Source organism: Rhizobium sp. BE258 (genome assembly GCF_031457345.1).
Classification (GTDB): Bacteria; Pseudomonadota; Alphaproteobacteria; order Rhizobiales; family Rhizobiaceae; genus Rhizobium.
In genome coordinates, this window is sequence record NZ_JAVDWL010000007.1 from 1 (window position 1) to 111425 (window position 111425).

Here is a 111425-nt window from a genome sequence, read left to right on the forward strand (position 1 = left end):
GGCATTACGATATCTCGGCGGGCGTTCGTGTCACGGACGCTAATTTCTAAGGGGATAGATGAGATGCTCACCACCAATAGTTTTTCAACAGTATCGGCGCAAAGCAGCCGTTTTCGCCCCTCGCCAATCTCACTTCACCGCCTGCGTCCGCGCCGTCAGCTTGTTCCCATCCGGATCCCGCAGATACGCCACAAACGCGCCGTTCGGGCGTTCCGAGGGCGGGGTCTCGATTGCCGTGCCGCCATGCGTGCTGCCGGCGGCATGCCACGCCTGAACATGGTCGCGGCTGGCGGCACTGATGCCGATCGTCCCGCCATTGGCTGCGGTCGCCGGCTTGCCGTCGATCGGTGTGGTGATCATCAGCCGGCCGCCGTCATGGGCATAGATCAGCCGTCCTCGTGCATCCATCTCGCCGGGCCTGCCCCCCAAGGCCGCGAAGGTGGCGTCGTAGAAGCGCCGGGACCGCTCCAGGTCGTTGCTGCCGATCATGATGTGGGTGAACATGCTTTGTCTCCAGTGGGCCGGGGTATTCCAGGTTAAAGACATGGGCCAGCCGGAAAGCCCGGTCAATGCGGAAATTGTTGCCGCGTTCCCGCAGCGAGCGCCGCCTGCGGATTGCCCGCGGCTGGGCTGTCGGGATAGCGGGGCGGCGCAATTTCTCTCGCCAGTCATATTCCTGCGTGCTAATTTATTCCGGCAATCAGATCGGGAGGGGCGTTCGTGCGTTTGCAACTCGTAGCCTGCATTTTGGCTTTGATCCCATTGGATGCTTCTGCCAGATCGCCGTTGGACATAGCCGATCTCGTCGGTGCGCGGGCTCCCGGCGCAGAAAGCGAGATGCAGGCCCGCGGATATGTGGATGTCGGGGGCAACAACACCTGGTGGAATGCTGCCCGAAAGCAGTGCGTCAAGGTGCGCGTCTCTCAGGGACGGTATGCATCCATATCGCAACTCAAGGCTTCCTCCTGCGGCCAGAAGGCGACTGCCGCCAAGAACTGCCCGGCAGACCTGTCTCAAGCTGACCTTTACAAGTATCCGGGCTGCAGCCTGTGAGCCGGTGCGTTGCTCCGGCTGGGCTTATCAGGCAATCAGAGATAGGGGTGCTGATCATCATGGGGACTTTCCCAGGTTCATGACAGCCGCGACGTTGGTCATCTCCGCAGGTTTCGCCGGTGCGGCCGACGTGGCCGTTCGCTTCAAGTGCGGTGCCTGTTTCGCCTAAAGCGCCGAAACCCGGTTCCGCCCCGATCGTTTCGACAGATACAGCCCCTCATCGGCGCGCTTCAATATATCGCTGGCCGAGCGGTCCGGCAGGCCGAATTCGGCCACGCCGCCGCTGATCGTCGATTCGTAGCGCAGGCTTTCCCTGAGAATGGCGGGAACGCGTTCGCGCAGCCGCTCGGCGATCTCCAGCGCGTCGGTCTGGCGGGTGCCGGGCATCACCACCACAAATTCGTCGCCGCCGAAGCGGGCGATCATGTCGTCCTGGCGCAGATGCTGGCGGCAGAGGCGGGCGATCTCGATCAGCGCCGTGTCGCCGGCGTGGTGGCCCATCTCGTCGTTGAGCCTCTTGAAATTGTCGAGGTCGAAGACCAGCACCGATGTCTGGGATTTCTCGCGCTCGAAGACCGTCAGCCGCTGATCCAGCGTCTCGATCAGCTTGCGGCGGTTGTAGAGCCCGGTCAGCGCATCGGTTTCGCTAAGCTGGCGCAGCTGCTGCTGCACCTCGTTCTTGCCGGTGATATTGCTCGCCACCCACACGACGGCATCCTCGCCCTCCACCTGAAAGGGCAGCGCCTGGACGCGGCCCTCGAACCAGATCGAATGGCCGGGGCCATCGCCGGCACCCTTCACATCGGCGCCGCTGAGTTCGTATTCGACGATATGCAGCGCGCCGCTTGCAAGCGCCCGCTCGATCTCGGCGGCAAACCAGCGGGCCTTTTCCTCTTTCAGCACGTCATACATGGTGAGCCCGACAAGGCCGCTGCCATCGTGATAATGCCGGAGATCCTTGCCGCCGAAGATCGCCGCATAGCGGCCGCTGCGGGTGAGAATGAAGGCCGGATCCGGAAGGGAGGACAGGATCGACGTCAATTGCTGCTGCGTAAACACCCTGTCACCTCTCAGATGACGCGCGGGGAGGGCGCCAGTCATCTGCCTGTCAGTCTTTCGTCTGCCCAATCTGGCACAGCCGCATTGCATTTTTCTAAATGGGGGCCTGCGAGAGCTGACCGGGCATTTGTTGTCAGCCGTCCGCCTCATCCGCCTTCGGCGATGCGCTGAACAGGTTCTTCAGCGCGTTGGTCTTTGTCTTCTGCACCCTGCTCATCTTCAGCGCCCGGTTGGCGGCCTTGGCCTGTTCCAGCATCATCTCGATCTGGATCTGCTGGATCTCGGTCAGCCGCTCCCATTGCCGGTTCAGGAGGTGATCGACCTTTTCGTGCAGGTGGCGGATTTCGAGCTCCGCCTTGAGGTTGACCTTGTAGTCGTTGAGCGCCCGCAGCCGGTCCTTCGATTCCTGGCGGCGCTGGCTCATCATGATGATCGGCGCCTGCAGCGCGGCGATGGTCGAGAGGATGAGGTTGAGGAGAATGAAGGGATAGGCGTCGAAGGCCCGCTGCTCGCCCATCAGGAAGTTGATGCCCATCCACACGGCAAGGAAGAAGCAAAAGGAGATGATGAAGGTCCAGCTGCCGCCGAAGGTGGCAACGACATCGGCGACGCGATCGCCGATCGAGCGGCGCTCCTCGTAATCCTCTTCGATGTTTTCGGCCAGCGTGTCGTGGCTGCGCAGGCTTTCCACCACCTCGTCCTCGAGATTGGAAAGCTCGCCGCGTTCGTCGCGCAGGAGCTCGGCGATATACTGGCCGCGATAATCGTCCACGACCTTGCGGTTGATATAGTCGTCCGAGCGCAGCCCCGGATGCTTCTGCCGCATGAAATCGGCGAGCGACGGGCGCAGGTCGTCGAAGTGGATGGCATCCTTCTTCTTCAGAGCAGCACCGGTGATCGCATCGACCAGTCGCACGGACTTCGCCTTGGCCTGCGCCAGGCTGTCGCTGTAATCCTTCATCTCGACGGTGGCGGCCTCGCCATGTCCGGCATCGAAATCCACGATCCCGCCTGCGAAATCCAGGGGCTTTTCTTCTGCCATCCGACGATCCTCTGTGCCGATTTCCTGCGCCTCTAAACATTAAATCGAACAGGATTGTGACATCGTTCTGCGATCCCGGCGAGGCCATTTGCCGCTATAGGCTCGGGCTGATAACCGGGACTGGCCATGCGCGATTAACGGCATCAAAAGCTTTTTGCCGTATCGGAACGTCATGATCTCGAGTGGACTTCGAAACATATTTTCGGTGGCCGCTCTGCTCCTGGTAATGCTGCTGCCTGCTGGCGCCGCATCGGCCGGCGAAGCGGAGTCCTTGGGGATTCGCAGTTCCTGCCAGGCCTACGCGACGCTCTCGGAAGACGTGGCCGCCATTGTCAGGAACGAGGCACGCTGGTCCTGCGGCGCCAAGGAATACTCCCTCGATGCCGAGCGTGTGCTGCTGCGCTTCGACATTGCCCCCGGCGAGACACTCCCCCGCTATTTCCTCTCCAGGCGCAGCGCGCTCGAGGCCGTGCATCTGCTCGCTATCAACAGCGATGGCGCGATCAGGGAAAACACCATTCCCGCCGCCGCCCTGCAGAGCTCGATGGCCGGTGGCTATTTCAAGGCGCCCCTGCCGGAGCTGACCGGCGAGACCAGGCAGGTCGTCGCCGTCATCGACCTGCCGAGCCACAAGATGACGCTGGAGCGCGCCTATCTCGCCCCGGCGGATGGTGCCGGCGGCGTCAGTGACATGCGCTTCGCGCTGATCCTCGCCGGGCTTGCCGGCATGCTTGTCATGCCGCTGATCTTCAACGCCGCCTTCTACCGGGCGCTGCGCGAAACCTTCGTTCTCTGGCACACGGCGCTGACATTCTCGCTGCTGGCGACCATTCTCGTCACATCCGGCCTGTCGGTCCTGCTGTTCGATCCGCCGGCAATGACGCTGAGCTGGATGACGACGGTGATCTTCGGCATGACGGTCGCATCCGGCGCGATGTTCACCCACAGCTTCGTCGAGCCCGGCCGGATGCATCCGTGGCTGCGCTGCGCGCTGCCCTGGTGCGCCGCCTGGGCGATCGTCCTCAGCGTCTTTCACGCGGCCTTCCCCTTCGTCGCCCGCCCCATTCAGTCGAGCGCCTACACGGCCGCTTTTGCCCCCGTCCTTGCTCTCTTCATGCTGTCGATGATCGATGCCTGGCGCCGCGGCAGCCGCGCCGCCCGCTACCAGGCGATCGGCTACCTGCCGATGGTTGTGGTCGGCCTGATCCGCCTGGTGACCGGCATCGTTCCCTGGCTGCCGAGCACCGACGCGACACTGCTCTTCTATGCCGGCTGCGTCTGTGAGGTCGTCTTCACCACACTAGGTGTGGCCGAGCGCTTCGTCACCATGAAGCGCGAGCGCGATCGCGCCCGCAACGAAGCCGAATTGCTGGAGCGTCTCTCCGAAACTGACGCCCTGACGGGCCTGCTGAACCGAAGGGCGATCGAACTGCGTTTCGAGCAGCTTCGCGCCGAGGGCTTCACGACGCTCGCGATCATCGACCTCGATCATTTCAAGGCGATCAACGACGTCAACGGCCACAGCACCGGCGACGAGGTGCTCAAAGCCGTCGCGAACGCACTCCAGCCCGGACCGAGCGTCCGCGCCTACCGCCTCGGCGGCGAGGAATTCGTGCTCCTCTTGCGCGGCGAGGACGCCGGGACCCAGGCCGAACTCCGCCGCCAGGCCATCCCCGCCATCGTCGCCCACACGGTCGCCGGCCTCGAGCGCCCGGTCACCGCCAGCATGGGCATCGCCGGTCTTCTTGCAGAAGAGGATTTCGCGGCCCTCTATGAACGGGCTGACAAGCTGCTCTATGAAGCCAAGAGCGGCGGTAGAAACCGGACGCGGAGTGCGGTGAGGGTGGTTGAGGTGGCGCAGGGTTTCGCGGGTGAGCGGGCGATGAGTGCGTGAGGGGCGGGCTGCGCCTGTCAGGTAGCCCGCCTAACTGTTGCCTTAAACGTAGCCGCTATCGGCCATCGCGTTCACATCATCGGCACAGTAACGATCAGAACGACTGCCAGTCCCGCGAGCAGGACTGATGTTTCGATCATGAAGATGGCGATCTGCCGGCTGGACATTTCAGGAAAAAGGGATTTCATCATTTGCTCCTATTAAAAATATTATTCTAACGGAACCACCGTATCACCAAAGATAATCGAAAAGTTTTTTATTTTCGAATTTGCTAAAATTTTCTTAATGGCTGGTCGCGGCCCGGGTTGCCCGGGGCCGCTCTCCAGCTTGTGAGGGCGTCACAGCGCCCGCGGGATCACCAGGGCAGCACGCCATTGTGGTTGAAGTAACCCGCCGTCGGTCCGTCTTCGCCAAGCGTCGCCAGCTTCACCGCCACTTCGGCTGCCTCTTCCACCGTCCGATAGCCGCTATTGCCGTTCATCTCGGTCGCCGTATAGCCGGGGTCGGCGGCGTTGACCTTGACGCCGAAGGGTTCGGCGGCCTTGGCCAGCGAGACGGTGGCGGCGTTCAGGGCTGATTTCGAGCTGTTGTAGCCGAGCGCGTTGACGGCGTAGAACTCGTTGTCGGGGTCGAGCAGCGACTGGATCGAGCCGAGCTCGCTGCTCATCATCACGATCCGCCCCGCACCCGACGCCTTCAGCAGCGGCAGGAAGGCCTGTGTCACACGGATCGGCCCGAAGACGTTCACCTCGTAGACGTTCTTGGTGATGCCGATCGGCTCCTCGAGCGGCGAGATGCCAAAGCCGTCGGCGATCCCGGCATTGTTGACGAGGGCATCGAGCGTGCCGGTCTGTCCGGCAAGCGCCTTTGCGGCGGCCGTCACGCTGCTATCATCGGTAACGTCGAGCTCGAGCCAGTGCGCGTCGAACCCTTCAGCTTTCAGCCTGGCGGCGGCTGCTTCGCCGCGGCTCTGGTCGCGGGCACCCAGCCAGACGCGATAGCCTTCCGATGCCAGCCGCCGGGCGATTTCGAAGCCGATGCCCTTGTTGGCGCCGGTAACAACTGCAGTCTTGATCCTGGTCATGTCTCACTCCGTTTGTGGAGCCTTAGACATCGTGCCGATCGCGATCGCAGCGTGAGCCGCAAAATCCCGGCTTCTTGCCTAATCCTCCTGACCTGCTGCTCGCAAAGCGCCGCTCTCTTGTCTTGCGTTCGGCGGCCATGCCACCATATGTCCATGATGGAAGCGATGGATGAATTGCGCGATCGGGCGCTGAGACATGCGCAGGGGCAGCGCACGCAAACCGCTGTCCCGCGGGTGACGATCACCAAGGATGCGGCGCTGACGGGCATGACACCCGGCATCTATGAGCCGATGCTCTGCCTCGTCCTGCAGGGCGCGAAATGTGCGCTGATCGGCGACAGGCGGCTGCATTACGACCGTGCCAGCTATTTCGTCGCCAGCATCGAGGTTCCCGGCGCCTGCCAGATCGTCGAGGCGCGCCCCGATACACCCTATCTCGCCGTCGCCCTGACGCTCGATATCCCTGTCGTCGCCGAAATCATCATGGACATGCCGGGTCTGCCGCCGATGGCCGATGGCCCGGGTTTCGGCATCAGCCCTGTCACGCCAGAGCTCGCCGATGCCTGGCTGCGGCTGATCAAGCTGCTCGACACGCCCTCGGATATCACGATCATGGCGCCGATGCTGGAGCGCGAGATCATCTACCGCGTGCTGCTCGGCCCGCATGGACCGATGCTGCGCCAGCTGGCCCGCAGCGACAGCCGTCTCGGCCAGATCCGCCGCGCCATAAGCCATATCCGCGACAATTTCGATCAGCCCATCACCATCGAAACGCTCGCCTGCATCGCCGGCATGAGCCCGTCGGTGTTCCACAAGCACTTCAAGGATGTGACGGCGATGAGCCCGATCCAGTATCAGAAGAAGCTGCGGCTGCACGAGGCCCGCCGCCGGCTGCTGGCCGACCCCGGCGATACGGCACGCGTGGCCTTTTCGGTGGGCTATGAAAGCGCCACCCAGTTCAGCCGCGAATATGCCCGCCAATTCGGCGCTCCGCCCGCCCGCGATGCCGGGAGGCTCAGGGAGCGCGGGACGCATCTGCGCCAATTGATCGACGGTTAAAGAAGCGCAGCGAGCGCTACGATTTTGGTTCTGACGTCCGGTACCGATCGAGCTTCTGCAGAATGAAATCCTCTATCTTCCGCAGCTCGGCGAGCTTGCCCCTGACGATATCGAGGCGTTCTTCGAGAAAACTCGCGGTCTCCGCGGCGGTGACTTCGCGCTCCCCGTAAGTGTCGAGGATCGGCCCGATTTCCTTCAGCGAAAGGCCAAGCTGCTGCGCCTGGCGAACGTGCTCGATCCTCTTGATGGCACTCGCGTCATAGTCCCGGTAGACGCGGCTTCCCGCGCGCCGCTCGGTCGAGCGGATCAGGCCGATCTCTTCATAGTGCCGGATCCCGTCCTTCGACATGCCGGAGATGCGGGCGAGTTCGCCGATGAGCATTTTTTAAACCGCTTGACTGTGGGGTTTCCCGATAGATTACGAAGGAAGCAGTTTCGTTTCAACCGATAAGTCCGAGGTTCAGAATGCCCGCATCGCAAAAGCCCGTCGCCCTCGTCACCGGGGCCTCATCCGGCATGGGAAAGGATTTCGCCATGCGCCTGCTGGCGGAAGGCTATGTGGTCTATGCGGCGGCGCGCCGCCTGGAGCGCATGCAGGATATCGTCGCCAGGGGCGGTCTGGCGATTGCCATGGACGTCACCGATGATGCCTCGATGCTATCAGGTGTCGAGCAGATCATCAGCGAGCAGGGACGCATCGACGTCCTCGTCAATTGCGCCGGCTACGGCCAGTATGGCGCCATCGAGGACGTGCCGATCGATCTCGCCCGCCGGCAGATGGAGGTCAACCTCTTCGGGCTTGCCCGGCTGACCCAGCTCTGCCTGCCGCATATGCGCGCCCGCAAGTTCGGCCGCATCGTCAATATTTCTTCGATCGGCGGCAAGCTCACCACCCCGCTCGGCGGCTGGTATCATGCATCGAAATTCGCGCTTGAAGGCTGGTCCGACGTGCTGCGCAACGAGGTGCGCGGCTTCGGCATCGACGTCATCGTCATCCAGCCGGGTGGCATCGAAACCGAATGGAGTGATATCGCCACTGGCGAGGCATCCCGCATCTCAGGGTCCGGTCCCTATGGAAAGCTCGTCCAGGCCTTCGTTCGCGGTCAGTCGAGAATGCGCAAGGCGCCGCCGCCATCGGTCATCACCGCGCTGCTCAGCAAGGCGGTCGGCGCAGCCCGGCCCCGCACACGCTATGCCGGCGGCATGCTGGCCAAGCCGTTGCTGTTCCTGCGCCGCTGGCTGCCGGACCGTATGTTCGATCGCTTGATCATGTCGGCCTTCCGCTAACCGGCGGCCGCTTTGCCCTCAGGCCGCCGCGCGAACGCGTGCCTCTTCGCGGATGCGATTGACCATCGAGCGCAACCCGTTGGAGCGCTGCGCCGAAAGGTTTTCGACGAGGCCGATCTTGGCGAAAGTCTCGAAGGCATCGAGTGCTGCGATCTCGGAGGCGGTCTTGCCGGAATAGGTGGCAAGCACGATCGCCACCAGGCCGCGGACGATATGGGCGTCGGAATCGCCTTCGAAGGTCATCACCGGATTGTCGGGGTTGCCATCGGTATGCGTGACCAGCCACACCTGGCTGGCGCAGCCCATCACCTTGTTGGCGGATGTCTTCTTCTCGTCCGCAAGATCGGGCAGCGCCTTGCCGAGCTCGATCACATAGCGGTAGCGGTCTTCCCAGTCGTCGAGGAAGGAGAAGTCGTCGATGATTTCGTCAAGCGATGCCATGGGAGCGGGGCCTTTCAGTGATGCCCTGCATATAGGGGAAGTGCAGCTCTTTTTGAACCGTTAAAAAAGAAAACGCCGTGAAGGATGGGCATCCTCACGGCGTACAGCAAACTGCTGAAATAAACAGGGCAGGCACGTCAGGCACGGCGGGAATTCCCTGAGGGGGAAGGCCGGTGCAAGCTTTGGGGCGGGAGGCGTCCCGCGGAATTTCAGGAGACCGGGCGCGGTTTCGGCGTCGGGATGACGGACGGAACGGTTCCGGTGACGACGGTGTCGGAGGCGCTGGCATCATCGACCGGCGGGCGGTAAGGCATCGGCTGGTTCAGCGCGGCGGTCTTCTCTTCCTTTGCGGAAGGAGCGAGCGCTGCAACCGGGGTGAGGTTGGCAAGCGGTGCGGCGACGGCGCCTGCTGCTTCGGCGATCTTGGCGGACGGCTTGTCCTTCTCGTCGCCGGAAAGCTGGCTGTCGATCAGCTGGTAGGCGACACGGGCGCCTTCGCGGGCTCTGTAGCCGAGCGCGGTCAGCGTCTCGCCGCCCTTGCTGCAAACTTCCGGCTTCTCGCCGCACATGCCGGTTATATAGTCATAGGCGCCGCTGACGGCGGTGAAGGCGTCGGAAAATTGAACCTGGGGGTCGTTGGCGAGGCGCGTCGAGCTTTCCGAGCTGAAAAGCGGCAGCAGCACCAGCACAAGTCCGAACCAGAAGCTTCCTTTGATCAGTAGTCTCATTGTCGTTGCCCATCCTGTTTTCCCGTCCGGTCTTGTTGCCGAATCAGGGTCCGTTTCCGGTGTGCTTTCACCCTAGCGCGGAAGTGCGAATGCCACTTTTCGAAACTCCGCGGCATTTGCGGCAAATTTAATTCGAATTTTAAATAAAGGCCGACGTACCGTATTTCAGTCAAATTGTAGCCATCGGCATTAAGCATGGCACGGCCTACCGCCTGTAATTGCAGGGATTCTCAACGATGGCCTTGCCGCAAAAGTTAACACAAAGCTGAAATGCCAGCGAATTCCATCGCTTACCCCCTGTTAACCACGAAAACCAAAGGCCCGTCGCAATGGCTCAAAACGGGACTTTTGCCGCTTTCTGGCTGTGGAGGCGGGTTTTGCCTTATCCTTTCTTTAAGCGCCCAGGGCCTATTGTCCGGGTCTGTTAAAGAGCCTTTTCGGGCGGGTATTGCGTGCGAGTATTGAGTGACATCGGCAACCGGGCGGCAGCCCTCGTGGACCGGGCAGCGGCAAGCTGGCTTTCCCGCACGGGGAGCGGCGAGGCCGTTGCCGAACGCGAGCTTGCCATTCTCCGCCGCCTCGTCTTCCTGTCGTCGGGCGCGCTGATTGCAGCCCCGGCCGGCCTCTCCTTTATAACCAGCCCCGCCGTGGCGCTGCCCGCAGGTGTGGCGACCGTCTGCGCCGCCTTCCTGTTCTCGGCTGTCGGCAGCATCGCGCTGTCGCGCCAGACGCAGGTGGCAACCACCGTCATCCCGGAGACAGCCGAAGACTTCTTCCTGCAGAACAGTGCGGGCCTGATCCTGTTCCTCGATTCGCAGGGCAACGTCACCTCGGCCGGTGGCCGCGACATCAGTGAGTATCTTGCCTGGATGCGCGAGCCCAAGGGCCGCGGCTTCATCGAGCAGGTGCATGTCTCCGACCGCATTCTTTTCCTACAGGCGCTCGATCAGCTGCGCCAGGGCGATGATGCCGTCAGCGTCGATCTGAGGCTGGACCGCCCGGGCGTCTCGCGCGATCTGCGCCAGTTCGCCTATCTCCGGATGGATATGACCGCGCGGCGCGACGGCGAGGGCGCGCTTGCCGCTGTCGTCGCCCAGCTTCGCGACGTCTCGGTCGAACAGCAGCTGCGCCTGGATGCCCAGACCCGTGCTGCCGATGCCGAATCGGCCAACGATGCCAAGTCGCGCTTCCTGGCTGCCGTCAGCCACGAGCTGCGCACCCCGCTGAACGCCATTCTCGGCTTCTCCGACATTCTGCTCGGCGAATATTTCGGCAAGTTCGAAAACGATCGCCAGCGCGAGTATGTCGGCCTGGTGCGCGATTCCGGCGCCCATCTTCTGTCGGTGGTCAACACCATGCTCGACATGAGCAAGATCGAAGCCGGGCGCTACGAGCTGATGCTCGAGCCCTTCGATATCGGCGCTTCGATCAAGTCGTGCGAGGCGATGCTGACGCTGCAGGCAAAGACCAAGGGTGTGTCGCTGACCAGCCGCATCCAGCGCGATCTCGATGAGGTCGTGGCCGACCAACGCGCCATCCAGCAGATCCTGATCAATCTCGTCGGCAATGCCGTGAAGTTCACCGAGCAGGGCGGTGCTGTCACCGTAGACGCCTCGGTGCGCGCAGGCGTGCTACAGCTCAGCGTCAGCGACACCGGCATCGGCATTCCCGCCGACCGGCTGGCGACGCTCGGCCAGCCCTTCGTGCAGATCCAGAACGATTATACCCGTCAATATGAAGGCACCGGCCTCGGCCTGTCGCTGGTCAAGGGGCTCGTGGCGCTGCATGGCGGCCACTTCGCCATCGCCAGCGCGCCGGGCGAGGGCACCATCATCACCATATCGATCGCGGCGGATGGTTCCGGCGCCCCGGCCGCGGATGCGGCGCGGGATGCGGCCGTCGAATTTCCGCCACGCCTGAAGACGACTGCGGCATCCGTTGCCGGATTGGAAGAGGGGCTGTTCGATGGCCGCGCGCAAGCGAAAATCGCCTAAGGGGAAGAGGGGCCGGCAGCAGCCGGGCCTGCTTCTGACGGGGGCAGCCGCCTTGGGCGGCGTCGGCATGACGGGCGCATCGATGCTCGGCGGCGTCGTTGCGCGCAATCCGTCGATCGCCGGCGGAACCGCCGCCTTCGTCGTCATCTTCTCCTTCGTTGCCGCCAATGCGCTCTGGTATCAGCCGGGCACGCATCCGCATCCGTTCTTCCGCACCCGTGATCTCTCCTCGCCATTTTCCATCGGCCGCCCCTCGGTCGAGGAGCCGCATCCAAACGACGTCACGACTTTCAAGATCGAGCGGCCGGGCGATGAGGGTGCGACCACCAATGTGCTGCCTCCGGCCGCAACCGGTGGCCAGCAGCCGGTACAGCTGGTCATGGATATCCAGCAGCAACTGATCCGCCGCGGCCTCTACAATGGCACTGCCGACGGCGTCATCGGCCCGCGCACCAGCGCTGCCATCCTGTTCTTCGAAGAGACCGTCGGCATGCCGCAGAACGGCGAGGCGACGCCGGAGGTTCTGGCGGCACTGCAGACCGATTCGGCAGGCCCCTCCACGGTGCCCACAGAGAAGCCGCGCGCGGATGTCAGCTCCGCCGCATCCGCCGAGGACCCGGTAGCAGCGGCTATCCGCAGCGCCGAGAAACAGGTGAAGACGGTGCCCGCGGCCCCCAAGCAGGTGACGCCTGGCGAACTCTCCAGCGTCGATCTGGTCTTGAAGATCCAGAAGGGCCTCGCCAACATGGCCTATGCCAATGTCGGCGTCGACGGCGTTGCCGGCGAACAGACCCGCGCTGCCATCCGCCACTTCCAGAAGCACTACAACCTGCCGGAAGATGGCGAGCCCAACGCGGCGGTGCTGAAGAAGCTGAAGGAAATCGGCGCGATTTAGCGTCGAGTCGAAATTCCTCTTTTGATTGCATTAAAGGCGTTCAAACACGCTTTTCGGGACGCTGGGCGCGCGGACTGGTACGTATGCGTTCCGCAAATAATGACAGATTGTCGCAGACTATGCCCGCAAAACTACTGGCGGGTGAGGGCGAAAGGCGATTTAAGTCGCTGTAAACATAGGAAAACAGGTAGAAGTCTAGCTCACGTCTAGTGTTTCATCGGTCGCTGTATTAGCAACGAATTTATAATGCTCACAAAAATATGATACAAATACTCGGCTCGCTTGGTGCTATTCATCAAGTGCGACCGGGGGGCCAGTCAGGAGCAACGGACTGTGATTAAATTGTCACTTTCTCGCATCTGAAAGATACCAGTCGGATGGTATCTTTCTCTCGTCGCCACGCCGCGGGCATCCCCGCGCCCTCCTTGAACGGGACGGCGCCTTCCCCCGCCAGGATCAAACAAATGTTGCGCGAACCTTCCTACGGCGGGATGGGCGAACTGGACGGCTCCGACCGCGCCATGTATCGCTCCACCGCCTCTATCAATGATCTCGAAAATCCGCGGCTGTATAAAGCCCTCCATGATCATTTCGCGGCGGTGTATCCCGTCACGTCCAAAACCGGCGCATCCGAGTTCCATCTCGGCGGCGGCCAGACCTTCCGTCTCCATCGCGGCGTAAACGATCTCAATTTCGAGATCACCTATTCGGAAATTTCCCGTTTTGCGGCGATCACCCGTTCGCTCAACTCCAGAACGAAGAAATACGCGAAAGACGGCCTGCAGTGGAGCACATCGCGCGTCGCCTCTCCCAAGCAGCTGCTCGCGCTGCCGCGTCCGCTCGACGAACCGCGTTCGCCGGAAGACGTGCTCATGTCGATCTTCCATCTCGATCTCAACGATTCGGCGGAGACCGAACGGCGAATCACCACCTGCATCGCCGCGCTCTATCCGTCCGGTCCGCGCCTCGGCGGCGGTCAGCAGGGCAATGATGCGCAGATGACGATGTCCAACCTTGCCGACTGGCTGTCCTTCCAGGACGTACGCCAGGTGCTGCAGGTCGATGACGCCGATCATGCCGCGACCATGCTCGTCTCGATGATGTTCGGCGGCTTTGCCTCGCGCATGAGCGCGGGTGAGGGCTTGCCCGACAGGGCTTCTCTCACAGGCTATCTGAAGAGCTGCATCCAGCTTTTCGTCCGTGGCTGCCGCCGTCACGACGCCTGATGATCTTCCAAACCGGCCGCCGCAGGCGCGGCCGGTTGAGCGTTGCTCCGCCACGGGATCGCCATTCTCCGGCCCGATTTCCTTCATCCGAGCGTCTGCTCTAGCGCCTTGCTTTTATTAATTATTTCTTAACGTGCCAGCCTGGTTATGCACAGCAGAACCGCCCCGGACCGCCAAAATGTGGTAAAAATGCCACGAGAAAAACTTCCGGGATAATTTTGGTACGAATACGTTTATTAAATAATTGACGACTCCGGGGCCTCCTGTTCATATCCAGCCCGTGACCGAAGCAAACGTTCGGAAACGCATGGCGGACTGAAATTTCAGGGGACCGCATCCATCGCGCTAAGCAAGAGCCAACCTTGGGGTTGGCCTCTGGAACGGAGACAGAAAATGAACATCAAGAGCCTCCTTCTCGGCTCCGCTGCTGCACTCGCAGTAGTATCCGGTGCACAGGCTGCCGACGCTATCGTCGCCGCCGAACCGGAAGCAGTAGAATACGTCAAGGTTTGCGACGCCTACGGCACCGGCTACTTCTACATCCCGGGCACGGAAACCTGCCTCAAGATCGCTGGTTATGTCCGTTTCGACGCCGGCTTCGGCTTCGGCGACGCATACGACAACAACGGCGGCCAGGATTGGGGTGATCACACCCGCGCTGAACTCTCGTTCGACACCAAGAGCGACACCGAATACGGCACTCTGACGGGCCGTATCGCCCTCCAGGCCAACGCCAACGGCGCAACGATCCCGGCTGGTGGCCTGACCGGCGGTGCGGCCACGACGCTCGGCAGTGAAGGCAACAGCACCATCATCGACGAGGCCTACCTGGAGCTCGGCGGCTTCCGCGCTGGTAAGTTCGCAAGCTGGTGGGACAACGACTTCACCGGTGAATCCGACAAGATGTCGAACAACACCAACTTCAATGCTGTTCGTTACACCTACGACGCTGGCGACTTCTACGCTGGTGTTGCTCTTGAAGAGCTCGGTGGCATTTCCGGCCGCGACGCCTATGCCGATTTTGGTCTGGCTCCGACGGTTTCGCAGCTTGACAACAACAGCCTCGGCATCGACGCCTCGGTTGGCGGCAAGTTCGGTGCGTTCACCTGGCAGGTTTACGGTGGCTACAGCCAGCGTGAAGAAGAAGGCGCAGTCACCGCCCGTATGTCGGCTGACATCGGCCCCGGCACCCTCGAAGGCGCTGTCGTCTGGTCTTCTGGTCTGAACTCCGAAACCTTCACCAACAACTACGACCAGACGGGTGAATGGACCTTCGTTGCTGAATACCAGATCAAGGCAACCGACAAGCTGACGATCACGCCGGAAGTCCAGTACACCTCCAACATCGTTCCGGATGTTGACGGCAACTGGGATACCGGCCACATGTGGCGCGCTGGTGCAACCATGGACTACAAGATCGTCGATAACCTCTCGACCCGCGTTTCCGCGACCTACGTCAACGAAGACTACGGTAATGCAGGTGGTTCGGCTGATTGGGTTGAAGGCTTCTTCCGCCTGCAGCGCGACTTCTAATCACACGCTATAAGCCGATTAAGATTGACCTCCAAATCGGTTTCGAAAGGAGAGCCCGGGTTCCCACCGGGCTCTTCTCGTTTTTATGTGATGGGTATTGACTAAAGTGACGCGCCTGAGCGCCGCCGTTAAGGCCGAAGTCCGTTGGCGAAGATCTTCAGGCTGGAGCGCAGGTAGGCCTTGGTGCGCTTGGCGCGGACATCGGGATCGGCGCCGCCGCGGTCGATGCTGAGGCTGCCGAAGACGATACCGATCAGCATCGTGGCCGCCGCATCCGCGTCGATGGCAATGATTAGCCCCTTGTCGGTCAACAGGCGCAGCCAGCTGGCAAGCTCGGCCCGGGCCATGTCGAAATCGAGCCGCAGCTGCGGCACGTATTCGGTGGCTTCCCAGGCGACTTCGATCAGGAAATACTGGCGCATGTTCGCCGGGCTCGGCGCTTCGTTTTCATCGACGAAGAACACGCGGCCGAAAAGCTCGTCGAGAGCGATCCCGTCCGTGGCTTCGGGGAAGTAGAAAACAGAGCCTATCTTCGCCTTGATGGCAGCGGAAAGAAGATCGCCCTTGGCTTCGTAGAAGTCGTAGAATGTCCGCTTGGAAATGCCGCATTTCGCCGCGATGATGTCGACGGTTGTATTGGCATAGCCGAGCTCGATAAACACATCGGTCCCTGCCTCTATTATGTCGGCCTGCCGCTGGTCTAGATCGATGCTCTTCGGCCGCCCGCGAGGCCGCTTCTGCTTTTCGTCGGTGTTCGAGCTCACATTTCCCCTGCGCGCACGTGATATTTTCATCCCTGCGGCACTGATACATGAAGAGCTGCGGCGGGTACAGCGACTTCAATGTCGCGATTATGTTACAGGCTGTTGACAGGCTGCGGGAAAATCGCAGCATCGAAAATCGTTGCACGCCAAAGGCCGGATGCTAAGCTTGCTGCAGGGAAAACAAGGGAGCAACGCATGATTGTCTCCTCGCCGGGGACAGCATGGAAAGCCCGTACAGACGCCGCAAGCAGCCTGAGCTCGTCAGGCGCAATCTGCTCGACGAAGCGCGCAAGCTTGCCGTCGAGGAAGGCCTCGCCTCCGTCACGATGCAGGCCGTTTCCGAAGCCGCCGGCGTCACCAAGGGCGGCTGCATTCACCACTTCCCAAGCAAGAAGGACCTGATCGAAGCCGTCTTCGACGAGCTGCTGCAGGCGATCGACGAGGATATCGAGGCGCGTATCGCCCGCGACCCCGAACCTTACGGCTCCTTCACCCGCGCCTATATCAACTCGGTCTTCGACAAGAACGAGCGGACGAATGGCGGCCACTGGGCGCCGCTGACGATTTCGGCGCTGACCGACCCCCATCTGCGCACCCTGGTGGCTGATTGGGCCAATGCCCGAGCCGAACGCCACAGCGTCACCGATGGCGACATGCATCTGCGCATCGCCCGCTTTGCCGCCGATGGCATCTGGCTCACCAATCTCTACCACGTCGATATTGCCGATGCCGAAAAGATTAAGGCGGATCTCCTGGCCGCGACCGAAAGGCCGCGGGTTTCCCTGGCAAGGGCCTAGAGCCGGCGGGGCAGCTCTGGCGCCGGCGCCGCCATCCGCCTATAGAACGTCCATGAGACTTCGCACCGACATTTTCGTTTCCGCGCTGCTGCGCCGCGTCTTCGCCATGGGGGATTTCGCCGCCGTGGAGAAGAAGGGCGCCGAGGAAGCCGGTGCGGTCTTCATCCGCCAGCATTTCCGTGATGGGCTGGAAACGCTTTTCGGCCCGGCGCCGCAAAGCTTTTTCGATGAGGAGGACAGCGGCGACCGGCTCTTCGAGATCCGCATGGAGCGGCAGGAGCCGGAGATGGTCAGGGAGTTGCTGGAGCGCGAACGCAAGTTCGATCCGGATCTCTGGATCGTTGAGCTCGAGACCGGTGATGCGGCAGCGCTTCTGACGCTGGCCGCAGAGAGGAAGAAAAGCCCGTTCTAGCGGCGGCCGACCGTCTTCAGCTCGCGGACAGGCGACACTTTGCGCTCCGCAACCGCCGGCTCCGCCTGACCCTCGCGTTCCGGCATGTAGGTATAGCTGTCGGCACGGCGCCACGCCTCGACCCGTTCGTGGCATTCCTCCGCATCGAGCGCATCCAGCACCATCCAGGCGCGGGTGACGCTGTGCTGTGGCTCGGCCAGATGCGGATAAAGCTTTTCCAGCACGAAGACGGCATCGAGAAAGCCCATGCCCAGGCTCATAAGCGTCGTTGCGAGCTGCTGGCCGGAGAGATCGAGCATGATGCGCTCGGCAAGCCAGCGGCTGGCAGACAGCGTATCGGCAAGCGTGCTGGCAAAATGGCTGGCCTCGCGGGAGCGGGCGAAGCGCACGAGCAGCGCTTCCTGGATATCGGAAATCGTCCTGAGACCGAGCCGGTCGTCGTCCTTGCGGCCGAGATGGCTGGCAAGCCCGCGGATCTTCTGGCGCATCGCCTCTTCGTTGGCGAGGCGCTCGGCAAAATCGGGATCGACAGCAGGCTCTTCGATAACAGGAACAGCGGCAGCGATCGGAGCGGCTGTCTCTGTGGCCGGCAATTCGGCGGGTGCGGGGCGGGCGGTCGCCTGCCGCAGCGCCACCAGCGCATCGATCACCTTCGGCGAAAGATTGTCACGGCTGACGATGGCACGGATATGGGCGGTGCCCTGCGTGCGGGCGATCATGATCAGCGTATCGTCGCTGATCGCCTGCGAGGCGGTGAGAAAGGGTGCTGCGACCGATATGGGCTGATTGCCGATGAACAGGGCAACTGCCTGCGGGATTACGATGCATTGCGACAGGGCGGCAACGGCCTGGCGCCGGGCTTCCTCGGAGGAGGCCTGGAAGAGGGGCGTGAAGAGTTCTGCAAACTGCCGCAGCTCGGATCGCGTCGGATGCGCCAATCCCTCGAAGCTGCTGACAGTCGCCATCAATACCACGTCCTTCTTTCGAATGGCCATCGGCCCTTCTAGGTCTCTAAACCGGTCACGCACAAGAATACCCCGGAAACGCCGATACTGAGGGATCGAATGCGCCGGTTGGACGGAGACCGGACCCATACGAATATGAATAAATCCTACATCGGCAGGGTTAATGCTTGCTGAAGATTTTAATCAAATGCCACACAATAATACACGTAGGGCGTGCGCCGGGATAGGTAGCCGGACAAACGAAAAGCGCCCCGCTGATACGAGGCGCCGAGCGTTGTCCGGACTGCTCCGGAAGTGTTTTGGAACGTTAAAGTCCCTTGTGGGAGCGCAAGGCCATCAACAGCTTTTCGCCGTTATCATGACCCGACTGATAGAGGTCGAGCGCTGCCGAAGCGGCAAAATGTGCTTCGGGACTTTTGATGTCGAGACGCTTCTCCGAGCACCACGCGTCGAGTGCGCCGCGCAGCACGTCCAGATCTTCGGGAGAGAATGTCGCATTCACGAATAAAGACATGAATTGCCCTCCGTGTCCTGCGGCAAGAGCGTATATTGTCTCTCAAGCGGTCATCGCCGTTAAACCTTTGACCGATGGACGGACCATACGCCCATTCAGGGCGACTGCAATTAATATTTTCATGACGTAAATCGGCAACACATCCTTATGACGTAAAGGTGATCGGCGCGCTTTTCGTAAGATGCTGAATTTATGCGTCTTTCCTAATTAAATCTGACTTATTGCCATGTGAAACTAAAAGCCAGCTCGCCGCGTTTATTGAACGGCCTTACAACAAGGCTTCGCAGTGCTGAAATATTAGGAAACTGTTAACTATCCTATGTCTCAATTCGGACAGGAACAGCGCGGTTCGAAGGTTCGGCCGTCAAGATTCCACATCACGGATATCCGCAAAGGTGCCGTGAGAAAGGCGCGAATGCCCGGAGATGCCGGCAACGGTGTTGAAGGACGCGCTGGCCCGCGCAGGCGGGCAGGGTGAAATCCGCTTAGCTTCATCCGTCTCGGGCAGTGCATGGAGACGAGAATGGCCACCATAGTCGCATTGGCTGACCGGCGCTCGCAACAGCCGCGCCGCAAGGACCAGGAGCCCGTCGAGGCTCAGATATTACTGTTCACCGGGGTCCGCTACGAGCGGCTCACCGACGCGCCGAAGCCCCGTCCGGTGCCACGCGCGCCGCGTGTGAAGAGCAAGTAGGGATATCAATTGCCGCTGGCGTAGGTTTCGCAGCCTGCCTCGGTCAGAAAGTTCTTTGCCGCGTCGTCGAAGCTTGCCTGAGGGGCAAGCGTGCGCAGCACCGCGTAACCCTCGCTATGGGTCATCTCCACCAGGATGGTCTGCTGCAAATCGGCAGGCAAAGCCTTGCGCAGCTCCGTCAGCTTGATCGGGCTTGCCGCCAGCACATCCAGCGCCCCGCCCACCGACGTCCTGTCATTCATGCTGAACACTTCGTTCGAGGCGCCGTCATAAACGGCGATCGACCAGAAGGGCACGCTGCCCTTGGCGGTGAAGCGCACCGGGCCGTCCTCCAGATCGAAGGAGCAGACGGCGGTGCGCACGAAGGGATCGCTGTTCGACAGCCCGGCATCGTCATAGGTCGATGACAGCAGATAGAAATTGTTCGGATCGCCTTCGGCGATTACCCGCGTCTCGGCATCCTTGCCGGTGAAATGCGGCAGCGCCAGGATGATGACCAGATGCAGCAGGGCGGCGCCGAACAGGCCGGTGATGATGGCAAAGACGATCCTAAGCATTGCCGCACCCGGTCTTCTCGAGCTTCGGCATGGCGAGATCGATAACCCCGGAGCTTCCGGCCGTCGGCGTATCGAACAGCGTCAGCACCAGCCGGAAGGTGCCGGCTGCCGGCAGCGCCAGCCAGTTGCCGGGCCGGGCATTGGCGGAAACGTCGATGACGAAGCTGCTGTCGGTCTGGCGCAGCACCGTCCAGGAATTCAGCGCGCCCGGCAGGCCGGGGCGAACCGAGGCGGGGTTTCCGCTATTGTCTGATGTATAGAGCGTCCAGAGGCGCGCTGCCGGCGTCTGCCCGCTGATCCGGTAGCTGCATCCGGCATTCAGCCGGTCGCCGTGATCATCGACACCAGCCGTGAATGTCAGCCCCTCGGCGCTGCCATAAAGCAGCTTCCCGGCGCGCGCCCGGTGCGATTTCGCGTAAGGATCGGCATCGGCCGTCTGCAGCTCCGGAAACGCTTCCCAGGCCCCAAGCTTGATGGCGCCGAACCCCTGCGTCACATCCAGCGCATACCGCGAAACCATGATCCCGCCGCCGAAAGCGACGATCAGCGTAATCGCGATAAATAGCGGGAATCGAAACACTGCCGGCCCTTGAGATCAAATCAAGTGAAAGGGTTAGCATTGATTCTGGCGGGGTGGAATGGTGGAGGAACAAGAACTAGGCTGTAACGTGTTGCGTTATATAACGCAGAACGTTATGGTCTTGATATGATCAGAAGCTTCGCTGACGCCGAAACCGAGAAGATTTGGAGCGGTCAGCGAAGCCGGAAGCTACCGGCTGACATCCAGCTAGTGGCGTTGCGGAAGCTCCGTCTTCTCAATAGCGCCAGGGCAATCGAGGATCTTCGCATTCCGCCTGGAAATCGGCTGGAGGCGTTGAAAGGCGACCGGCGCGGCCAGTATTCCATTCGTATCAACGACCAGTGGCGGGTCTGCTTCCGCTGGCAGGAAGGAGCGTTACACGATGTCGAAATCGTCGATTACCATGGATGAAGCGGAATTTCTCCCCAACCCGCATCCGGGCGTGATCCTGCTTGAGGACTTCCTGAAGCCGATGGCGCTGAGCCAGAACGCATTGGCGCGCGCTATCCATGTACCGCCCCGGCGGATCAATGAGATCGTGCTTGGGAAGCGGGATGTGACCGCCGATACCGACCTGCGGCTCGCACGATATTTCGGTCTTTCGGAAGGTTTCTTCCTCGGCTTGCAGACTGATTACGATTTGATGGAGCGGCGGCGGGAGATCGGGGATGCACTGTCTGCGATCATGCCGCATGCGGCTTGAGGCCCAACCCACTTTGCAGCGAAGAAGATGAGACGAGTTGTGCTTGCGGCCCCCTCATCCGACCCTTCGGGCCACCTTCTCCCCGCAGGGGAGAAGGGAATGCCGTGGTTGCCTCTCGCGCCAACTTCCCCTCTCCCCTCGGGGAGAGGGCAGGGTGAGGGGGCGCCAGGCGCTGTAAGTCCTTTAGTTTCTGCGTAAAAGTGGCAGCTATATCTAGCGCTCCACCTCAATCACTCCACACTCGCCACCTTCTGCGCTTCCAGCGGCGCCGCGTCCTTCAGCTTTTCGCCGAGGTCCTTGAGGATCTTCGTGCTCTCCGCCGAGAGCATGCGCGGGCGCACCAGCTGGGGGATGCCGTCGGCGGGTTTGGCGGCGGCGGTCTTGGCGGCGTCCTTGGGGGAGGGCAGCGGGTTTTCGATGCCGGGGATGGCGCGCAGCACGACGCCCTGGTGGGCGTAGTCCATGGCGCGCTTGAAGGTCATCGCCGGCAGCGAGCCGCCGGTCATGTTGTTGGTCGAGGTATAGTCGTCGTTGCCGAACCAGACGGCGGTCGTGTAATTGCCGGTGAAGCCGACGAACCAGGCGTCGCGATAAGCCTGGGTCGTCCCCGTCTTGCCGGCGGTGACGATGCCGTTGTCGAGCGCCGCCTTGCGGGCGGTGCCGACATAGGGGATGCGGCTCAGCATCTGGTTCATCTCGTCATCGGCCTTTTCGGACAGCACCCGCTTGGCCGGCGGCTCGTCGCGGTCGAAGTCGTAGAGCACGTCGCCGTCGTAATCGAGGATCTGGGTGATGCCGTGGCGCCGCGACTGATAGCCGCCCGCCGGGAAGACTGCATAAGCCGTCGCCTGGTCGAGGACGGTGACTTCGGACGTGCCGATCGGGATCGTCACGTCGTCGCGAACGGGCGATTCCACGCCCATGGCTTTCGCCATGGCGCGGATCGGCTGGATGCCGAGCTTTTCCTTGGCGAGACGCACGGGAATGGTGTTGATCGACTGGGCGATCGCCGTTTCCAGTGTCACGCGCCCGGCGTAGCGGTTTTCGTAATTGTGCGGGCTCCAGTTGCCCCAGGAGATCGGCGCGTCGATGATCGTCGTCTTCGGCGTCATGCCGCTCTCCATGGCCACCGAATAGGTATAGACCTTGAAGGACGAGCCCGGCTGGCGCAGCGCCTTGGTGGCGCGATTGAATTGGCTTTCGCCATAGTCCCGGCCGCCGACCATGGCGCGCACGGCGCCGCCGTTTTCGATCATCACCATCGCGCCCTGCTTGGCGTGATAGCTCTCGCCATATTCGCGCAGCGACGTCTCGACCGAATCCTCGGCCGCCTGCTGGATGCCCATGTCGATGGTGGTGCGGACAACCAGCGAATGCTGGTGGAAGCGCGAGGCGAGCCGCTGCACCTCGTCGAAGGCCCAGTCGAGGAAGAAATCGGGCGCTTCCTGCTCGTTGCGGTCGATGGCGGTGGCCGGATTGCGCCGGGCGGCGATCACCTGTCCCTCGGTCATCAACCCGCTCTGGACGAGATTGGTGAGCACCTCGTTGGCGCGGGCGCGCGCCGCCGGAAGATTGACATGCGGGGCATATTTCGCCGGCGCCTTGAAGAGACCGGCGAGCATGGCGCTTTCGGCGAGGTTCACATCGGTGATGCTCTTGCCGAAATAGAATTGCGAGGCCGCCGCCGCACCGAACGTGCCGCCGCCCATATAGGCGCGGTCGAGATAGGTGGAGAGGATTTCCTTCTTGGAGAGATTGGCCTCCAGCCACAGCGCCAGGAAGGCTTCGGTGATCTTGCGGTCGATCGAGCGCTCGTTGGAGAGAAACAGGTTCTTCGCCAGCTGCTGCGTCAGCGTCGATCCGCCCTGGACGACTTCGCCTGCCTGCGCATTGGTGACCAGCGCCCGGAAAAGGCCGATGACGTCGATGCCGAAATGGTCGAAGAAGCGGCGGTCTTCGGTCGCCAGCACCGATTTGATCAGGCTGTCGGGCAGCTCGTCGATCGGCACCGAGTTCTGGTGGATGACGCCGCGATGGCCGATGACATTGCCGTAGCGGTCGGTGAAGGTGACGGCGAAATCGCCGCGATTGCGCCAGTCTTCCTTGGTCGCCTCGAAGGCGGGCTGGGCCAGCGCCAGCATCAAGACGGCGCCGACGGAGCCGAGCGTCAGGCCTTCGCCACCGAGTTCGAAGACGATGCGCTTCCAGCCGCGAACGCGGAAGCGGCGGAAGAAGATGGTGATGTCTTCCCAGATTTCGGCAGAGCGGAAACCGGCGTTCCAGACCGTTGAATCGATCCAGGAATCGATCTTCAGCAGAAGGTGCCTGCTCTTCTTCGGCTTCTTTTCCGGAGTATCAGGATCCTGCACGTTCTTCACTTCCCGCCCGATCGCGCTTGACGGCTGGCCCCCCAGGCGTCAGAGCAACAGCCTAACTTGGCATTGCGCTCTTCGATAAACGAAGCATGCTGAATGTTTGATTGATTTGCCCGGTGATAACAAGAGACGCAGCCTGCCTCACGCGAATTTGCGGGGACGCTGTTGCAGAAACGAAATGATGGAAGACACACCCTTCTGGAAGCGCAAGGCGCTACCCGAGATGACGAAGGCAGAATGGGAGAGCATCTGCGACGGATGCGGGCTCTGTTGTCTCAACAAGCTCGAGGAGTGGGACTCTGGCGACATCTATTTCACCTCGGTCGCCTGCAAGCTGCTGGATGGCGAGAGCTGTCGGTGCTCAAACTATGAGAAGCGCTGGGATTTCGTGCCTGACTGCGTGCAGCTGACCAAGGAAAACGTCCCTGAGATCGCCTGGCTGCCGCCGACCTGCGGCTACCGGCTGATCAATGAGGGCGAGGACCTCTACTGGTGGCACCCGCTGGTCTCGGGCGACCCCGAAACCGTGCACCAGGCCGGCATTTCCGCCAGGGGGCGGACGATCAGCGAGACGGAGATCGACCCCGAGGCGCTGGAGGATTACGTGGTCGACTGGCCGCTGACGGTGGGTGAGACGGCGAAGGAGCGGCCGGAATAGGCTCCGGCCGCACCGCTTTTCTATTTGGCCGTATAAGGCTTTAGCGCTTCGAGCAGTTTCAGCCCCGCTTCTGCGCGCGCCGTGTTGGGATAGTTGCGGTTGGCGATCACCACGAGCGCCGTCCGGGTCTTGGGGACCAGCATGACATAGGTGCCGAAGCCGTTGGTTGCGCCTGTTTTGTTGAGCAGGACAGCGTTTTGGGGCTCAAGCGGCTTTGCCAGTTGCTTCACCGGCTGGCTGTTCATGACCATCTCAGGCGCATTGCCTGCCAAGAGACGGTCGAGCTTCACCGGCCACGGATATTGCTCCCAGATCATGTCCTGCGTGAACGAGGCGGTTTCGAAATAGCCGGTATGGGTCTTGCGGATCGCCGCGGCGAGATCAGGGGCAAGGGCGGCCTGATCGAGGTTCAGTTCGAGCATGTGCAGCATGTCGCGCGGCGTCGATTTGATGCCGTAGGCTTCCTCGTCGAGGACGCCCGGGTTGACGCGGATCGGGCGGTTATCCTTGGAGTAGCCGAAGGCGTAGCGGTCTGCGGCGGTTTCCGGAACAGAGATGAACGTGCTCTTCAGGCCGAGCGCCGGGAAGAGGTCTTTTTCCGCCGCCTGCCTGTAGCTGACTTCGAGACGCTGGCCGGCGATGCGGCCGAGCAGGCCGATGCTGACATTCGAATAGGAGCGCATCGTGCCCGGCTTATAGGGTGGCTTCCAGCTCTTGAGATAGGCCGTCAGCTCCGCGTCGTTGGTGACGTTGTCGGGAACCTGCAGCGGCATGCCGCCTGATGTGTGGGTGGCGAGATTGACGAGGGTGATCTTATCGAAAGCGCTGCCCTTCAGCTCCGGCAGATAGGTGGAAACAGGTTGCGAAAGCGAAACTACACCGCGCTGTTCGGCGAGCGCTGCCAGCGTCACATTAAAAATTTTACTGACCGAGCCGAGCTCGAAGATCGTATCAGGCGTGACTGGCGTCTTCGCCTCGCGCGAGGCCTCGCCATAGCTGTAATAGAACTGCTTTCCGTTGACCGAAACGCCGATGGCGAGCCCAGGAATATCAAATTGCTTGATGATGGGCTGGAAAGCGTCGTCTGCCAGCGTCTGAAAGGCTTTGTCCGTCAATTCCGCGGCATGAAGCGGGGTTGCCGATAGGGAAAGTACAATAAGGCAGTGTCTCATATTCACGGGGCGGCTCCTTGATATGCGCCGGCAAAATGGTCCGGCACGCGGTCGATAGCGCGGCCGGGCGCATCGTCACAAACGATAAGAACTCGCAGGAGACCCTAGATAAATTTGGGCATGTGTCGCCGTCAGGCGCAGATCTCGCGAACGCAGCCGCGCAGCCAGCGATGCGCCGGATCGGCATCCATCCTGGGATGCCAGAGCAGCGAGATGGTGATCTCCGGCGCGGCGAAGGGAAGCGCGAAGCTGTGGAGACCGGCGCGCAGGTTGCCGGTATAGCGCTCGGGCACGCTGGCGATCAGATCCGAGGCGCGCGCCAGTGCCAGTGCTTCGGAAAAGCTGCCGACGGCGGTGACGATCTCGCGTGCCAGCCCGATCGCCCGGAGCGCCGTATCGACGGGTCCGCCCTCCAGCCCGCGGCGGGAAATCTGGATATGGCGGCCGGCCGTATAGCGGGCGGCGCTCATTGCGCCTTTCGCAAGCGGGTGGTCCGCCCTGACGACGCCGATGAAGCGATCGTGAAACAATGCCTGGGCGCGGATCTCCGGCCCGGTCGTCTCGCCGATGACGCCGGTTTCAAGATCGGCCTCGCCGTCGCGCAGGGAGGCGCTGTCCTTGTCCTGCTTTGGCAGGAAGCGCAACCGGACGCCGGGGGCGCGCTCTGCGGCGAGGCGGATCAGGGCCGGGCCGAAATTCTCGACGAAACCATCGCGGTTGCGCAGCACGAAGGTGCGCTTGAGCTGCGACAGGTCGAAGGCTTCGGCCGGCCGCAGCAGCGTCTCGGCCTCTTCACGCAGATGGCTGACCCGCTCGCGCAGCTCGAGCGCCCGCGGCGTCGGCACCAGACCGCGCCCGGCGCGCACGAGAAGCGGATCGCCGACGGTTTCGCGAAGCCTGGCCAGCGCCCGGCTCATCGCCGAAGGGCTGAGCCGCAGGCGCCGGGCGGCGCGCGCCACGCTACCTTCGGCCAGCAGAACATCAAGCGTATAGAGGAGGTTGAGATCGGGCTTGGTCATGGTGCCTCCGGTTGGCGATCGCGATGATATGGCGTTCTATGCACGAATGAAATGCAAATGATGCGTATTCCGCCATATCTCCGGTGGCGCTAGGCTTCTCTCGGCTCCTCTTCAGGAGCATTTGAGAACGGAGTGCTTTGCATGACCATCCCCCTTCGACCCACCACCTCCGATGTGGCGCCAATCGCTGCGGCGCCGGTGCGGGGAGCGCTGGCGAGCCTGTCGCTCGCGCTGCTTCTTTCCTCGCTCGGCACCAGCATTGCCAATGTCGGTCTGCCGGTGCTGGCGCAGGCGTTTTCAGCCAGTTTCCAGCAGGTTCAGTGGGTGGTGATCGCCTATTTGCTGGCGATGACGGCGCTGATCGTCAGCGCCGGACGGCTCGGCGACCTGATCGGGCGGCGCCGCCTGCTGATGGCGGGTATCCTGCTTTTCACCGCGGCATCGGCGCTTTGCGGACTGGCGCCGGCGCTCTGGGTTCTGATCGCCGCCCGGATGCTGCAGGGGCTGGGCGCAGCGGTGATGATGGCGCTTGCCATTGCCATGGTGGGCGAGGCGGTGCCGGAGGAAAGGACCGGCCGGGCGATGGGGCTGCTCGGGACCATGTCGGCGATCGGGACGGCGCTCGGTCCTTCGCTCGGCGGTGTGCTGATTGCGCTGGCCGGCTGGCGGGCGATCTTCCTCGTCACCGTGCCGCTCGGTTTGATCGCCTTCCTGCTCGCCCGCCATTGCCTGCGGGACGGGGAGAGGAGCAGTCCAGCGTCGCGCCAGCGCTTCGATCTGGCCGGTACGCTGCTTCTGGCACTGGTGCTGGTTGCCTATGCGCTGGCGATGACCATCGGCCGCGGCAGCTTCGGCATGTTGCAGGTTGGGCTGCTGGCGGCTGCCGCGACTGGAACGGGTGCGTTCCTGTTGGCCGAAGCGAGGGTAAAGTCGCCGCTGTTTCGGCCAGTGATGCTGCGCGATCCGGTGCTGGCGCCGAGCCTTGCGATCAATCTCTGCGTGGCGACGGTGATGATGACGACGCTGGTCGTCGGGCCGTTCTACCTGTCGCGCGGCCTGGGGCTCGATACGGCGATGACGGGGGCGGTCATGTCGATCGGCCCGCTGATCTCGACGGTGAGCGGCGTTCTGGCCGGGCGGATCGTCGACCGCCTTGGTGCCGGAAACATGGTGATGGCAGGGTTGGCGGCGATGGCAGCCGGGGCACTGGCGCTCTGCGCTCTGCCGGGTCTTGCCGGCTACATTGCCGGGATCGCGGTGCTGACGCCGGGCTATCAGCTGTTTCAGGCGGCCAACAACACGATGGTGATGACCGGCGTGGCGGCGGGGCAGCGTGGCGTCATCTCCGGCATGCTGGGTCTCTCGCGCAATCTCGGCCTGATCACCGGCGCATCGGTGATGGGGGCGATCTTTGCCGCAGCGCTTGGCGGTGCGGATGCCGCGGCGGCGGCGCCGGATGCCATTGCAGCAGGCATGCGGCTGACCTTCGCTGTCGCGGCAGGCCTGATCATCGCCGCCATCGCCATTGCCGGAGTGGCCCGGTTTGCCGGCGCGCGGCGTGCCGATGCCGCAGGCGAGATGTGACGATCAGACTGGCGCTTTCAGATCAAGCACCCCGAGAAACAGCCGCAGCTCCCGCTCCACATAGTCGGCAGCACGGCCTTCGGCGGGGAAGCCCCACCAGAGCAGTGAGCCCTGCCATTGCGACAGCATCAGCCGGGCCGAGGTTGCGGGATCCGGCGCGGCGGAGAGGCATTCGGCGAGGGCCTCCGTCAGCGCCTTGGCCCAGGCTGCACCCCGGGCACGGAGCAGCGGATCGCGGAAATCTTCGCGCAGCACGAGGAGGCCCTGGGCATAGGCGGCCGCGTCCTCGCCGTAATCCTGCGACAGGCCGGTGAGCAGGGCGACGGCGCCGCCAGGGGTCTTTTCCGAAGACGCGGCAAGCTTTGCTGTCTGGGCATCCAGCCCATCCCAGGCATGCATGAGTGCCGCCCGCAGCATCGCCGCCTTGGTGCCGAAGCGCTGGACGAGGGTGGAGCCGGAAAGGCCGCTGACCTTGGCCACCGCGCCGAAGCTGGCCGCATCCGGCCCCTCGGCATGGATGAGGGCGAGAACCATCTCCAGAAGCTGCTCGTCCTGAAGGGTGCGGGTGCGCGGCATTGCATTTCCTCTTGCGTTCGATACAAATATGAACGAACGTTCGTTTATAATCAATTGCCTGCTGGGAGATGCGGGCGGATTTTGGTTCTAGCGTGGAGGATTTGGTTATGACAGCGGATCTGACAGGAAAGGTGGCGCTGGTGGCCGGCGGAACGCGCGGCGCCGGGCGGGGGATTGCCATCGAGCTTGGTGCTGCCGGGGCGACCGTTTATGTGACCGGCCGCTCGACGCGAGCGCAGCGCTCGGAATACGACCGGCCGGAGACGATCGAGGAGACGGCGGAGATGGTGACGGCAGCGGGCGGCCGGGGGATCGCCCTGCGCGTCGACCATCTGCTGGCGTCTGAGGTGGAGGCGCTGGTGGGGCGGATCCGCACGGATGAGGGCAGGCTGGATATTCTCGTCAACGATATTTGGGGCGGCGAGAACCTGACGGAATGGGACAAGCCGGTCTGGGAACACTCGCTGGAAAACGGCCTGCGCATGCTGCGGCTGGCGATCGACACGCATTTCATCACCGCCCATTACGCCCTGCCGCTGCTGATCGAAAGGCCGGGCGGACTGCTGGTGGAGATGACCGACGGCACGGCCGAGTACAACGCCACGCATTACCGGCTGAACCCCTATTACGACCTCGTCAAGACAGGCGTGATCCGCATGGCCTGGGCGCATGCCAAGGACCTGGAGAAGCACGGCTGCACCGCCGTTTCGATGACGCCGGGCTGGATGCGCTCCGAGATGATGCTGGAGATTTTCGGGGTGACCGAGGAGAGCTGGCGGGACAGTACGATCGCGCCACCGCATTTCGTCATTTCGGAAACCCCGCGTTTCGTCGGCCGCGCAGTGGCGGCCCTGGCTGGCGATCCGGAAAAGGCGCGGTTCAACGGGCAGTCGCTGTCGAGCGGCGGGCTTGCGAAGGTCTATGGCTTCGACGATGTGGATGGATCGCGGCCGGATTGCTGGCGGTATATGGACGAGGTGGTGGAGACGGGGAAGGAGGCGGATCCGGCTGGGTATCGGTGAGGGTCAGGTTGCATCCTGCGGATCGAGCAGGTTGATCTCGGGAAAGGCTGAGAAGTGCCTGGTATTCCGGGTGACGACGGTCAATTGATGCAGCTTGGCGGTTCCGGCGATCAGGGCGTCGGCCATTCCCGGGTTATGGCCGTTTCTCTGGGCGGCTGCCTCCAGCGCGCCGGAGGCCAAGGCAACCTTGGCATCGACGGCGAGAATTCTGTCGCCGAACGTCTCCTCCAGCGAGGCAAGCCATGCACGGTAGCCATCGGCTTTTGCGGTTGCACCCTTGCCGATCAACAGATGGATGCCGCGCTCGATCTCGTGGACGGTGACGGCGGACAGGAACAACCGGTCGTGGCGATCCTGCGCGTCCAGCCAGCGGCTGAAACGCGGCGGACCGCTGCGGCCGGGCGAGAGCAGCGAGATGGCATCGGTATCCAGCAGATAGCCGTTCAAAGCTCGATATCCCGCGAGGGGCTGCTGTTGCGTTCAAATACGGCGTCGTCGCCCGGGAATGTCTGAAGGAAAGCGGAAAAGCTCGGGCGGTTCGGCCGCATGGCAGCCTTCGCGACTTCCGCGGCTTCCACACTGACAAGCACGGCAGTCGGCTTGCCATGGCGGGTGATGGTGATGAACTCACCATGAAGCGCCGCTTCGACGTAGTCTGAAAATCCGGCCTTCGCATCTTTAAGGCTGATGGTCGTCATGTGATGGAGCCTCAAGTGGTCATATGTGACCAATTTAGTGGATGCGATGATGCGCCGCAAGCCCTAGCCATCTAGCAATCCGTGCAGGCTTTTCGGTGCCACGTTCAGCCAGGCCTTGCGCACCAATTCCTCGGTCAACGCGTCGCTGGCGAGCATGTGGTAGAGGCGGGTGGAGCCGCGTTCGCCCCAGCCGCCGGGGACAGGAAGCGTCTCGTCCGGGGCGATTTCGAGGGTGAGTTTCTGCTGGTCGGGGGTGAGGCGGACGACGCAGTAATCCTGATCCGGAAAGGTCAGGAAAATCTTGCCGCGCACGCGAAAATCGCGTGTGCCCATATGGGCGCTTTCGGCCGTTTCCGGCAGGGAAAGCGCGAAGGCTGCCAAGTGTTCCCGGTCCATGGCGGATTATAGCACGGCAGGGGCATGGGCCGGAAGCGAGGCGGTCAGGCGGCCGCCTTCTTCTCGATGGCGGCGCGGTCGAGCGCCCGTTCCAGGGCTTCGATGCAGACCGGATCATGGCTTTGGCCGGCGCCTTCCCAGAGGATCGACAGCGCCTTCGAAATCGGCATTGCGGAACGGTAGGGGCGGTCGGCGGTGAGCGCGTCGAAGACGTCGGCGGTCGAGACGATGCGGACTTCCATGGGGATGGCTTCGGCGGTCAAGCCGCGCGGATAGCCCTTGCCATCAAGGCGCTCGTGGTGGGCGCCGCCGATAACAGCGGCATCCGAAAAGGCATGGATGCGCGACAGGATCAGCTCGGAAAATTCCGAATGGCGCTTCATCTGCACCCATTCCTCGCCTTCCAGCTTGCCCGGCTTGTCGAGCACGGAATTGGAAACGCCGAGCTTGCCGATATCGTGGAGCAGGGCGGCGCGCTTCAGGAAGCGGCGGCCTTCGGCATCGATGCCCATCTCTTCGGCGATCAGATCGGTGAACAACGCGACCCGATCGCTATGGCCCGACGTATAGGGGCTTTTGGCGTCGATGACCTTGGCGAAGGCGGCGGCGATATCGTCGAGGTAATCGTCGTCCGCCATGATCGCCTGCTGGCCGGGCTCGCTGCTGAGCACGACCTCTTCCAGCTGATCGGACGCGAGCACCTGCCAGAAGTCAGGGCGGGCGGCAACGCGGGCAAAGGCGGCGCAAAGATCGGGATCGAACCAGGTGCCGGACCGTTTGGCGATCTCGGCCTTCGAGGCCTCCGGGCCGCCGCTCGCCTGAAAGATATCGGCGATCTGAGAGAGGAGCGCGATGCGCGAGAACAGCGGGATTTCAGTGCCTGAAAGGCCGATCGGCCGGCCGCCGCCATTCCAGTGTTCGTCGAGGCCGAGAATGCCACAGGCGACATCTTCGGAGAAGCGCATCATCCGGGCGATTTCGGCGCCGCGCTGACAGCGCGTCTGGATCAGGTCGGTGACGATCTCGCCGCCATTCTGCAGGATATTCAGGATGCCGCGGAAACGCTCGGCAAGGCCGGCCTGCATGCCGGTATGGCCGACGACGAAGCGCAGCACCTGGCCGAGGCTGCCGTCGACGAGCTTGAAATCGCGCTTGAAGGCGAGATCGTCGGCCAGATAGATCTCGCAGATGCGCGCCGCATTGCTGCTGCAGCCGAGGTCTTTCAGGAGCAGCGTGTAATAGAGATCCTGCAGGGCGCTGTCGGGCAGGCCGAGCTCGCGGCCAATATGGGTGCCGATGTAGCAGGCGCGGATGCAATGCCCGGGCGGCTGCCCCTCCGTCAGATCGAGCGCCTTGCTGAGCGCTTCGATTATTTCCGCAAGCCGGATCTGGATGCTGCTCATGATGGTGCCGCCTGAATAGGGTTCGGTTCAGTTGGCGCTGGGGAGATTGAGGAAGGGTTCAGGAAGGTGGTTAAAATGGGGAATTAAGTAATGAAATCAATATATTAGAATCAGGTAATAAAGCTTTTGCGTGATTTTAAATTTTAGGGTGATTTCAGATTGTAGGAAAATAATCCTTGACGGCGTGACGGTGGTTTGGTAGGGTTATGGCATAGTCGGAAAGTTGCGGCTGCGGTGACGCAGCAGGCTTTCGTGGTTGCGACGCTCGGGGTTGGTCCAGTGAATTGGCGACGCCTGCCGCTCCCTCATTCCTGTGGCCTTAGGGCTTTGCCCGCGGGATGTCACAGGAATCCAGTGCGCCCATGTCTATGGGCGCGGGAGACTTCTTATTTCTGTTGGCAATGAGTCATTCACGGCGCGGACGCGCCGTGGCTGGATTCCTGTGACGGGCACAGGAATGAGGGACGTGGGTGGGGTTGTCGTTGGGGTTTCAGCCGGGTTTCGACCCGGTTTTTTTATGTCCGCAGTTTGAGCGGGGCGGAGATTTTTCGATGATCGGTGAGGGTTTTGTGGCGGAGCTTTGCGGCTTCTGGCCGGAGAGGCGTGTCTATCCGGGCGCACAGTCTCTGGAGAGCGGCGGCTGGAGCGATGAACGGGTATGTGACGCGGTAGCGGCCTACCGGCTGGAGACCAAGTCGGAGGCGTTGCCGGGCGATGAGCTCCGGGTGATGCTGAACCAGATGACGGCGGAGATGCGGGAGCAGTTTGCCGCCTTCGTCGAGCTGCGCAGGGGCGCCGAAATTGCCGCTGACGGTGGCGACGAGGCGGCGGGCAAGCTGGCGCGGGCGGATCTGAAGGCGGCTGTTGATGCCATGGGGCTGATCGTCCGTACGCTGGAGAAGATCGACCAGCTGCAGCGCCAGCTGGCCCGCGACCGGGAAATCGAGATGGAAAGCCGCGAGCAGGTCGAAGGCTATGCGGCGGCCAAGCGGCAGTTGCTGGAGATCATCGAGCAGCGTGCCGAGGAGAAGGCGGCTGTGATCGTTGCCGCCAGGATGAGGGACTTGCAGGCGGGCGGGGAGGCGAACCGGGATGACGGGATTTCCGCGGCCAGGGCAGACGGTGCGGATGGCCTCGGCGCGGCAGAAACGCCGGGCGGAGGAAAAGCGGCTGAAGGCGGCGATGGCCGGTGCGATGTCGGCGGCCGAGCGGCTGCACCGCGGCTTGGTGGGACTTGGCGCTGAGCATGAGGCAGCGCGGGAGATTGTTGGTGCCGGGCGGCTGGCTGTCGAGGCGCGTTCGGATGCGTCTGCGAAAGTAGGAGCCTGGCCGATGGAGCTCGATGCCGGTCTTTCGGCGCTGCAGAAACTCGATTTCATCGGCGAGCCGCTGCTCGAAAGCTTTCCCGCGGCGCTCAGGGACTGGCAGCTGACGGGCCGGCTGGAGCAGAAGCCGCCGGAGGGCGATTGGCGGACGTGGTTGCTGCTTGGCGGACGCGGTTCCGGCAAGACGCGGGCGGGGGCGGAATGGGTGCATGCGGTGGCGAGCGCGGGGCAGCGTTCGGATCTGCGGATCGCGCTGGTGGCCGAGACGCTGGGCGATGCGCGCGAGGTGATGATCGACGGCATTTCCGGGATCTGCAGGATTGCGCGCCGCAACCGGCCGGAATTTGAGATTTCGCGGCGACGGTTGGTCTGGCCGAACGGCGCGGTGGCGCAGGTCTTTTCCTCCGAGGATCCCGAGAGCCTGCGCGGACCGCAGTTTCATATGGCCTGGTGCGACGAGCTGGCGAAATGGAAGCATGGGCAGGAGACTTTCGACATGCTGCAGTTCGGCCTGCGGCTCGGCAACCGGCCGCAACAGCTGGTGACGACGACGCCGCGGCCGGTACCGCTGTTGAAGGCGCTGATGGCCGACGAGGGGACGCGGCTGACGCGGATCAGCACGCTGGCCAACCGCGCCAATCTGGCGCCCGGTTTCATCGACGCGCTCGACGCCCGCTATGGCGGCACGCGGCTCGGGCGGCAGGAGCTGGATGGAGAGCTGATCGAGGACCGCGAGGACGGGCTGTGGAAGCGCGGCCAGATCGAGGCGCTGGCGATCCGCTTTGCCGGAACGCTGCGGCGCATCGTCGTCGCCGTAGATCCGCCGGCCGCGGCCGCTCCGGCCTCCTGTTGCGGCATTGTCGTGGCGGGAGTGGAGCCCTCGGGGCGGGCGGTGGTGCTGGCCGATTGCTCTGTCGAGGGCGCGAGCCCGGCGGGCTGGGCGGGTGCGGTGGTGCACGCCTATCACCGCTTCGGCGCCGACCGGGTGATCGCCGAGATCAACCAGGGCGGCGATATGGTCCAGACGATCCTGAAGAGCATCGACGCGACGCTGCCGGTTTCGACGGTGCGCGCGACGCGCGGAAAGTTTTTGAGAGCAGAGCCGGTGGCGGCCCTCTACGAGCAGGGAAGGGTGGTCCATGCCGGGCGCTTTACGGCGCTGGAGGACCAGATGTGTGATTTCGGCCCGGATGGGCTTTCGAACGGCCGCTCGCCCGACCGGCTGGATGCGCTGGTCTGGGCGCTGACGACGCTGGTGCTCGAAGGCGGCGGCGAACCGCGGGTCAGGGGTATATGACGCTTCGCCGCTCGCCTTTCGCGCCGCAGCGGTTTATCGCTGCTTCGGCGGCTCGGCCGGACGCGGTGGCTCGCGAGTCGGCCGCACCTGACGCCACTCGTTTTCCATCTGGTCGACGAGGTGCTGGGGAATGGTGGTCTGGGTGTTGGCGGGCGTCTGCATCGGTCTCCTCTCCGGCTGCGAAGGCAATATGAGGAATGCATGACACAGCTTAAATAGGTTGTAAATCAGGGGCTTAAACGCCTTAAACGATTGAAATCATTTTAATCGATTAGGGCCGCGACGATTTTCAGGGTTATCCACATGGACCGCAGGATTTTCTTCGACGAGGTGCGCGCTGGCCTGTTCAAGGGCACGCTGCAGCAGCCGCAGGTAGAGGGCATGAGCGCAATCCTCGACTATTGGCAGGCGCGCCATGCACGGGACGACCGGCGCTGGCTGGCCTATATTCTGGCGACCGCCTTTCACGAGACCGCCTACACGATGCAGCCGGTGCGCGAGACGCTGGCCGACAGCGACGAAAAGGCGATCGAAATTCTCGACCGGGCCTATGCGGCGGGCAAGCTGTCTTGGGTCAAGACGGTCTACTGGCTGCCCGACGAGGACGGCAAGAGCTGGCTGGGGCGCGGGCTGGTGCAGCTGACGCACAAGCGGAATTACGAGGCGATGAGCCTTTTGACCAGCATCGATCTGGTGGCCGCACCTGATAAGGCAATGGAGATGGGCACGGCGGTGAAGATCCTCGTCGAGGGGATGATCGCAGGCAGCTTCACCAAGCACCGGCTGGCCGACCATCTGAACGGCGAAAAGGACGATTGGGTGAACGCCAGGCGCATCGTCAACGGCACGGATAGGGCCGAAAAGCTCGGCGATTACGGCAGGCTTTTCGATGCGGCCTTGCGCCGCGCGGAGCCTGAGGGCCTCTGGCAGCGGTTGAAGGCCTGCCTTTCGCGTGTTATCGCCCGGCTCTCTTAAAGACCGAGCAAGGAGTGCGCCCCGTGATCCGCCATATCGTTTTCTTCACCGTGCCGGAAGAAAACCGCGAGGCGGTGCGCAAGGGCCTGTCGGTGCTGACAGGCATCCCGCATGCGCTGACGCTGGAGATCGGCGAGAACGTCAAGACCGATCAATGGGGCAACGCGGTGGATTTCGTCGTCTATGGCGAATTCGCCGACGAAGCGGCATTGGCGGCCTACAAGGCGCATCCGGATTACGAGCTTTCGACGCGGACGGTGAAGCCGCTGCGCGACACCCGGGTGGCGGCGGATTTCGATAGCGGGTTGGCGGTCACGCGGCCGATTGTAGGGTAGGTAGGGTTGCAGGCCGCAAACCTCTCCCTTCCTCATTCCTGTGCTTGGCACAGGAATCCAGTGTGTCCATGTCGATGGGCGCGGGAGACTATTTCCAATAGGCATCCGAGTTACTCACCGCGCGGACGCGCGGTGGCTGGATTCCTGTGACGAGCACAGGAATGAGGGAGGGTGGGGTGGCCGTTGGCCTCTCATCTCCAGCCTTTCAACAAGGGACATCATCATGAACATCCGGTCTTTCCTGCCGTGGGGCTTCACGGCGGGCCGCAATGCTGTGGCCGAAAAGAAAGCGGCGTCAGGGTTTCTGTCGCTGGCGGCGCAGGGGCAGGCGAGCTGGACGGGGCGGTCTTATGCGGCGCTGTCGCGCGAGGGGTTCATGAAGAACCCGGTGGCGCATCGCTGCGTCCGGCTGGTCTCGGAGGCTGCGGCCTGCGTGCCGTTTCTGATCTATGAGGGCGAGCGGGAGCGGCCGGAGCATCCGGCCGCGGCACTGCTGCGCCAGCCGAACGGGCGGATGGGCGGGCCGGATTTTTTCGAGGCGCTCTATGGGCATTTGCTGCTCTCCGGCAATGCCTTTGTCGAACCGCTGATGGTGGGGGCGGCGCTGCGCGAGCTGCATCTCTTGCGGCCCGACAGGATCAGTGTCGTCGAGGGGCGGGACGGGTGGCCGGAGGCTTATGACTACAGAGCCGGCGGATCGGTCCGGCGGTTTGCGGCGGAGGCCGAGGGGATGGCGCTGCTGCATCTGAAGCTCTTTCATCCGCTCGATGATCACTTGGGTTTTCCGCCGCTGGCGGCAGCACAGGTGGCGCTCGATCTCTCCAATGCGGCGGCGAGCTGGAACAAGGCGCTGCTCGACAATTCGGCCCGTCCCTCCGGCGCGCTGGTCTATCAGCCGAAGGAGGGCGGCAATCTTTCACCGGATCAATATGAGCGGCTGCGCCAGGAGCTTGATGACGGTTATTCCGGGCCGATGCGCGCCGGGCGGCCGCTGCTCCTGGAAGGTGGGCTGGACTGGAAGGCGATGGGCCTGTCGCCGAAGGACATGGATTTCGTCGAGGCCCGCAACGGTGCTGCCCGCGACATCGCGCTCGCCTTCGGCGTGCCGCCGATGCTGCTCGGCATTCCCGGTGACAATACGTTTGCGAATTATCAGGAGGCCAACCGGGCCTTCTACCGACTGACGGTGCTGCCGATGCTGACGCGGACGGCGGCTTCGCTTTCGGCCTGGCTGGGTGGGGCCTATGGCGAGGGGCTGCGGCTGGAGCCGGATCTGGATAAGGTGGCCGGGCTTTCGGCCGAGCGCGGGGAGTTGTGGGCAAGAGTGGGGGCGGCGGGGTTCCTGACGGATGAGGAGAAGCGGGAGGCGGTGGGGTATTGAGATTGAGGCGCGCGGGGCAATTTGTTATACGTGGTATTACAAATTGGAGATGCCGCCATGCCGAAGCCTGTTCTTTCCGATCCGATCGCCCTGCGTCTTCCCGAGGACATGCTGAAGGATATCGAGACGATCGCCAAGGCGACGGATCGCACGCGCAGCTGGGTGATCGTGCGGGCGCTGAAGTATTATCTGCAGGCGGAGGGGAAGGATGTTCTCGACGTGCTGCACGGCGAGGCGCAAATCCGTGATGGTGAATTCGAGGATGCCGAGCGTCTGATGAACGAACTGGTTGCGGCATCGAGGCCTGACGCGGCTTAGATGAAAGTCATCATCTCCAAAGATGCTGCTGACTATCTCCGGCGCGAGCGGGCCCATATCGCCGAGCACGATCCGCGTGCGGCAGAGGGTGTGATGCGCCAGATCCAGGCGGCGATCCGAACGCTTGGTGCTTATCCCAATGCGGGCGTGGCCGCTCTGCCGCTAGCCGGCCGGCGCCGGTTTGTCGTCGCACCCTATGTCATCGATTACAGCATCACGGAGCACGCCGTGCATATAGTTGTGGTCCGCCATGGACGGCAGAACGATACGAGCATGGAAATCGACGGCGATGATGATTTCGAGGCGGGTGGCGAGTGATCGTTCAAGCGCGATTGCCTGTTGGCGCGACCTATTTGCCCGAGTTTTTCAGCGGTGAAGAGGCCGCGCGGATTGTCGCGGCGCTCGATGCCGGTCCTTGGGACACGACGCTGAAGCGGCGGGTGCAGCATTTCGGTTACCGCTATGACTATCGGGCCCGGGCTGTGACCGGCGATGCCTATCTCGGGCCGCTGCCGGACTGGCTTTCTGGTGTCTGCCGGCGGCTTGCCGGTGAGGGTTATTTCGAACGTCTGCCGGATCAGGTGATCGCCAACGAATATCTTCCGGGGCAGGGGATCAGCGCGCATGTCGATTGCGTGCCGTGTTTCGCGGACCGGATCGCTTCGCTCAGCCTGCTGTCGGCTTGCGAGATGGTGTTCCGGCATGCCGCAGGCGGCGAGCGCTGCAGCCTGATGCTGGAGCCGGGGTCGCTGCTCGTGATGGAGGGCGCGGCGCGGTATGACTGGACGCATGAGATACCGGCACGGGCCGCCGATAGTGTCGATGGCACGAAGCGGCCTCGCGGGCGGCGGTTGTCGCTGACCTTTCGCAATGTGATCCGGAGCCTTTGAACGGCCGGATACGGATGCGTTGAATCGGCGTGTGAAGCGGCTGATCCAGCCTGCCAGCAAGACTGTGCAAGCGATTCATAAGATTCGTTGAAACGCGATTGGCGGCGACGCCGGTCCGCATTGGCCGTGAGCCTTTGTGGGCCATCCGCGTGCTCATCCTCAAAGGGAGTTTGACGATGGCTGACTTTTCCAATGATGGCGGGCTCTGGGCCAGCCGGGCGCTGGGGGCATCGGCAGGGGCGGCGGTGTCGCTGATCTATCTTTTGCCGAAGAGCAGGCGGGAGGCGGCGAGCCGGTTCTTTTCGGGGCTTTCCTGCGGGCTGATCTTCGGTGGTCCCACGGGGATCTGGCTGGTGGAGCGGCTGGGGATCGCCGATCGTCTTTCGGCCTCCGAGGTCATGCTGTCCGGCTCGGCTGCGGCCAGCCTCTGCGCCTGGTGGGTGCTGGGGGTTTTGGCGCGGGTGGCGCGGCAATACCGAGCGAATAGTGAGTAGCGAATAGCGAATAGTTTTTGGGCTTGCGATCCGGCCGTGGCGGGCCGCACTGCCGCTATTCGCTATTCGCTATTCGCCCCCGCTCCCCCAAACACTTTCACATCCACAATCAGGAGCACAAACCATGACCGCATCGCTCATGGGCGCGGAGACGCGCAAGTTTGCCAATCTGGAACTGCGCCATCTCAAGCGCGACGGGACGTTTTCGGGTTATGCGAGCGTCTTCGGCGAGGTCGATCTCGGCAAGGACCAGGTTGAGCGCGGGGCGTTTCGCAAGTCGCTTTCGGAGCGTGGGGCCGAGGGTGTCAGGAAGCTCTTCCAGCATGACCCTTCCGAGCCGATCGGGGCGTGGAAGACGATCCGTGAGGATAGCCGAGGGCTCTATGTCGAGGGCGTGCTGGCGGATGGCGTGGCACGGGCCGGCGAGGTGCGGCAGCTGATCAGGAACGGGGCGCTCGACGGGTTGTCGATCGGCTTCAGGACCGTCCGGGCGCGCACCGATGCCAAGAGCGGTGTCAGGCGGATACTGGAGGCGGATCTCTGGGAGATCTCGATCGTCACCTTTCCGATGCTGCCTTCGGCGCGGGTGCAGAACATCAAGAATGCGCGGTGGTTCCGCGACAAGGAGACCGAGCTCGTCCGCGCCATGCGCCGGGCGGCAAGGGCGATGCTGACCGAAACCTTCAGATAGGATCGACATATGAGCGACATGACTGCGAAGACGGCGCCGGAGATCAAGGCGGTGCCGGAGACGATGACGGCTGCCTTCGACGACTTCATGGAGGCCTTCGAGGCCTTCAAGGAGACCAACGACCGGCGCCTTGGCGAGATCGAGGCGAAGTTCACCGACGACGTCGTCACCCGCGACAAGATGGACCGCATCAACCGGGCCATGGACGATCAGAAGAAGCTGCTCGACCAGCTGGTGCTGAAGAAGGCACGGCCGCCGCTGGGGCGCACCGGCGCCGGCGGGGCTGATACGGCCGAGCACAAGGCGGCCTTCGAAAACTATATTCGCCGCGGTGACGAGGCGGGGCTGCGAGAGATCGAGGCGAAGGCGATGTCATCGGGAACGGGCGCGGATGGCGGCTATCTGGTGCCGCCGGAGACCGATAGCGAGATCGGCCGCACGCTTTCGGTGGTGTCGCCGATCCGGGCGCTGGCCACGGTGCGGCAAGTCTCGGGCTCGGTGCTGAAGAAGCCGTTCTCGACGTCGGGCATGGCCTCGGGCTGGGTTTCCGAAACGGCGGCCCGGCCGCAGACGGGCAATGCCCAGCTTGCCGAGCTGACCTTCCCGACCATGGAGCTCTACGCCATGCCGGCGGCGACCCAGGCGCTGCTCGACGATGCCGCCGTCGATATCGAGGCCTGGATCTCGGGCGAGGTCGATACTGTCTTTGCCGAGCAGGAGGGCACGGCCTTCGTTTCCGGCGACGGGACGAACAAGCCGAAGGGGTTTCTCGCCTATGCGGCGGTGGCCGACAGCGGCTGGAGCTGGGGCAATCTCGGCTATATCCCGACCGGGGCGGCGGGCGCCTTTGCCTCCAGCGGTGCTTCGGATGTGCTTGTCGATGCCGTCTATGCGCTGAAGGCCGGCTACCGGCAGAACGCCAATTTCGTGATGAACCGCAAGACGCAAGCGACGGTGCGCAAGCTGAAGGATGCCGACGGCCGCTACATGTGGCAGCCCCCGGCAACGGCCGGGCAGGCAGCGACGCTGATGGGCTTTCCGGTGGCCGAGGCCGAGGACATCCCGGATATCGCCGCCGGTGCGATGGCGGTCGCTTTCGGGGATTTCCGGGCGGGGTATCTGGTGGTCGATCGCACCGGGGTCAGGGTGCTGCGGGATCCCTATTCGGCGAAGCCCTATGTGCTGTTTTACACGACCAAGCGCGTGGGTGGCGGGGTGCAGAACTTCGAGGCGATCAAGCTGGTGAAGTTTGGGGTGAGTTGATGGGGTGAGTGGGGGGTAGTGAGTAGCGAATAGATTGGCTCTCTTGGCGGGTGTGGCCCCCTCATCCGCCTGCCGGCACCTTCTCCCCGAGGGGAGAAGGGGACTCGCGGCGCGCTCTCCGACTTCCCTTCTCCCCAGCGGGGAGAAGGTGGCCCGAAGGGGCCGGATGAGGGGGCTGCGGGCACTCGCTTTCATTATTTTATGGAGGCGAGGGTGGCGACCTCGTCTCACCCCATCTTTCAAACAAGGATTTCCAATGACCTATGCATTGATCACTCCGCCACTGGCGGAGGCGCTGGCGCTTGGCGAGGTGAAGGCGCATTTGCGGCTGGACGGGGATGAGGAGGATGGGTTGCTGATGTCGCTGATCCGCGTTGCCCGTAAGCATCTGGAGCGGGTGACGGGGCTTTGTCTGATGGGGCAGGGCTGGCGGCTTTATCTTGATTCAGTTCCTGAAGACGGGGTGATTCAGATTGCCAGGGGGCCGGTGCAAGCGATTGAAAGCGTGACGCTTTATGATGCCGGTGGCGAGGAAGTCTCGCTGCCGCTGGATGGGCATGTTCTGGATCGCAGCACGCGGCCGGCGCGGCTGATCCTCGGGCGCACTGCGGTGGCCGGGCGGGCGATCAATGGCATCGAGATCGATTTTTCGGCGGGCTTCGGCGAAACGGCGGCGGATGTGCCGGATACCCTGAAGCGGGCGATGGTGATGCACGTGGCGCAGATGTTTGCGTTCCGCGGCGCTATCGCGGTGGCCGATCAGCCGGCGGATATTCCCGATGGATACGACCGGCTGATCGCGCCCTTTCTGATGAGGCGGCTCTGATGCGGGCGGTGATGTTCGATCCCGGGCAGATGACGGCGCGCTTGCAGCTGGAGCGGCCGGTCGAGACGGCGGACGGGCAGGGCGGGGCGGCGGTTTCGTTTGAACCGGTCTGCTTGGTCTGGGCCTGCATCGAGCCGCTGGGCGAGATCCGCGAGGAGCGGGCGGGTGCGGAGATCGTGACGGTGACGCACAGGATCTGGCTCAGGTTTCGCACCGGTCTTGCTGCTGGCATGCGGCTGCGCAAGGGCGAGCGCATCTTCGCGATCCGGAGTCTGCGTGATCCCGATGAGGGCGGGCGCTATCTCGTATGCCTCTGCGAGGAGGACGGGCGATGACGGCGGTTGTGCAGACGATCACCGATCTCGCGGTCTTTCTGGCGAAACTGGCGCGGGATGGCGGCAAGCGGCCGAAGGAGACTGGCGATGAGCGCGACAAATGAACTGCTGACGGCGATCCATGCGCGGCTAACCGGCGATGCCGGGCTTCGCGATTTGATCGGGGCGGATGGTATCCGCGACAGGCTGGTGAGCGGCAAGCGGCTGCCCTGCATCGTGATCGGCGAGATGACGAGCGGCAGCATTCTCGAGGGCGAGGCGGGCGAGGAGCATCGGTTCTCGCTCGACATCTGCTGCGAGGAGGGCGGCCGCAAGGCGGCGGGTGAGATCGCGTCGATGGTATTGAGGTTGCTCGACGATGCGGCGCTGACGCTGCAGGGGCATCACCTTGTCGGGCTGCAGCACCTTTTGACGCGGTCGCGGCGCGAGGCGAAGACGCGCATGCACATGGCCGAGATGCGCTTCAGGGCAGTGACGGAACCGGTTGACGCGCCGCCTGCCTGACCATGGCGGCGAGCATCAAGACCAGGGCGAGCGCGATGGCCGCAAGCACGGCGCAGATGATGAGCGTCAGGCCGGTGCCGGAGCGGTCGAGCGTGGCGGTGAAGATGACGGGTGCTGCGGCATTGGCGAGGTTTTGCGGCATCGACAGACGGGCCGCCTGCAACCCGTATTCTTTGGCCGAGAAGAAGGACAGCGGCAGCAGCGCGCGTGCTACGGCGAGGATGCCGGAGCCGAAGCCGTACATCAGGATGAAGGTGACGAGGACAGGGGTCGAGGCGAACGCGAGCAGCATCGCGAAGCTTGCGAGCATCAGGCTGATGCCGACGATCGAGGTCAGGATCGGATTGCCGCGCTTGCCGAGCAGCATGTCTAGCCCGCGCGCCGAAATGCCGATGACGCCGCGCGCCGAGCCGAGCTGCAGCGCAAAGGCGGGCGAGGCGCCGGACTGGCGGAAGATTTCGATCAGCGACGGCGCCACGCCGAAGCTGACGAAGGTGCAGAGCGTGGTGGAGGCTGCCAGCAGCAGGAAGGCGGCGCGGCGCTGCTTGCTCGACAGCGCGATAGGCGGCGTTTCGGCAGCGGTACCCTGCGTATGCGTGGCGACCGGTTTCGGCAGTGCGAAAAGATGCAGCGGCAGGCAGATGAAGAGGTGGAGGGCGGCCGAAATCCGGAAGGCGGCGCGCCAGCCGAAGGCGTCGTTGAGCCACGTCAGCAGAGGCCAGAAAATGGTCGCCGACAGGCCGGTGAACAGCATGAGGATGGCGATGACGCGCTTGCCGTTCATCCCCTCGCGCTCGACGACGGCGGTATAGGCGGGCGCCGACAGGCCAAGCGCGCCGCCGAGGCCGATGACGATCCAGGCGAGCGCATAGAGGACGATGTCGTGCGCCGCCGAGAGCATGACGAGGCCGGTGGCGAAGATCAAGGACGAGGCGGCGAGCACTTTGGCGGCACCATGGCGCGCCAGCAGGCGGCCGGTACTTGGGCTGGCGAAGGCGGTGACCACCATCATGATCGTGATGCCGGCAAAGATGATCTCATTCGGCAGGCCGAGCTCGGGCGCGATGACGCGGCCCATGACGCCGAGCATGTCGAATGTGGTGCCCCAGCCGATGAGCTGGGTGATCGCGAGGACGGCGATCGTCTGCGCCGAGCGGAGGGGGAATGTTGGCATTGGTGCTGAAAGGCTTTGGGGCTGGAAATAGGGGTGGGGTTTAGCAGGTTTGGTGGGGGTGAGGAAAGGTTGGAGTCTGACGATCGAGAGCGTTTCGATTGTGGCCCCCTCATCCGCCCTACGGGCACCTTCTCCCCCAGGGGAGAAGGGGAAACCGCGAGCTTGACTTCCTTTCATGGCTCGGCGTCGCGGTACTTCCCTTCTCCCCGCGGAGAGAAGGTGCCCGAAGGGCGGATGAGGGGGCTTGGTTGCTGTGTGACGTGAGTCTCTCGCCGCGCAGACGCGCGGACAAGCAGTTTGAGCAGGTCTTTCGGATTTCAGGAGGGCAAGGGCATGGTGGCGCAGAAGGGCAAGGATCTGCTGTTGAAGATCCACAATGGGACGGGTTACGAGACGGTGGCGGGGCTGCGGTCGAAGCGGCTGGCGTTCAATGCCGAGACGGTCGATGTGACTGATGCGGAGAGCGCCGGGCGGTGGCGGGAGCTGTTGGGTGGGGCGGGCGTGCAGCGGGCTTCGGTTTCGGGCGCCGGCATCTTCAAGGATGCAGCGTCCGACGGGCTGGTGCGGGGCGCGTTTTTCAATGCGTCGATCTTGAACTGGCAGATCGTCGTGCCCGATTTCGGCGGCGTGACCGGGGCATTCCAGGTGACGGCGCTCGAATATTCCGGGCAGCATGATGGCGAGATCCTGTTCGAGCTGGCGCTGGAATCGGCCGGTGCACTGACCTTCGGAGCGCTCTGATGCGGGCGGCGGGGGCGAGAGCGAACCGTAGGCGCGGCGAGATCGAGGCGGTCGTCGATGGCGAGCGGCGGATTTTGTGCCTGACGCTTGGGGCGCTGGCGGAGCTGGAGACGGCCTTCGCGGCCGACGATCTCACAGGGCTCGCCGAGCGATTTTCGGCCGGGCGGCTGAAGGCCGAGGACATGATCCGCATCATTGGCGCCGGGCTTCGCGGCGGCGGCAATCTCTATTCCGATCAGGACGTTGCAGAGGCGAGCGTCGATGGCGGCATTGCCGGTTTTGCGGCTGTCGTCGGCGAGCTGCTGATCGCGACTTTTGCAGAACAACAGACAGAGGCGGGCGGCACCTCCCTCCGCCCCCTCTAGCCGCAGCGGGCGGGACCGCCGCACGCGCCGGGCCATTTCCCTGGACGCGCGTGCTGCATACCGGTCTCTGCCTGCTGCGGCTTTCTCCCGATGCCTTCTGGGCGATGACGCCTGTCGAGTTCTTCGCCGCGGCCGGTGGAATGATGCCGCGGGCCGCGGGGTTTTCGCGCGACGGGCTGGCGGAAATGATGGCGCGGTTTCCGGATGGGGTGGGGTGACGGCCTCATGCTATGATCCCGAGGTCACCGGATTCGGAGCTGAGATGGGGCAGGCGGACGGTATCTTTGCCAAGGGAACGATCACCTTTCCCTTCACGGATTGGGACGAGCGGCCGGCGGAGATGTTCGGCTGGTCGAGCAATCGGCTGGCCATGCTGTCCGCTGAACTCGCAACGGGCGAAAGCAGCGCATTCATGATCGTCCGGGACGGGCGTCTCATCTATCGCTGGGGCGACATCGCCTTCAAGTCTAGCGTGGCATCGGTGCGCAAGAGCCTAGTCAATGTGCTCTACGGCATGCTGATTGCCGAAGGGCGGATCGATCCGCAGCAGACGCTTGCCGATTTCAATATTGACGACATGACGCCGCTGACGGCGAGTGAGCGCAAGGCGACGGTCATGGATCTGCTGCGCGCACGCTCGGGCGTCTACCTGCCGTCGGTCTACGACACGGCGGACGGCAGGCCCGACAGGGGCAGCCATCCGCCTGGAACGCACTGGTTCTACAACAACTGGGATTTCAACGTTCTCGGTACGATCGTCGAGCGGGCGACGGGCGAGAATGTGCTGGAGGCGCTTGCGTCCCGCCTGGTGAAGCCGTTGCGCATGCAGGACTGCGCGCCGGGTGACGGGTGGTTTCAGAACGGGCCGGAGTCCATGCATCCGGTCTACAAGATCCAGATGTCGGCGCGGGATCTGGCGCGCGTCGGGCTTCTCTATCTCCGGCATGGGCGGTGGGGCGCAAAGCAGCTCGTGCCGCAGAGCTGGGTGCGGGAAAGCACGCGGCCGCATTCGGAGGTTGGCGCCGGGCGAGCGTATGGATTGCTCTGGTGGGTGACGGAGGCGGATGCCGAAGACGATCCGATGGCGGTGCATGTGCCGATGTTTTACGCCAGCGGCTGGGGCGGGCAGTATCTGATCGTGCTGCCGGAGCTCGATCTCGTCATCGTGCACCGCTCGGCGACGGCGCTGCGGGCTGGCCGCGGCGTCAGCCATGTGCAGATGGGCGAGATCCTGCGGCTGGCGCTTTCGGCGATGCCGCAACGGGGCTGAGTTTCACAGTTTTCAGGAGACATCGATGGAAGGTGACGACACCGGGCTTGGCCAGATGGCCGGGCAGGCCGATGAACTGCGCCGTGCGCTTGAGGATCTGGAGGGCCGGTCGCGGTCTTTCGGATCGGCGCTCAGCGGTGCGCTCCGAAGCGCCGTCAGCGGCGGCAAGGGGCTCGACGATATCCTGCGCGGGCTAGGAAAACGGCTGGCCGATATCGCGCTTTCGGCGGGAATGAAGCCGCTGGAGGGGCTGATCGGCGGCGCCGTATCCGGGCTTGCGGGTGGACTTGGCAAGATCGTGCCCTTCGCCGATGGCGGGGTGGTTTCGGCGCCGAGCTATTTCCCTCTCGGCGGCAATGTCGGGCTGATGGGCGAGGCGGGCAGCGAGGCGATCCTGCCGCTGAGGCGCGGGCCGGATGGGGCGCTGGGCGTGGCGGCAGCGGGCGGCGGCGGGACGCAGATCGTCTTCAATGTGACGGCCACCGATGCGCAGAGCTTCCAGAAGAGCGAGGCGCAGATTTCGGCGATGCTGGCGCGCACGGCGATGCGCGGCCAGCGCAATCTGTGAGGCTGAGATGAGCGGGTTTCATGAGGTGCGCTTTCCGTTGCGGCTGTCGCTTTCGACGAGCGGCGGGCCGGTGCGGCGGACCGATATCGTCAATCTGTCGAACGGCCGCGAAAGCCGCAACAGCCGCTGGCGCGATGCGCGGCGGAGCTACGATGCCGGGTCGGGCGTTCGCTCGGCCGGCGATCTCTACGAGGTGCTGGAATTTTTCGAGGCGCGGAGCGGCGAACTCTATGGCTTCCGGTTCCGCGATCCGCTCGACTGGAAATCCGGAAGGCCTGACCAGCCGGTAACGGCGCTCGACCAGATGCTGGGCACCGGCGACGGGGCGAAGGCGGCGTTTCAGCTGGTGAAGACCTATGGCGATGCGGCGGCAAGCAATGCGCGGCGGATTGCCAAGCCGGTGGCTGGCAGCGTGGCGCTCGCAGTCGATGGGGTCGTGATGGCAGGAACCACCTACCTTTGCGACGTTGCGGCGGGGATCGTGACCTTTCTGCCGGGCAGCATTCCGGCAGCCGGGGCGCGGGTGACCGCGGGCTTCGAATTCGATGTGCCGGTGCGGTTTGCGACCGGGCGGATCGACGTGAACCTGACCGCCTTCAATGCCGGGCGGATCCCGGCCATTCCGCTGACGGAGATCCTGCCATGAGGACGATCGGCACGGAACTCAGAGCGCATCTTGATGGCGACGCGACGACGGTCTGCCATGCCTGGCGCGTGACGCGCAGCGATGGCGTGGTGCTGGGCTTTACCGAGCATGACCACGACCTGACATTCGCAGGCACGGTGTTTCTGGCGGCCAGCGGCTTTTCGGCAAGTGGTACCGAGGAGAGTACAGGCTTGCCTGCGGCGACGAGCGAGGTGACCGGCGGTTTTTCGAATGCGGCGATCAGTGAGGTCGACCTGCAGCGCGGGCTTTATGATGGCGCGCGCGTCGAGGTGTTTCTGGTCAACTGGGCGATGCCGGATCAGCATCTGCTGCTGAAGGTGCAGGAGATCGGCGAAGTGACGCGCAGCGGCGGGCAGTTTCGCGCCGAGCTGCGCAGTTTCGCGCACCGGCTGAACCAGCCGCAGGGACGGCTCTATGGCCGCCGCTGCGATGCGGCGCTCGGCGATGCCAGATGCGGGATCGATGTGACGCAAAGTCAGTTCTGCCGCGAGGGTGTACTGGCTGCGGTCATCGATGCGACACGGATCTCCGTATCGGGGCTGAGCGCCTTTCCGGATGGGTTCTTTCGCTATGGGACGATTGCGTTTCTCGACGGGGAAAACGCCGGCGAACGGCTGGATATCGAGGCGCATGGCGCGGCGGGAGCCGAGGTCGAGGTGACGCTGTGGCTGCCGGTGGCGCGGGCGCCGGACGCGGGGTGCCGGGTGCTGTTGACGGCGGGTTGCGACAAGGCGTTCGGCACCTGCCGGGCCAAGTTCGCCAACCAGCGGAATTTCCGCGGCTTCCCGCATATGCCAGGCGCCGACTTTGCCTATACCTATGCGGATGGCGGCAGCATCCATGACGGGAGGGCGCTCTTCAAATGACTGCAATCAACCAACGGGCGCTTTCGGCCTCCGAGAGCTGGATCGGCACGCCCTACAGGCACCAGGCGTCTGCCAAAGGCATCGGCTGCGACTGCCTTGGCCTCATCCGCGGCATCTGGCGCGAGCTTTACGGCGTCGAGCCGGAGATGCCGCCGCCCTATGCGCGCGACTGGGCCGAGCGGAGTGGCGAGGACCGGCTGCTCGATGCAGCGCTCCGGCATTTCGGTGCGCCGGTTCCGGTGGAGGCGATGATGCCGGGCGATCTCATGCTGTTTCGCTGGCGGCCGGATGTAGCGGCCAAACATGCCGGCATCTTTGCCGGTGAGAAGAGTTTTATCCATGCCTATGAACAGGCGGAGGTTATCCGGTCGGTATTGGTGCCGAGCTGGCGGCGGCGTGTGACGGCCGTGTTCCGGTTTCCGGAGGTTGCAGCGAAACTTGAAAATTGAAGCGCATGTATGTATGTTTTGGGAGTGGTGAGCGGAGCTGTAACTCCGCCCACCCTTTGCTTATGTGTGGAATTGAACCCGGATGGCTATTGACCAGCCCGTCCGGGTTTTCCTCACACTAAGCGTGATACCGAGTGGCAAGAACCACATAGCATCACCTCCTTGATCGAGAGCAAGGCCCTTGCCGAGGCTGGAGAGGCCCGTCCTCTCCAGTGAGCCGGCTGGTATCGGCGCTTCTGCTTCTGCTCACGACTGCAGCAATCTAACACAATCATTGCGGGAAAAATCAAGTGCCGTGTAAGCGGCGCTGGCGACTCGCTGCGAGGTTTGCATGGCCACTCTCCTTCTTCAGGCGGCGGGTGCCGCGCTGGGCAGCGTTTTCGGGCCCGTGGGCGCGATCATCGGCCGAGCGGCGGGGGCGCTGGCGGGCAATGCGCTCGACCGGGCGCTAATCGGCGGCGGCCAGACGGTACGTGGTGCGCGGCTTTCGACGGCACGGATTCCGGGCGCCGACGAGGGGACGTCGATCAACCGCGTCTATGGCGCGGTGCGCATCGGCGGGACGATGATCTGGGCGACGCGTTTCGAGGAAGTGGTGACCACCGAACGGACGGGGGGCAAGTCCTCGTCGGGGCCGAAGGTCGAGACGTTCCGCTACTTCGCCAATTTCGCGGTCGGGCTCTGCGAGGGGCCGGTTGCCTGTGTCAGGCGGATATGGGCTGACGGCAAGGAACTCGACCTGACGGCGATCGAGATGCGGTTCTATTCCGGTGACGCGGAACAGCTGCCCGATCCGCTGATCGAGGCCAAGCAAGGAACGGGAATGGCACCGGCCTATCGCGGGCTCGCCTATGTCGTGTTCGAGCGATTGCCGCTCGACAGCTACGGCAACCGCATCCCGCTGATGCAGTTCGAGGTGGTGCGGGCGGTCGGAGAACTGGAGGAACAGATCCAGGCGGTCTGCATCATTCCGGGGGCGACGGAGCATGGTTACCGGACCGTGGCGGTCTCGGAAAAGACCGGTGCGGGAAGCGCCCGGCTGCTCAACCGCAACAGCCTGCAGGGGCTGACCGACTGGGACGTGTCGATCAGCGAACTGACGGCGGCCTGCCCAAACCTCAAGCGGGTGGCGCTTGTCGTCTCCTGGTTCGGAACGGACTTGCGGGCCGGCAATTGCCGTATCGTGCCGGGCGTGGAAGTGCAGGCGCGCAATGCCGAAAGCAGTCAATGGTCAGTATCGGGCGTCTCTCGGGCGCAGGCCCATCTGGTCAGCCGCCGCGACGGCGGGCCGGCCTATGGCGGGACGCCGGATGATCTGAGCGTCGTCTCGGCGATCGCCGATCTCAAAGCGCGGGGGCTGGAGGTCTATCTCTATCCGTTCGTGATGATGGATATCGAAGGCGGCAATGCGTTGCCGGATCCCTATGGCGGCAACGGCCAGGCGGCCTATCCCTGGCGCGGGCGGGTAACATGCCATCCGGCGATCGGCCAGCCGGGATCGGCGGACCGGACGGCGGCGGCGCGGGCGCAGATCGAGGCGTTCAGAGGCGCAGCGCAGCCCGGACATTTTGGTATCTCTGGGCAGCGGGTGATCTATAACGGCGGCGAGGAAAGCTACCGCCGGTTCATCCTGCATTATGCGCAGCTCGCAAAGGCGGCGGGTGGCGTTTCGGGTTTCATCATCGGCTCGGAGATGTGCGGCCTGACGCAGGTGCGCGACGAGACCGGCGCCTTTCCGTTCGTCAATGCGCTGGTGGCTCTGGCGGCCGACGTGAAAGCCCTGCTTCCGCAGGCGAAGCTGACCTATGCCGCGGATTGGAGCGAATATTCGGGCTACCGGCCGGATGACGGCAGTGGTGACGTCTGTTTCAATCTCGATCCACTCTGGGCATCAAGCGCGATCGATGCTGTCGGCATCGATAATTACATGCCGCTTTCCGATTGGCGCGACGGCGATCTGGCGGCTGCGAACCCGGACGGGATGCGGACCGCGGACGACAAGGCCGGATTGATAGCGGCGATTGCAGGCGGCGAGGGGTTCGACTGGTATTATGCCGGTGATGCCGACCGGAAGGCGCGGGTGCGAACGCCGATTGCCGACCGTCTCGCAGGCAAGCCCTGGGTCTACAGGTACAAGGATATAGAGGGCTGGTGGGCGAACCGGCACTACGACCGCACCGGCGGGCTTGAAAAGACGGCGCCGACCGGCTGGCAGGCGGGGATGAAGCCTGTCTGGTTCACCGAGCTCGGTTGTGCCGCGATCGACAAGGGCGGCAATCAGCCGAATGTCTTTGCCGATCCGAAATCGGCCGAGAGTGCGGCGCCCTATTTCTCCAGCCGGGCGCGCTCCGATGCCATGCAGCGGCGTTTTCTGGAGGCCCATCATGCCTGGTGGAGCCGTCCCGGCGCTGCGGCCGACATGGTCGATCCCGCCCATATTTTCCTGTGGTCGTGGGATGCACGGCCCTATCCGGCCTTTCCACTGGAAACGGATATCTGGAGCGATGGCGCAAACTGGCGCAGCGGTCATTGGCTCAATGGCAGGCTGGGGGCGGGGAGCCTGGCGGATGTGATGGCCGCGGTGTTTCGCGATCATGGCTTCCATGATTTCGATGTCTCGGAAGTGTCCGGTGACCTGACCGGCTATGTGCAGGGCGACATGACCTCGGCGCGCAGCCTGATCGAGCCGCTGCTGGAAGCCTTCCAGATCGACGCCTTCGAGGATGGCGGTTTGCTGCGGTTTCGCTCGAGAGCTCGGGCGAGCCTGCCTCCCACTGATATCGCCGTGCTTGCCGATATCGAGGATCGCCCGCTGTGGCAGGAAACCCGCGGACATGACAGCGATCATGCTGCCGAGGCTGTCATCACCTTCTACAATCCCGATGCCGCTTACGAGCAGGCGGGGGTGCGTTCGCACCGGGCGCAATCGGCGACGAGCCGCGTGCTGAAAAGCGATCTTCCCGCGGTGCTCGCCGAGGAAACGGCGCTGAATGCCGCCGAGGCGCTGCTGCGCGAGAACCGGATCGGCAGACGGTCGGTGCACTTTGCGCTGCCGCCTGGGGCGCTGCAGTTTCAGCCGGGTGATGTGGTGACGATCACCGATGGGCCGCCGGGGCGGTTCCTGATCGCGTCGATCGAAGACGGGGGCACGAGGGAGGTCGAGGCGCGCGAGTTTGCGCCATCGGTGGGCGCGGCACCGGCTGAGGAGGCCGGCGGCAGGAACGGCAGCGGCCAGCCATCGAGCCTGTTCGATCCGGTGGTTCAGCTGATGGATTTGCCGCGGTTCGCGGCGGGCGAGGCGGAAAGTTTTGCAAGGGCCGCGGTCTTCGCGCGTCCCTGGAAGACGGCCGGGCTGTCATCGTCGGTGACCGGGGAAGGCTATCGTGGGCGGGCGCTGATCGAGCGGCCGGCGCGGATCGGGGTGCTTGCGGCGCCGCTATCGGCCGGGGTGCCGGGGCGTTTCGACTGGTCGGTAAAAGTGGAGCTGGAGCTGCCGTTCGGGGAGCTGTCGTCGGCATCGGCGATCGCCGTGCTGAACGGGGCGAACATGCTTGCGGTGCTTTCGGGCAATGGCAGCTGGGAGGTTATGGCTTTTCAGCAGGCCGAGGAGATTGCGGCCGGGCGCTGGCGGTTGAGCGGCTTGCTGAGAGGGCTAGCGGGGTCCGAGGATGCGATGGTCACCGGAGCGGAGGCGGGTGCTTCCATTGTCGCGCTCAACGAGGCGGTGGTGCCGCTCGGACTCGGCGGCGACGAGATGGGGCTGCGGCTGAATTGGATCGTCGAGGCGTCGGGGGTATCAGGAAAGATAGGCCCCTTTGTCTTCGAGGGCGGGATGAGGGCGGAGACGCCGCTTTTTCCCGTTCATCTGCGCGCGTCGAGAGACGCGGCGGGTGCTGCGTGCTTCTCCTGGATCCGGCGCGGGCGTGTCGACGCCGATAATTGGATGGCTGCGGATATTCCCCTCGACGAACCCTTCGAGCGCTACCGGGTCGAGGTGATGAGCGGGCCAGAGGTCAAGCGACTGGTCGAGGTCTCTGCCGCGGCCTGGACCTATCCGTTGGCCGGTGAACTTGCCGATTTTGGAAGTCCGCAGGCCGAGCTGACGATCCGCGTGCGGCAGATGGGCCAGCGCATACCGCTGGGGCTTCCGGCGGTGGCAACGATGACGATGTGATTTTCAACGGAAGGAATGGTCATGGGCGATTTGAAGAACTGGTATCATTCAAAGACGATCTGGGGTGCGCTGATCGCGATCGGCGCGTCGGTTCTGCATGTGGCGGGAATCGATATCGAGGCGGGCGATCAGAGCCAGATCGCCGATTCTCTCGTCAATATTTCCGGTGCGATTGGCGGACTTTTGGCTATCTACGGACGGCTGACGGCGAATACGGCGATCCGCTGAAACGGTGTTTCGAGAAAGAGGCCGGCAGCGGCATCAAGAGCTTCTGCCGCCTCATCTTTCGGCCGTGAATATCGTTAGAGAAATACAGTCAAGAATTGTTCTAAACCTCCGTCATTACAGTGCATTCATTTGCCATTCAGGTCACGTGAGTACATAGTCGGGCCAAGTTGGAACCACGTTGGAAGCATTGCACATGGCCTCTCCTCTGAGCGTCGTAGCCTTGGCCGCAGGGCTGGCTGTATCGGCGCCCTCACCGGACGACTCCCGCACTCTCGTGGTGCGCGTCTCGGGCGATTGCAGCGCTGCCGCGCAGCAGGTCGTCGAGCAGACGGGTGGCCAGCTGCTTTCGGTTCAGCCCTCGGGCGACACCTGCATCATCACCGTGCTCGTTCAGGGCAACGGCCAGCGCCCCCGCAAGGTAACCGTCAGGGTTCCGATGTAGGCGGAATCGGCCTATGAAACTCCAGTGACACAATCGAGGTGAGAGCGGACCGATGCGCATTCTGGTAGTCGAAGACGACGTCAATCTGAACCGGCAGCTGAGCGACACGCTGAAAGAGGCGGGCTATGTCGTCGATCAGGCTTTCGACGGCGAAGAGGGACATTTCCTCGGCGACACCGAGCCCTATGACGCGATCATCCTCGATATCGGCCTTCCGGAACTGGATGGCGTCAGCGTTCTCGAAAAGTGGCGCGGTGCCGGGCGCGGCATGCCGGTGCTGATCCTGACGGCGCGCGACCGCTGGAGCGACAAGGTGGCGGGCATCGATGCCGGCGCTGACGACTACGTGACCAAGCCTTTCCACGTGGAAGAAGTGCTGGCGCGCATTCGCGCACTGATCCGCCGCGCCGCCGGGCATTCCTCCTCGGAGATCGTCTGCGGGCCTGTCCGGCTCGACACCAAGACCTCGAAGGCGGTCGTCAACGGCGTGGCGCTGAAGCTGACGTCGCATGAGTACCGGCTGCTCTCCTATCTCATGCATCACATGGGCGAGGTCGTCTCCCGCTCGGAACTGGTCGAGCATATGTATGACCAGGATTTCGATCGTGATTCCAATACGATCGAAGTCTTCGTCGGACGTCTGCGCAAGAAGATGGGCGTCGACCTGATCGAAACGGTGCGCGGTCTCGGATACCGCATTCAAGCGCCGGCCTGATGCGCATAAAGTCGCTCACCGCACGCGTTCTCTTGTTGACGACCGTATGGTCGACCGTGGCGCTTGTGGTGATCGGGCTGTTGATCTCGACGCTCTACCGCCGCAGCGCCGAGCGCGGCTTTCAGGATCTGCTGCGCGCGCAGCTCTATAACGTCATCAACTCCGTCACGATCGGCGATCAGGGCGCGCTGGCAGGCAGCCCGCAGCTCGGCGACCTGCGTTTCGCCCAGCCGCGCACCGGCTGGTACTGGGTGGTGGAGCCGCTCGGCACCTATACGGCGGCACCGCTGGTCTCGCCTTCTCTCGGCTCGGCGACGATCCCGGTTCCTTCGGTGCTCGAAGCGCCGTTCGACAAGAATTACGAACGCTACTATCAGGTGACCGATGCCAGCGGAAACCGGGTGCAGGTGGCCGAAACGGAAGTGGTGCTCGATACCGACGGGCGCGCGGCGCGCTTTCGCGTCAGCGGCAATGTCGAAGTCGTCGAAAGCGACGTCAGCAACTTTTCCCACAGTCTTTATCTGGCGCTCGCCGGCTTCGGGGTCGGCAGTTTGATCGTCAACGCACTCGCCATTCTCTTCGGCCTCAAGCCGCTGGATAAGGCGCGCGCCGCGCTGGAGCGGATCCGCGCCGGCGAGAGCGAGCAGCTGAAGGGCGATTTTCCGCGCGAGATCCTGCCGCTTGCCAATGAGGTCAATGCGCTGATCGACAGCAACCGCCGCATCGTTGAGCGCGCCCGCATGCAGGTCGGCAATCTGGCGCATTCGCTGAAGACGCCGATTGCCGTGCTGCTCAACGAGGCGCGGGTGCTGGAGCGCTCGCATGGCGAACTGGTGAAGAGCCAGGCCGAGGCGATGCAGGGGCAGGTGCAATCCTATCTCAACCGTGCCCGCATTGCCGCGCAGCGCGAAAGCGTGCTGGCGCGCACCGATGCGGAGCCTGCGCTCGAGCGGCTGGTGCGCGTCATGCGCCGCCTCAACGTCGACAAGGAATTCGAGCTTTCGGTCGCTCCGCCGCATCTGGCGGTGGCGATGGAGCAACAGGATCTGGAAGAGACGGTTGGCAATCTGCTGGAGAATGCAGCGCGTTTCGCCGTTCACAAGATCAAGCTCACGGCGGTGGAGGCTGCCGACGACGTCAAAGGCGCCGAAAGCAGCGGCCGCAAGCATTGGGTGGAACTGGTCGTCGAGGACGACGGGCCGGGTCTGGAGCCCGATCAGATGAAGGAAGCGCTGAAGCGCGGCAAGCGGCTGGACGAAAGCAAGCCGGGAACCGGGCTTGGCCTTTCGATCGTCACCGAGATCGCCAACGAGTATCAGGGCCGGCTGGAACTCTCCCGCGGTGAGGCGGGCGGTCTGCGGGCACGGCTAATTTTGCCGGGTCTTACAAAGGATGTTGCGTGAGCAATTGCTTGATGTCACAAAGACATAGGCAAGTGCATAGCATGCTTTGCCTTAAAGCCGACACGAGCACATGTGCATCTGGCGGCGTTGATTTGTTCTTTTCTGCTGGTTCGACAGAATGATGTTACGCGCGAATGCCATGATCGTCTCCTCGCTTTTGGTTGCCGTTGCGGTGAGCGGCTGCACGACAGCGAAGAGCAGCACTTCAGGCGGCATGTTCTCCCGCAAGCCCTCTGCCTCGGCGAGCTTCATCTCCGCGCTGCAGGGCGGCATTGCCGGACGCAGCGGCATAGAACTCAGCGACAGCGACAAGCAGCGGGCGCTCGAAGCCGAATACCGGGCGCTCGAGGGTGCCGCGGTCGGTCAGCCGGTCGTCTGGAGCGGCCGCAATGTCAGCGGCAAGGTCGTTGCCGCAGCGCCCTATCAGGTCGGCTCGCAGAATTGCCGCCAATACACTCACACGCTGACAGTCGATGGCAAGGATACCGCAGTGCGCGGATCGGCCTGCCGCAACAGCGACGGAAGCTGGTCGCCGCTCGGCTAGACCAACCGGCATTCAGCCCATGCTGGGCTCAAATGGCGCTTCTCCACGCTTCCGGTGCTCACGTACGTTCGCCGCAGCCTGAACTGAGTGCCGATTGGTCCTGACCGCACCAATCTTGCGGCGAAACGCCTCAAATCTTCGTCATTCCGGCTTTGCCAGTTGGAATGGCGGCGCGCTTCAAGTATTGGGCCGTTATGCTTTTCTGGATTCTTGTTGCCGCAATGACGGCGGCTGTGGCCGCGCTGCTGCTTTATCCGCTCCTGCGCGGAGCGAAGGCGCTTGACGACGGGCGCGAGGGCGCGGTTGCGGTCTATCGCGACCAGCTGCGCGAGCTCGACCGCGACCTCTCCGGCGGACTGATCACGGCCGACGAAGCGGACTACGCGCGGGCCGAGATCGGCCGGCGGCTGATCGCCGTTTCGGCGGCAGGGCCGGCCGCAGCGCCGAAGGCGGCGCGCCACCATCGTTTCAGCGAGGCGTTCATCCTTCTTCTTCTGCCGCTGACGGGGCTCTGTCTTTACGTTGCGATGGGCCGGCCTGACCTGCCATCGCAACCGCTTCAGGCCCGGCTCGAAAATCCCGGCAACGACATGGCGATCCTCGTCTCCAAGGCCGAGCGGCATCTGGCGCAGAACCCTGATGACGGCAAGGGCTGGGATGTGCTGGCGCCGATCTATTTCAACGCCATGCGTATCGACGATGCCGAGAAGGCTTATCGCAACGCCATCCGACTGCTCGGGCCCAGCGCCATCCGTCTGGATGGCCTGGCGGAAACGCTGATGGCCGGTTCGAACGGGGCTATCACCGCGGATGCGCGGCAGGCGCTTGAGCAGTCGCTGGCGCTCGAGCCCGACAATCCGCGGGCAAAGTTCTACGTGGCGCTGAGCATGGAGCAGGCCGGCCAGACCGGCGAGGCGAGGGCGGCCTTCGAGGCGATCGCCAAGGAATCGCCCGCCGACGCGCCGTGGCTGCCAATGGTCAACGATCACATCGCCAAGAATGGCGGCACGCCTGATGTCGCTGCCGCTAACAAGGCGCCGGGCGGACCGACCGCGGAAGACGTGGCGGCTGCGCAGACGATGAACGCCGGCGACCAGCAGCAGATGATCCGCGGCATGGTCGAAAGCCTGGATGCCAAGCTGAAGGCCGATCCTAACAATTTCGAGGGCTGGGTGCGGCTCGTCCGCTCTTATGCCGTATTGAACGACAAGGATCGTGCTGCCGATGCGCTGAAACGCGGGCTGGCGGTTTTTCCGGCGGATGGTGATCAAGGCAAGCAGCTGCTCGCACTGGGGCGCGAGTTGGGTGTTGCGGCAGAGGGGATGACGGAATGACGCGCAAGCAGAAGCGCCTGGCGGTGATCGGCGGCGGCATGAGTTTCATCATCGCCGCGGTGCTGCTGGTGATGTTCGCCTTCAGCCAGTCCGTTGCCTATTTCTACATGCCGGCCGATCTTGCCAAGACGCCGGTGCCGCCGGAAACGCGCATCCGTCTCGGTGGTCTGGTGGGCGAGGGCAGCGTCATCCGCGGTGTCGGCTCGACGGTCGAGTTCGCCGTGACCGACGGCAGCAATCAGCCGGTGAAGGTCAAATATACGGGCATCCTGCCCGACCTGTTCCGCGAGGGACAGGGCGTCGTCACCGAAGGCATGTTCGAGGCCGCCAGCCACGAGTTCATCGCCGATACCGTGCTCGCCAAGCATGACGAGAAATATATGCCGAAGGATGTTGCCGACCGCCTGAAATCCCAGGGGCTCTGGAAAGAGGGCGAGGGCGTGCAATGATCATCGAGATCGGCCATTACGCATTGGTGCTGGCGCTGGCGACGGCGGTCATTCTCTCGATCGTGCCGGTTATCGGCGCGCGCCGCCGCGACCAGGCGATGATGGATGTCGCGCCGCTCGGCTCGATCGTGCTTTTCGCGCTCGTCACCCTGTCCTTCGCCGTGCTGACCTATGCGCATGTGGTCTCCGACTTCTCGGTGAAGAACGTCTGGGAGAACTCGCATTCGCTGGTGCCGCTGATCTACAAATATTCGGGCGTCTGGGGCAATCACGAGGGATCGATGATGCTCTGGCTGCTGATCCTGGCGCTGTTCAGCGCCATGGTGGCGCTGTTCGGCCGCAATCTGCCAGATACGCTGCGCGCCAATGTCTTGTCGGTGCAGGCCTGGATCTCGGTTGCCTTCATCCTTTTCATTCTGCTGACGTCCAATCCGTTCACCCGGCTCGATCCGGCACCGGCGGAGGGGCGTGACCTGAACCCGGTGCTGCAGGATATCGGGCTGGCGATCCATCCGCCGATGCTCTACCTCGGCTATGTCGGTTTCTCTGTCTGCTTCTCCTTTGCGGTCGCGGCGCTGATGGAAGGGCGGATCGATGCCGCCTGGGCGCGCTGGGTGCGCCCCTGGACGCTGGCCGCCTGGACCTTCCTGACGCTCGGCATCGCCATGGGCTCCTACTGGGCCTATTACGAGCTCGGCTGGGGCGGCTGGTGGTTCTGGGATCCGGTCGAGAACGCCTCCTTCATGCCCTGGCTGGCAGGGACAGCATTGCTGCATTCGGCGCTGGTCATGGAGAAGCGCGAGGCGCTGAAGATTTGGACCGTGCTGCTCGCGATCCTCACCTTCTCGCTGTCGCTGATGGGCACCTTTCTGGTGCGCTCGGGCGTGCTGACCTCGGTCCATGCCTTTGCCAGCGACCCGAGCCGCGGTGTCTTCATTCTCTGCATCCTGATGATCTTCATAGGCGGGGCGCTGTCGCTGTTTGCCTTCCGCGCACCGCTTCTGTCTGCGGGCGGTCTCTTCGCGCCGGTGTCGCGCGAAGGCGCGCTGGTGCTGAACAACCTGATCCTGACGGTGGCCTGCGGCACGGTGCTGACGGGCACGCTCTATCCGCTGCTCCTGGAAACGCTGACCGGCGACAAGATCTCCGTCGGTCCGCCGTTCTTCAACATGACCTTCGGGCTGCTGATGATTCCGCTCTTGCTGGTGGTGCCCTTCGGGCCGCTGCTGGCGTGGAAGCGCGGCGATCTGCTCGGCGTGCTGCAGCGGATCTATGTGGTGGCGGGCCTCGCCTTCGCTGCGGCGGTGATCTTCTTTTACATCGAGCATGGCGGGCCGGTTCTCTCCGTACTCGGCCTTGCGGCAGGTCTCTTCCTGGTATTCGGGGCTGCGGCTGATCTCTGGTATCGCGCCGGTATCGGCAAGGTGGCGGCCAGTGTTGCCTGGCGCAGGCTCTCCGGACTGCCACGCTCGGCCTTCGGTACGGCGCTCGCCCATGCGGGTCTCGGGATTACCGTGCTTGGCATTGTGGCGGTCTCGACCTTTGCGACCGAGCACGTGCTGGAGATGAAGCCCGGCGAAACCACCGATGCCGGCGGCTACACGCTGCATTTCGACGGCATGCAGCCGGCGAACGGGCCGAACTACAAGGAAGACCGCGGGCATTTCAGCATCCGCCGAGGTGGCGTTGAAGTTGCCGATGTCTGGTCGGCCAAGCGCGTCTATGTCGCCCAGCAGATGCCGACGACGGAGGCCGGGATCGTGACCTTCGGGCTCAGCCAACTCTATGTCTCGCTGGGCGATCCCACCAATGATGGTGGGATTGTCGTGCGCATCTGGTGGAAGCCGTTCATTCTCTGCATCTGGGGCGGGGCGCTTGTGATGTCGCTCGGCGGGTTCGTATCGCTCAGCGACCGGCGGCTGCGGGTTGGTGCTCCCCGGCGGAAAGCAAAGGCCGCGAAGCCGTCTGCTCCGGCGATGGAGCCTGCGGAATGAAGGGTTTACGGAGCTTCCCTTCTCCCCGGCGGGGAGAAGATGCCCGAAGGGCAGATGAGGGGGACGAGCAGCGAAGCTGTGAGGCCTTCGAGCATCAGCGAGAAGCAATCACGGGCGCCCGTGGCCCCCTCATCCGCCCTGACGGGCACCTTCTCCCCGAGGGGAGAAGGGGAGTGTGGCCAGTGCTGCGGCTTTTCCTTCTGCTTGCTGCTTTCCTGGCGCCGCTCCCCGCCTTCGCCGTGAACCCCGACGAGGTGCTCGCCGATCCCGCGATGGAGACGCGCGCGCGGACGCTGTCGGCGGAATTGCGGTGCATGGTTTGCCAGAACCAGTCGATCGACGATTCCAATGCCGAGCTGGCCAAGGATCTCCGGCTTCTGGTGCGCGAGCGCATCAAGGATGGCGACAGTGACGAGCAGGTGTTGAACTACATCGTCTCGCGCTACGGCGAATTCGTGCTGCTGAAGCCACGGTTCAGTATCCGCACAGTGTTGCTGTGGGGTGCGCCTGTGGTGCTGATCCTGGCGGGCGGCATCTCGATGCTGGTCTTTGCGCGCCGCAGGGTGGGCAAGCCGACGGGGAGCCGGCTGACGGATGACGAGCAGGCGAAGCTTGACGAGTTGCTGAGCAAGTAGCTTAGGGGCAGCTGCGAGGCGATATCCGGCGGGCCTTGGACAAAAAGTCGCGGACGGTCACAATCCCGACATTACAAATTTTTCATTGGCCGGACAGTTCGCAGTAAGGTCCCGCATCCTATATCTTCATCCATCAGCCGATCCCGACCGGGGGCCGGACCGACTAAATGATGAAGAGAAGGTGCCTATAATGTTCAAGACTCCCTCCCTTGCCACTGCGCTGAAGGCCTCGACCGTCGCAGGTCTCGCCGCCGCCGTGCTTGCCACTGGCGTGCCGCTTGAGATCACCCGTTCCTATGCCGAAGCCGTCAATGTTCAGGCGCCGGCCGTGCCGAGCTTTGCCAATGTCGTCGACGCCGTTTCGCCGGCCGTCGTTTCCGTCCGCGTCGAATCCCGCATCAAGCCGGCTTCCGACGACGGCAATGGTTTTTCCTTTGACTTCAATGGGCGCGGTTTCGACGACCTGCCTGACGATCATCCGCTGAAGCGCTTCTTCAAGCAGTTCGGCGAACAGGGTCCGAATGGCGGCGAGGGCCAGGATGGCCAGCAGCGTCCGCCGCGCCACTTCGGTGAGCGTGGTCCGGGCCCGGGCGGCCCTGGTGGTCCCGGCCGTCTGCGTCCGGTTGCCCAGGGCTCCGGCTTCTTCATCTCCGAAGACGGCTATATCGTTACCAACAACCACGTCGTTTCCGACGGCTCGGCTTTTGTCGCTGTCATGAACGACGGCACCGAGCTTGATGCCAAGCTGATCGGCAAGGATCCGCGCACCGACCTCGCCGTGCTGAAGGTCGACGGCAAGGGCAAGAAGTTCACCTATGTGAACTGGGCCGATGACAATAATGTCCGCGTCGGCGACTGGGTGGTCGCTGTCGGCAATCCGTTCGGCCTCGGCGGCACGGTGACTGCCGGTATCGTTTCGGCCCGCGGCCGCGACATCGGTTCCGGCCCTTATGACGACTATCTCCAGGTGGACGCTGCAGTGAACCGCGGCAACTCGGGTGGCCCGACCTTCAACCTCAACGGTCAGGTCGTCGGCATCAACACCGCCATCTTCTCGCCGTCGGGCGGCAGCGTCGGCATCGCCTTCGCCATTCCGGCCTCGACCGCCAAGGACGTCGTTGCCGACCTGATGAAGGACGGTACGGTTTCGCGCGGCTATCTCGGCGTGCAGATCCAGCCGGTGACCAAGGACATCGCCGACTCGCTCGGCCTTTCCGAAGCCAACGGTGCGCTCGTCGTTTCCGCTCAGGACGGCACCCCTGGCCAGAAGGCCGGCATGAAGGCTGGCGACGTCGTCACCGCCGTCAATGGCGAAACGGTCAAGGATGCCCGCGACCTCAGCCGCCGCATCGGCGCGATGCAGCCGGGCAAGAAGGTCGAAGTATCGATCTGGCGCGATGGCAAGGCACAGTCTCTGACCGTCGAGCTTGGCACGCTGCCGGCCGACCAAAAGGACGCTTCGACCGACGACAGCGATCAGCCGCAGGAGCCGCAGGCACCGGCGTCCGAGAAGGCACTTGCCGATCTCGGCTTGACGGTTGGCCCTGCCGATGACGGCAAGGGCCTGCAGATCACCAATATTGACCCGAACTCCGACGCTGCCGACAAGGGCATCAAGGCGGGCGAGAAGATTACCTCGGTGAACAACCAGGACATCACGTCTGCCGACGACGTCGTCAAGGTTCTGAACCAGGCGAAGAAGGACGGCCGCACCCGGGCGCTCTTCCAGATCCAGTCGAAGGACGGCAGCCGCTTCGTCGCCCTTCCGATCAATAGCCAAGGCTGATCCCCCACAGCCTTGACCGGCGCATCCCCATGATGCGCCCGAGACGGGAGCCGCGCACCAGCCCGCGCGGCTCCCTTCCACTCCATCCCTAGGTGGCCGCGATGACCCAAGCGCAACAGGAAGACGTATTGAGCCTTGCCGAAACGAAACCGGCAGGTAATGTCAGCCGCATGAAGATTCTGATTATCGAGGATGACCTCGAAGCTGCGGTTTACCTGACAAAAGCCTTTCGTGAGGCGGGGATCGTTGTCGACCATGCGAGCGACGGCGAGAGTGGCCTGTTCATGGGCTCGGAAAACACCTACGACGTCATCGTCATCGACCGTATGCTGCCGCGCCGCGACGGGCTTTCCGTCATCAGCGAGCTCCGCCGCAAGGCGATCCACACCCCGGTTCTCATTCTCTCCGCTCTCGGCCAGGTCGACGATCGCGTCACCGGTCTTCGCGCCGGCGGCGACGACTATCTGCCGAAGCCCTATGCCTTCAGCGAGCTGCTCGCCCGCGTCGAGGTTCTCGGCCGCCGCAAGGGCACTCCGGAGCAGGATGTCGTCTACCGCGTCGGCGATCTGGAGCTCGACCGGCTCTCCCACGAAGTGCGCCGTGGCGGCAAGGAAATCCCGTTGCAGCCGCGCGAGTTCCGCCTGCTCGAATATCTGATGAAGAATGCCGGTCAGGTCGTGACCCGCACGATGCTTCTCGAAAACGTCTGGGATTACCATTTCGATCCGCAGACCAACGTCATCGACGTGCATGTCTCGCGACTGCGCTCGAAGATCGAGAAGGATTTCAGCCAGCCGCTGCTGAAGACGATCCGCGGGGCGGGTTACATGATCAAGGACGAAGGATGAACCGTTTCTGGTTTCTCTTCCGCTCTACCGCAGTCCGCCTTTCGGCTCTTTACATCCTGCTCTTCGCCATCTGCGCCGCGACGCTCGTCATCTATGTGACGGCGATGTCGCAGCGTCTGCTGACGGGCCAGATCCGCGAGGCGGTGCAGCAGGAGGTCGATCAGGTCAAGCGCGCTTACGACACTGGCGGCATCAACGCGCTGCTGCGCTCGATGGAGCGCCGCTCGCGCCAGCCGGGCGCCAATCTCTACATCATTGCCGGCCCTTCGGGCGATATCCTGGCGGGTAACGTTGCCTCGGTGCAGCCTGGCGTCTTCGAGGAGACGGGCTGGACCTCGGTGCCGTTCTTCTACCAGCGCTATGCTGAAAGCGGCCTCGATCGGCGGCATATGGCGATCGCCAATATCTTCGTGCTCGACAATGGGCTGCGTATTCTCGTTGGCCGCGACCTTGGCGAACCGGAGCGATTCCGGGTGCTGGTGCGCCAGGCGCTGATGGTGGCGCTGGCGATCATGGGCCTGGGCGCGCTGATCATCTGGTTCGGCATCGGCCGCAATGCCCTGAAGCGCATCGATCGCATGTCGGGCGCCAGCAAGAAGATCATGGCGGGCGATCTCTCTCAACGTCTGCCGGTCGGTGGCTCCGGCGACGAATTCGACCGTCTCTCGGTGTCGCTGAACACCATGCTGGAGCGTATCGAGAAGCTGAACGAGGGGCTGCGGCAGGTCTCCGACAACATCGCCCACGACCTGAAGACGCCGCTGACGCGGCTGCGCAACAAGGCAGCCGACGCGCTGGATACCGATGACGCGGAACAGCGCCGGATCGGGCTGGAAGGCATCATTTCCGAATCCGATCAGCTGATCCGCACCTTCAATGCGCTGCTGATGATTTCCCGCGTCGAGGCAGGATCGGCGGCTGCGGAAATGTCGACGATCGAGATTTCGGCCATCGTCGCCGACTGTGCCGAACTCTACGAGCCTGTTGCTGATGAGGCGGGGTTGACGCTGACCGCCGAGGTCGAGCCCGGTATTTCGATACAGGGCAATCGCGAGCTGATCGGCCAGGCGCTGTTCAATCTCATCGACAACGCGATCAAATATTCCGTCGATTGCGACGGCCATGGCCAGATTGTTATCAAGCTGGCGCGCCGGACGGATGCGATCTGCCTTTCGGTTGCCGACCATGGCGTCGGCGTTCCCGCCGACAAGCGCGAAGCCGTTATCAAGCGTTTCGTGCGGCTCGACGAAAGCCGGTCGAAGCCGGGGACGGGGCTTGGGCTTTCGCTGGTCGAGGCGGTGATGGAGCTGCATGGCGGGACGCTGGAGCTCTCCGACACCAATCCCGGCAAGGAAGAGGGCCGCGGCCTGACCGTGACGATGAGCTTCCCGGCAAAACCTGCCTGAGCCAAACGCTCCTCAGACTATGCGCCGTTAAACGTATTGGCTCCTGACGCATGTGGCCCTAGGTTAAGGGCATACGGCAAAACGCGATTCCGGCGTGGCGCTGCCGGGAGGTGGGATGCTGAAGAAATCGACACATCTGTTGAAAGACGCTGCAGGCGTGGCGTTGAAGCCGCTCAACCAGTCCGAACTGAAGCTGGCGATGACCGATCTAGCCGAGATCGGCCGCGAGCAGCCGGCCGTCGCCGCGATGCTGAAGGCCGGTGGTCCGCTCTGCGATTTCATCGCCGCCGCCTTCACGCTGTCGCCCTATCTCCGGGACGCCGCCAATATCGACAACGACATCCTGGCCGCGGCGATCTCCGCACCGCTGGAGCCGCAGATCGAGGCGCTGATCAAAGAGGCGCGCGATAGCTGGCAGGCGGAGGAGGGTGTGTTTCCGGCGGAATCCGCGGTGATGACCCGGCTGCGGCGGATCAAGCGCAAGGTGGCCTTCCTGGTGGCGCTTGCCGATCTCGCCCGGATATTCGACGGCCGCCAGACGACGGCGTGGCTGAGTGCTCTGGCCGAAGCATCGGTTGCTGCGGCGATAGATCATCTGCTGATGTCGGCGCATGAGAGCGGCAAGCTTGTGATCAAGGACGCAGGCAAGCCGAGCGAGGGCTCGGGCCTGATCGTGCTCGGCATGGGCAAACTGGGCGCCTCCGAACTCAACTATTCCTCGGATATCGACCTCGTCGTGTTCTTCGACGAACAGGCGGGCATCGTGCCCGATCCTGATGATGCGATCGAGATATTTCCGCGGCTGATGCGGCGGCTGGTGCGCATCCTGCAGGAGCGCACTGCCGACGGCTATGTGTTCCGCACCGATCTGAGGCTCCGGCCGGATCCGGGATCGACGCCGCTGGCAATCTCCTTCGATGCGGCGATGATTTATTACGAGGGCAGGGGGCAGAACTGGGAGCGGGCGGCCTTCATCAAGGCGAAGCCGGTCGCTGGCGACCTTGCGGCTGGCGAGGATTTTCTGCGCGGCCTGGTGCCATTCGTCTTCCGCAAATATCTCGACTATGCGGCGATCGCCGACATTCATTCGATCAAGCGGCAGATCCACGCGCACAAGGGCCACGGGGCGATTGCCGTCAAAGGGCACAACGTCAAGCTGGGGCGTGGCGGTATCCGCGAGATCGAGTTCTTTGCGCAGACGCAGCAGCTGATCGCCGGCGGGCGCATGCCGGTGCTGCGCAGCCGCGGCACCGAGGAGACGCTGGCCGAACTGACCAAGGCCAAGTGGATCGATGCGGAGACCCGCGACGAGCTCACGGATGCTTACTGGTTCCTGCGCGATGTCGAGCACCGCATCCAGATGGTGCGAGACGAGCAGACGCATCTGCTGCCGGAGACCGAAGCCGACCTGAAACGCATCGCCTTCATGATGGGCTTCAGCGAGACGTCGAGTTTTTCGGAAAAGCTGGTCGAGGTGCTGAGAACCGTCGAGCGGCGCTATGCGCGGCTGTTCGAACAGGAAAACAAGCTTTCGACCGACACCGGCAATCTTGTCTTTACCGGCCAGAACGACGATCCGGATACGCTTGAGACGCTGAAGAAGATGGGCTTCCAGCGCCCCTCGGATATTTCGCGCATCATCCGCACCTGGCACTATGGCCGCTACAGGGCGACGCAATCGGTCGAGGCGCGCGAGCGGCTGACGGAATTGACGCCGCAACTCCTGCGGGTCTTCGGCGAGAGCAAGAGGGCGGACGAGGCGCTGCTGCGATTCGACAGCTTCATTTCGGGTCTGCCTTCAGGCATCCAGCTTTTCTCGCTGCTCGGCAGCAATCCGGCGCTGCTTTCGCTGATCGTCAACATCATGTCGTCGGCGCCGAAGCTTGCCGAAGTGATCGCCGCCAAGCCGCATGTCTTCGACGGCATGCTCGATCCCGGCCTGATGGCGGAACTGCCGACGCGCGAATATCTCGGCGAGCGCCTGAAGGCGTCTCTGGTGCAGGCGCGCTATTATGAAGAATTGCTCGACCGGCTGCGCATCTTTGCCGCCGAGCAACGCTTCCTGATCGGTATCCGGCTGCTGACGGGCGCCATCAATGGCGCGATGGCGGCGCGGGCCTTTACCCATCTTGCCGACCTTATCATCGAAGCGGCGCTCGACGGCGTTCTGAAAGAGGTCGAGGCGGCGCATGGGCGCTTCCCGGGCGGCAAGGTGGCCGTTGCCGGCATGGGCAAGCTCGGCAGTTTCGAGCTGACGGCGGGGTCCGACATCGATCTGATCCTGCTTTACGACTACGACGACACGGCTGGCGAATCCGATGGCGAGAAGCCGCTCGATGCCGTTCGCTACTTCACTCGCATCACCCAGCGCCTGATCGCCGCCTTCTCTGCACCAACAGCAGAGGGCATTCTCTACGAGGTCGACATGCGGCTTCGCCCCTCCGGTAATAAGGGGCCGGTGGCGACGCGGATCAATTCCTTCGAGAAATACCAGCGCGAGGAAGCCTGGACCTGGGAGCACATGGCGCTCAGCCGGGCGCGGCTGATCTGCGGCGATGCGAGCTTAACGGAAGCTGCCGAGCGGATCATTTCCGATGTGCTGTCGCAGAAGCGCGATACGGCCAAGGTGGCGCGCGATGTCGGCGAGATGCGCGAGCTGATCGACAAGGAGAAGGCGCCGGAGAACGGCTGGGACCTGAAGCTCATCCCCGGCGGCGTCATCGATATCGAGTTCATCGCGCAATATATGGCGCTGGTTGCGCCTGCCAAAGGTGATGCCGTAAAGGTCAACGGGCTGAATACCGGCGAGGCGCTGAAGGCGCTTGGCGGCAGGCTGATGGCGCCTGCCGATCTCGACATCTGCCTTGAGGCTTTCAACCTCTACACCGAGCTCTCACAGCTGATCCGCCTCTGCATCGACGGGCTGTTCGATCCGAAGGAAGCCCCATCGGGGCTGGTCGAGCTCGTCTGCCGGGCCGGCGACTGCCCCGATATCAAGACGCTGGAAAGCGAAGTGAAGCGGCTGTCGAAGGCGGGGCGCAAGATTTTCCAGGCGGTGTTGAAGGCCTAGCGGATCACATCGGGAATGCGGAAGGTGATGGCGGTGCCGCGGCCCTCGCGCGATCGGATGCGCATGTTGCCGCCATGCAGCGCCGCCAGCGAGCGGGAGATCGCCAGGCCGAGGCCCGAGCCACCCTTGCTCTTGGCATACTGGCTCTGCACCTGCTCGAAGGGCTGGCCGATTTTCGACAGCGCCTTGCGCGGAATGCCGATGCCGGTATCGGCGATGGTGATCACCACGCCCTTGGCATCGCGGCGGGTGCGCAGTGCGATACGGCCGCCGTCGTTGGTGAACTTCACGGCGTTGGAGAGCAGGTTGAGCATGATCTGCTTCATGGCGCGGCGGTCGGCCGTCAGCGTCATGCCATCGCAGAGACGCTGCTCGATGACGATGTTCTTTTCAGCGGCCGGGATGGCCGTGAAGCGCAGGCTTTCCTCGATCAGCGGCGCAAGATCGATCGTCTCGCGATGCAGCTTCATGTGGCCGGCTTCGATCTTCGACATGTCCAGGATATCGTTGATGACATTCAGCAGGTGCTTGCCGCTGTCGTGGATATCGCGGGCATATTCGTCATACTTCAGCGAGCCGAGCGGGCCGAACATCTGGTCCTGCAGGATTTCGGAGAAGCCGAGGATGGCGTTAAGCGGCGTGCGCAGCTCATGCGACATGTTGGCGAGGAATTCAGACTTGGCCTTGTTGGCGGCCTCGGCACGTTCCTTTTCGGCGAGATAGTTGGCGTTGGCGACAGAGAGCGCGGCCTTCTGGTCTTCGAGCGTGGCGCGGTAGGACTTGAGGTCGCCGATTGTCGCGACGTGGCGGCGCTCGGAGTCGCGCAGACGTTCCTGGTTGCGCTTCAGAAGCGTGATGTCGGTGCCGACGGAGACCATTCCGCCGTCGCGGGTGCGGCGCTCGTTGATCTGCAGCCAGCGCTCGTCGGCAAGCTGGACTTCGGCGGTGCGCGAGTGGCCGGCGCCATGCGGATCGACCATGCGGCGCTCGATCACCGGGCGGGCGGCGGCGGCGTTGACGACGCTGCGCTCGGTGCCGGGCACGAGCACGCTGTCAGGAAGACCGTAGGCCTGCTGGAAATGGGCGTTGCACATCACCAGACGGTCGTTCTTGTCCCAGAGCACGAAGGCTTCCGAGGTGCACTCGATGGCGTCTGCGAGGCGTTGGTCGGCTTCGGCATAGCGCTGGGCGAGGCGGTGCTGCTCGGTGACGTCCATGGCGATGCCGATCATGTGCATGCGGCCGGAATTGCTGCGGATCATCTGGGCGCGGGCGCGCATCCAGACATAGTGACCGGCGGCGTGGCGCATGCGGAAGATCTGGTCGACCTGGCCGGACGTGCCCTTGGCAATCGAACGGGCGATCTCGTGCAGGCCGCCATCCTCGGGGTGCATCAGGCGGGCGGCCTCGTTGAAGGACATCGTCTTGTCGGAGCCGGGCAGGCCGAGCATGTCGTACATCGAACGCGACCAGAAGAATTCGCGGTTCTCGAAATCGAAATCCCAAAGACCGCAACGGCCGCGGGACAATGCTGTTTCGACGCGCTGGTTGGATTCGACGAAGATATCGTCGGCATCGCGGGCGCGCTTCACCTGCATGTAATAGGCATAGAGGATGACGAGCAGGATCGAAGAGATGCCGGCAAACAGCGTGACGTTGAGCGTCAGCTCTTCGCGCCAGAGCTTGCCGATCTGGTCAAGCGATGTGGCGGCGATGATATAGCCGCCGGACGAGCCGACGAGGCTGATCTCGGCATAGTGGGGGTCGCCGCTGATCGTCGTTTCGATGACACCAGCGCGGTCGCCGAAGCGGCGGATCGCCGAGACTTCGGGGAAGAAGTCGCCGACATCGGAGCCGACATAGGAAACGCCTGCCGCCGAGGCTGCAAAGACCTTGCCGCTCGACTGGACCAAGAGGATGAAGGAGCCGCTGTCGAGCCGGTCCTGGGGAAGAAACTTCGAAAGCCGCGCCTGCACTTCGGCGCCGTTACCAGCATCGAACAGGTCGTTGGCGTCGGAAAAGACGGCTGCAGCAGCGGCGGCCGAAAGCGATGTCGCATGACGGGCGGCGGCGCCCATCCGCGAATATTCCGACATCATCCCGAAGATGTGCGAGGCGGCGACAACGGACAGAAAGGCGACGATCAGCGCCGGAATGGCACGCTTCAAGATGGTTTCGACCTGTGGAAGACGCGGTGCGCCGGCTTGGCGCGCAATCGGACGAGGGCTTCGGGTGGCTTGCGGCCATGCCCGGAGCGAACCCAAATCGACACGCAGCCGTCCTTGGGCCGCAGTTGCCCGCCGCACGTTCATCATCGTGATAACCTTGATCCCTCGTGTGATTCGATGCGCCGCTCGCTCGAACCTGACTCAATGAATCATTCCTGATTCGCCGTGTCCAGAGGCAAAGGTAAAAATCTGTTAACTATTTATAAGTGCTGATTTTTTGGTGAGTCTGGCGAGGTCCGGGCGCAAGCGGCCGGACATCGCCTTCGCAAATCACCCCTTGAGCGTCCGCTCGACGATATCGCGTACGTCGCTCGAAAGACCAGGCGCGCGTTCGATCTCCATCAGAGCCGAACGGGCGAAATCGGCCCGCGCTGGCTCCAGTGAGCGCCAGGAGCGCATCGATGTGAGGATGCGGGCAGCCAGCTGCGGATTGCGCTGGTCGATATCGAGAATCTCGCCGGCGAGGAAGCGATAGCCCTCGCCATCGGCACGGCCGAAGCCGGTCGGATTGGTGAAGGCGAAGGTGCCGATCAGCGACCGTACCCGGTTCGGGTTGGTGCGCTTGAAGAGCGGGCTGTCCATAAGCTTCTTGACGCGGTCGAGCGTTGCCGCACCCGGGATCGTCGCCTGGACTGAAAACCACTTGTCGACGACGAGGGCATTCTCTTCAAAGCGGTCGCGGAAGGCCGACAGGGCGCTGACGGCCTCGGCGCTGTCAGGGAAGCGATGCGCCAGGAGTGTAAGGGCGTGCAACTGCTCGGTCATGTTGTTGGCGGAGTCGAAGGCTGCCTTGGCACGAACCGGCGTGTTCTCTGCGTAGGAGAGATAGGTGAGGGCCGCGTTGCGCAGCGCGCGCCGTCCGGCACTCGCGGCATCCGGGCTGAAGGCGCCCGATGTCGTCATCGTCTCGAAGAGGTTTGCAAAGATCGCGGCACCCTGTTCGGCGATCTGCTTCATCACCGCCTGACGGCCGGCATGGATTGCGTCGGGATCGTTGTTGCCGCCGAGCTCGCGGGCGATATCGGCTTCGCTCGGAAGCGCCAGCGCCTGGGCGCGGAAGGCGGGCTCCAGCGTTTCGTCGGAGGCGGCTGCGAGCAGGGCGTCGACAAAGGTCTGTTCGCAGGCCACCGCCTTGCCGTCACGGGCGTCGCGGGCGGCTTTGAGGAGGTTTGGCAAGGCCAGATCGGTCAGCGCCTGCCAGCGGGCGAAATGATCGGTCTCGTGGCGGGCGAGCAGTGCGAGATCGGCCGGGGCCTGATCGAAATGCAGGTTGATCGGCGCTGAGAAGCTGCGGTTGATCGACACGACCGGGCGCGAGGCGATGCCATGGAAGACGGCGGTCTGCGTCTTGCCGGTCAGGTGCAGCACCTCGTTGGCATATTCGGCGCCTTCGACCGACTTCGGCTTGATCGCCTTGCCGCTTTCGGCAAACAGCGCCAGGCTGAGCGGGATATGCATCGGCTTCTTGTCGGCCTGGCCGGGCGTTGCAGGAACCACTTGTTCGAGCTGCAGCGTGAAGGTCTTGGCCTTGGCGTCATAGGTGCCCGAGGCGGTGACGAGCGGCGTGCCGGCCTGATGGTACCAGAGCGAGAACTGCGTGAGATCGCGGCCGCTGGCGTCCTCGAAGCACTTGACGAAATCCTCGATCGTTACCGCTTCGCCGTCATGACGCTTGAAATAGGTATCCATGCCCTTCTTGAAGAGCTTCTTGCCGAGCAGCGTCGCGATCATGCGCGTGACTTCGCTGCCCTTCTCATAGACAGTCGTCGTGTAGAAGTTGTTGATTTCGCGGTACTTCGTCGGCCGAACGGGGTGCGCCAGGGGGCCGCTGTCTTCCGGGAACTGCTCGGACTTCAGGTGGCGCACTTCGGCGATGCGCTTGACCGGGCGGGAGCGCTGATCCGAGGAGAACTCGTGATCGCGATAAACCGTCAGGCCTTCTTTCAGGCAGAGCTGGAACCAGTCGCGGCAGGTGATGCGGTTGCCGGTCCAGTTGTGGAAATATTCGTGCGCGATGATAGCCTCGATATTGGCGTAGTCGGCATCGGTCGCGTTCTCGGGGTCGGCAAGGACGTATTTGTCGTTGAAGACGTTGAGGCCCTTGTTCTCCATGGCGCCCATGTTGAAGTCGGAGACGGCGACGATCATGAAAATATCGAGATCGTATTCGCGGCCGAAGACCTCTTCGTCCCACTTCATCGAGCGCTTCAGCGCATCCATGGCGTAAGCCGCGCGCGGCTCCTTGCCATGCTCGACATAGATCTTCAGCGCGACGTCGCGGCCGGTTTTCGTCGTAAACGTGTCTTCGATGATGCCGAGATCGCCGGCAACCAGCGCGAAGAGATAGCTCGGCTTCGGATGCGGATCGAACCAGGCGGCAAAATGCTTGCCTTCGCCATAACCGGCGCCGCCCAGGAAATTGCCATTTGACAGCAGCAACGGGTTGGCGGCCTTCTCGGCAATGATGTTGACCGTGTAGGGCGCCAGAACGTCGGGACGATCCGGAAAATAGGTGATGCGGCGGAAGCCTTCGGCCTCGCACTGCGTGCAGTAGATGCCGCCGGTGCGGTAGAGGCCCATCAGCTGGGTATTTTCGGAAGGATTGATGATCGTGGTGATCGTCAGTTCGAAAGGTTCGGTGGCCGGGAGATCGCGAACCGTGAGACCATCCGGCGTCGCAGAATATTGCGCCGCGGGCATCTCAATCTGGTCGAACAGCAGGCCGGACAGGGAAAGTTCGTCGCCGTCAAGGATCAGCGGTGCCTTCGGATCGGCGCCTTCGCGCCGGTGGAAGATCAGCCGCGACTCGACCTTGGTCTCCGTCGGGTCGAGTTCGAAGGTCAGGTCCACGCGCTCAAGCACGAAATCGGTGGGCCGGTAGTCTGCCAGGTTAATGACCTGGCCTGTGTCTGTACGCATAAGTGTTCCCTGAAGACCTTTAACGATATGACCGTGACAGGAACGGAATCCCCGCCGTAAATTTTGGGGGCGATGATTACATTAAAGTCTGAACTAAACTTAAAGCAAAGGCCACTGAGCTTTCTTTTCGGCGCCAGTGCTGGACTTTTCCTGACACTTCCTCGAATTTCGCTTTTCGCTGGAAATTTTCCCCATCACCGCCGTTCTTTCGTTACCATGCCGTCACACGCCACTGTGCCGCCGAGTCGGCGGTATCCTCCTGCCTTGGAACATCAGCCGCCAGCGAGCTTGGGAAGACATGGAATCGGTTTTGAGAAACCCGATGAGGGGGATCCTGATGAAGGTCTCGTCGGTTGTCGTCTTTCTCGGCATGCAGACCTTCATCAAGCTGGCGGGAACCGGTATCGCGCCGGGGCAGGTGACCTTCTACCGCTCGTTCTTCGCGCTGTTTCCGATCATGGCCTATCTCGCCTATCGCGGTCAGCTGAAGGCTGCTTTCTACACGGCCAATCCCGTCGGTCATGTGAAACGCGGCACGATCGGCATCATCTCGATGGGCTTCGGCTTCTACGGGCTGATGCACCTGCCGCTGCCTGAAGCGATTGCGCTGGGCTACGCCACGCCGCTGATTGCCGTCATCTTCGCTGCGGTGTTCCTGAAGGAACGTGTGCGGCTTTACCGCTGGAGCGCGGTGTTCTTCGGCATTGTCGGGGTGGCGATCGTTTCCTGGCCAAAGCTGACGCTGTTTCGCGCCGGCGGGATGGAGACGGAACAGGCGGTCGGCGCCATCTGCGTGCTGCTCTCGGCGGTACTCGCCGGTATGGCGATGATCCAGGTTCGCAAGCTGGTGGAGGAGGAGCGCACGGCGACGATCGTTCTCTACTTCTCGATGATCGCCTCACTTTGCTCCTTGCTGACGCTGCCGTTTGGCTGGTACTCGCTGGATCTCGAGACGACGCTGTTTCTCGTCGGTGCCGGCTTTTGCGGCGGAGTGGCGCAGATCCTGCTGACGGAGAGCTACCGGCATGCCGACGTCTCGACCATCGCGCCGTTCGAGTATACGTCGATTTTGCTCGGTGGCGTCATCGGCTATGTCGTCTTTGGAGACGTGCCGGGCGGCCACATGATGGTCGGCACCGCTATCGTCATCGCGGCCGGTGTCTACATCATTCACCGCGAACACCGGCTCGGTCTGGAGCGCCGAAATGCCCGGCGCGCAGGCGGCTGACCGCTTGCTGGACGGAGTTGATTCCGATCCTATTGCACCTCTCCAGCGGGAATATACTGGCGAAATTTTAGGATACCAAAGCCGCCTTGAATATGATTGATGAAGCTGACGAAGTTTCATTTATTCAAAGCCTTGCATATGCGAATGGCCACCAAAAAGGACTGAATTGTCCCGAAGGCTGGTAGCTCCGGAAGCTGGCTTGCGAGCGGGGGCGCTTATGGCATTTTCGGCTGACGAACTGGCGCACCACCCGAACTTCCTGGCTTCAATCCGGCTACTCGCGGGCGATATGCGTGGCATGTTCGATGCCGCCCCGCGTCTTGCCAGGCTTCTCGCTTCGCACCAGCGCTGGCTGCTGACCCAGACCGCCTATGCGCTAAGCCTCCAGCACGATCCCGAGGATGCATCGACAGGCTTTACCGCCGTGGCACTGACCGCGCGTATCACCGACTACAAGGTGGCGAGCCGCAACACGGTGCTGAATTTCATCGATGAACTGCTGACCTATCGCTTCATTGCCCATACGCCGGGCGAGGAACGCCGGCGGCCGCGCCATTTCGAGCCTGCCGAGGTCAGTCATCAGGCGATGTATGGATGGTTTCTGTCGAACCTGACTGCACTCGATCTAATCGATGAGGGCAACCGTGCGGCCTGTTTCCAAGCCAATCCGGAGCTGATGCGCCTTGCCCATCCGCTGATCGCGGAGAATTGCCTGCACAACGACGGCTGGCGCGAGCCGCCGGAGCAGGTGGGGTTGTTCCTCTGGACCGAGGCTGGCGGCATGGTGGTCGATCATCTGATATCGAGGATCGATCTGCAGAGTTGCGACGGCGAGCGCTACAGCGTCGGACGCATCGAGACGCGCAATCTGGCAGGCGATTTCATGATGTCGCGGACGCATCTGCAGCGGCTGTTTGCCAAGGCCGTCCAGCAGGGATGCCTCGGCTGGTACGACGAGCCGAAGAAGACACAGCTTTGGCTTTCCAAGGCGTTTCTGCAGAATTATTGCGGCTGGCAGGCGATCAAGTTCGCCTATGTCGATCAGGCTTTCGAATTTGCGAAGACGCAGATCGAGCAGGATCCCGTCAGGTTTGCCGTCTGCGCCTAGAGCGCGATCGCGGCAATGTCCTTGACCGGCGTCGCGGGCTCGCCGCCGCTAAGCTCGCGCTCATATTCCTTCGCAGCACAGACCGCGGCACGAATGTGCTCGATGGTTTCGATATTGCGAAGCAGCGAGATGATGACGGCAGACATGCTAAACTCCATCCGCGCGCCCTGTTGGGCGGCGCGGTAACTCAGTATTCCTGGAAGTCGGCGAAGATCGCAGCTGGACGCGTCGTGCGGCCGGTGATGCCGGTGCCGCGGGCGATCATCTGTTCGTTGGTTGCGAAGCCGAGACGGCTATAGCCTTGCGTGGTGCGGATCGGGCCGCCGGCGAGGCGCAGGGTTTCAAACCCGCAGTGTATTGGACGAAAACGTCTGTTCATTGCCTTGGTTCCTGTCAGATTCCTCCCAAGACACGAGTATATATTGCAGCGCAGCATTGATTCTGCAATGCACCTAAATGAGACGCAGGCATGCGCCTGGCGCATGGGTTCATTCATAAAATCTTTAAGATTGGCTATTTTGTAATCAGATCGAGGTCGCGCAGTTTCTGCTGAAACGCTAAAAGATCGTTCCAGGCCAAGCGCTTATTGACCGGTGCGGTCAGCAAGTCCTGCGGATGCAATGTGGCCAGCGCCGGAACTGTCAGGGTGCCTGCACCGATTTCCTTCCACTGGCCGCGCAGGCCATGAATGGTGTCCGTCTCGCCGAAAAAGACGCGAGCCGCGAAATTTCCGAAGAGCAGGATGGCTTTCGGCTCCGCCAGAGCGATCTGCCGCTCGATGAAGGGTCGGCAGATATCCATCTCCGCCGCCGACGGCACACGGTTGCCGGGCGGCCGCCAGGGGATGACCTGGGTCAGCAGGATGCTGGAACGGTCCAGGCCGATCGCTGCGAGCATCTTGTCGAGCAGCGCACCGGGGCGGCCTGCAAAGGGCTGTCCTTCGCGATCATCCTCGGCGCTTGGCGCCGATCCGATCACCATGATGCCGCGCGCCGCATCGCCGGTCGCAAAGATGGTCGAGCGGGCGCTGTGTTTCAGATTGCAGCCGTTGAAGGCTTCGAGCGCGGTTTTCAGTTCGGCGAGCGAGCGGGCGCTTTCGGCGGCAAAGCGCGCCTGCTGCACGGCTTCACCGTCCGGAATGGCAGGCTGAGGCCTCGACGCTGAAGATGCTGCCGCGGCCGGCGCCTGGCGCTGCGGTGCCGCCCGTTCCTGAGGCTGCGGCTGGCTTGACGGAGCGGATTGCTGCGGGGCGGTGGCGCGTCTCGCCGCCTTCATCGCTTCGAATTCGGCGAAGCGATCGACGGCCTCCTCTTCCAGCAGCCACTCGACGCCCGCATCCGCATGGAAATGCAGAAGCGCTGCGAGCTCGGCCGGGGAGAGGTCGTTTGCGGAGATCATCTGGCGACCTTAGCGGAGCGGCAGCACCAATGAAAGTGCTGCCAACGGCCGGGCGGCCTATTGCACAGTCCATTGCGAAATGTCGTCACGTTCGCCGATCAGCGCGAGACCGTGAGCGATTGACAGCAGCTCGCCGCCGCTCTCGATCTTGTCCCTGTCGAAGCGCTCGGTGAAAATCCGCCGCACGGCTGGTACGAAGGATGTGCCGCCGGTGAGGAAGACCTTGTCGATAGTTTCCGCCTTGGTCTGCGTCTTCTCCAGCACGTCATCAAGCGCGCCTTCGATGCGGCTGAGATCGTCGGCGATCCAGGTTTCGAAATCCTTGCGCTTGACGGTGCGCTGTCCGCCGCGGCCAAGCGGCGCGAAGTCGAAGGCCGCTTCTTCTTCGGCGGAGAGTGCCATCTTCGTCGCCGACACCGCCTGGTAGAGCGGGTAGCCCTCGTCGTGATCGACGAGATCGACGAAGATTTCCAGCTTCTCGGGCTCGAGCGCGGTACGCACCAGCTTTCTCAGGTCTTCGAACTCGCGCGAGGTCTTGAAGATCGACAGCTGGTTCCAGCGGCCGAAGCTGGAATAGTAGTTCGACGGCACCTCAAGGATCTTGTCGAAGCTCTTGAAATGACTCCCCTTGCCGATCTGTGGCGCGACGACATTGTCGATCATGCGGTAGTCGAAGTGATCGCCGGCGATGCCGACGCCGGAATGGCCGATCGGCGTGGCGGTGAGCTTGCCGGCAATGGTTTCAAAGCGGATCAGCGAATAGTCCGTCGTACCGCCGCCGAAGTCGGCGACCAGCACGGTGGCGTCGGACGTCAGGTTCTGCGCAAAGTAGAAGGCGGCTGCGACCGGTTCGTAGACATAGTGGATTTCAGGAAAGCCGAAGCGCGACAGCGCCTCGTTGTAGCGGTCCGTCGCCAATGCGGGATCGGCGGAGGCGCCGGCAAAATGCACCGGGCGGCCGGCGACGATGCGGCTGACGTCGGACGGCCAGTTGTCGCCGGCATAGCCGCGAAGCCGCCGGATGAAGACTTCCATCAGGTCTTCGAAGCTCTGGCGCTTGCCGTAGATCAGCGTGCCCTGGAAGAGGGCGCTGGCGGCAAAGGTCTTGATCGACTGCAGGAAGCGGCAGTCGCCGGGATTGTCGATGAACTGGCGGATCGCTGCCGCGCCCGCTTCGACCTTGAGCGCCGAAGCGCCGAGCTGCGCGTCCTTCATGAAGGAGAGGGCGGTTCGCATGCTGTCGGCCGTGCCTGCCGCGCTGGTGAAACTCATCGAATGCGTCGCATTGGCGCCATCCGCCATTGCCAGAACCGTATTGGTCGTGCCGAAATCAAGCCCGAGCGCCCGTGCCATGGCCGTGCTCCTTCAATATCCGTCAAAATGTCTTGGACCGGGAACCAGCCCGGATGCGAAAAGGGCGGCGCATCTGCGCGCCCTGCGAATTTTTGAGAGCGCGGGTGATCGCATAGGACGGCGGCGAAAGCAACCCGCAGAATCAGGCCGAAGCGGCTGTCTGCGTCTCCTCCGACATCTGTTGCATCCATCTGCGAAAGGTCTCCATCGCCGGCGTCACCGGCCGCGATTTCAGGCGGGTCAGCCAGTAGCTGCCCTTGGAGATATAAACAGGGAAAGGCTGCTCGATTTCGCCGGCCGCCAGTTGCCGCGAGAACATCAACGGCGGGGCGAGCGCCACACCCGCGCCCTGCATCGCTGCCTCGACCATCAGTACCGACGAATCGAAGACCAGTCCGAGGATCGGTGGCGGCTCGACGCCTGCGGCCTCGAACCAGCTTGGCCATTCGTCGGTGCGGTAGGAGCGCAGCAGCGTCTGCCGGGCAACGTCGTCAGGGGTTTTCAGTGTGCGGGCGATCGGTGGAATGCAGAGCACGGAGAGCGGTGCCTCGAACAGCGCTTCGGCTTCGATATCGTGCCAGGCGCCGTTTCCGAAGCGGATCGCGTAGTCGAGGCCTTCGGCGGCGATATCCACCCGGTTGTTGTTGGTCGAAAGCCGGAGATCGATATAGGGAAACTTCGCCCGGAAGTCGGCCAACCGCGGCAGCAGCCAGCCGACCGCCAGCGTGCCGACCGCGCCGAGCTTCAGCACCTCGCGCAGCTGCCCGCCCTCGAAACGCTCCAGCATGTCGGCCATCCGATCGAAGGATTCGCGCAGCACCGGTAGCAGCGCCAGTCCCTCCTCGGTGATCATCAACCCTCGCGGCAGGCGGCGGAAGAGGGTGACACCGAGGCGCTGCTCCAGAAGCTTCACCTGATGGCTGACGGCGGCCTGCGTGACGCAGAGTTCGATGGCAGCGCGGGTAAAACTCAGATGTCGGGAAGCTGCCTCGAAAGCGCGCAGGGCGTTGAGGGGAAGGTAGGGTCGAACCATGAGATGGCCTAATTCAATTCATGCCTGACCGCAGATATCATCGTTTGATCGGGCCTCGCAAGCCGGCCTAGAAAGCCGTGTCGAACCACATGGAGCACGGCAGTGGCAGTTTCAAAATCTCTTATCTTCGCCTTCTTATTCGGCATTTCGGCGCTTCTCGGCAATGTGGATGCGGCCCTGGCTGGTGATCCGATCCGCTGCACCGTTATTATCGATGAAAAGACCGGCGAGACCATTTTCCGCCAGGGCAATTGCGATCAGGGATTCTATCCGCAATCGACGTTCAAACTGCCCTTGGCCATGATGGGTTACGATGCTGGTATTCTGGTCGATGAGCACAATCCCCTTTGGCGCTACCGGCCGGAACTGCAGCGGCAGCGCAAGATCGAGCGAAAGGACACCGATCCGGCAATCTGGCTACGGGATTCCGTCGTCTGGTTCTCGCAGGAGCTGACGACGAAGCTCGGAGACCGCGCCTTTGCCCGCTATGTCGCGGGCTTCGGCTACGGCAACGAGAATGTGTCCGGCGGGCTGACGCAGGCGTGGCTGATGTCGTCGCTGAAGATTTCGGCGGAAGAGCAGGCACGCTTCCTGCTGCGTTTCCGGCGCGGCGAGCTGCCGATCTCGGAGGAGGCGCGCCAGAAAACGGAAGCGATCGTTCCCCGCTTTCAAGCCGCCGATGGCTGGACGATCCAGGGCAAGACCGGTTCCGGCTGGCTACGCAGCAGCAAGGGCGAGACCAATTTGGAGCGGCCGCTCGGCTGGTTCGTCGGCTGGGCGGTGAGGGGCGACCGGCGTCTGGTCTTCGCAAGGCTCTCTATCGGCAACCATCGCTATCGTGGCAATCCGATCAGCTTCGAAACGCGCGATGCGCTGATCGCCGATCTGCCGAAGCTGGTCGAAGGCCGTTAAGCGAAAAGGGCGCCCGGAGAGGCGCCCTTTCTTGTCGTCTTATTCGGCGGCAACCGCCCGGGTCTCCGGTTCGCCATCCTCGTTGGCGGGCGCCTCATGTGCCGGCTTGCGGCTGAAGCGCTGCTTGAGCCAGGTTTCGAAGCGGCCCATCTGGACGAAGATGACCGGGGTGATGAACAGCGTCAGCGCCTGCGAGACGATCAGACCACCGACGACGGCGATGCCGAGCGGCTGGCGCAGCTCCGAGCTGGCGCCCGAGCCGAGCGCGATCGGCAGGGCACCGAGCATGGCGCAGAAGGTCGTCATCATGATCGGCCGGAAACGCCGCACGCAAGCCTCGTGGATCGCTTCCGCCGGTGACATCTTGGTCGATCGGAGATTTTCCAGCGCCACGTCGATCATCATGATCGCGTTCTTCTTGACGATACCGATCAGCATCAGCAGGCCGATGAGCGCGATGATCGACAGGTCGAGCCCCATGACTTTCAGGGCCAGAAGCGCGCCGAGTGCCGCTGCCGGGAGGCCCGACAGAATGGTCAGCGGATGGATGAAGCTCTCGTAGAGAACGCCAAGCACCACATAGATCGTCAGGATCGCCGCCAGGATCAGATAAGGCGTGTTGCCCTGCGACTGTTCGAAGATCTGCGCGGTGCCGCCGTAGCTGGTGAACACGTCGGCAGGCATGTTCATATCATGCTTGATCTGGTCGATCGCCGCCGTCGCATCGCTGAGGGATTCGCCGGCCGGCAGATTGAAGGAGACTGTCGTCGAAACGAGCTGGCCGGTCTGGTTGATGGTAACGGGGCCGGTGGTCCGCTGGACATGCGCGAAATTCGATAGCGGAACCAGCGTGCCGTTGGCCGATGCGACGTTGATCTCCGACAGCTTCTGATCATCCCAGGGCTTGCCGGTATCGTATTCGACGATGACGTCGTAGCTATCGCCGGTCGACTGTATCTCGGCCGCCGTGTAGCTGCTGAAGGCTTCCTGCAGCGTGGTGCGCAGCAGATCGTTATCGATGCCGAAGGCTGCGGCCTTCTCGCTGTCGATGACGATGTTGGCCTGCAGCGCATTGTTCTGTGCGTCGGTTGTCACGTCGGTGAACCGCGAATCCTGGCGGAGCGCGGTCACCATCTTGCCGGCCCAGAGATTGGTCGTGTCGGCGTTGAGTGCCTGTACGATCAGCTGATACTGGCTGGCCGTCTGTCTGCCACCGAAGCGCAGGCTCTGGTTCGGGGTTACGAAGGCCTGCAGGCCGGGGATCTTGTTGAGCGACGAGCGCAGTTCGCGCAGGGTCTGCTCAAGCGGCACGCGCTGGTCCTTGTCCTTAAGCTCGACATAGATCGTGCCGTTGTTCAGAGGCTTCTGCGCATTGCCGCCGACCGTGGACATCACGTGATTGACGGCGCTGTTTGCCTTGACAGCCGCGGCTGCCTGCTTCTGCAGGGCTTCCATGGCCGAGTAGGAGATGTCCTGGCGGGCCTGCGTGGAGATCTGCAGGCGGCCGATATCTTCCTGCGGGAAGAAGCTCGAGGGCAGTGTCATGAACAGGTAGATGGTCAGCGCCACCGAGGCGAAGAACACGCCGATGACGGTCATGGTATGCCGAAGGCACCAGGCGACCGCGCGGTCGTAACCGTGAAGGGTCCGTTCGAAGCCCGCATCGAAGAGCCTTACCAGAAGCGGCGGGCGGCTGTGGCCTTCGGAAAGCCGCGAGCCGAGCATCGGCGTTACCGTCAGCGAGACGATCGCCGAGGCGACGATGGCGATGGCGACAACCATGCCGAACTCGTTGAAGACGCGCCCGACGACACCGCCCATCAACAGGATCGGAATGAAGACGGCGATCAGCGAAACCGACATCGAGATGATCGTGTAGCTGACTTCGCCGGAACCCTTGATCGCCGCTTCGCGGACGGGCATTCCCTCCTCGACATGACGCAGGATGTTTTCGAGCATGACGATCGCGTCATCGACCACGAGACCCACCGCGAGCGTCAGCCCGAGCAGAGAGATGTTGTCGATACTGTAGCCCAGCACGTACATCATGCCGAAGGTCGAGATCAGCGACAGCGGAACGGCAAGGCCCGGAATGATTGTCGCCGTCAGGTGGCCGGTGAACAGATAGATGACGAGCACGACAAGGCCGATCGTCAGCAACAGCGTAAACTTGACGTCGGTGATGGCTGCGCGGATCGGCTTTGCTGCGTCGTTCATCACCACGGTCTTGACCGATGGCGGAATTTCCGCATGCAACTGCGGCAGCTTGGCATTGATCGCATCGACGACATCGACGGTATTGGCGTCCGGCTGGCGCTGGATGGCCAGGATGATGCCGCGGTTGCCGTCATACCAGCTGCCGGTATTCTGGTTCTCGACGCTGTCCTCGACATTTGCCACGTCGCTGAGGTGAATCGCTGCGCCATTCGGCGAGGCGATGACCAGCGTGCGGAACTGGTCGGCGTTGACGCGCTGCGTATTCGCATTGATCGTCATCGTCTGGGAGCTGTTCTGCAGCGTGCCGACCGGGCTCTGATTGTTGGCGGCGGCAATGGCCTTGTTCACCGTGTCGATGCCGATTCCACGGGCCTGAAGCTTGCTGGGATCGACCTCGACGCGAACGGCATAGGTCTGTGCGCCGAATACCGACACCTGGGCAACGCCCGGCAGCGTCGAGAGCGACGGCGAAATGATGTCTTCGGCAATCTCGTCGAGCTTGCTGCGCGGCATCGTATCGCTCTGCACCGCCATCAGCATGACGGGCGCGTCGGCCGGGTTGGTCTTGCGATAGCTCGGCGGCGTCGTCAGGTTGTCAGGCAGCTGCCGGGTGGCGTGGGAGATCGCCGCCTGGACGTCGGCTGCAGCCGCATCGATGTCACGGTTCAGATCGAACTGCAGCACGATGCTGGTATTGCCGAGCGAGCTCGATGCGCTGATTTCGCTGATACCCGGAATGGTCTCGAACTGCTTGATCAGCGGTGTCGCAACCGATGTCGCCATGGTCTGCGGCGAGGCGCCGGTCAGCTGGGCAGAAACATTGATCGTCGGGAAGTCGACCTGTGGCAGGGCGGCGACCGGGATGAGCTGGTATCCCGCAAGGCCGGCCAGAATAGCGCCGATCGCCAGAAGCGTCGTGGCGACGGGACGCTGGATGCAGAAGTTCGGAATCATTCCTCAGTCCCCGCGGTGGCGTTGCCTGTTTGCTGTTGCAGGCTGTCGGCGGCCGAGGCCACGTTGAGTGCCTTGTCGTCGAACTGCTCGTTGACCGCCTGTTTGTCGTTCAGGTTGCCCTGGCCCTCGATGACCACGTGGTCACCGGCCGAAAGCCCCGACGAGATGGCCGAAAAGCCACCATTGGAGCGGGCGACCGTCACCGGTGTCAACTGAACCTTGCCGTCCTTGGCGACGAAGGCGAAGAAACCGGTCGGTCCCGGGTTGACCGCCACGGTCGGTACGACGATCTGCTGGTCCTTGTTGTCGAAATGCACGACGACGTTGATCGACTGGCCGGGCCAGAGCGCGCCCGAGGCGTTTTCAAAACGCGCCTTGACGGCGATCGTGCCGGAGGCTTTGTCGACGATATTGTCGTAAAAGCTGACGGCGCCCTTGCGGACTTCACCCTTGGCGGAATCCGGAGCGGTGCTGACATCGACCGGACCGGCAGCCAGCGCCGTCTTCAGCTCCTTGAGATAGCGTTCCTGCAGATTGAACTGAACATAGATCGGGTCGTATTTGGCGATGGTGACGATGGCCGAGCCTGCATTGACGAAGGCGCCGTTGCTGATCGTCACGTCCCCCAGGCGTCCATCGAACGGCGCGCGGATCTCGGTGTGGTCGAGCGTGATCTGGTCGGCGGCGAGGGTGGCCTTGTCGGCTTCGACGGTTGCGGCGGCGCTATCGCGGGTCGCCTTGGCCTGATCGGAGCTTTGCTGGGTGCCTGCCTTCTGGTCGGCGAGGTCCTGTGCGCGGGTCAAGGCGATCTCTGCGCCGCTGAGTGTCGCCTGATCGCGGACGATCATCGCCCGATCCTTGTCGACCGCGGCCTTGGCCGACCGGTCGTCGAGCTTGGCGATCAGATCGCCGGCTTTGACCGTAGCGCCGTCCTGGACGCTGACGCCGACGATCTGGCCCTGCTCCTGCGCGGCGATCGTCGTGTTGTCGTCGGCAACAGCCCAGCCGGAGGCGGCAACGTCGATCGGCAGGGCCGCCTGCGCTGCGGCAACAGTCTTGATCACAGCCGGACCGCCTGCACCGCCGCGGCGATGTCCGCCATTGCCGCCGGCCTGACTGCCGGATGCTGCCGCATCGCCGGCCGCTGCCTGCTGATCGCCGCCTTTGGCGCTGCCATCTCCCTTGCCTGGGCCATGACCGGCCGGTTGCTTGATCAGTTTCGAAAGATAGGGAAGCTGCTGTGCATAGGGGATGCGATTGCCGAACTGCCAGATACCGGCGGCGGCGATTGCGACGATGCTGACTGTGATCCAGAATTTCTTCATGAGCGAGACCGGTTTTGAACAGAATGGGGCGAAATTTATGCTCTAAATGAGCCGCCTATTTTGCGGCGCAAAAAAGACACTATTCGCCGCTTACGATCACTAAGCGTTTATAACAGCTTAAATTTTCGTAATGAACATTCGGTAATATTAGTCCGGCTCTAATATATACTGGATCGCTACATCGGTCGACTATACCGACCGTGCCGCTCCACCATCGCAACGGATCAGCGAGCCTGTGATGTAACTTGCTGGTTCGCTGCACAAAAATGCTGCGGTGGCCGCGAACTCATCGACCTTTCCATAGCGCCCGACAGGAATGCGCGCTTCCTTTTCCGAACGGATTTCATCCATCGCGCGGCCGGTGCGTCTTGCTGCCGCACCATCCAGTTCGTCGAGGCGGCCGGTCAGGATGCTGCCGGGAAGCAGCAGATTGGTGGTGACGCCGTGACTGGCGATTTCGGAAGCCAGCGTCTTGCTCCAGCCGGCAAGGGCAGGGCGCAGCGTATTCGACAGTGCCAGGTTGGCGATCGGTTCGATCACGCCGGAGGAGGCGACCGTCAGGATGCGGCCCCAGCCCTGCTGCTTCATGCCGGGAAGCAGCGCGTTGGTCAGCGTGATGACCCGCAGCACCATCGAGAAGAAATAGGTCTCCAGCTTTTCGGCCGTCATGTCTTCGGTGGTGCCTGGCGTCGGTCCGCCGGTGTTGTTGACGAGGATATCGAGGCCGCCGAACTTGTCGTTGACGGCTGACGTCACCGTCTGCACGAAGTTCTCGTCGCCGAGATCGGCCCAGATCCAGTCGGCCTTGCCGTTGCCCTCGGCGTTGATCGCCTTGCAATTGGCGTCGAGCTGCTCGCCGCTGCGTCCGCAAAGCAGGACATTCGCGCCTTCGCGCGCCAAGGCGACCGCGATGCCTTGGCCCAATCCGCGTGACGATGCCAGAACGAGTGCGCGTTTGCCCTTGATGCCGAGATCCATGATATCCTCCAATGGTGTGCCTTTGTATAAGGCGCGGGCAGGCGGAAAGAAAAGCGGATCAACGAGAAAATCACGCCGTATAATTGACGTGAACGTAAACGTTAAATAGGTTTATGCGCATGAAGGAAATCATTGTGCGAATTGGGAGATTGGCTGTCGTTTCCCGGCTCGACAATGCTTTCCGGTTTTGACAAGAGATTAGCCCAGATTGGGGAATGAGCCGCGGCGGCGGCCGAGCGGAGACTGAACGAAGATGACCGAGACGACAGAGCTTCCGGAACGCGAAAGCATGGAATTCGACGTGGTGATTGTCGGTGGCGGACCGGCGGGCCTGTCTGCGGCGATCCGGCTGAAGCAGGTCAATCCGGAACTGTCGGTCGCGGTGCTGGAGAAGGGGGCCGAAGTCGGCGCGCATATCCTGTCCGGCGCCGTCGTCGACCCCATCGGTATTGACCGGCTGCTGCCGGACTGGCGCAGCGAGAGCGACCATCCCTTCAAGACCGCGGTCAATGCCGATCATTTCCTGGTGCTCGGCCCGGCCGGCTCGATCCGCCTGCCGAACGCCCTCATGCCGCCGCTGATGAACAATCACGGCAATTACATCGTCTCACTCGGCAATGTCTGTCGCTGGCTGGCGGGCCACGCGGAAGCGCTCGGCGTCGAGATCTATCCGGGCTTTGCCGCCACCGAAGTGCTCTACAATGGCGAGGGCGCCGTCATCGGCGTTGCCACTGGCGACATGGGCATCGAGCGCAATGGCGAGCCGGGGCCGAACTTTACCCGCGGCATGGAACTCATCGGCAAATACGTTCTGATCGGCGAAGGCGTGCGCGGCTCGCTTGCCAAGCAGCTGATCGCCAAATTCGACCTTTCGAAGGACCGCGAACCCCAGAAATTCGGTATCGGCATCAAGGAGCTCTGGCAGGTCAAGCCGGAGAACCACAAGCAGGGTCTCGTGCAGCACTCCTTCGGCTGGCCGCTTGGTATGGCCGCCGGTGGCGGTTCGTTCCTCTACCATCTCGAAGACAATATGGTCGCCGTCGGCTTCGTCGTGCACCTGAACTACAAGAACCCCTATCTTTACCCCTTCGAGGAATTCCAGCGCTTCAAGACGCATCCGGCGATCCGAGGCACGTTCGAGGGCGGCAAGCGGCTCTCCTATGGCGCCCGCGCCATCACCGAGGGCGGTTACCAGTCGGTGCCGAAGCTGACCTTCCCGGGCGGCGCGCTGATCGGCTGTTCGGCCGGTTTCGTCAACGTGCCCCGCATCAAGGGCAGCCACAATGCGGTGCTGTCTGGCATGCTGGCCGCCGAGAAGATCGCCGCGGCGATCGAGGGGGGCCGCGCCAATGACGAAATCATCGAGATCGAGAACGAATGGCGCAAGACCGATATCGGCAAGGACCTGAAGAAGGTCCGCAACGTCAAGCCGCTCTGGTCCAAGTTCGGAACGCTTATCGGCATCGGCCTCGGCGGTCTCGACATGTGGACCAATACCCTGTTCGGCTTCTCGTTCTTCGGCACGCTCAAGCATGGCAAGACCGATGCGCAGTCTTTGGAACCGGCGGCACAACACAAGAAGATCGATTATCCGAAGCCGGATGGCGTTCTGACCTTCGACCGTCTCTCCTCGGTGTTCCTGTCGAACACCAATCACGAGGAGGATCAGCCGGTTCATCTGAAGGTCAAGGACATGGCGCTTCAGAAATCCTCCGAGCACGACATCTATGCCGGTCCTTCGACCCGCTACTGTCCGGCCGGCGTCTATGAATGGGTGGAGAAGGACGGCCAGGAAACCTACGTCATCAACGCCCAGAACTGCGTCCACTGCAAGACCTGCGATATCAAGGATCCCAACCAGAACATCAACTGGGTTCCGCCGCAGGGCGGCGAGGGGCCGGTCTATCCGAATATGTGAGGCTGCACCTCAGGATGGCGCATGGGACTTGATCACATGCCCGTGAAAACTGCCGGTATCGCCACTTTTCGGCCTTACTTGTTGCGCCGCGCGGCATCTGTTTAACCGCGTATTAACCATGTTTTCCTTAACTTCAGGGCATCAACCTGATGTTAAGGACCGTCTGAATGCAGATCTCCCGCCGTGGCTTCGTAATGGGCCTCTCCGCTCTTCTGGCGGGATGCGCTTCCAGCGGTCCTGATCATCGCGCCAATTACGCTGCGCTTCCGGCGGAGAAGTTTCCGCTGCCGGCAATGCCGCTCGAAAAGCTCGATCCGGACCTGCGCCGTCAGCAGGTCGCTTATGTCTCGGATCAGGCTGCGGGAACTGTTGTCGTCGATACGCCGGCCCGCCGTCTCTATTATATTCTGGGTGATGGGCAGGCGATGCGCTATGGCGTCGGTGTCGGCCGGGAAGGGCTGGCGCTGGCCGGCAATGCCTATGTCGGGCGCAAGGCCGAATGGCCGACCTGGACGCCGACCGAAAACATGCAGCGCCGTGAGGCGCGCTACCGCAAGCTCGCCGGCGGCATGCCGGGCGGCCCGAACAATCCGCTCGGGGCGCGGGCCATGTATCTCTACCGCGGTGGCAACGACACCCATTTCCGCATCCACGGCACCAACCAGCCGCAATCGATCGGTCTCGCCATGTCGAGCGGCTGCATTCGCATGCTGAACCACGACGTCATCGATCTCTATGATCGTGTGCTGCCGGGCGCCAAGGTCATCGTCATCCAGGCCTGAACGGAAAAGCCCGGCAATGCCGGGCTTTTATCGTTCGATCCATTCAATGCCGCCTGGCGGCAATCCCGGTCGAGAGCGCCACGCCGATGCCCGTCATGACAGCGGCGGTCACTTCGGCAACGCCGACCGGTTCTCCCAGAAACACGCTTCCGCCGATGGTTGCCAGCACGGGCGTCAGCGCCGTGAAGGCCGCAGCCTGCGTGCCACCAAGCGTCTTGACCGCCGTGCCATAGGCAAGCATCGCGACGAGGCCCGAGAGCACGCCCTGGCTCAGCACCTGCAGGCCGATATCAGCGGTGCTCGCCTTTGCCAGCGAGGTGCCGAAGATCAGCGCAAGCACGCCGATGATCAGGAACGACCAGATGGCGATCAGAGCGCTTGCCTGCAGAGCGGTGAGGCCGCTGCGGCGGAAGGCATGCGTATAGCTCGCCCAGAGCACGGCACCGGCCGGGAGCAGGACGAAGCTCGTCCACGGCAGCGAGGCATCCGACAGGCTGCGCAACAGCAGGATCAGCACACCGCCGACGATGGCGGCAAGGCCGAGCTTGCGGGTCAGGTCGGGCCGTTCGCCGAAGATGACGATGCCGATCAGGGCCGTCGCCAGCGGCATCGAGCCGCCGAGCAGGATGCCGGATGAGGCGGCGGGCGTCGAATGGATCGCCAGCGTCGTCAGCAGAAAAAACGCAGCGCCGGCCCCGGCAACCATCAGCGCCAGAAGATGCAGCGGCACACCCTTCGGCAATAGCCCGGTCTTCAGCCATACCGGTGCCAGCGCCAGCGCCGGAATGCCATAGCGGATCAGCCCGATATCGAGCGAGCCGAGCGGGGTTGCGACGCTGTGGCGGGTCGCCAGGAACCACGACGCCCAGATGAGCACGGTGACGGTTCCGCCGATATAGCCGGGAATGGGGGAAGGGGACTTTTCGTTGGTGATGGTTAAGCTGGTCATCGCGCTATCCTCCGCACGTCCGGATCATCTCCGGTTGAGAAAAGGATAGGCCGAAAGGCCGGGGCATGTCCTTGCTATCTCTGGCGCCCAGATCATGGTATCAGCAATGATATGCCAATAAGGTCACTAGAAATGAGCGGATATGCCAAATCTCGATAAATTCGACATCGCTATTCTGAAGTGCCTTCAGGACGATGCGCGGGCCACCAACGTGGAGATCGCCGAGAAGGTCAACCTCTCGCCGTCTCCCTGCCTTCGCCGCATCCGCAACCTCGAAAAGTCCGGCGTCATCCGCGGCTACCGCGCCGACATCGACCGCAAGGAAGTCGGCCTCGGCCTCACCGTCTTCGTCGAGTTCAAGGTGGCGCATCACACCCGCGAGAATTCCGAGGCGCAGCAGGCGGCGCTCCTTGCCATTCCCGAAATCGTCTCCTGCTTCCTGATATCGGGCACGGCAGATTTCCTGGCCGAGGTCGTGGTCGAGGATCTCGCAGCCTACGAGCGTTTGCTGACGGAGACGCTGCTGACATTGCCGAATGTCAGCGACATCCGGTCGAACTTCGCGATCCGCAGCATGAAGACCCACGGAGCCCTGAAATTGCCGGACGCAAAATAAGGTGATTATTTTTGTAAACTTTACTTGAAGTGTCGGCGTCAATTCTGTAGCGGAAATTTGAGAGCGGGGATCAACGCCCCGCTGCTGTTTTCAGCTGGGAGTTTGACATGAGCCTGTTTCAGAATTCGATTTCACGCCGCCAGTTCGGCCTTCTCCTTGGCGCCGCCGCCGCAGCCACTGTCGCCGCTCCGGCACTGGCCGATGATGCCGCACGCACCATCACGCATCTCCTGGGTTCGACCGAAATCACCGGCAAGCCGCAGCGCATCGTCGCGCTCGAATTCTCCTTCGTCCAGTCGCTGGATGCGCTGGGCGTCGTGCCTGTCGGCATTACCGATGACAACCAGCCGAAGCGCATCGAGCAGCTGCTCGGCAAGAAGGTGGAATACAGCTCCGTCGGTACCCGTCTTGAGCCGAACCTTGAGCTCGTCAGCGCGCTCGCACCAGACCTGATCATTGCCGACCAGCTCCGCCATTCGGCAATCTACGCACAGCTGAGCGCCATTGCGCCGACGATCGTGCTGAACAGCTGGGAGGGCAGCTACCAGACGATCAAGGAAGGCGTGGTGACCATCGCCGATGCGCTCGGCGAAAAGGACAAGGGTGAAAAGGCGGTTGCCGATCATGATGCGGTGATCGCCGCCCTCGTTGCCAAGATCCCGGCAGGCGAGAAGCGCCGCTTCCTGCTCGCTGTCGCCAATGCCGATTCCATGAGCCTCCACACATCGGCATCCTTCACCGGCTCGGTATTCAAGGCCATGGGCCTGACGCCGGCCATCGACTCGACGGATGCAGTCGAGAGCGGCGCCAGCCTCGAGCGTCTGATCGCCGTCAATCCCGACGTCTTCCTGGTTGCGACTGATGCCGGCGGCACGGTGTTCGATCAGTGGAAGAGCAATAGTGCCTTCACCAATATCTCGGCTGTCAAAAGCGGCAACATCTTCGAGGTCGATCGCAACCAGTTCTCGCGCTTCCGCGGCCTGAAGACCGCCGAGATGATCGCTGGCGAAATCCTCGCCAAAGTCTACAAGGCCGGGTAACCGCTGGTGGGCGGCAAGGCAGCAGCGATGGCGGGGAAGAGACGGTTGCAACCGGTCGCGCTCGGCTGCCTGCTGCTGATGGCGCTCGCCGCGATCATCGTCGCTGCCGTCTCCTTCGGCGTTTCGGAACTGCCGGTTCGGCATGCGCTGTCGTTGCTCGTATCGCCCGACGGCTCCCCCGATAGTGCGCTCGTCTGGGATGTGCGCCTGCCGCGGGCGCTGCTGGCGGTCATGATCGGGGCCAATCTGGCGGTGGCAGGTGTGCTGATCCAGACGCTGACGCGCAATCCGCTCGCCTCGCCGCAAACCTTCGGCATCAATGCCGGGGCTTCGCTCGTCATCGTTCTCTGCCTGATCGCCCTGCCGGAATTGCGTGGTGCCGGAACGGTATGGCCGGCTTTCGTCGGTGCCGCGGCAGTCGGCCTCGCCATGTGGGCGCTCTCCGTCTCCGGCGCCATGAACGACATGAAGCTGGCGCTGGCAGGCATCTCCATTCAGCTCGTGCTTGCGGCCCTCGTCCAGGCGATCCTGATCGCCAACAATGCGGCGCAGGATATCGTCTACTGGCTGGCCGGATCGATCAACGGCGCGCAATGGGAGAAAGTCTGGATTATCCTGCCCTTCACGCTCATCGGCGGCGGAATCGCACTTCTGGCCGGCCGCCATTTCGGCGTGCTGGCGCTGGATGAAACCACCGGCCTGTCGCTCGGGCAGAATGCGCGCCGCGTCGGCGGACTCGCGGCCTTTCTCATCGTCGTGCTGGCCGGTTCCGCTGTCGCCGTCAGCGGCCCGATCGGCTTCATCGGCCTGCTGGTGCCGCATATCATCCGGCGGCTGGTGGGCGGGGATCAGCTGACGCTGATTGCGCTCAGCGCCATCGCCGGGCCGCTGCTTCTCAATGCCGCCGATCTCCTCGGCCGCGTTGCCGCCTATCCCCAGGAAATGCCCGTCGGCATCGTCACGGCGCTGATCGGCGCGCCTGCCTTCCTGCTTATCCTCTGGCGCCAGAGGGTCAGATGAGCACACTCGCTGGAAAAGAGACGCGGGCGCTGACGGTCTGCGTTACCATCGCCGTTCTCATTGCCGTCCTCGCCATTCTCGGCATGACTGTCGGGGCCGTGACCCTGAGTATTAGCCAGGTGCTCGATGGCATCGGCGGCGGCAAGAATGCCTTCATCGTCATGCAATACCGCGCCCCACGTGTCGCCGTCTCCATCCTTGCAGGGGCGTCCTTCGGTCTGGCCGGTGTCTTCCTGCAGGGCGCGCTGCGCAATCCGCTGGCCTCTCCCGATGTCGTCGGCATCACCAAATGCGCCGGGCTCGGCGCCTTCCTGGCAGGCATGATGGCGCCGCCTGCCTGGGCGATCTGGGCGATCCCGGCCGGTGTCGTTTCAGGCGCGATCCTGGGTGCCGGACTGCTGCTGCTGATCGGCCGCACCTTCGGCGGCGGTATCGCGGCGCTGGCTCTGGTGGGCGTGGCGCTCGGCATGCTGGCACAGGCGCTGATCCAGTATGTGATGGTGATCTTCCCGACCCGTGCCGACCAGTCGATGGTCTGGCTTGCTGGCAGCGTCTACGGCAGTTCGATGACCGGCGTGCTGGTGCTCGGCCTCTGGCTGTTCGCCTGCCTGCCGCTCGTCCTCTTCGCCGCTGCACGTCTCGATGCCAGCGGCTTTGGCGATGAGACGCTTGTCAGCCTCGGCATGCCGCCGGCCCGGCTGCGGGGCGGACTGATCGCCGTTTCCGTGCTGTTATGCGCAGGCGCCGTCGCCAGCGTTGGCGGCATGGGTTTCCTCGGTCTGCTGGCGCCGCACGCTGCCCGGCTGCTTGTCGGTCCGCGCGCCCGGCATCTCGTGCCATCGAGCGCACTGATGGGCGCACTGGCGCTGTCGGCTGCCGATCTCGCTGGACGCCTCATCGCCCTGCCGAACGAGATCCCGGCCGGGATCGTCGCCGCGGTGATCGGCGGACCCTATCTGATTTTCCTGCTCATCAAGGAGACCGGCCGCCATGAGTAGTGCTGCCCAATCCCGCCTTGCCGGCGAGAAGCTGACGCTTGGATACGCTGCCATCAGGGTGCTCGAGAATATCGATGTCTCCATTCCCGACGGAAAGATCACCGCGCTGATCGGCGCCAATGGCAGCGGCAAGTCCACGCTGCTGAAAGCGCTCGGACGCATCATCGCACCGGAGGCAGGCACCGTCTATCTCGACGGCAAGGAAATATCGTCGATGCAGGGCCGGGCGATCGCCCAGAAGCTAGCGCTCCTGCCACAGAGCCCGGTTTCTCCCGATGGTCTGACAGTGCGTCAGCTCTGCCGTTTCGGCCGCCACCCGCATAAGGGCCTGCTGTCGCGCCCCAGCTCGCATGACGAGGAGATCGTCGATCACGCGCTTGCCGCCACCGGTCTAGTCGATCTCGCCTCGCGCCCGCTTGACCGTCTCTCCGGCGGCCAGCGTCAGCGCGCTTGGATTGCCATGGCGCTGGCGCAGGAGACGCCGATCCTGCTGCTCGACGAGCCGACCACCTATCTCGATATCGCCCATCAGCTGGAAGTTTTGGAACTGCTGCGCGATCTCAACCGTAACGGCGGCCGCACCGTCGTCATGGTCGTCCATGACCTGAACCATGCGGCGCAATATGCCGATCACATCATCGCCGTTGCCGATGGCGGCATCCACGCGGCCGGAAGCCCCGGCGCCTTGCTGACGCCGGAGCTGATAAAGACCGTGTTTGGAGTGGATGCGGCGGTGGTGCCGCATCCGGTTGACGGCACGCCGCTGTGCCTGCCGATCGCCTCTAGAGAAGCGTCCCGGTGAGGATCAGCAGGGCGACCGAGAAGTAGATCACCAGGCCTGTTACATCGACCAGCGTTGCGACGAACGGGGCCGATGCCGTGGCCGGATCGAGCTTCATGCGCTGCAGGATGAACGGCAGCATCGAGCCCGAGATCGAGCCGAAGGTGACGATGCCGATCAGCGCCGAGAAGACCGTGAACCCGACGAGGATCCAGTGCGGGCCATAGTCGTAGAGCCCGGCCGTCTGCCAGAAGAACACGCGGGTCATGCCGACGAGGCCGAGGATGGCGCCAAGCACGATGCCGGTCGGCAGTTCGCGCAGCAACACCCGCCACCAGTCGGAAAGCTTCAACTCGCCAACGGCCAGCGCCCGGATGATCAGCGACGTCGCCTGTGAGCCGGAATTACCCCCCGAGCTCATGATCAGCGGAATGAACAGCGTCAGCACCACGGCCTTCTCAAGCTCGCCTTCGAAATGCTGCATGGCACTTGCCGTCAGCATTTCGCCGAGGAAGAGGGCGCAAAGCCAGCCGGCGCGCTTGCGGATCATGCCACCGAAGCTGATTTTCATGTAGGGCTTGCCGAGGGCCTCCATACCGCCGAAGCGCTGGGCTCCATCGGTGGTGTCGGCGATCATCGTGTCGATCACGTCATCGACGGTGACGATACCGAGGATCAGGCCGTGATCGTCGATGACGGGCAGAGCCAGAAGGTCGTGCTTGCGGATCAGCCGTGCCACGTCTTCCTGCTTCATCAGCGCGTTGGCGGCAACCGGCGTCCCCTTTTGCGCGACGGTCAGGATCGAGGCATCGGGCTCGCCGGTGATCAGGCGGCGGAGCGTCACGACATGCATCAGCGCGCCGGAATTCTCGTCCAGCACATAGATGGCATAGACGGTCTCGCGCGACCGCTCGACATGGCGCACATGGGCAAGCGTCTGCTCGACCGTCCAGTTGCCGGGCACGCTGACGAACTCGGTCGTCATGATGCTGCCTGCGGTGCGGGGCGGATAACCCATCAAATGCTGGATGGCGACCCGGACAGGCTCTTCGAGGCTGTTGAAGAGGCGGGTGCGGGTATCGACGTCGAGCTCGAGCAGAACGTCGGCAACGCGGTCGTTCGACATGCCGTGCAGCAGGCGTGCGGCATCGGCGCGATCCATGACGCCGAGGATCGCGGCGGCATGGCGCATTTCCGGCCGGTCGAGGATGTTTACGGCATATTCCTGCGGCATCTTCGACAAGATGCGGGCTGCCTCGGCAGGGGCGAGCGAATTCAACGACTCGACGCGCTCGGCGATGGTCGCAACTTTATTGTTGGTCATGAAGGCGCGCGCGGCATTGCCGGCCCGCAGGGGGAAGCGATTGATGTTCATTAGCTCGCCTTTCCGTCGATCCGCCGTAGCGTCCGATCGGGCGAGCCCGGAGCTACCAGGTCAGCGCGAAACGGCCGCGTACGGCAAAGGCAATCGACTGCTACTGTCGCTTGGCATCTTGATGATGGCTCCGTTGATATCCGCGCCCGGCAATTGCTGCTGTACGCGTGTGACGTAGGTGGTCCCGAACGCTAAAAAAGTCAACTGGGATATGCGGTTAATGGCAGAATGCCGCACCATTAAGCGCGGCATTCTTCAAGGCATGATTTACGGGAGATTGAGAGGCGCGTTCCCGGCTCAGAATCCGGTCAGAACGACCTTGCCTTTCGTCCTGCCGGTCTCGATCATTCCATGCGCCTTTTTCAGGTTCGCCGCATTGATCGTGCCCACCGTCTCGGTCAGCGTCGTGCGGATTTCCCCGGCATCGACGAGTTCGGCAATCTTGTTCAGGAGATGATGCTGCTCGATCATATCGGGCGTGCCGAAGATCGGCCGGGTGAACATCAGTTCCCAGTGCACCGAATTCGCCTTGCGCTTGAACGGCATGATGTCGAGTACTTTCGGATCGTCGATCAGCGCGAAACGGCCCTGCGGCGCGATTGCCTCGGCGATGTCGGCGAGGTGCTGGTCGGTATTCGTCGTCGAGAAGACGAAGCCCGGTGCGCCAAGACCAAGCGCAGCGACCTGCGCGGCGATCGGCTTGGAATGATCTATGACGTGATGGGCTCCGAGTTCCTTGACCCACTCCTGCGTCTCCGGCCGTGACGCCGTGGCGATGACAGTCAGATCGGTCAGCGCCCGCAGGATCTGGATGGTGATCGAGCCGACCCCACCGGCGCCGCCGATGACGAGCAGCGAGCGGGCCGCGCCCGGGACCGGATCCTGCACCTTCAACCGGTCAAACAGCGCTTCATAGGCGGTGATCGAGGTCAGCGGCAGGGCGGCGGCGGCGGCAAAGTCCAGTGTCTTCGGCTTGCGGCCGACGATGCGCTCATCGACGAGGTGGAATTCGGCATTGGAGCCGGGGCGGGTGATCGAGCCGGCATAGAAGACCTCGTCGCCCGGCTGGAATAGCGTCACATCGGGGCCGACGGCCTTGACCACGCCGGCCGCATCCCAGCCGATGACCTTGAGTTCGCCCGAGGGCGGAGCGACGTTGGCGCGGATCTTGACGTCGACGGGATTGACGGAGATCGCCTTGATCTCGACCAGCAGATCATGTCCCCTGGCTTCGGGCACCGGCAGCTCGACATCGACGAGCGAGGTTTCGGCGGCAATGGGCTGGGGCGTCTTGTAGGCGACGGCGCGCATGGGAAACTCCTGTATTCGTTGCACAGAGGCTAAATGCGTCTTATGTTCAAGATGCGCAAGAATGCACAAATTCTGTACGTAGTACCCAAAAGGATACCGTCAAATGTCGCTGCCCCGTGCCAAGCTGACGAAGAACTTCCCCGGCTGTCCGGTGGAGGCGACGCTGAGCTTTCTCGATGGCAAGTGGAAGGGCGTGATCCTGTTCCATCTCATGGATGGAACGCTGCGCTTCAATGAGCTGCGCCGCAAGCTGCCCGCCGTTACCCAGCGCATGCTGACGAAGCAGTTGAGGGAACTGGAAGATTGCGGACTGATCTCGCGAAAAGTCTATCCGGTGGTGCCGCCGCGGGTTGAATATGCGATGACGCCGCTCGGTGAAACGCTGAAGCCGGTCATCAAGGCCTTGGCTGCCTGGGGCGACGAACACGTGTTCTGCCGCCCCGATGGCATGGAATTGCGCGAAGCCTCAGGCGCTCCGGCTACGGCGCTCCAGGCGTAGCGACGCGGCGAAGACGAAGATCCCCAGGAACGACAGGAAGGCACCGACATAGCCTGTCGAGGCGTATCCATAGCCGCAGGCGATGACGAGGCCGCCGAGCCAGGCACCGAGAGCATTGGCGATGTTGAAGGCGGAATGGTTGGAGGCGGCGGCCAGCGTCTGCGCATCGGCTGCCACGTCCATCAGGCGCGTCTGCAGGGCAGGGCCTGCCGCGAAGCCGCAACCGGTCAGGAACACGCAGGCTGCGAGCATGACCGGATTGGCCGCGGTCAGCGAGAAGCAGCTGAGCACCACGATGTTGAAGATCAGCGAGCCGCCGATCGTGCCCATCAGCGACTTGTCGGCAAGCCAGGATCCCAGCACGTTGCCGACATTCATGCCGATGCCGAACAGCACCATCATCACGGCCACCATGCTGGCGGGCAGCATCGCAACCTTCATCGTCGTATCGGCGATATAGCTGAACATCGCGAACATGCCGCCATAGCCGACAGCGGCGATGGCGAGCGTCAACAGCACCTGCGGCCGCTTGAAAGCGCCGAGTTCGCGCATGAAGCTCGCGCCTTCGGCAACCTGATCGCGCGGCACGTAATACCAGATCAGCGCCACCGTCACGACGCCGATGACGCCGACCGTGGTGAAGGCGACGCGCCAGTCCAGCGACTGCCCGAAGAAGGTGGCGAGCGGCGTGCCGAGCAGCGTGGCAATCGTCAGGCCGAGCATGACGCGGCCGACGGCGCGGGCCCGCTTGTGCACCGGCACCATCGAGGCAGCGACGATTGCCGCGACACCGAAATAGGCGCCGTGCGGCAGGCCGGTGATGAAGCGCATCAGCGTGAAGCTCTCGAAGGTCGGTGCCATCGCGCTCAGGATATTGCCGATCGCAAAGACGCCCATCAGCAGAAGCAGCAGCGAGCGCCGCGCCATCTTGGCAGCGAGCACCGCAATCACCGGCGCACCGATGACGACGCCGAGTGCGTAGGCGCTGATCACGTAACCCGCCTGCGGCGTGGTAACGGAGAAGGTGCTCGCCACATTCGGCAGCAGGCCCATGATCGCGAATTCGCCGGTGCCGATGCCGAAGCCGCCGCATGCCAGCGCCAGCTGCACCAGCGCGACCGCCATCGGCGACGGCGCTTCTGCAACGGGCGCATCAATAGAATCGTTTACGGCAATCTGGCTCAAGGGAGCTCCTGGGCATGTCTCAAAGGCTTCTCATTCCGGGCGTTCAGCGCGGAAGTCGGCCTGTCTATGGCGGGAAGGGAGGTACGTGCCTCCATTCTGCACTTTATCCCTGATTGGCGCGAGAGCGTCGAGTGCGTTTTTTGCAGCGCAGCGTCCTGCTATCTGCATACGTCCATTGCTATATTAGCATTTCGCGCCTGTGCGGCCGTGTTGAGCCCGGCAGCCTTGCCGCTTGAAATCATTGAGCTAGCGACCATCTGTAGCTGTGACATCGGTGGGATGTGTCACGGGGAACGGAACGCTGCATGAAGCTTGTCGGTTTTTTCAATAAGGATGGCGGGACGTTCCGGACGACAGATATGGAAGCCTACGAGAAAAAGGCCGAGGCGACGTTCCGCGAAGCCGGCCACGATTTCGAGGCGATCGTCTTTCCCGGCAAGGAAATCGTTCCCGCCATGGAGCGGGCAGCACGCCGCGATGATATCGATGGCATCGTCGCCGGCGGCGGCGACGGAACGATCTCGGCGGCCGCGTCTATCGCCTGGAAGAACGGCGTTGCTCTAGGTGTCGTTCCGGCCGGCACTATGAACCTTTTCGCCCGCTCGCTGAAAGTGCCGTTGGATATCTGGCAAGCGCTCGATGTCCTGGCCTATGGCGAGGTCGACAATGTCGATATCGCCAGCGCCAACGACCGGCCCTTCATCCACCAGTTTTCAGCCGGGCTGCATGCCCGCATGGTGCGCTACCGCAATTCCTACAGTTTCCGCTCCCGGCTTGGAAAGATGCGCGCCAGCACCCGTGCTGCCCTCGGCGTAGTGATGAACCCGCCGGAATTCGAGGTCGAGTTCGAAGCGCTGGGCGTCCGGGAACGGCGCCGTGTCTCGGCGGTGTCGGTCTCCAACAATCCCTTCGGCGAGAATGCGCTGCTTTATGCCGATGATCTGCGTAGCGGCGAACTGGGCTTCTACACCGCCAAGCCGCTGAAGCCGCTCGGTGTCGCCAAGCTTGCCTTCGACATGCTTCGCGGCAAGGTGCGCGACAATGCCGACATCATGGTCATGCACCCGGCCGAAGTGAACCTGCATTTCCCGAAGATGCGGGCCAAGGCCAATTGCGTCATGGACGGCGAACTGCTGCCGCTGGCGCGCGATATCCGGCTGAGACTGCATCCGGGCGAGCTGAAGGTTCTCGTCCGCCAGGGGCTGGCCGCGCAAAAGCACGAGACCGAACGCCGCGAGCCTGCCGCTTAGTCTAGATGCGCGGCAGGTAGGTGCGGTAGTCGAAATCCGAGACGGTGCGCAGCGAGATCAGCGCTTCCTTGTATTTCGTATCGCCATAAAGCTTCTGATAGCCTTCTCCGAATACGTCCTTGATGAAGGGCGAGGCCCGGAAGGCCTCGACCGCGGTCAGGAAGTCGTGCGTCAGGCGCTCGGTATTCTCAGGCACGTGCGACGGCGTGGTTTCGGCGCCGGGATCCAGCTCTTCGTCGAGTCCGAGCAGCATGCCGCCGAGAATGGCCACGAGCAACAGGTAGGGATTGGCGTCGGCCCCCGCGACCCGGTGTTCGACACGCGCCGCCGGCCCGTTCATGTCCGGAATGCGGATCGCCGTGCCGCGATGGCCGTATCCCCAGGTGAGATCGACAGGCGCGAAGGACCCCGGCTGGAAGCGGCGGTAGGAATTGGCAAAGGGCGCAAAGACCAGCTGCGCCTCGCGCATCGTCTTCAGCATGCCTGCCGTGACGGACTTCAGACGCTTCGGATCGCCGCTCTTGGCATCCAGGATGTTGCGGCCGTCCTTGTCGATGATGCTGGCATGCACATGCAGGCCGGACCCGGCATGATCGGAATAGGGCTTGGCCATGCAGGTCGATTTCAACCCATGGCGTCTCGCCGCCTGTTCGGCAATGCGCTTCAGGTAGATGCAGTCGTCGGCCGCCGCCAGCGCGTCCGGCCGGTGCAGCAGGTTGATCTCGAATTGCCCGGGGCCAAATTCCGCCATCGTCGCGTCGGCAGGCAGGTTCTGCGCGCTCGCATAGCTGCGCACAGTCCGCAGATAATCGTCGAGCGTATCGGTGGCACTCATGTCGTAGAGCTGGAACCCGTTCGGCTCGCCGCGATAGGTGAGCTTCTTCGGCGGCGAGGGATAGCCGGTCTCCAGCCAGTCCTGTTCGACCACGTAGAATTCCAGCTCTGTCGCCACGACCGGCGTCAGGCCGCGTTCGTCGTAACGCTTCAGGACCGAAGACAGGATTGCGCGCGGATCCATGAAGCTCGGCGTGCCGTCGAATTCGTGCATCGTCGCCAAGACCTGCATCGATCCCTCCGGCGCCCAGGGCATCGGTGCCAGGCTGCGCTTGTCGGGAATGCAGTTTCCGTCGGGATCGCCGATCGACAGCGACAGGCCGGTAATGTCGTCATTGTCGTCGCCCCAGATATCAAGCGATTGCGTCGAGGAGGGGAGGCGCACGTCGCCGGTCCAGATTTTCTTCTGCGCCTCGAGCGGAATTCGCTTGCCGCGCAGGTCGCCGTTCATGCCGACAAGCATGATTTCGACCCAGGGCTCGTCAGCCGCAGCTTTGCCGTGCATCTTGTCAGCCGTCATGATCTTGAAAATCCCCTCTGAGCAGGCCAAGGTCGTAACCCATTGGGAAGATCCTTTCAATCTCTGCAGGTGTTTCGCAAATCATGTCCGATACTTACCAGCGCTCAAATCTCGCCGCCCTCGATGCCGCCCATCATCTGCATCCCTTCTCGGATATGAAAAAGCTGAATGCCGGCGGCACGCGCATCATCGAGCGCGGCGAAGGCGTCCATATCTGGGATAGCAGCGGCAAGAAATATCTGGACGGATTTGCCGGTCTCTGGTGCGTCAATGTCGGCTATGGCCGCAAGGAAATCACCGACGCCGCCGCCAGGCAGATGAACGAGCTGCCCTATTACAACACCTTCTTCGGCACCACGAGCACGCCGACGACGCTGCTCGCCGAGAAGGTCACCGCCCATGCCGGGCCGCGCTTCAACCATGTCTTCTTCACCGGCTCCGGGTCCGAGGCCAACGACACCTGGTTCCGGATGGCCCGCGTCTACTGGAGCGCTATCGGCCAGCCGTCCAAGAAGATCGTCATCGCCCGCAAGAACGGCTACCACGGCTCGACCGTTGCCGGCGCCAGCCTCGGCGGCATGAAGTACATGCACGAGCAGGGCGACCTGCCGATCCCCGGCATCGTCCATATCGGCCAGCCCTACTGGTACGCGGAGGGGGGTGATCTTACGCCGACCGAATTCGGCCTCAAGGTGGCGCGCGAGTTGGAAGCGAAGATCGACGAACTCGGCGAGGAGAATGTCGCAGCCTTCGTCGCTGAACCGATCCAGGGAGCGGCCGGCGTCATCGTGCCACCGGAAACCTACTGGCCGGAGATCGCCCGCATCTGCAAGGCGCGCAACATCCTGCTCGTCACCGACGAAGTGATCTGCGGCTTCGGCCGCCTCGGCGAATGGTTCGGCCATCAATATTACGGTGTCGAGCCCGATCTCTGCCCGATCGCCAAGGGCCTGTCCTCAGGCTATCTGCCGATCGGCGGCGTCCTGGTTTCGGATCGCGTCGCTGACGTGCTGATCAACGATGTCGGCGATTTCAACCACGGCTTCACTTATTCCGGCCACCCGGTCTGCGCCGCCGCTGCGCTCGAAAACCTGCGCATCATCGAAGAGGAAAAATTGGTCGAGCGCGTCCGCGACGACATCGGCCCCTATTTCGCCAAGGCCTGGAACGCACTGGCCGATCACGACCTCGTCGGCGAAGCCGCAAGCGTCGGCCTTATGGCCGCGCTGCAGCTCACGTCGGACAAGAAGACCCGTACCCGCTTCGAAAAGCCTGATGCTATCGGCTCGCTGGTGCGCAACCACGCGCTCGCCAATGGCCTGATTCTCCGCGCCACCGGCGACCGCATGCTCGCCTCTCCGCCACTGGTGATCAGCCACGCCGAGGTGGACGAGATGGCGAGGATCACAAAGATCGCGCTTGATGCGGCGTGGAAGGAGTTGCGGAGCTAACGGCTCCGCGAGCCGTCTACCCAAGCATAACCGAAGCGATAGGTGTCGCCATCGGCCCCATAGTGATAGGGCACGTCGACAGAGACAGCCTGGGGGGCAGGCGTGATCTTCTGCGATGTGAGCCATTCCCTGAGGCTCAGCGGGATCACCGGCTGATCCTTGCTTTCGATATTCCATACGAGAAGCATTGGCTGGTTTTCCGCGGCGTCAATCTTCGTGCCGCCTGGCGGGTAGAGCGGCGAGATCACGGGGACATCGGGAAACTGAAGCCGGAGATTGCCCCCCGTCCAGTCCTTGGTGACGACGATCAGCCCTGGCGATCCCTGAGCCTTGAGCATCTCGGCAAGGCCGCGATAGGGGACGTTGCCGCGTTCGTAATTGTGAGTGAGACCCGCAGTCACGATCCGCCCGGCCATAGCGATCGGCAGAGCGACCATCGCGAAGACGATGATGGCCATGAGCCGCTGCACACCCGGCCATGAAACAACGCCGGCCGCCTCGATCTTCATGCACAGATAGAGCGGAGCAACGAAGAGAATCGGAATGAGCCAGCGACCCTTGATGTTGGTGGCGTGGCCGAAGACGATCAGAGCGAGAATGGCGACTGCCGAAAACAAGAGAATGCGTTCGACGAGCGCGATGTCGCGTGACGAGGCAGTAAGGCTGTTAAACAGGGCTTTGCGGAACGTGACTGCGAAGATCAGCGCGGTGGCCAATACAAATCCGGCAATAGCCTCTGCGAACGAGCCCATCCCGGCCAGCAGCTGCAACGGATAGTTTGCGGCATCATTCTCCGTCAGCTTGCCCAGCGTTCCCTCGGATGCTGCCGTCAGATGATCCTTCAGCCATAGCGCATGCGGCAGCGGCAGAGCGATCGCGATTGCAGCAGTCACCAGCAACCGCCGGTCGAAGATGCGTTTCCGCATGCAGCTGCCGGTCAGCGCTGCCAGAAAAGCGGTAGCCGGCAGGAGCGGGAAATTGTACTTGGACAGCATTCCGATGCCGATTGCGAGGCCGGTCAGCGCATAGGAGGCAAGGCTCGGGCGCTTCAGCGTCAGGACGTACCCGTAGATGAACATGCTGCTTGCGAAGAACAGGGCGACCGAGTGTGTAAGATCGCGTTGCATCTCGAAGGCGACCTGCGGGATCGTCAGCAGACCCAGAGTCGCGGCCACGACAAGCATCCGGTCATGCAGCAACATCCGTGCCGTCAGCGCGAAGAAGACATAGGCACCGAACAGCATCGCATTCTTGACGATCGCCAGCGTTGCCACGGAAACACCGGCGACGGAGAAAACCGCGTATTGGAGCCAATTGTAGAAGGGTGGCTGTTCGCCATAGCCGGCTGCAAGCCACTGCAGGCGGAAGACCTGCTGGGCCTCATCGATGCCGAGCGTAGCCGGCAACATCAGGCGAACGACGACGTGAACAGCGAAGTAGGAGGCGAGCAGGGCAAACAGCCAGGCGGGAACCGTTGTTGTCCTCGCCTGACTTGAAGCGGTCATTGATGGATCAAGCTTCGTTTCCATCGAAGATCTGCCGGACGATATAGTTCGGCGAGGCGTCGTCGCGGTAATAGGTGCGGGCGATCATTTCGGCGAGGATGCCGGTGGTGATCAGCTGCACCGAGGACAGCAGGAAGACGACGCCGACCATCAGCATCGGGCGGGTGCCGATGTCGTGGCCCATAATGAATTTGTCGACGAACAGATAAAACAGGATCAGGGCTGCGATCGCGCCGAAGCCGAGGCCGAGCGAACCGAAGAAGTGGCCGGGCCGCGCCTTGTAGCGCATGAAGAACATCACCGAGAGCAGGTCGAGGATCACCCGGAACGTGCGGGAAATGCCGTATTTCGATACGCCATGCTGACGCGCGTGATGGGTGACCGGCATTTCGCCGATGCGCGAGCTCGGCACGACGCCGGCGACCCAGGCCGGAATGAAACGGTGCATCTCGCCCATCAGCTTGACCTGCTTGATGATCGAGGCGCGATAAATCTTCAGGCTGCAGCCGTAATCGTGCAACTTGACGCCGGTGATGCGGCCGATGAGGTAATTGGCGCACCAGGAGGGGATCTTGCGCAGCAAAAGGCCATCCTGACGGTTCTTGCGCCAGCCGACCAAAAGGTCGAGTTCGCGGCGTTCGAGCTCGGAGACCATCGAAGGGATGTCCTTCGGATCGTTCTGCAGGTCGCCGTCCATGGTGGCGATCAGGCGGCCCTGCGCGGCGTCGATGCCGGCCTGCATGGCGGCCGTCTGGCCGAAATTGCGCTGCAGTGCGACGATGCGCAGAGCAAGTCCGTTGCGGCCGACGTAGTGGCGCGCATTGACCAGCGTCGCATCCGTGCTGCCGTCGTCAACGAGGATCAGTTCCCACGGGCTCGCATAACCGGCCATGGCTTCGACGATGCGCTCGACGAGTGGACCGACGCTTTCTTCTTCGTTGAAAACCGGTACCACGAGCGAAAGCTCAAGCGGTGCACCGGCATCATTTGCGCTCACGAGCGACTCTGACATTGTCTGCAACTCTTATTGCTCCTAAAAGGCCCGTCATGGCCAAGCAGGCGGCTGTTTCGGCCGCGAAAGTCAGGATGCCTACTACATGAACTCTCCGGCTGGCGCTAGCCGACAATCCTGGTTCGCACGCAATCGCATGACGTTGCTGACCGTCGTGATTGTCGCAGCCTATGCGCTTTTCATCGAATGGTTCTGGGGCTGGTCCTCGATCCTGGCGCAATGGGCTGCCGTCGGCGTGCTGCCGATCCTGATCGCGCTTGTTCTGCTGACCAGTACCTACTTCCTGCGCACCTGGCGCATCCTCGATTATTTTCCACGCGAAACCGCGGGCCAGTTCCGCACCCTGTTCCGCGTCACGCAGATCCACAATCTCTTGAATATCATGCTGCCGTTCCGGAGCGGCGAGACCAGCTTCCCGCTGCTGATGCGCACGGAATTCGGCATTCCGCTCGCCCGTGGCACGTCGGCGCTGCTCGTCATGCGGCTTCTCGATCTTCATGCGCTGCTTGCGGCAGCCGGAATCGGTTTTGCAAGCGCCGCCGGCAATGCCTTGATCGCATGGGTTATTTGGGCTGTCTTCCTGCTGCTGCCGGTCGCTGCATTTGCCGTTCGCAAGCCGCTGCTGCGTCTCGGCTTCAAGCTGGCGCCGAAGAAAGCTCAGGGCTTTCTGGCCGAGATCGAAAACGGTCTACCGGTCAATGGCATCGCCTTTGCCCGTGCCTGGGCGATGACGGCGGTGAACTGGCTGGTGAAGGTGCTGGTTCTCGCCTGGGCTCTCAGCCTCATGGGCGTTCTGCCGCTGGCGGCAAGCTTCGGCGGCGCGCTGGGGGGGGAGTTGTCCTCTGTACTTCCGGTTCATGCACCGGGCGGGGTGGGCACCTATCCGGCCGGCATCACCGCCGGCGCTGTCGCCTTCGGTGCCTCCGGGGAAAAGGCAGCACTTGCCGCCCTGGCACAGGCGAGCGTCAACGCGCATCTGCTGATCATTGTCTCGGCCCTGACAGGCACGGCCATTTCACTGCCCTTCGGCCGCCGCCGCAAGCTCTGATATCCGCTGTCTGAGAAACAGCTTTTCCGGCTCCTGCCTGCAGAGCGACAGGGCGCGCCGGTAGGCGCTGATTGCCTCTTCCCTGCGGCCGACTTGGCGCAGGAAATCGGCGCGGGCGGAATGTGCCAGGTGATAGGTTTCGAGTTCGCCCGCCTGCAGGATGCCGTCGATGATTTCGATCCCGCGCGCATAGCCTTCGGTCATGGCGATCGCCACAGCACGGTTGAGCTCCGCAACGGGCGACGGTTGTGCCGCGATCAAGAGGTCGTAATAGGCGGCAATGCGCCGCCAGTTGGTTGCCTCGGGCGTTCCGGCCTTGGCATGTTCCGCGGCGATCGCCGCCTGCACGGTGTAAAGGCCGATCTCCGGATGCGCCATGACGCGGTCGAGCAGATCGAGGCCCTCGGCGATCTCTTTCCGGTCCCAGAGGCCCCGGTCCTGATCTGCAAGCAGGACAAGGCCGCCATCCGCGCCGCGCCGCGCTGTCCGGCGTGAATTCTGCAGCAGCATCAGCGCCAGCAGTCCCTCGATGTCGGGGTGCGGCAGAAGCGTTATCATCAGCCGAGCGAGCCTGATCGCCTCGCCGGTCAGATCAGTGCGGACGATCTCGCTGCCGGATGAGGCCGAATAGCCCTCGTTGAAAACCAGATAGATGACATGCAGGACGCGATCCAGCCGTTCGGGCAGTGCATCGCGCTCCGGCACCTCATAGGGGATCTTCGCGGCGCGAATTCTGTTCTTCGCCCTAACGATGCGCTGTGCCACCGTCGGCGCTGGAACCAGGAAGGCATGGGCGATCGCCTCCGTCGTCAGTCCGCAGATTTCCCGCAGCGCCATGGCCATCTGCGCGTCGGCGGGGATGACGGGATGGCAGCAGGTGAAGATCAGCCTCAGCATGTCGTCGCCGATCGCGTCCATCTCGCCAGCCTCCATGGTTTCCGCCGTGCCGTAGAGGCTGTCTTCGATGTCCTTCGCCGACGCATCGAAACGGGCGCGGCGGCGGATGTGATCGATCGCCCGGAATCGACCTGTCGAGATCAGCCAGGCGGAGGGATTGCCGGGAATGCCGTCACGCGGCCAGCTGCGGGCCGCCTCCGCAAAGGCGTCGTGCAGCGCTTCCTCCGCCCGGTCGAAATCGCCAAGCAGGCGGATCAGCGTTGCCAGAACCCGGCGCGACTGCGTGCGGTAGATCTCCTCGATTGCGGTCTCCAAGCGCTACTCCGGTATCACAAGCGTCCGCACCGGCCGCAGTTCGACCGCGCCGAAGCGGGCCGAGGGAATGCGCGCGGCAATCCGCCGGGCAGCGTGGTCGTCGGCTGCCTCGATAATGTATAGGCCGGCCAGATGCTCCTTGGTCTCGACATAGGGGCCGTCGGTCGCATGAAGGTTCCCGTCGCGCACGCGCAGCACTGTCGCCTTGTCAGGCATCTCCAGCGCATCGGCATGGATCATCACGCCCTTGCTGCGAAGCTCCTCGTCGAAACTGACATGCGCCTTGATCAATTCGTCCGTCTCGGCCTGTGTCAGCGTCCCGTCGCTATCGGCCGAATTGTAGATCAGGCAGACATAACGCATCGGATCACTCCCTGTCCTGGATGGAATAGGCGGGCCGGACCTCGATCGAGGCATAGTCGGCGATCGGGAAGGCCGAGGCGATCTCGGTGGCCTGCCTCATATCCTTCGCCTCGATCAGCACGAAGCCGCCGAGATGCTCCTTGATTTCTGCAAACGGCCCGTCGGTTGCAGACAAAGCGCCATCGCGGACCCGCACCGTAACCGCGGTTTCCGGATCGCGCAGCGCCAGCGCCGTGATCAGATGGCCGCTGTCACGCCATCGGTTGTCGCTGAGGATGCACTTCTGCGTCAGCACATCCCATTTTTCCTGGGGCACCAGCTTGCTCTTCTCGGTATCGAACCAGATCTGGCAGAGAAATTTCATGGTGTCGCCTCCCGAAGGCCGCTCTTGAAATCATGGATCGGGCGGACTTCGATACTGCCATATCTGGCAAGCGGAATGCCGGCGGCAACCCGGATGGCGTCGTTCAGATCCTTTGCCTCTATGAGGATGAAGCCGCCGAGCTGTTCCTTCGTCTCGGCATAAGGGCCATCGGTGACCGACATCTCGCTGTTGCGGACCTTGACGGTGACCGCAGCGCCCGGGTGCTGCAGGGCTTCGGCATGGATCATGTGGCCGCTGGCTTCAAGGTGGCGGTCATAGGCCGCCGAATCTCGGTCGAGCGTCTGCTTTCCTTCATTCGTCATCCGCTCGAGCACCGACGGCTCGAACCACACCTGGCACAGATATCGCATCGCGGCTTTCCTCCTGGCTGCCTCATCAGCTCCTGGACGACGAGACTAAGCGCAAATCGACAGCGGGAGAAAAAATCTTTCTTCGAGACGCAATGTCGAAACCTGCAGCGGCCAGCCGACAAGCTCCATCGATAACATCAGGGAGCAGAGACGATGGAAATTCTTGAGGTCGCGATCGCCAGCTGGGTGGCGAGACGTAAGCCGAAGATGACGGCAGACGAGTTCTACGAGCGAGAAGAGCCGCAGCTCCTGCCGCGGTTTGTGATCGCGGTGCTGCTATTCATCGCCATCATCGGCGCAGTGGACATGGTCCCGCGCGAGAAAAACGGCCCGCAGATGACTGCGGACCGGAGCATTGACGATTGAGCTTACTGGAATGCCGTCTCGAAGAAGCTGCGCAGCTTGCGCGAATGCAGCGTTTCAGGCGGCATGGCCGCCAGCTTCTGAATGGCACGGATACCGATCTGCAGATGCTGGTTGACCTGCGTGCGGTAGAAGGCCGTCGCCATGCCGGGCAGTTTAAGTTCGCCATGCAGCGGCTTGTCGGAGACGCAGAGCAGCGTGCCGTAGGGAACGCGGAAGCGGAAGCCGTTGGCGGCGATCGTTGCCGATTCCATGTCGAGCGCAATAGCGCGGGCCTGCGACAGCCGCTTCACCGGGCCTGCCTGATCGCGCAGTTCCCAGTTGCGGTTGTCGATGGTCCCGACCGTGCCGGTGCGCATGATACGCTTCAGCTCGAAGCCCTCGTAACCGGTGATCTCGGCAACGGCCGCTTCCAGCGCCACCTGCACTTCGGCGAGCGCCGGGATCGGCACCCAGACCGGCAGGTCGTCGTCGAGAACGTGGTCTTCGCGCATATAAGCATGGGCCAGCACGTAGTCGCCGAGCCGCTGGCTGTTGCGCAGACCGGCGCAGTGGCCGAGCATCAGCCAGGCATGCGGGCGAAGCACGGCCACGTGGTCGGTGATCGTCTTGGCGTTGGAAGGGCCGACGCCGATATTGATCATCGTGATGCCGCCGTGCCCCTTCTTCTTGAGGTGATAGGCAGGCATCTGCGGCAGGCGGCCGGGCGTCGCATCGCCTTCCGGCGTGCTGGAACCCGCATGGGTGATGATGTTGCCGGGCTCGACGAAGGCGGTGTAGCCCTCTTCGCCGCCGCCATTGGCCATCACGCCACGCGCCCAGTTGCAGAATTCGTCGATGTAGAACTGGTAGTTCGTGAACAGAACGAAATTCTGGAAGTGCTGCGCGCCGGTTGCCGTGTAGTGGGAAAGGCGGGCGAGCGAATAGTCGATGCGCTGCGCCGTGAATGGCGCCAGCGGCGATGGCTCGCCGGGCGGCGGAATATATTCGCCGTTGGCGATCTCGTCGTCGGTGGTGTTCAGATCCGGCGTGTCGAAGAGATCACGCATCGGAATATCCATGAAGGCCGATGCGGAGGCCTCGACATGGGCGCCTTCGCCGAAGGCGAAATGCAGCGGGATCGGCGTTGAGGATTCGGAGACGATGACCGGAACATTGTGGCTCTTCATCAGAAGCGCCAGCTGTTCCTTGAGATAATGCCGGAAGAGTTTAGGACGCGTCACCGTCGTCGTGTAGACGCCCGGCGATGTCACATGGCCGTAAGAGAGGCGGCTGTCGACATGGCCGAAGCTCGTCGTCTCGATGCTCACCTGCGGATAGAAGGCCCGGTGCCGCGCGGTGATCGGCGCGCCCTTGGCAAGGGTCGCAAAACTGTCGATCAGGAAGGCGGTGTTGCGCTCGTAAAGCTCGGTCAGCGCATCCACGGCCTTGGCCGGATCGTCGAAGCTTTGCGGTTCAAAGGCGGGCGGAGACGAGATGTCGAGGGGTGCTAGCGGAGAGATTCGTGTGCTCATGGCGCATTATAGAGCGCCGGTTTTAACAAGCAAGCGACGCCCGGAAGGCGAAAATGAGATTATTTGGGAGCGCCTGAGCAGAACGGGCTGCTGATTTCGGCGCAGGTATAGTTCGCCCCGAAATGCGATTGGGCGCCACCGCCGCCACCGCGAACCACCGCTGCCGAAAACGCCACCGCGAAGACGGCTGCCGAGAGTGTGATGATGGTGAAGCGTCTTGCCAGAATGAGCACGTCCATGTTCCCTAACCCGTATGCGCCCTTGATCGTTGCCCTTCTTTTGACACGGTGCGGCTGAACGGGTGCTGAGATGCCGGTTCATTTGGCGTTCAGGAAAATGGGGAGGGTTTTGGGGGCCCTCATGAGGGGGCGGGCACGGCGCCTGCGGCCCCCTCATCCGGCTGCCGCCACCTTCTCCCCGCTGGGGAGAAGGGAAGTGCCGCAACGTCTCGATCCCTTCTCCCCAGCGGGGAGAAGGTGCCCGAAGGGCGGATGAGGGGGCTCCGGGCACGGAAGGTTGCTTTAGTTCCGGCGAACAGGAACGGTGGCTCCAATCAATCCTAAAGCCGCGTCCAGGTCTGCGATTTGCAGAGCACCTTCATCACGCAGCCCTTCATCCGCAGCGTATCGCCGGACACGCTGCCGGAGCCGCTATAGGTCTTGTCGTCCTTGGGGTCGGTGATCTCGCCGTCATAGGTACTGCCGGTGCCCGCCAGCGTGCCGATCTTCTTGCCCGAGAATTTGCCGCTTTTCAGCGTTATGCAATAGCTGCCGCCGCAAGCCGCGATCTGGGCGGTATCGCCAGACGCTGTCTTCCAGTTGCCGACGATCGGCTCGTCCGCATGGGCGAGCCCTGCCGAAAGCGCCAGCGCGCTTGCGATAATAAATGTGCGGATCATCTTTTCCTCCCTGATGTCCAAACCCGCGCGAAAAATAACTGACGCGAACGTAAAGGTAAATATCGGAAAGCCGGGAAATGCCGGGTTTTCAAGGGGGCCGAAGCTGCAGATTTTCCGATTTGTCGTTTGGGCAGCTCGTTTCGTGGTGAACGAAGCGTTGATTTTCAAATCTGAATCTTTCGTAAAATTGTCTCGAAACTCCTTAATTTGCAGGCATCACGATGTTTAACAAAAACCCAAGTTTACCAAGCGTTTGGACTTTGTTTGTCTCAAATTAATCATGCATTTTAGGCGTTTTTTGAAAGCCCCGCGGCATAGTGGAGCCATCAAACGAGCGGGGCAAACCCGCCGAACCGAAGGGACCGAAAGCCGCGATAGACGGCACGGCCCGGACGGTAAAACAGGGCAAGTCGACAACAGGCTAAACAGGGATAAAACCGATGGCACGCTTTGAAATGCACAATGCTGAAATGGCCACCATGGGTGGCGACAGAAACGCCGACGTCTTCTGCGAAATGGGTCTGATGTATGCAACCGGCCGCGGCTGCGAAGTCGATCTGGTCGCCGCGCACAAGTGGCTGAACATCGCCGCCATCAAGGGCAGCGACCGGGCCGTCGACCTGCGCGCCGACGTCGCGGCTTCGATG

The 111425-nt window shown here is 62.9% G+C and carries 113 protein-coding genes and 1 pseudogene (1 of these 114 running past the window's edge); 68 read left to right on the forward strand and 46 right to left on the reverse strand.

The annotated features are described in order from the left end of the window. Positions 1-129: 129 nt before the first annotated feature. Entirely contained in the window at positions 130-504 is a 375-nt protein-coding gene (locus J2X43_RS22555) for a VOC family protein (RefSeq protein WP_310297618.1), read from the reverse strand. Positions 505-720: 216 nt separating this feature from the next. On the opposite strand from J2X43_RS22555, the gene J2X43_RS22560 reads away from it, so the two are divergent. Further along, entirely contained in the window at positions 721-1053 is a 333-nt protein-coding gene (locus J2X43_RS22560) for a hypothetical protein (RefSeq protein WP_310297621.1), read from the forward strand. A gap of 165 nt (positions 1054-1218) precedes the next feature. On the opposite strand, the gene J2X43_RS22565 is transcribed toward J2X43_RS22560, so the two are convergent. Continuing rightward, complete coding sequence (locus tag J2X43_RS22565; protein ID WP_310297624.1) at positions 1219-2154, reverse strand: diguanylate cyclase; 936 nt, start codon at positions 2152-2154, stop codon at positions 1219-1221. Positions 2155-2245: 91 nt separating this feature from the next. After that, positions 2246-3154 (reverse strand): DUF1003 domain-containing protein, encoded by a 909-nt coding sequence (locus J2X43_RS22570; RefSeq protein WP_310297626.1) that lies wholly within the window; start codon positions 3152-3154, stop codon positions 2246-2248. Between the two features lie 205 nt (positions 3155-3359). Between J2X43_RS22570 and J2X43_RS22575 the strand changes: the two genes are divergently transcribed. Continuing rightward, positions 3360-5048: a diguanylate cyclase gene (locus J2X43_RS22575; RefSeq protein ID WP_310297629.1), complete on the forward strand. Its 1689-nt coding sequence runs from the start codon at positions 3360-3362 to the stop codon at positions 5046-5048. 355 nt (positions 5049-5403) lie between these two features. Here the strand turns inward: J2X43_RS22575 and J2X43_RS22580 are convergent, their stop codons facing one another. Next, positions 5404-6132 carry an SDR family oxidoreductase gene (locus J2X43_RS22580; RefSeq protein ID WP_310297633.1) on the reverse strand — a complete coding sequence of 243 codons (729 nt, stop codon included), beginning with the start codon at positions 6130-6132 and terminating at the stop codon, positions 5404-5406. Positions 6133-6297: 165 nt separating this feature from the next. Here J2X43_RS22580 and J2X43_RS22585 point away from each other — a divergent pair, with 165 nt between their 5' ends. Continuing rightward, complete coding sequence (locus tag J2X43_RS22585) at positions 6298-7191, forward strand: AraC family transcriptional regulator (RefSeq protein ID WP_310297636.1); 894 nt, start codon at positions 6298-6300, stop codon at positions 7189-7191. 16 nt (positions 7192-7207) lie between these two features. Here J2X43_RS22585 and J2X43_RS22590 read toward each other — a convergent pair whose 3' ends face one another. Further along, positions 7208-7573 (reverse strand): MerR family transcriptional regulator, encoded by a 366-nt coding sequence (locus J2X43_RS22590; protein ID WP_310297639.1) that lies wholly within the window; start codon positions 7571-7573, stop codon positions 7208-7210. A gap of 83 nt (positions 7574-7656) precedes the next feature. On the opposite strand from J2X43_RS22590, the gene J2X43_RS22595 reads away from it, so the two are divergent. Next, on the forward strand, positions 7657-8478 hold the full coding sequence (locus J2X43_RS22595) for an oxidoreductase (protein WP_310297642.1): 822 nt from the start codon (positions 7657-7659) through the stop codon (positions 8476-8478). 18 nt (positions 8479-8496) lie between these two features. Here the strand turns inward: J2X43_RS22595 and J2X43_RS22600 are convergent, their stop codons facing one another. Both J2X43_RS22600 and J2X43_RS22605 read right to left on the reverse strand, forming a co-directional pair. Further along, entirely contained in the window at positions 8497-8919 is a 423-nt protein-coding gene (locus J2X43_RS22600) for a SufE family protein (protein ID WP_112390920.1), read from the reverse strand. A 209-nt stretch (positions 8920-9128) separates the two neighbouring features. Further along, positions 9129-9647: a DUF5330 domain-containing protein gene (locus tag J2X43_RS22605; protein WP_112540519.1), complete on the reverse strand. Its 519-nt coding sequence runs from the start codon at positions 9645-9647 to the stop codon at positions 9129-9131. A 452-nt stretch (positions 9648-10099) separates the two neighbouring features. Between J2X43_RS22605 and J2X43_RS22610 the strand changes: the two genes are divergently transcribed. The 4 genes from J2X43_RS22610 (at position 10100) to J2X43_RS22625 (ending at position 15295) form a co-directional block, all read left to right on the forward strand. Beyond that, positions 10100-11641, forward strand: coding sequence for a HAMP domain-containing sensor histidine kinase (locus J2X43_RS22610; RefSeq protein WP_310297649.1), 1542 nt, complete (start codon positions 10100-10102; stop codon positions 11639-11641). Beyond that, positions 11613-12536: a peptidoglycan-binding domain-containing protein gene (locus J2X43_RS22615; RefSeq protein WP_310297652.1), complete on the forward strand. Its 924-nt coding sequence runs from the start codon at positions 11613-11615 to the stop codon at positions 12534-12536. The genes J2X43_RS22610 and J2X43_RS22615 overlap by 29 nt, the downstream gene beginning before the upstream one ends. Positions 12537-13000: 464 nt before the next feature. Then, on the forward strand, positions 13001-13762 hold the full coding sequence (locus tag J2X43_RS22620; protein WP_112446029.1) for a hypothetical protein: 762 nt from the start codon (positions 13001-13003) through the stop codon (positions 13760-13762). A gap of 393 nt (positions 13763-14155) precedes the next feature. Further along, a complete protein-coding gene (locus J2X43_RS22625) occupies positions 14156-15295 on the forward strand; it encodes a porin (RefSeq protein ID WP_310297657.1) in 1140 nt (379 codons plus the stop codon). 128 nt (positions 15296-15423) lie between these two features. Here the strand turns inward: J2X43_RS22625 and J2X43_RS22630 are convergent, their stop codons facing one another. Beyond that, positions 15424-16059, reverse strand: coding sequence for a TetR/AcrR family transcriptional regulator (locus tag J2X43_RS22630; RefSeq protein WP_162702796.1), 636 nt, complete (start codon positions 16057-16059; stop codon positions 15424-15426). A 221-nt stretch (positions 16060-16280) separates the two neighbouring features. On the opposite strand from J2X43_RS22630, the gene J2X43_RS22635 reads away from it, so the two are divergent. Together J2X43_RS22635 and J2X43_RS22640 are read left to right on the forward strand one after the other, a co-directional pair. Next, positions 16281-16856, forward strand: a complete 576-nt coding sequence (locus tag J2X43_RS22635) for a TetR/AcrR family transcriptional regulator (RefSeq protein ID WP_310297660.1) — start codon at positions 16281-16283, stop codon at positions 16854-16856. Positions 16857-16908: 52 nt separating this feature from the next. Next, entirely contained in the window at positions 16909-17268 is a 360-nt protein-coding gene (locus J2X43_RS22640) for a DUF1491 family protein (protein WP_310297663.1), read from the forward strand. On the opposite strand, the gene J2X43_RS22645 is transcribed toward J2X43_RS22640, so the two are convergent. Then, on the reverse strand, positions 17265-18296 hold the full coding sequence (locus J2X43_RS22645) for a DUF2336 domain-containing protein (protein ID WP_310297665.1): 1032 nt from the start codon (positions 18294-18296) through the stop codon (positions 17265-17267). The genes J2X43_RS22640 and J2X43_RS22645 overlap by 4 nt on opposite strands. A 244-nt stretch (positions 18297-18540) precedes the next feature. Next, positions 18541-18747: a hypothetical protein gene (locus J2X43_RS22650; RefSeq protein ID WP_112390911.1), complete on the reverse strand. Its 207-nt coding sequence runs from the start codon at positions 18745-18747 to the stop codon at positions 18541-18543. Between the two features lie 523 nt (positions 18748-19270). Here J2X43_RS22650 and J2X43_RS22655 point away from each other — a divergent pair. Further along, positions 19271-19441, forward strand: a complete 171-nt coding sequence (locus J2X43_RS22655; protein ID WP_310297669.1) for a hypothetical protein — start codon at positions 19271-19273, stop codon at positions 19439-19441. A 5-nt stretch (positions 19442-19446) separates the two neighbouring features. On the opposite strand, the gene J2X43_RS22660 is transcribed toward J2X43_RS22655, so the two are convergent. Further along, entirely contained in the window at positions 19447-19998 is a 552-nt protein-coding gene (locus tag J2X43_RS22660) for a DUF1254 domain-containing protein (RefSeq protein WP_112517193.1), read from the reverse strand. Then, positions 19991-20578, reverse strand: a complete 588-nt coding sequence (locus J2X43_RS22665; RefSeq protein ID WP_310297672.1) for a DUF1214 domain-containing protein — start codon at positions 20576-20578, stop codon at positions 19991-19993. Before J2X43_RS22665 ends, J2X43_RS22660 begins: the two co-directional genes overlap by 8 nt. A 126-nt stretch (positions 20579-20704) precedes the next feature. Between J2X43_RS22665 and J2X43_RS22670 the strand changes: the two genes are divergently transcribed. After that, the gene (locus J2X43_RS22670) at positions 20705-20989 is read left to right on the forward strand and encodes a type II toxin-antitoxin system RelE/ParE family toxin (RefSeq protein WP_310297675.1); all 285 of its coding nucleotides are present in this window, start codon (positions 20705-20707) and stop codon (positions 20987-20989) included. Beyond that, positions 20961-21281, forward strand: a complete 321-nt coding sequence (locus J2X43_RS22675; protein WP_310297678.1) for a HigA family addiction module antitoxin — start codon at positions 20961-20963, stop codon at positions 21279-21281. The genes J2X43_RS22670 and J2X43_RS22675 overlap by 29 nt, the downstream gene beginning before the upstream one ends. Before the next feature lie 230 nt (positions 21282-21511). On the opposite strand, the gene J2X43_RS22680 is transcribed toward J2X43_RS22675, so the two are convergent. Further along, positions 21512-23650 carry a PBP1A family penicillin-binding protein gene (locus J2X43_RS22680; protein WP_310297681.1) on the reverse strand — a complete coding sequence of 713 codons (2139 nt, stop codon included), beginning with the start codon at positions 23648-23650 and terminating at the stop codon, positions 21512-21514. 187 nt (positions 23651-23837) lie between these two features. Here J2X43_RS22680 and J2X43_RS22685 point away from each other — a divergent pair, with 187 nt between their 5' ends. Then, a complete protein-coding gene (locus tag J2X43_RS22685; RefSeq protein ID WP_310297683.1) occupies positions 23838-24314 on the forward strand; it encodes a YcgN family cysteine cluster protein in 477 nt (158 codons plus the stop codon). A 20-nt stretch (positions 24315-24334) separates the two neighbouring features. Here the strand turns inward: J2X43_RS22685 and ampC are convergent, their stop codons facing one another. Both ampC and J2X43_RS22695 read right to left on the reverse strand, forming a co-directional pair. Continuing rightward, positions 24335-25486 (reverse strand): class C beta-lactamase, encoded by a 1152-nt coding sequence (ampC, locus tag J2X43_RS22690; RefSeq protein WP_310298669.1) that lies wholly within the window; start codon positions 25484-25486, stop codon positions 24335-24337. Positions 25487-25617: 131 nt separating this feature from the next. Then, complete coding sequence (locus J2X43_RS22695; protein WP_310297686.1) at positions 25618-26505, reverse strand: LysR family transcriptional regulator; 888 nt, start codon at positions 26503-26505, stop codon at positions 25618-25620. Positions 26506-26646: 141 nt separating this feature from the next. Here J2X43_RS22695 and J2X43_RS22700 point away from each other — a divergent pair, with 141 nt between their 5' ends. After that, a complete protein-coding gene (locus tag J2X43_RS22700) occupies positions 26647-28089 on the forward strand; it encodes an MFS transporter (protein WP_310297688.1) in 1443 nt (480 codons plus the stop codon). A 3-nt stretch (positions 28090-28092) separates the two neighbouring features. On the opposite strand, the gene J2X43_RS22705 is transcribed toward J2X43_RS22700, so the two are convergent. After that, the gene (locus J2X43_RS22705; RefSeq protein ID WP_310297691.1) at positions 28093-28665 is read right to left on the reverse strand and encodes a TetR family transcriptional regulator; all 573 of its coding nucleotides are present in this window, start codon (positions 28663-28665) and stop codon (positions 28093-28095) included. Positions 28666-28772: 107 nt separating this feature from the next. Here J2X43_RS22705 and J2X43_RS22710 point away from each other — a divergent pair, with 107 nt between their 5' ends. Next, positions 28773-29687: an SDR family oxidoreductase gene (locus J2X43_RS22710; RefSeq protein ID WP_310297693.1), complete on the forward strand. Its 915-nt coding sequence runs from the start codon at positions 28773-28775 to the stop codon at positions 29685-29687. A 3-nt stretch (positions 29688-29690) separates the two neighbouring features. On the opposite strand, the gene J2X43_RS22715 is transcribed toward J2X43_RS22710, so the two are convergent. From J2X43_RS22715 to J2X43_RS22730, 4 genes are all read right to left on the reverse strand, one after another. Then, positions 29691-30134, reverse strand: a complete 444-nt coding sequence (locus J2X43_RS22715; RefSeq protein WP_310297695.1) for a type II toxin-antitoxin system VapC family toxin — start codon at positions 30132-30134, stop codon at positions 29691-29693. Further along, positions 30131-30385 carry a type II toxin-antitoxin system Phd/YefM family antitoxin gene (locus tag J2X43_RS22720; protein ID WP_310297697.1) on the reverse strand — a complete coding sequence of 85 codons (255 nt, stop codon included), beginning with the start codon at positions 30383-30385 and terminating at the stop codon, positions 30131-30133. Before J2X43_RS22720 ends, J2X43_RS22715 begins: the two co-directional genes overlap by 4 nt. A gap of 63 nt (positions 30386-30448) precedes the next feature. Next, complete coding sequence (locus tag J2X43_RS22725; RefSeq protein WP_310297700.1) at positions 30449-30781, reverse strand: MmcQ/YjbR family DNA-binding protein; 333 nt, start codon at positions 30779-30781, stop codon at positions 30449-30451. Positions 30782-30825: 44 nt separating this feature from the next. After that, positions 30826-32184 carry an HD domain-containing phosphohydrolase gene (locus J2X43_RS22730; RefSeq protein ID WP_310297703.1) on the reverse strand — a complete coding sequence of 453 codons (1359 nt, stop codon included), beginning with the start codon at positions 32182-32184 and terminating at the stop codon, positions 30826-30828. A gap of 551 nt (positions 32185-32735) precedes the next feature. On the opposite strand from J2X43_RS22730, the gene J2X43_RS22735 reads away from it, so the two are divergent. Together J2X43_RS22735 and J2X43_RS22740 are read left to right on the forward strand one after the other, a co-directional pair. After that, complete coding sequence (locus tag J2X43_RS22735) at positions 32736-33428, forward strand: hypothetical protein (RefSeq protein ID WP_310297706.1); 693 nt, start codon at positions 32736-32738, stop codon at positions 33426-33428. Between the two features lie 88 nt (positions 33429-33516). Further along, entirely contained in the window at positions 33517-34806 is a 1290-nt protein-coding gene (locus tag J2X43_RS22740; RefSeq protein WP_310298672.1) for a terminase large subunit domain-containing protein, read from the forward strand. 33 nt (positions 34807-34839) lie between these two features. Here J2X43_RS22740 and J2X43_RS22745 read toward each other — a convergent pair whose 3' ends face one another. Next, positions 34840-34968, reverse strand: a complete 129-nt coding sequence (locus J2X43_RS22745; protein WP_310297709.1) for a hypothetical protein — start codon at positions 34966-34968, stop codon at positions 34840-34842. 141 nt (positions 34969-35109) lie between these two features. Here J2X43_RS22745 and J2X43_RS22750 point away from each other — a divergent pair, with 141 nt between their 5' ends. The 12 genes from J2X43_RS22750 to J2X43_RS22805 all read left to right on the forward strand — a co-directional run bounded on the left by J2X43_RS22750 (position 35110) and on the right by J2X43_RS22805 (position 42818). After that, positions 35110-35781, forward strand: coding sequence for a hypothetical protein (locus tag J2X43_RS22750; protein ID WP_310297712.1), 672 nt, complete (start codon positions 35110-35112; stop codon positions 35779-35781). A 23-nt stretch (positions 35782-35804) separates the two neighbouring features. Next, a complete protein-coding gene (locus J2X43_RS22755) occupies positions 35805-36116 on the forward strand; it encodes a Dabb family protein (protein ID WP_310297714.1) in 312 nt (103 codons plus the stop codon). Between the two features lie 223 nt (positions 36117-36339). After that, complete coding sequence (locus tag J2X43_RS22760; RefSeq protein ID WP_310297717.1) at positions 36340-37497, forward strand: phage portal protein; 1158 nt, start codon at positions 36340-36342, stop codon at positions 37495-37497. 57 nt (positions 37498-37554) lie between these two features. After that, complete coding sequence (locus tag J2X43_RS22765; protein WP_112390964.1) at positions 37555-37815, forward strand: CopG family ribbon-helix-helix protein; 261 nt, start codon at positions 37555-37557, stop codon at positions 37813-37815. Further along, positions 37816-38133, forward strand: a complete 318-nt coding sequence (locus tag J2X43_RS22770) for a type II toxin-antitoxin system RelE/ParE family toxin (protein ID WP_310297721.1) — start codon at positions 37816-37818, stop codon at positions 38131-38133. Beyond that, a complete protein-coding gene (locus tag J2X43_RS22775) occupies positions 38130-38705 on the forward strand; it encodes an alpha-ketoglutarate-dependent dioxygenase AlkB (protein WP_310297724.1) in 576 nt (191 codons plus the stop codon). Before J2X43_RS22770 ends, J2X43_RS22775 begins: the two co-directional genes overlap by 4 nt. A 176-nt stretch (positions 38706-38881) precedes the next feature. Further along, a complete protein-coding gene (locus tag J2X43_RS22780) occupies positions 38882-39199 on the forward strand; it encodes a DUF6107 family protein (RefSeq protein ID WP_310297727.1) in 318 nt (105 codons plus the stop codon). A gap of 124 nt (positions 39200-39323) precedes the next feature. Beyond that, positions 39324-39890, forward strand: a complete 567-nt coding sequence (locus tag J2X43_RS22785) for an HK97 family phage prohead protease (protein WP_310297731.1) — start codon at positions 39324-39326, stop codon at positions 39888-39890. Positions 39891-39899: 9 nt separating this feature from the next. Further along, positions 39900-41153, forward strand: coding sequence for a phage major capsid protein (locus J2X43_RS22790; RefSeq protein ID WP_310297734.1), 1254 nt, complete (start codon positions 39900-39902; stop codon positions 41151-41153). A 256-nt stretch (positions 41154-41409) separates the two neighbouring features. Further along, entirely contained in the window at positions 41410-41979 is a 570-nt protein-coding gene (locus J2X43_RS22795; RefSeq protein ID WP_310297737.1) for a head-tail connector protein, read from the forward strand. Beyond that, positions 41979-42314, forward strand: coding sequence for a phage head closure protein (locus J2X43_RS22800; protein WP_310297740.1), 336 nt, complete (start codon positions 41979-41981; stop codon positions 42312-42314). Before J2X43_RS22795 ends, J2X43_RS22800 begins: the two co-directional genes overlap by 1 nt. 87 nt (positions 42315-42401) lie before the next feature. Beyond that, a complete protein-coding gene (locus tag J2X43_RS22805) occupies positions 42402-42818 on the forward strand; it encodes a DUF3168 domain-containing protein (protein ID WP_310297742.1) in 417 nt (138 codons plus the stop codon). On the opposite strand, the gene J2X43_RS22810 is transcribed toward J2X43_RS22805, so the two are convergent. Beyond that, entirely contained in the window at positions 42778-43992 is a 1215-nt protein-coding gene (locus J2X43_RS22810) for an MFS transporter (protein ID WP_310297745.1), read from the reverse strand. The genes J2X43_RS22805 and J2X43_RS22810 overlap by 41 nt on opposite strands. 333 nt (positions 43993-44325) lie before the next feature. Between J2X43_RS22810 and J2X43_RS22815 the strand changes: the two genes are divergently transcribed. The 22 genes and pseudogenes from J2X43_RS22815 to J2X43_RS22920 all read left to right on the forward strand — a co-directional run bounded on the left by J2X43_RS22815 (position 44326) and on the right by J2X43_RS22920 (position 67946). Continuing rightward, positions 44326-44733, forward strand: a complete 408-nt coding sequence (locus J2X43_RS22815; RefSeq protein ID WP_112540553.1) for a phage major tail protein, TP901-1 family — start codon at positions 44326-44328, stop codon at positions 44731-44733. After that, on the forward strand, positions 44733-45098 hold the full coding sequence (locus J2X43_RS22820) for a gene transfer agent family protein (protein ID WP_310297748.1): 366 nt from the start codon (positions 44733-44735) through the stop codon (positions 45096-45098). The genes J2X43_RS22815 and J2X43_RS22820 overlap by 1 nt, the downstream gene beginning before the upstream one ends. Before the next feature lie 44 nt (positions 45099-45142). After that, a pseudogene (locus tag J2X43_RS22825) lies at positions 45143-45316 on the forward strand (rcc01693 family protein); the annotation flags it as partial. Between the two features lie 44 nt (positions 45317-45360). Then, positions 45361-46368, forward strand: a complete 1008-nt coding sequence (locus J2X43_RS22830; protein WP_310297751.1) for a serine hydrolase — start codon at positions 45361-45363, stop codon at positions 46366-46368. A 25-nt stretch (positions 46369-46393) separates the two neighbouring features. Then, positions 46394-46936 carry a phage tail tape measure protein gene (locus tag J2X43_RS22835; RefSeq protein WP_310297753.1) on the forward strand — a complete coding sequence of 181 codons (543 nt, stop codon included), beginning with the start codon at positions 46394-46396 and terminating at the stop codon, positions 46934-46936. A 7-nt stretch (positions 46937-46943) separates the two neighbouring features. Further along, on the forward strand, positions 46944-47582 hold the full coding sequence (locus tag J2X43_RS22840; RefSeq protein WP_310297756.1) for a DUF2460 domain-containing protein: 639 nt from the start codon (positions 46944-46946) through the stop codon (positions 47580-47582). Beyond that, entirely contained in the window at positions 47579-48469 is an 891-nt protein-coding gene (locus J2X43_RS22845) for a DUF2163 domain-containing protein (protein WP_310297759.1), read from the forward strand. Before J2X43_RS22840 ends, J2X43_RS22845 begins: the two co-directional genes overlap by 4 nt. After that, entirely contained in the window at positions 48466-48918 is a 453-nt protein-coding gene (locus tag J2X43_RS22850; protein ID WP_310297762.1) for an NlpC/P60 family protein, read from the forward strand. Before J2X43_RS22845 ends, J2X43_RS22850 begins: the two co-directional genes overlap by 4 nt. A gap of 331 nt (positions 48919-49249) precedes the next feature. After that, on the forward strand, positions 49250-53092 hold the full coding sequence (locus J2X43_RS22855) for a glycoside hydrolase/phage tail family protein (RefSeq protein ID WP_310297765.1): 3843 nt from the start codon (positions 49250-49252) through the stop codon (positions 53090-53092). Between the two features lie 21 nt (positions 53093-53113). Further along, the gene (locus tag J2X43_RS22860; RefSeq protein WP_310297768.1) at positions 53114-53320 is read left to right on the forward strand and encodes a hypothetical protein; all 207 of its coding nucleotides are present in this window, start codon (positions 53114-53116) and stop codon (positions 53318-53320) included. Between the two features lie 193 nt (positions 53321-53513). Then, positions 53514-53762: a hypothetical protein gene (locus J2X43_RS22865; RefSeq protein WP_112390722.1), complete on the forward strand. Its 249-nt coding sequence runs from the start codon at positions 53514-53516 to the stop codon at positions 53760-53762. 52 nt (positions 53763-53814) lie between these two features. Further along, positions 53815-54477, forward strand: a complete 663-nt coding sequence (locus tag J2X43_RS22870; RefSeq protein ID WP_112390723.1) for a response regulator transcription factor — start codon at positions 53815-53817, stop codon at positions 54475-54477. Then, positions 54477-55880, forward strand: coding sequence for a HAMP domain-containing sensor histidine kinase (locus J2X43_RS22875; protein WP_112390724.1), 1404 nt, complete (start codon positions 54477-54479; stop codon positions 55878-55880). Before J2X43_RS22870 ends, J2X43_RS22875 begins: the two co-directional genes overlap by 1 nt. A gap of 118 nt (positions 55881-55998) precedes the next feature. After that, positions 55999-56424: a hypothetical protein gene (locus J2X43_RS22880; RefSeq protein WP_310297775.1), complete on the forward strand. Its 426-nt coding sequence runs from the start codon at positions 55999-56001 to the stop codon at positions 56422-56424. Positions 56425-56618: 194 nt separating this feature from the next. Beyond that, positions 56619-57758, forward strand: a complete 1140-nt coding sequence (gene ccmI, locus J2X43_RS22885; protein WP_310297778.1) for a c-type cytochrome biogenesis protein CcmI — start codon at positions 56619-56621, stop codon at positions 57756-57758. Further along, positions 57755-58207, forward strand: coding sequence for a cytochrome c maturation protein CcmE (gene ccmE / locus J2X43_RS22890; RefSeq protein WP_310297781.1), 453 nt, complete (start codon positions 57755-57757; stop codon positions 58205-58207). The genes ccmI and ccmE overlap by 4 nt, the downstream gene beginning before the upstream one ends. Beyond that, on the forward strand, positions 58204-60201 hold the full coding sequence (locus J2X43_RS22895) for a heme lyase CcmF/NrfE family subunit (protein WP_310297783.1): 1998 nt from the start codon (positions 58204-58206) through the stop codon (positions 60199-60201). The genes ccmE and J2X43_RS22895 overlap by 4 nt, the downstream gene beginning before the upstream one ends. A 182-nt stretch (positions 60202-60383) precedes the next feature. Beyond that, complete coding sequence (locus tag J2X43_RS22900) at positions 60384-60836, forward strand: cytochrome c-type biogenesis protein (protein WP_310297785.1); 453 nt, start codon at positions 60384-60386, stop codon at positions 60834-60836. Positions 60837-61026: 190 nt separating this feature from the next. Further along, on the forward strand, positions 61027-62622 hold the full coding sequence (locus J2X43_RS22905) for a Do family serine endopeptidase (RefSeq protein ID WP_112390728.1): 1596 nt from the start codon (positions 61027-61029) through the stop codon (positions 62620-62622). 101 nt (positions 62623-62723) lie between these two features. Next, positions 62724-63470: a response regulator transcription factor gene (locus J2X43_RS22910; protein WP_112390729.1), complete on the forward strand. Its 747-nt coding sequence runs from the start codon at positions 62724-62726 to the stop codon at positions 63468-63470. Beyond that, positions 63467-64876: a HAMP domain-containing sensor histidine kinase gene (locus tag J2X43_RS22915; RefSeq protein WP_310297788.1), complete on the forward strand. Its 1410-nt coding sequence runs from the start codon at positions 63467-63469 to the stop codon at positions 64874-64876. Before J2X43_RS22910 ends, J2X43_RS22915 begins: the two co-directional genes overlap by 4 nt. Positions 64877-64991: 115 nt before the next feature. Then, a complete protein-coding gene (locus J2X43_RS22920; RefSeq protein WP_310297790.1) occupies positions 64992-67946 on the forward strand; it encodes a bifunctional [glutamine synthetase] adenylyltransferase/[glutamine synthetase]-adenylyl-L-tyrosine phosphorylase in 2955 nt (984 codons plus the stop codon). On the opposite strand, the gene J2X43_RS22925 is transcribed toward J2X43_RS22920, so the two are convergent. Next, positions 67943-70261: a PAS domain-containing sensor histidine kinase gene (locus J2X43_RS22925; RefSeq protein ID WP_310297793.1), complete on the reverse strand. Its 2319-nt coding sequence runs from the start codon at positions 70259-70261 to the stop codon at positions 67943-67945. The genes J2X43_RS22920 and J2X43_RS22925 overlap by 4 nt on opposite strands. Positions 70262-70444: 183 nt before the next feature. Beyond that, positions 70445-73093 carry an aminopeptidase N gene (gene pepN / locus J2X43_RS22930; RefSeq protein ID WP_310297795.1) on the reverse strand — a complete coding sequence of 883 codons (2649 nt, stop codon included), beginning with the start codon at positions 73091-73093 and terminating at the stop codon, positions 70445-70447. A 298-nt stretch (positions 73094-73391) separates the two neighbouring features. On the opposite strand from pepN, the gene J2X43_RS22935 reads away from it, so the two are divergent. Together J2X43_RS22935 and J2X43_RS22940 are read left to right on the forward strand one after the other, a co-directional pair. Further along, positions 73392-74321 carry a DMT family transporter gene (locus tag J2X43_RS22935; protein WP_112390734.1) on the forward strand — a complete coding sequence of 310 codons (930 nt, stop codon included), beginning with the start codon at positions 73392-73394 and terminating at the stop codon, positions 74319-74321. 217 nt (positions 74322-74538) lie between these two features. After that, entirely contained in the window at positions 74539-75429 is an 891-nt protein-coding gene (locus J2X43_RS22940; protein WP_310297798.1) for a hypothetical protein, read from the forward strand. Here the strand turns inward: J2X43_RS22940 and J2X43_RS22945 are convergent. The 5 genes from J2X43_RS22945 to J2X43_RS22965 all read right to left on the reverse strand — a co-directional run bounded on the left by J2X43_RS22945 (position 75426) and on the right by J2X43_RS22965 (position 79213). Further along, a complete protein-coding gene (locus J2X43_RS22945) occupies positions 75426-75575 on the reverse strand; it encodes a hypothetical protein (protein ID WP_310297801.1) in 150 nt (49 codons plus the stop codon). The genes J2X43_RS22940 and J2X43_RS22945 overlap by 4 nt on opposite strands. A 41-nt stretch (positions 75576-75616) precedes the next feature. Then, positions 75617-75808 (reverse strand): hypothetical protein, encoded by a 192-nt coding sequence (locus J2X43_RS22950; RefSeq protein ID WP_310297804.1) that lies wholly within the window; start codon positions 75806-75808, stop codon positions 75617-75619. A 134-nt stretch (positions 75809-75942) separates the two neighbouring features. Next, complete coding sequence (locus J2X43_RS22955; protein ID WP_310297807.1) at positions 75943-76827, reverse strand: uracil-DNA glycosylase; 885 nt, start codon at positions 76825-76827, stop codon at positions 75943-75945. 57 nt (positions 76828-76884) lie between these two features. Then, complete coding sequence (locus tag J2X43_RS22960) at positions 76885-78180, reverse strand: Hsp70 family protein (protein WP_112390738.1); 1296 nt, start codon at positions 78178-78180, stop codon at positions 76885-76887. A 142-nt stretch (positions 78181-78322) separates the two neighbouring features. Next, entirely contained in the window at positions 78323-79213 is an 891-nt protein-coding gene (locus J2X43_RS22965) for a LysR family transcriptional regulator (RefSeq protein WP_112390739.1), read from the reverse strand. 123 nt (positions 79214-79336) lie between these two features. Here J2X43_RS22965 and blaOXA point away from each other — a divergent pair, with 123 nt between their 5' ends. Beyond that, complete coding sequence (gene blaOXA, locus J2X43_RS22970) at positions 79337-80125, forward strand: class D beta-lactamase (protein WP_405049640.1); 789 nt, start codon at positions 79337-79339, stop codon at positions 80123-80125. Positions 80126-80164: 39 nt separating this feature from the next. On the opposite strand, the gene J2X43_RS22975 is transcribed toward blaOXA, so the two are convergent. The 3 genes from J2X43_RS22975 to J2X43_RS22985 all read right to left on the reverse strand — a co-directional run bounded on the left by J2X43_RS22975 (position 80165) and on the right by J2X43_RS22985 (position 85599). Beyond that, complete coding sequence (locus J2X43_RS22975) at positions 80165-83296, reverse strand: efflux RND transporter permease subunit (RefSeq protein ID WP_112390741.1); 3132 nt, start codon at positions 83294-83296, stop codon at positions 80165-80167. Then, positions 83293-84621, reverse strand: coding sequence for an efflux RND transporter periplasmic adaptor subunit (locus J2X43_RS22980; protein ID WP_310297817.1), 1329 nt, complete (start codon positions 84619-84621; stop codon positions 83293-83295). Before J2X43_RS22980 ends, J2X43_RS22975 begins: the two co-directional genes overlap by 4 nt. A 189-nt stretch (positions 84622-84810) precedes the next feature. After that, entirely contained in the window at positions 84811-85599 is a 789-nt protein-coding gene (locus J2X43_RS22985) for an SDR family oxidoreductase (protein WP_310297820.1), read from the reverse strand. A 253-nt stretch (positions 85600-85852) separates the two neighbouring features. Between J2X43_RS22985 and J2X43_RS22990 the strand changes: the two genes are divergently transcribed. Together J2X43_RS22990 and J2X43_RS22995 are read left to right on the forward strand one after the other, a co-directional pair. After that, positions 85853-87517, forward strand: coding sequence for an electron transfer flavoprotein-ubiquinone oxidoreductase (locus tag J2X43_RS22990; protein ID WP_310297823.1), 1665 nt, complete (start codon positions 85853-85855; stop codon positions 87515-87517). 167 nt (positions 87518-87684) lie between these two features. Continuing rightward, positions 87685-88299, forward strand: coding sequence for a L,D-transpeptidase (locus J2X43_RS22995; RefSeq protein WP_112390745.1), 615 nt, complete (start codon positions 87685-87687; stop codon positions 88297-88299). A 43-nt stretch (positions 88300-88342) separates the two neighbouring features. Here J2X43_RS22995 and J2X43_RS23000 read toward each other — a convergent pair whose 3' ends face one another. Beyond that, positions 88343-89248: a DMT family transporter gene (locus J2X43_RS23000; protein ID WP_310297828.1), complete on the reverse strand. Its 906-nt coding sequence runs from the start codon at positions 89246-89248 to the stop codon at positions 88343-88345. A 142-nt stretch (positions 89249-89390) separates the two neighbouring features. On the opposite strand from J2X43_RS23000, the gene J2X43_RS23005 reads away from it, so the two are divergent. The 5 genes from J2X43_RS23005 (at position 89391) to J2X43_RS23025 (ending at position 93724) form a co-directional block, all read left to right on the forward strand. After that, on the forward strand, positions 89391-89864 hold the full coding sequence (locus tag J2X43_RS23005) for an Lrp/AsnC family transcriptional regulator (protein ID WP_310297831.1): 474 nt from the start codon (positions 89391-89393) through the stop codon (positions 89862-89864). 107 nt (positions 89865-89971) lie between these two features. Then, positions 89972-90904, forward strand: coding sequence for an ABC transporter substrate-binding protein (locus J2X43_RS23010; RefSeq protein WP_112390748.1), 933 nt, complete (start codon positions 89972-89974; stop codon positions 90902-90904). Between the two features lie 27 nt (positions 90905-90931). Beyond that, the gene (locus J2X43_RS23015) at positions 90932-91924 is read left to right on the forward strand and encodes an iron ABC transporter permease (protein ID WP_310297835.1); all 993 of its coding nucleotides are present in this window, start codon (positions 90932-90934) and stop codon (positions 91922-91924) included. Next, on the forward strand, positions 91921-92922 hold the full coding sequence (locus J2X43_RS23020) for an iron ABC transporter permease (RefSeq protein WP_310297838.1): 1002 nt from the start codon (positions 91921-91923) through the stop codon (positions 92920-92922). The genes J2X43_RS23015 and J2X43_RS23020 overlap by 4 nt, the downstream gene beginning before the upstream one ends. Continuing rightward, positions 92915-93724 (forward strand): ABC transporter ATP-binding protein, encoded by an 810-nt coding sequence (locus J2X43_RS23025; RefSeq protein WP_310297843.1) that lies wholly within the window; start codon positions 92915-92917, stop codon positions 93722-93724. The genes J2X43_RS23020 and J2X43_RS23025 overlap by 8 nt, the downstream gene beginning before the upstream one ends. Here J2X43_RS23025 and mgtE read toward each other — a convergent pair. Next, on the reverse strand, positions 93705-95078 hold the full coding sequence (gene mgtE, locus J2X43_RS23030) for a magnesium transporter (protein ID WP_310297845.1): 1374 nt from the start codon (positions 95076-95078) through the stop codon (positions 93705-93707). The two genes, J2X43_RS23025 and mgtE, sit on opposite strands and share 20 nt — an antisense overlap. Positions 95079-95375: 297 nt before the next feature. After that, positions 95376-96389, reverse strand: coding sequence for a zinc-binding alcohol dehydrogenase family protein (locus J2X43_RS23035; protein WP_310297848.1), 1014 nt, complete (start codon positions 96387-96389; stop codon positions 95376-95378). Positions 96390-96492: 103 nt separating this feature from the next. On the opposite strand from J2X43_RS23035, the gene J2X43_RS23040 reads away from it, so the two are divergent. Continuing rightward, positions 96493-96888, forward strand: coding sequence for a helix-turn-helix domain-containing protein (locus J2X43_RS23040; protein ID WP_112540585.1), 396 nt, complete (start codon positions 96493-96495; stop codon positions 96886-96888). On the opposite strand, the gene J2X43_RS23045 is transcribed toward J2X43_RS23040, so the two are convergent. Continuing rightward, a complete protein-coding gene (locus J2X43_RS23045) occupies positions 96856-98073 on the reverse strand; it encodes an MFS transporter (protein WP_112540586.1) in 1218 nt (405 codons plus the stop codon). The genes J2X43_RS23040 and J2X43_RS23045 overlap by 33 nt on opposite strands. Positions 98074-98378: 305 nt before the next feature. Between J2X43_RS23045 and J2X43_RS23050 the strand changes: the two genes are divergently transcribed. After that, positions 98379-99323, forward strand: a complete 945-nt coding sequence (locus J2X43_RS23050; RefSeq protein WP_310297853.1) for a diacylglycerol kinase family lipid kinase — start codon at positions 98379-98381, stop codon at positions 99321-99323. A 1-nt stretch (position 99324) separates the two neighbouring features. Here J2X43_RS23050 and J2X43_RS23055 read toward each other — a convergent pair whose 3' ends face one another. Beyond that, positions 99325-100677 (reverse strand): glutamine synthetase family protein, encoded by a 1353-nt coding sequence (locus J2X43_RS23055; protein WP_310297856.1) that lies wholly within the window; start codon positions 100675-100677, stop codon positions 99325-99327. A gap of 83 nt (positions 100678-100760) precedes the next feature. Between J2X43_RS23055 and J2X43_RS23060 the strand changes: the two genes are divergently transcribed. Then, complete coding sequence (locus J2X43_RS23060) at positions 100761-102128, forward strand: aspartate aminotransferase family protein (protein ID WP_310297859.1); 1368 nt, start codon at positions 100761-100763, stop codon at positions 102126-102128. On the opposite strand, the gene J2X43_RS23065 is transcribed toward J2X43_RS23060, so the two are convergent. Continuing rightward, positions 102125-103633, reverse strand: coding sequence for a glycosyltransferase family 39 protein (locus tag J2X43_RS23065; protein ID WP_310298676.1), 1509 nt, complete (start codon positions 103631-103633; stop codon positions 102125-102127). The genes J2X43_RS23060 and J2X43_RS23065 overlap by 4 nt on opposite strands. A gap of 7 nt (positions 103634-103640) precedes the next feature. Next, the gene (locus J2X43_RS23070) at positions 103641-104645 is read right to left on the reverse strand and encodes a glycosyltransferase family 2 protein (protein WP_112390759.1); all 1005 of its coding nucleotides are present in this window, start codon (positions 104643-104645) and stop codon (positions 103641-103643) included. An 85-nt stretch (positions 104646-104730) separates the two neighbouring features. On the opposite strand from J2X43_RS23070, the gene J2X43_RS23075 reads away from it, so the two are divergent. Then, a complete protein-coding gene (locus J2X43_RS23075) occupies positions 104731-105693 on the forward strand; it encodes a lysylphosphatidylglycerol synthase domain-containing protein (protein ID WP_310297863.1) in 963 nt (320 codons plus the stop codon). Here the strand turns inward: J2X43_RS23075 and J2X43_RS23080 are convergent. Genes J2X43_RS23080 through J2X43_RS23095 form a run of 4 tightly spaced genes read right to left on the reverse strand, consistent with a single transcriptional unit; the run spans position 105661 to position 108003 of the window. Next, complete coding sequence (locus tag J2X43_RS23080) at positions 105661-106905, reverse strand: RNA polymerase sigma factor (RefSeq protein WP_310297865.1); 1245 nt, start codon at positions 106903-106905, stop codon at positions 105661-105663. The two genes, J2X43_RS23075 and J2X43_RS23080, sit on opposite strands and share 33 nt — an antisense overlap. A 3-nt stretch (positions 106906-106908) precedes the next feature. Beyond that, positions 106909-107268, reverse strand: coding sequence for a YciI family protein (locus tag J2X43_RS23085; protein ID WP_310297869.1), 360 nt, complete (start codon positions 107266-107268; stop codon positions 106909-106911). Between the two features lie 4 nt (positions 107269-107272). After that, a complete protein-coding gene (locus tag J2X43_RS23090) occupies positions 107273-107632 on the reverse strand; it encodes a YciI family protein (protein WP_310297872.1) in 360 nt (119 codons plus the stop codon). Further along, a complete protein-coding gene (locus J2X43_RS23095) occupies positions 107629-108003 on the reverse strand; it encodes a YciI family protein (protein ID WP_310297876.1) in 375 nt (124 codons plus the stop codon). Before J2X43_RS23095 ends, J2X43_RS23090 begins: the two co-directional genes overlap by 4 nt. Before the next feature lie 153 nt (positions 108004-108156). On the opposite strand from J2X43_RS23095, the gene J2X43_RS23100 reads away from it, so the two are divergent. Next, positions 108157-108369 (forward strand): hypothetical protein, encoded by a 213-nt coding sequence (locus tag J2X43_RS23100; RefSeq protein ID WP_310297878.1) that lies wholly within the window; start codon positions 108157-108159, stop codon positions 108367-108369. 2 nt (positions 108370-108371) lie between these two features. Here J2X43_RS23100 and J2X43_RS23105 read toward each other — a convergent pair whose 3' ends face one another. The 3 genes from J2X43_RS23105 to J2X43_RS23115 form a co-directional block, all read right to left on the reverse strand. Further along, positions 108372-109880 (reverse strand): AMP nucleosidase, encoded by a 1509-nt coding sequence (locus J2X43_RS23105; RefSeq protein WP_112517130.1) that lies wholly within the window; start codon positions 109878-109880, stop codon positions 108372-108374. A 59-nt stretch (positions 109881-109939) separates the two neighbouring features. Next, positions 109940-110119, reverse strand: coding sequence for a hypothetical protein (locus J2X43_RS23110; protein WP_112390767.1), 180 nt, complete (start codon positions 110117-110119; stop codon positions 109940-109942). Positions 110120-110439: 320 nt separating this feature from the next. Beyond that, positions 110440-110778 carry a DUF2147 domain-containing protein gene (locus J2X43_RS23115; protein WP_112537575.1) on the reverse strand — a complete coding sequence of 113 codons (339 nt, stop codon included), beginning with the start codon at positions 110776-110778 and terminating at the stop codon, positions 110440-110442. A 440-nt stretch (positions 110779-111218) separates the two neighbouring features. On the opposite strand from J2X43_RS23115, the gene J2X43_RS23120 reads away from it, so the two are divergent. Continuing rightward, positions 111219-111425, forward strand: partial view of a tetratricopeptide repeat protein gene (locus tag J2X43_RS23120; RefSeq protein ID WP_112517129.1) — the 5' portion only. It continues 60 nt past the right edge of the window; only the first 207 of its 267 coding nucleotides appear in the window; the start codon lies at positions 111219-111221; its stop codon lies beyond the right edge, outside the window.

Excerpts from the sequence above, each read along its gene's own strand:
- J2X43_RS22555 (WP_310297618.1), bottom strand. The coding sequence starts at position 504 with ATGTTCACCCACATCATGATCGGCAGCAACGACCTGGAGCGGTCCCGG.
- J2X43_RS22565 (WP_310297624.1), bottom strand. The coding sequence starts at position 2,154 with ATGACTGGCGCCCTCCCCGCGCGTCATCTGAGAGGTGACAGGGTGTTT.
- J2X43_RS22570 (WP_310297626.1), bottom strand. The coding sequence starts at position 3,154 with ATGGCAGAAGAAAAGCCCCTGGATTTCGCAGGCGGGATCGTGGATTTC.
- J2X43_RS22580 (WP_310297633.1), bottom strand. The coding sequence starts at position 6,132 with ATGACCAGGATCAAGACTGCAGTTGTTACCGGCGCCAACAAGGGCATC.
- J2X43_RS22585 (WP_310297636.1), top strand. The coding sequence starts at position 6,298 with ATGGATGAATTGCGCGATCGGGCGCTGAGACATGCGCAGGGGCAGCGC.
- J2X43_RS22590 (WP_310297639.1), bottom strand. The coding sequence starts at position 7,573 with ATGCTCATCGGCGAACTCGCCCGCATCTCCGGCATGTCGAAGGACGGG.
- J2X43_RS22595 (WP_310297642.1), top strand. The coding sequence starts at position 7,657 with ATGCCCGCATCGCAAAAGCCCGTCGCCCTCGTCACCGGGGCCTCATCC.
- J2X43_RS22600 (WP_112390920.1), bottom strand. The coding sequence starts at position 8,919 with ATGGCATCGCTTGACGAAATCATCGACGACTTCTCCTTCCTCGACGAC.
- J2X43_RS22605 (WP_112540519.1), bottom strand. The coding sequence starts at position 9,647 with ATGAGACTACTGATCAAAGGAAGCTTCTGGTTCGGACTTGTGCTGGTG.
- J2X43_RS22615 (WP_310297652.1), top strand. The coding sequence starts at position 11,613 with ATGGCCGCGCGCAAGCGAAAATCGCCTAAGGGGAAGAGGGGCCGGCAG.
- J2X43_RS22620 (WP_112446029.1), top strand. The coding sequence starts at position 13,001 with ATGTTGCGCGAACCTTCCTACGGCGGGATGGGCGAACTGGACGGCTCC.
- J2X43_RS22625 (WP_310297657.1), top strand. The coding sequence starts at position 14,156 with ATGAACATCAAGAGCCTCCTTCTCGGCTCCGCTGCTGCACTCGCAGTA.
- J2X43_RS22635 (WP_310297660.1), top strand. The coding sequence starts at position 16,281 with ATGGAAAGCCCGTACAGACGCCGCAAGCAGCCTGAGCTCGTCAGGCGC.
- J2X43_RS22640 (WP_310297663.1), top strand. The coding sequence starts at position 16,909 with ATGAGACTTCGCACCGACATTTTCGTTTCCGCGCTGCTGCGCCGCGTC.
- J2X43_RS22650 (WP_112390911.1), bottom strand. The coding sequence starts at position 18,747 with ATGTCTTTATTCGTGAATGCGACATTCTCTCCCGAAGATCTGGACGTG.
- J2X43_RS22655 (WP_310297669.1), top strand. The coding sequence starts at position 19,271 with ATGGCCACCATAGTCGCATTGGCTGACCGGCGCTCGCAACAGCCGCGC.
- J2X43_RS22660 (WP_112517193.1), bottom strand. The coding sequence starts at position 19,998 with ATGCTTAGGATCGTCTTTGCCATCATCACCGGCCTGTTCGGCGCCGCC.
- J2X43_RS22670 (WP_310297675.1), top strand. The coding sequence starts at position 20,705 with ATGATCAGAAGCTTCGCTGACGCCGAAACCGAGAAGATTTGGAGCGGT.
- J2X43_RS22675 (WP_310297678.1), top strand. The coding sequence starts at position 20,961 with ATGTCGAAATCGTCGATTACCATGGATGAAGCGGAATTTCTCCCCAAC.
- J2X43_RS22685 (WP_310297683.1), top strand. The coding sequence starts at position 23,838 with ATGGAAGACACACCCTTCTGGAAGCGCAAGGCGCTACCCGAGATGACG.
- ampC (WP_310298669.1), bottom strand. The coding sequence starts at position 25,486 with ATGAGACACTGCCTTATTGTACTTTCCCTATCGGCAACCCCGCTTCAT.
- J2X43_RS22695 (WP_310297686.1), bottom strand. The coding sequence starts at position 26,505 with ATGACCAAGCCCGATCTCAACCTCCTCTATACGCTTGATGTTCTGCTG.
- J2X43_RS22700 (WP_310297688.1), top strand. The coding sequence starts at position 26,647 with ATGACCATCCCCCTTCGACCCACCACCTCCGATGTGGCGCCAATCGCT.
- J2X43_RS22705 (WP_310297691.1), bottom strand. The coding sequence starts at position 28,665 with ATGCCGCGCACCCGCACCCTTCAGGACGAGCAGCTTCTGGAGATGGTT.
- J2X43_RS22710 (WP_310297693.1), top strand. The coding sequence starts at position 28,773 with ATGACAGCGGATCTGACAGGAAAGGTGGCGCTGGTGGCCGGCGGAACG.
- J2X43_RS22720 (WP_310297697.1), bottom strand. The coding sequence starts at position 30,385 with ATGACGACCATCAGCCTTAAAGATGCGAAGGCCGGATTTTCAGACTAC.
- J2X43_RS22725 (WP_310297700.1), bottom strand. The coding sequence starts at position 30,781 with ATGGACCGGGAACACTTGGCAGCCTTCGCGCTTTCCCTGCCGGAAACG.
- J2X43_RS22730 (WP_310297703.1), bottom strand. The coding sequence starts at position 32,184 with ATGAGCAGCATCCAGATCCGGCTTGCGGAAATAATCGAAGCGCTCAGC.
- J2X43_RS22735 (WP_310297706.1), top strand. The coding sequence starts at position 32,736 with ATGATCGGTGAGGGTTTTGTGGCGGAGCTTTGCGGCTTCTGGCCGGAG.
- J2X43_RS22740 (WP_310298672.1), top strand. The coding sequence starts at position 33,517 with ATGGAGCTCGATGCCGGTCTTTCGGCGCTGCAGAAACTCGATTTCATC.
- J2X43_RS22745 (WP_310297709.1), bottom strand. The coding sequence starts at position 34,968 with ATGCAGACGCCCGCCAACACCCAGACCACCATTCCCCAGCACCTCGTC.
- J2X43_RS22750 (WP_310297712.1), top strand. The coding sequence starts at position 35,110 with ATGGACCGCAGGATTTTCTTCGACGAGGTGCGCGCTGGCCTGTTCAAG.
- J2X43_RS22760 (WP_310297717.1), top strand. The coding sequence starts at position 36,340 with ATGAACATCCGGTCTTTCCTGCCGTGGGGCTTCACGGCGGGCCGCAAT.
- J2X43_RS22765 (WP_112390964.1), top strand. The coding sequence starts at position 37,555 with ATGCCGAAGCCTGTTCTTTCCGATCCGATCGCCCTGCGTCTTCCCGAG.
- J2X43_RS22770 (WP_310297721.1), top strand. The coding sequence starts at position 37,816 with ATGAAAGTCATCATCTCCAAAGATGCTGCTGACTATCTCCGGCGCGAG.
- J2X43_RS22780 (WP_310297727.1), top strand. The coding sequence starts at position 38,882 with ATGGCTGACTTTTCCAATGATGGCGGGCTCTGGGCCAGCCGGGCGCTG.
- J2X43_RS22785 (WP_310297731.1), top strand. The coding sequence starts at position 39,324 with ATGACCGCATCGCTCATGGGCGCGGAGACGCGCAAGTTTGCCAATCTG.
- J2X43_RS22790 (WP_310297734.1), top strand. The coding sequence starts at position 39,900 with ATGAGCGACATGACTGCGAAGACGGCGCCGGAGATCAAGGCGGTGCCG.
- J2X43_RS22795 (WP_310297737.1), top strand. The coding sequence starts at position 41,410 with ATGACCTATGCATTGATCACTCCGCCACTGGCGGAGGCGCTGGCGCTT.
- J2X43_RS22800 (WP_310297740.1), top strand. The coding sequence starts at position 41,979 with ATGCGGGCGGTGATGTTCGATCCCGGGCAGATGACGGCGCGCTTGCAG.
- J2X43_RS22805 (WP_310297742.1), top strand. The coding sequence starts at position 42,402 with ATGAGCGCGACAAATGAACTGCTGACGGCGATCCATGCGCGGCTAACC.
- J2X43_RS22810 (WP_310297745.1), bottom strand. The coding sequence starts at position 43,992 with ATGCCAACATTCCCCCTCCGCTCGGCGCAGACGATCGCCGTCCTCGCG.
- J2X43_RS22815 (WP_112540553.1), top strand. The coding sequence starts at position 44,326 with ATGGTGGCGCAGAAGGGCAAGGATCTGCTGTTGAAGATCCACAATGGG.
- J2X43_RS22820 (WP_310297748.1), top strand. The coding sequence starts at position 44,733 with ATGCGGGCGGCGGGGGCGAGAGCGAACCGTAGGCGCGGCGAGATCGAG.
- J2X43_RS22830 (WP_310297751.1), top strand. The coding sequence starts at position 45,361 with ATGGGGCAGGCGGACGGTATCTTTGCCAAGGGAACGATCACCTTTCCC.
- J2X43_RS22835 (WP_310297753.1), top strand. The coding sequence starts at position 46,394 with ATGGAAGGTGACGACACCGGGCTTGGCCAGATGGCCGGGCAGGCCGAT.
- J2X43_RS22840 (WP_310297756.1), top strand. The coding sequence starts at position 46,944 with ATGAGCGGGTTTCATGAGGTGCGCTTTCCGTTGCGGCTGTCGCTTTCG.
- J2X43_RS22845 (WP_310297759.1), top strand. The coding sequence starts at position 47,579 with ATGAGGACGATCGGCACGGAACTCAGAGCGCATCTTGATGGCGACGCG.
- J2X43_RS22850 (WP_310297762.1), top strand. The coding sequence starts at position 48,466 with ATGACTGCAATCAACCAACGGGCGCTTTCGGCCTCCGAGAGCTGGATC.
- J2X43_RS22855 (WP_310297765.1), top strand. The coding sequence starts at position 49,250 with ATGGCCACTCTCCTTCTTCAGGCGGCGGGTGCCGCGCTGGGCAGCGTT.
- J2X43_RS22860 (WP_310297768.1), top strand. The coding sequence starts at position 53,114 with ATGGGCGATTTGAAGAACTGGTATCATTCAAAGACGATCTGGGGTGCG.
- J2X43_RS22865 (WP_112390722.1), top strand. The coding sequence starts at position 53,514 with ATGGCCTCTCCTCTGAGCGTCGTAGCCTTGGCCGCAGGGCTGGCTGTA.
- J2X43_RS22870 (WP_112390723.1), top strand. The coding sequence starts at position 53,815 with ATGCGCATTCTGGTAGTCGAAGACGACGTCAATCTGAACCGGCAGCTG.
- J2X43_RS22875 (WP_112390724.1), top strand. The coding sequence starts at position 54,477 with ATGCGCATAAAGTCGCTCACCGCACGCGTTCTCTTGTTGACGACCGTA.
- J2X43_RS22880 (WP_310297775.1), top strand. The coding sequence starts at position 55,999 with ATGATGTTACGCGCGAATGCCATGATCGTCTCCTCGCTTTTGGTTGCC.
- ccmI (WP_310297778.1), top strand. The coding sequence starts at position 56,619 with ATGCTTTTCTGGATTCTTGTTGCCGCAATGACGGCGGCTGTGGCCGCG.
- ccmE (WP_310297781.1), top strand. The coding sequence starts at position 57,755 with ATGACGCGCAAGCAGAAGCGCCTGGCGGTGATCGGCGGCGGCATGAGT.
- J2X43_RS22895 (WP_310297783.1), top strand. The coding sequence starts at position 58,204 with ATGATCATCGAGATCGGCCATTACGCATTGGTGCTGGCGCTGGCGACG.
- J2X43_RS22905 (WP_112390728.1), top strand. The coding sequence starts at position 61,027 with ATGTTCAAGACTCCCTCCCTTGCCACTGCGCTGAAGGCCTCGACCGTC.
- J2X43_RS22910 (WP_112390729.1), top strand. The coding sequence starts at position 62,724 with ATGACCCAAGCGCAACAGGAAGACGTATTGAGCCTTGCCGAAACGAAA.
- J2X43_RS22915 (WP_310297788.1), top strand. The coding sequence starts at position 63,467 with ATGAACCGTTTCTGGTTTCTCTTCCGCTCTACCGCAGTCCGCCTTTCG.
- J2X43_RS22920 (WP_310297790.1), top strand. The coding sequence starts at position 64,992 with ATGCTGAAGAAATCGACACATCTGTTGAAAGACGCTGCAGGCGTGGCG.
- J2X43_RS22925 (WP_310297793.1), bottom strand. The coding sequence starts at position 70,261 with ATGATGAACGTGCGGCGGGCAACTGCGGCCCAAGGACGGCTGCGTGTC.
- pepN (WP_310297795.1), bottom strand. The coding sequence starts at position 73,093 with ATGCGTACAGACACAGGCCAGGTCATTAACCTGGCAGACTACCGGCCC.
- J2X43_RS22935 (WP_112390734.1), top strand. The coding sequence starts at position 73,392 with ATGGAATCGGTTTTGAGAAACCCGATGAGGGGGATCCTGATGAAGGTC.
- J2X43_RS22940 (WP_310297798.1), top strand. The coding sequence starts at position 74,539 with ATGGCATTTTCGGCTGACGAACTGGCGCACCACCCGAACTTCCTGGCT.
- J2X43_RS22945 (WP_310297801.1), bottom strand. The coding sequence starts at position 75,575 with ATGTCTGCCGTCATCATCTCGCTGCTTCGCAATATCGAAACCATCGAG.
- J2X43_RS22950 (WP_310297804.1), bottom strand. The coding sequence starts at position 75,808 with ATGAACAGACGTTTTCGTCCAATACACTGCGGGTTTGAAACCCTGCGC.
- J2X43_RS22955 (WP_310297807.1), bottom strand. The coding sequence starts at position 76,827 with ATGATCTCCGCAAACGACCTCTCCCCGGCCGAGCTCGCAGCGCTTCTG.
- J2X43_RS22960 (WP_112390738.1), bottom strand. The coding sequence starts at position 78,180 with ATGGCACGGGCGCTCGGGCTTGATTTCGGCACGACCAATACGGTTCTG.
- J2X43_RS22965 (WP_112390739.1), bottom strand. The coding sequence starts at position 79,213 with ATGGTTCGACCCTACCTTCCCCTCAACGCCCTGCGCGCTTTCGAGGCA.
- J2X43_RS22975 (WP_112390741.1), bottom strand. The coding sequence starts at position 83,296 with ATGATTCCGAACTTCTGCATCCAGCGTCCCGTCGCCACGACGCTTCTG.
- J2X43_RS22980 (WP_310297817.1), bottom strand. The coding sequence starts at position 84,621 with ATGAAGAAATTCTGGATCACAGTCAGCATCGTCGCAATCGCCGCCGCC.
- J2X43_RS22985 (WP_310297820.1), bottom strand. The coding sequence starts at position 85,599 with ATGGATCTCGGCATCAAGGGCAAACGCGCACTCGTTCTGGCATCGTCA.
- J2X43_RS22990 (WP_310297823.1), top strand. The coding sequence starts at position 85,853 with ATGACCGAGACGACAGAGCTTCCGGAACGCGAAAGCATGGAATTCGAC.
- J2X43_RS22995 (WP_112390745.1), top strand. The coding sequence starts at position 87,685 with ATGCAGATCTCCCGCCGTGGCTTCGTAATGGGCCTCTCCGCTCTTCTG.
- J2X43_RS23000 (WP_310297828.1), bottom strand. The coding sequence starts at position 89,248 with ATGACCAGCTTAACCATCACCAACGAAAAGTCCCCTTCCCCCATTCCC.
- J2X43_RS23005 (WP_310297831.1), top strand. The coding sequence starts at position 89,391 with ATGCCAAATCTCGATAAATTCGACATCGCTATTCTGAAGTGCCTTCAG.
- J2X43_RS23010 (WP_112390748.1), top strand. The coding sequence starts at position 89,972 with ATGAGCCTGTTTCAGAATTCGATTTCACGCCGCCAGTTCGGCCTTCTC.
- J2X43_RS23015 (WP_310297835.1), top strand. The coding sequence starts at position 90,932 with ATGGCGGGGAAGAGACGGTTGCAACCGGTCGCGCTCGGCTGCCTGCTG.
- J2X43_RS23020 (WP_310297838.1), top strand. The coding sequence starts at position 91,921 with ATGAGCACACTCGCTGGAAAAGAGACGCGGGCGCTGACGGTCTGCGTT.
- J2X43_RS23025 (WP_310297843.1), top strand. The coding sequence starts at position 92,915 with ATGAGTAGTGCTGCCCAATCCCGCCTTGCCGGCGAGAAGCTGACGCTT.
- mgtE (WP_310297845.1), bottom strand. The coding sequence starts at position 95,078 with ATGAACATCAATCGCTTCCCCCTGCGGGCCGGCAATGCCGCGCGCGCC.
- J2X43_RS23035 (WP_310297848.1), bottom strand. The coding sequence starts at position 96,389 with ATGCGCGCCGTCGCCTACAAGACGCCCCAGCCCATTGCCGCCGAAACC.
- J2X43_RS23040 (WP_112540585.1), top strand. The coding sequence starts at position 96,493 with ATGTCGCTGCCCCGTGCCAAGCTGACGAAGAACTTCCCCGGCTGTCCG.
- J2X43_RS23050 (WP_310297853.1), top strand. The coding sequence starts at position 98,379 with ATGAAGCTTGTCGGTTTTTTCAATAAGGATGGCGGGACGTTCCGGACG.
- J2X43_RS23055 (WP_310297856.1), bottom strand. The coding sequence starts at position 100,677 with ATGACGGCTGACAAGATGCACGGCAAAGCTGCGGCTGACGAGCCCTGG.
- J2X43_RS23060 (WP_310297859.1), top strand. The coding sequence starts at position 100,761 with ATGTCCGATACTTACCAGCGCTCAAATCTCGCCGCCCTCGATGCCGCC.
- J2X43_RS23065 (WP_310298676.1), bottom strand. The coding sequence starts at position 103,633 with ATGACCGCTTCAAGTCAGGCGAGGACAACAACGGTTCCCGCCTGGCTG.
- J2X43_RS23070 (WP_112390759.1), bottom strand. The coding sequence starts at position 104,645 with ATGTCAGAGTCGCTCGTGAGCGCAAATGATGCCGGTGCACCGCTTGAG.
- J2X43_RS23075 (WP_310297863.1), top strand. The coding sequence starts at position 104,731 with ATGAACTCTCCGGCTGGCGCTAGCCGACAATCCTGGTTCGCACGCAAT.
- J2X43_RS23085 (WP_310297869.1), bottom strand. The coding sequence starts at position 107,268 with ATGCGTTATGTCTGCCTGATCTACAATTCGGCCGATAGCGACGGGACG.
- J2X43_RS23090 (WP_310297872.1), bottom strand. The coding sequence starts at position 107,632 with ATGAAATTTCTCTGCCAGATCTGGTTCGATACCGAGAAGAGCAAGCTG.
- J2X43_RS23095 (WP_310297876.1), bottom strand. The coding sequence starts at position 108,003 with ATGCGATATCTGTGCCAGGTGTGGTTCGAGCCGTCGGTGCTCGAGCGG.
- J2X43_RS23100 (WP_310297878.1), top strand. The coding sequence starts at position 108,157 with ATGGAAATTCTTGAGGTCGCGATCGCCAGCTGGGTGGCGAGACGTAAG.
- J2X43_RS23105 (WP_112517130.1), bottom strand. The coding sequence starts at position 109,880 with ATGAGCACACGAATCTCTCCGCTAGCACCCCTCGACATCTCGTCTCCG.
- J2X43_RS23110 (WP_112390767.1), bottom strand. The coding sequence starts at position 110,119 with ATGGACGTGCTCATTCTGGCAAGACGCTTCACCATCATCACACTCTCG.
- J2X43_RS23115 (WP_112537575.1), bottom strand. The coding sequence starts at position 110,778 with ATGATCCGCACATTTATTATCGCAAGCGCGCTGGCGCTTTCGGCAGGG.